The following is a 93,328-nucleotide window of genomic DNA, read 5'->3' as shown; positions in this document are numbered from 1 at the left end:
GCTTCAGGGCCATCACGGTCTCTTTGAAATTGAACGACATCAAGATTTTAACGTTAAAAACCGGGCGATTAAATCAGCGTTTCCCTAAAGGCTTCGACTGTTTCAAAGTATTGCTGCCCCCAAGGGTCACGAATCGCAACCACTTGTACGACTTAACAAAGTAACCGCTCGGCTTCCTCATCGAAACTACTTTCGTATAGCCACTGTTATCACCAGAATCTCTAGAAATCAACGACTTGCGACCTGCATATCTGGATTCTCAAGGAGTTGGTCTAAACGGTTACCTACAACTGCGCTACTTGCCCCTGCAGCGCTTACGAACCAATTCTCGGTCTGTTAATCACGTCAAGTAAATTCTCTAACTCAATCCCGTATTTATTAGGCTCAAAATTTGGAAATATTCCTTCCATCATTAACTCCGCATTTATTAGACTGCAAAGAATCTCAATATTTTCCATACTTATTTGTCGGCTTTCTAGATTATCAAATGCGATAGCATTTGCTCCTGCATCACTAACGCGCAGCTTACTTATAATTTCCTTCTGTCGCTTAGTTAATAAAATATTCATTTGGCGACCCCCGCTGCGCTCGTTCCCCATGTGGTAACCACATTACCTTGGGGACTAACCACTACTGTCGCATTTTGGCCAGTATATTTAAAGGTGGGACCGTACTTACTCGGAACGTATTGAATCGTCACAGGATTAGCAAACGCGTCGATAACTGCTGTTTGATTGACGCCAATCCCAGCATCTCTAACAGCGATTTGTTTAAGTGCATGGTCTGAGTAGCTAGCAATTGACGTCGGCGCTCGAACACCTGCAGCTTGTTCTGCTGAAAGTTGCATAGTCAGTCGAGCAGCCTGCATAGAACTCGCAGCATCTGCCAAAGAATCACTATTTGCCCCAACAGATTTTACCGGAGCCATCCCGCTTCCGGCCCCCTTTGCTACCTGAACCGCCCCAACCACCTCCCCCTCAACAACCTGTACAGTCTTCGCACCAGCACCAGCAATCGCAGTCACCGCCTTCACAGCCGCCGCAACTTCACCGGCCACGCCTGTTACAGCCGTAACGATGTTAACCGTCTTATCAACCTTCCTGGCGACGGCATCGACAAAGGCTTTCGTACCCGGATCCGGTATCGCACTGGCAATCGAGTCGCCATTCGTACAACTTGCAGCCGGGCATCGCGCTACCAGCGGGAAATAGGACGTACCATCAACCACGATGCTAATCCGGGTTGTACCGTCCGGTGCAGCGGGCAAACCGTTCGACAAGGTTGGCAGCGGGGGGGCGACGTACGATCCGCCATAGGTCACCAGGCTTGGTACCGACGCACCGGTCGTGTTGCTGACGATGTAGGCCCGTAGCGCTGCATCGGCCGGGTCGAGTTGCTGAACGACAATCGGCTTGCCATCTGCCGTGCTGCCGGCGTAAATCCACGTGCCACCCTGATCGCGTTTCGGCAAGCCACTCACGACCGTATCCGGTACTCCGACTTCGATCACCCCGTCGGTAGTCATCGTCATGCCGCGCATCTGTGCTTCGATCTGCGCGGCGGTGTATTTGCCGCCACTTTGTTTTGCCAACTGCTGGGCGAGTATTCTCTCGGTCGGATGCAACTGCCGATTATTGGCATCCACATTCAAGCCCATGGCCGTACCTGCGGTAGCGCCTCCACTTGCCACCGCACCAAGACCAACCGCCGTGCTCTGGGCAATCAACTGCCCCGCGAGTTTGGCCACTGTGTCACTGGCACCCGCGTTTTTTAGATTGACTGCGATGTTGTCTTGCAAGTCATTAAGCAGTGGCGCTGCACCGGCGACAGCGGCTGCGCCCAGCGCACCGCTGGTTCCGCCTGTGAGCGCACCCGTTGCCGTATGCAGCGCTACGCGATAGATACCGCCTTCATCCCATTTTTTGGCTTCTTCTTCGTTGCGTTGTCCTCTAAAGTCCAGGGCCTGGGCCGCAGCAAAATCGGCAATCGCTTTAGGTGCCTCCCTGCCAAAGGCCTGCGTGATCTGCACCTGCGCGTTAACGTCCTTTTGCAACTTGTCGGCATCGAAGATTTTCTGCATACCGGTGCCGGCATCACCCGTGCGCGCTGCCTTATTGCCTGCAATGCCGCTGATGGCTGCCGCAGTTACGCTGCTGGCATTGCCGCTGTCGCGGCCAATACCGGCGCTGGAGCCGCCGAGGGTTGATTTGCCGCTGGAATCAGCACCAGCACCCAGAGTGACGCCCACACTTGTGGCGTTGTAACTGGCCCGGTTCTGAATGTCGCTCGTGGTAAGCGTGCCGCCCGTCGTGAAGCGATTAACGTCATCGTCCATCGCCTTTTGCGTGCTGGTGATGGCACCACCCGTGAGCGTCGTGTTGCCTGCAACGTTGACGTTAAATCCGCCATCGCCCGCCTGGATACCGGACTGCTCGGCCACGCTGGCGAACGTGCTGTCGACCTTGCTTTTGCTTGCGCTCAGGTTGCCACCACCCGTACCAGGACCGATCGGGACCGTGATCCCGGCACTTGCACTCTGCTGCTTACCAGCGAACACACTGGTGTCCTGCCGGCTGGCAATGACCAGGTTGCCGCCGATGTCACCCGTAACTTGCCGGCCACGGACGACCGCGCCGTCGAGGGTAGTGTCGCCGCCCGACTTCAGTGTGACCCGGTTGCCGGCTTCGACTTGGCTGTTGACCTGCGTGACGTCGCTGCCGTCGGCCTTGCCGCGTGCGGCGGCAGCATTCGCGCTGATGTAAAAACCTGTGTTGGCGCCAACCGAGAAGCCAATGCCGACGGATGCGCTGCTTGAGTTGTTAGTGCTGGTTTGCGCGGCGGTGTTGCTGGCTGCGCCCAAGTCGATCTTGCCGTCGGCGAGCAGGCGTGCATCCCTGCCTGCACTGATCTGGCTGCCGCTGAGGAGGATGTTGCCGTCGGTGCTGTCGGTGTTGTTGCCACCTTTGTCGCCAAGGGAACGCAGCGTCACATCCCCGCCGGCGGCAATCGTGCTGCCGCGAACGGTGCTGCTGCGCTGCGTGCTGTCGCTCTGGCTCTTGCTACCGCCCAGCGAAATACTGACGCCGATACTGGTGGCCTTGTCCGGATCGGTTACCGCATCCACCGCTTTGGAGGCGGCCAGCACCGTGGTCGCTGCCGCCAGAGCCTGCATCCGCACATCCTTGGTTTGGCCGGCTGCCGCTGTCATTTGCTGGGCGGTCTGCGCCGCCGAAATGACCGGGTTCGATACTGCCACCGTCAGGCCGCTCTGCTTGAATTGCTGCTGCTGGCGTTGTTCTGCGGTGTCGGTCGCGGCGGTGATGTCGATCTTGCGGGCGGTGACGTCGATGTTGCCGTTCGGGGTCAGCAGGTCGCTGCCGGTTTGCGTGTAGCGCTGGCCGGCAATCAGGCGCGCATTGCCGCTCAGGCTGGCGACGGTGCTGGCTGCGCTGGTGGTCGCGGTGCCGGTGGCGTCCTGCTGTTGCTGGCGTTGGCCGAGCGTGAGCGCAGCGCCGCTGGTGAACAGGCCGGAGGTGGTTTGCTGGAACGCGCTGCTGTCTTGCTGCGTGCTTTGTGCCGTCGTGATCGTCAGATCGCGGCCTGCGTCCAGTCGCAGGTCACGATCGGCGACCAGCGAGGAGCCAGCGATGCTGATGTCACCGGTTCGGTTGGTCGGATTACCCGCTTGCGCCAGGATGGTGTTGCCCGACAGGACGCTACCCTGCACCTGGTCGCTGCTGCTGCGCTGGCTGCTCGTGGTCGTGGTCGATGACACCAGGTTGCCGCTCTTGTTGTAGCTGTCGTTGATCGCGCTGCGCGCAGTGGTGATGGCACCGATCGCGATGTCATTGCCGGCGACCACTCCGACCAGCCCGGCCTTGCTCGACAGGTAGCCCGCGTTGACGGCGATATTGCCGGCACCGTCACGTCCGTTGGCGATCACGCTGAGGTCGTTCGTTGCGCTGATGCTGCCGCCAACCAGCGTTTCGTCACTGCGGGCAACATGGTTATAGGCGTTCTTGCCGATGGTCTGGATATCGGTTGTCGTGCGCTCTTTGGCGGCGTCGATGGTGACGTTCGCGCCCTTCAGCAGGGCGCTGTCACCGGCCGAGACGGTCGCACCGCGCACGCCAAGATTTCCTCCGGCGACCAGCGCCAGGTTGCCGCCCGCTACCAAGGTCGCAGCGGCTTGCGTGACGTTGTCCTCGACGATGTGACCGCTGCGACCCTGCACCGTGCGCCCGCTGCTGTCGCCCACGGCGATCTGGTAGTGCTGGTCGACGCTGCTGATGCGCAGGTCACCCCCGGCAGTAGCGATCAGATCACTGCTGGCACCCACGCTGGCACCGGCGACCAGCAAGTCGCGGGCGGCATCAATGCGTACCGTGCCGCCCTGCACCGTGGCGACGCGATCAATCGCACTGCGGGTGCTGTTGCCGCTGGTGTTGGCGGTGTCGATGGTGCGGGTCTGGATCACCACGTCGCGTCCGGCCAGCAGGGTCACGCGGCTGTCAGTCCCGCTGCCCTGGATCACGCCGGACAGGTTCTTTAGATCATTGCTGGCGCGTGCAACGATGTCTTGCCCGCTGAGGCGTCCGCCATCATTGACCAGATCGCGCCCGGCCACGAGCGTGAGCTTGCCGCTGGCGGCGATGGTGCCGCTGTTGACCAGGTCACGGTCGGTGCGAATCGTGACGTCGGACCCGGCGATCAGTGCGCCGGTCGGTGTCAGATCGCCGTCTTTCAAGCGACGCAGGAAGACCTGCGGTGCCAGCACCTGCTGCACCGTGCCGTCGGCCAGGGTCACATTCTGCGTGGAGAGCCAGACGATGTCGGTGGTGAGCAGGGCCATCTGTTCGGCAGAAAGTGCCACACCCGGGGTGAGCTGGTACTTCCGGGCGAAGGCAACCCCGCTGTCCATCAGCGCCTGGTATTCGGTTTCGGTGCTGCTGTAGCCACTCAGGAACCGGCGTTCGGTCAGCGTCAGGATCTGGTCGTTGACCAGTTGCTGTTCGGCGAAACCGTCGCCGTAGCGCTTGAGCTGGCGCTCGGGGTTGCGCTGCAGCGCTTGCAGGAAGTAGTCAGAGCCGAGGAAGGCGCGCTGGTTCGTGAAGCGCGGATCGGTTTCAACCAGGGTGCGGCTGTCCGGGGCTGGATGGATCGTGAAGAGGCTGGTAGCCGGGGGGCGCTGCGAGGGTTGGGCCGTGACGATGAAGGCATTGCCCTGGCTGGTGCTGACCTGTTGGGGCGACACCGGCACGACTGCGCCGCCGGGGGCGACCGGCTTGAGGACCAGCGTGCTTTGGGCCGGCGGTGCGCTGATCGGCTGTGTGCTGCCGCTGGCGTTGACCACGGCGAGTGCGGGACGTAGTTGTGCGCTGATGGCGCCATTGGGGTTCAGGCTGGCCGGCGTAGTGGCGACGCTGCCGATGCTGCCGGCACTGGCGCTGATCGGCGCGGTGGTGTTCCTCGTCAGGTCGCGTACGGCGGTTGGGTTGGCGGCGAATTGCACCCTTTGCGTGGTGGGCAGATTGAAGGACTTGACGTTCGGCGCTTTGTCGTAGGGTATTTGTGCCTGCGTCTCGCGGCAGGTGTTAAAAGGACTGCAGTACACCACCTCACTAAATTGGGACGTGCCGCTAAAGGTGGTGCGCTTTTCGCCCTTGGTCGTGTCGTTCGGCAGTGACGAACTGGTGATGGCGAGTGCACCACCGGCGACGATCTGGCTGTCGCGGTTGCTGGTGTCGCCGGTCAGGCGCATCGCTCCGCCGGAGAGCAGTTGCGCCGGTGCGCTGGTGGCTACTTCGGTGGTGCTGGTGATGCCGCTGACCCGGATGCGGGTGTAATCCTCGAACGTTTCCACGCGATTGTCTTCGTTGACACCGGCGTTGTAGGTGGCGATTTTGGTCTCGAGTTGATCGAGCGTGGCCTGGAAGCTGCTGTCCCAGCTCGCGTATTGCGTGCGCCAGGTGTTACAGCCCGACGTATAAAGTGGCACCGGTGCGCCGTCGAAGTTGGTGGTGGTGCAACCGCCCGACGGTTCCGCCGGCGGTGGCCCCACCGGCGTGACCGCGAAGCGCGCAAACACTGGCGCATCCCAGCTGTAATTGATTTGCGTCGTTGCCGGCGTTGGCGAGTCCCCGCCGGTGACTGCCGGCGTGATCGTGCGCGCAGTGGTGACGGTGCTGCGCAAGCCGAATAGGTCTGGATGGACGATGCAGGCGTTGCTGTCCTGACTGCCGCCGATATCGGTGCACTGCGACAACGGATACTGCGTCGTGCTGTCTCTGGGTATCACATATTCCTCCAGCACTGGTGCCGAAGTGACGGTACGGGTGGTCAGCTGATCATTGCGGTTGACGATGCTGGCGGCGTCGACCGACAGCGTGCCTGCGGCTTCGATGCGGCTTGAGGCATTGACCAGCGTCGACGCGGCACCCTGCAACTGGCCCGCGCCGTCGATGCGTGCGCCGATGGCGATGTCCCCAAGGCTGTAGAGCAGCGCACCGCCCGTATTGCTGACGGCCTGCGCACCCAGCAGCAGCGTCTGCCGGGCTGCGACCGTGCCAGTATCTCTGTTGTTGACGGCGCTGCCGTTGATGGCGAGCTGGTCGCCGTAAATGCGCCCGGTGTTGTCGGTCGCGCCGGCGTTGATCGTGGTGGTGACGCCATCGATCAGGCCACTGACGGTGTTGGTCAGCGTGCCGGCGACGTTCAGGCGCGTCGTGCTGGCGCTGATCTCGCCGCTGTTGCGCAGGTTGCCGCTGGTGTTTGCGGTCAGCACCGCGCCGGCGGCCAGCGTGCCGCTGTTGGTGAGGTTGGCCGCGTTGATGGTCAGGTTGTTTTGCGCTGACAGCAGACCGCTGTTGGTCAGGTCGGTGAGGCCGCTGCCATTCTGCAGCGTCAGCGTCAAGTTCTGCGCAGAGACGGTGCCGTCGATGCGTGGACTGCCGGTGGTCAGTGCGGCATTGCCATTGCTGGTGATATTGCCGCCGCTGTTGGCCAGGCTGCCGGCGCTGACTGACAGGTCGTTGCGGGCGCTGAGGGTTGCGTTGGTGTTGTCGAGCGCAGTGGTCACCAGCGACAGGTTGCGTTGGGCGCGGATCGCACCGCCGGCGTTGTCGACCGTGGTGGCATTGAGGTTGATGTCGTTGGCTTCGATGGTGCCCGATGCGGCATTGCGCAGGGTCGCCGCCGTGATGCTCGCCGATCCGTTGGCGGCGATCTGGCCGGCGCGATTGTCGATCAGGCCGGTACCGGCCAACGTGACATTGCCGGCTGCAGTGATGCGGCCGCTGCCGTTGTCGAGGTTGCGTACCGTGATCGTACTGTCTGCACCCGACACCAGTTGCCCGCTGCGGTTATCGATGTCGCGCACCACGCGGATGGTTTGCGCGCCGTTGCTGGCGATGAAGCCGCCCTGGTTGGCGAGGTCGCCGCCGGTGATCGCGAGCGTGGTGCCGGCGATGATGCCGCCGCTGCTACCGCTGGACGTATTGGTCAGCACGCCATCCCCGGTGTCGAGCGTCACGGCACCGACTGCCTGGAGCAGGCCAGTGTCGTTGCGGATTCCCTGCGTGGTGGCAGTGAGCCGGCTGGCGGCAACGATGCGGCCGTCGTCGTGGTTGTCCAGCGCAGTACCGGTGAGCGTGATGTCGCGGCCGACAATGCGGCCGGCGCGGTTGCCGAGTGTGCCGCCGGTGAGGTCGGCATTGCCGCTGGCTTGCAGCATGCCGCCGGTATTGTCGAGCGCCGACGTGCCGGTATTGACGACCAATGCGCCCTGCAAGGCGGCGATCGTGCCGCCGGCATTGCCCAGCGCGGCGCTGGTGATGGTGACGTCGCGCTGGGCGACGAGTTGTCCGTTGGCGCTGTTGTCGAGCTGGTGGCCTTGGGTATTCAAGGCCAGGGTGGAACCGCTGGCGATCGTGCCGCCGGCGTTGCGGATTTCACCGGAACGTAGTGTCAGCGCGCCGCTGCCGATCAGCTGGCCGGCAGCGTTGTCGAGCACGCCGGTGCCGAGGTTGATGTCGGTGCTTTGCTTCGCGCTGACGGCACCGTCGCGGTTATCGAGTGTGGCTGCGGCGATGGCGAGGTTGCCGTCGGCGCTGATCTTGCCGCGCCGGTTGGTCAGGGCGCCTGTGGTTTCTAATGTGACGGTGTCGGCGGCAGAGATCGTCCCATCGGTCGCATTGATGCTGCCTGCGGTGATATTGACGGTGCGACCGGCCAGCAACTTGCCGGCGCTTGTGTCGAGCGCGCCGGCTGCCAGGGTGAGCGCGTTGACGGCTTCGATGCTGCCGGTGCGATTGGTCAGGTTGCCGCTGGTGGTGAGCACGAGATCGCGGCCAGCGCTGAGGCGTGCACCATCATTGTTGAGCGTGGTTGCGGAGATGGCGATGTCGCGACCTGCGGCGATGGTGCCGCTGCTGCCGGTGTTGCTGAGCCTGCCCGCCTGCAAGCGCAGGTCGCTGCCGCCCAGCAGCTGACCATTGCCGTTGTCGATGGTTTGCCCGTTGGCGTTGATCGACAACGCGCCAGTGCCGGAGATTTCTCCGGCGGCATTATCGATGGCCTGAGTGGAGAGCGTCGTCGTATTACCGGTGATCAGACCAGCGGTATTCACGAGCGCGGCGGCAGCAATGCCAACCCCCGCGTCGCGTGAAGCGATCACGCCGTTGGCGTTACCGAGCGCGCCCGTGGTGATCTGCAGTGCGTCGCGGGCGATGGTCTGGCCACCGGCGTTAGCGAGGCTGCCGGCGGTGAGGGACAACATGCCAGCGGTACTCGCGGCATTGGTGCCGCTGCGAATCGTGCCAAGCACGTTGTCGATCGCTGCGTTGGCCGTGATCGTCGCGCTGCCTGCCGCATCAATGACACCGCTGCGATTGGCCAGGCTGTCTGCCTGCAGCGTGACGGTGCTATCGCGACCTTGCGCGACCAGCTGTCCGCCATTGCTGGTCAGTGCGCTAGCCACGATGCGCAACGGACCAGTCGCGATGATCGCGCCGCTGGTGTTGTCGAGTTGCTGACCTTGCGTATCGAGCGCGAGAACCGACCCGCTGGCGAGCACGCCGCCGGCATTGCGGATAGCACCGGACTCCAGCGTCAGCGCGCCCGCGCCGATCAGCTGGCCGGCGCTGTTGTCGAGCTGGCCGGTGCCGAGCGCGATGCGGGCGGTTTGCTCTGCGCGCAGGAGGCCGTCGCGGTTGTCGAGTGCACTGGCGGTGATCGCGAGGTTGCCTGCAGTGGCGATGACGCCGCTGCGGTTGCTCATTGCACCGGTCTGGATGGCAATGGCGGCGTCGCGGCCATTGGCCTGGACCAGTCCGCCATTGTTGCCGACGCTGCCCGCGACGATCTGCACGCCACCGTTGCCGCTGAGGATGCCGTTAGTATTGTCGAGCGCACCAGCGACATTGACGCCGACGCGACCGCCGGACGCCAGCGTGCCACCCGTGTTGCCGAACGTACCGGCCTGCACTGACAAATCCTGTCCGGCCTGCCAGACGCCGCCGTTATTGGCGACAGTGTTGCCAGTGATGCGCAACGATGACGGGGTCTGGATCCGGGTTGCCGAGGCGTTCAACGCACCGGCCGCAAGGTTGATTGCGCCCTGCCCGCTGAGCTGCGTGCCCGACAGCGTCGCACTACGCGCCGTCACCGTGATGTCGCCGAGCGCCTGCAGCGTGCCATTGGTGTCGGTCAGGGTGGTGGATTGCAGTACCAGACCCGCGCCGGAGTAGACCGTGCCGCTGTTGTCCAGCGTGCCCGATGCTGTCAGCGTGGTGCCGGTGCCAGCAGCGCCAGCAGCACCGCGCTGGATGATGGCACCCTGGTTGCGGATGTCGGTGGCACTGAGAACCAATGCCCCTTGCGCATCCAGCGTACCTTGCTGCGTGATCGCGCCGGCACTGCTGATGGTGGTGGCCGCGCCGCTTTGTGTCGTACCTGTCAGTGTTGTATTCGCCTGGCCATCGATGCGGATCGCCTGCGCGGCGTAGCTGTCCCTGAGCGTCAAGTCGCCATTGGCCGACAGCGCCAGATTGCCTTGCAAGGCAGCGAGTCGGCCGGTGCTGTTGACGCCCAGGCCCTTGTCGCTAGCCACCAGCACGATCTGGTTCGCGTACATGCCGCCGAGGTCCTTGATGTCGATCGCAAAGCGCGGCGTCGCACCCGTGCCCGATTGCGCCGCCGCGCTCAGCGTCCCGTACAGCACCTGGTTCGCACCGGCGATCACGTTGAGATTCTTGGCCCAGACCTCGCCGTCGATCACCAGCCCGCGTGCGATCAGGTCGAGCTGTTCGAGGTTGCTCGCGTTCAGACCCGCCGCGCCGATGCCGAGCGCTCCCTGACGCACGTCGAGGCCGTTGATCGCACCGCCGCTACCAAACTGCACTTGGCCGGTCGTCAGCGTGGCCCGGTTGGCATTGAGGAAACCGCAGCCGTCGCAGGCGATGCCATTCGGATTGGCGACCACGATATCGGCCCGCTGGCCGGCCACTTCGATGGTGCCGCGCAGGGTCGACGGATTGGTCGACACCACTTCATTGAGGATGATGCGTGCCGGCGTCGGCCCGAGCTGCAGGTTGCCGGTGATCCAGCCGCCCTGCACTGTCTGTACGTTCGTCGAGCTATTGTTGAGGATCAGGCCCTTGCCGGTGACGTTGAACTGGTCGTACTGGTTGCGTGAGACACCGGACGCACCGGGCGGGGCGATATGCGCGATCGGTGTGCCGTTGGCGGCGGCATCCATGAGTGCTTTCTGTCCCGAAGGTGCTGCTGATGCAGCCACCGTTTGGGCTTGCGCCGGCAGGGTCCAAAGTACTGCCTGCGCGACGTGGATCATCAACACAGCGTGGGTGACCACGCACTTCCAGGTGCGCACCGGCGGGGGCGTGAACGCGCTGGCAAGCGAGGAGGAACGGGCTGGTGACAGGGGACGGAAAGGGGAAGGTGGCATGGGATTCTTTGTTTAAAAAGCGGCGGTCAGCGACAGGAACAGGTTGTGGTTCGCGGTACGAAAGCCCGCCGGCTTGTACAGCGGCGTGCCGTAGCTCAGGTCGCATTGCATGGCTTGCCACTTGCCGCGCAGGCCCAGCGCAGCACCCGCGAGCCGGTCGCCAATCAGCGTGGCAGCGCTGGCCCCCCACACGCGGCCCGCGTCGATGCCGGTATAGATCTGCATATCGAGACCTTCGACACCATCGAACCACTGCACTGGCAGTGCCAGTTCATTGCGCAGCATGGTGCCGCTCTCGGCCAGCAACACGCTGTCGCCATCGAAGCCGCGCACCGTGCTGCGGTTGCCGATCGCCATCTGGTCGGTCGACAACGTGGCATCAGCAGTCTGCTGCGCTCGCAGTACGCCGGTGTACTGGAACGGTAATTGCCCCAGCCGGAAGGACTGCTGATAGCGCCCCGACACCAGCCAGATCGACGGCCGCAGGGTGGGCCCGCCCTCCGGTACGCCGGCCAGGTCGTCCTGCGCCGATTGCCACGGTACGCCGCGCCGGTAGCCGATCTGCAGGTCGACACTGGCGTCGGTCAGCAAGCGCCGGAAGGTCACGCCGGTTTCCAGATTGGTGGTGCGCCGGCGCTGCACCACCAGCTCGACATCATCGAGATAGCTGGTGGCCCGGCGCAACTGCAGGCTCGCGTACGCGCCTGCCTTGGCCGAGCTAGTGCGCAGCAGCGTGCGCTGCCACTTCGCTTCGGTGGTGCGGCTGCTGCCGCTGGAGAGGAACTGCACGGTGGTGCCCTGCACGACCTGGGCGAACTGGCTGTTGGCGTTACTGATGCTGAAGGTGTCGTAGCCCCACGGGATGCTGTAATCGAACGCGACGTTCTGGCTGCGATGACGCTCGCCGAGCGCATCGATATTGCTGTTCACTGATAGCGACAGCAGGTCATTGAGTCCCAGCGGATTGTCGAGGCCAAGATTGCCCGAGAACTGCGGCTTGCCCAGCGCCCCTGTGCCGGAATTGTCGAGCGTGGCGCCGCCATGCAGGCGCTCGCGTAACGCTGATTCCTGGTGCCGAATCAGCAGCACGCTGGTGTCGGGTTGCTGGCCGGGCACCAGTTCGGTCGTGACATGCTGGCTAGCCAGCCGCTGCATCTGCTCGACGCCCTGCTCCAGGTCGCGCACGTTGACCAAGTCGCCTGGACTGGCCGGGAAGGCGTTGCGCCAGGTGCCCCAGGCGGTGTCTGGTACCGTTACCGGCTCGGTTGCCCCGGCCGCCTGGACCATGCGGATCTGCGCGATGCGCCCAACGTGCAACTGAAACTGCAGCGTGCCATCGGCCAGGTTCTGTGCCGGCAGCGTCACCTTCGTGGTCGCATAACCCAGTTCGATCAACTTTGCATCGAGCACCGACGCAATCCGGCTCAAGCCGGCAACGCCAACGCAGCGGTTTATATACGCCTGCGCGCTGTCGAGCAACCAGCCGAACTGGCAATAGCTCTCGCCGGTCAGTTTGATCTCGTGTATCACGAAGCACGGTGCTTCGACGGGCAGGACGGTGTCGAAGGACATGTCGCGGGACGGCTGCAGCACGTCGGCCGACGGCTCCAGCCGCGATTGCTGCTCGCGGCTGCGTTCTTCCTGGCGACGCAAGCCTTCCTGGGTCGCCGTAGCCGGCAGGACGCGTTGCGCCAGCGCGGTATCGCAGGCGATCAGGAGTGACAGGCATAAGGCTAGCGGCATCAGGAGATGCCGGCGGTACGCACTCAGAGAAGGAGTCAAGACGCGCTTTCGGGCTGGCGAAAGTTTGCGAGATGAAATTCACTCGTAATGGCCATGAGTGGTTTGCCGAAGAGAAATGCGCCAAATAATTTTTGTTTATTGGTTGCCTCCGGCTTTGGCAGTGATTTGGTAGCGACTTGGCAAGCATCGCTTTCAAGCGGAGAGCTTGAGCGACGCGCTTCTGCGAGCGGCCATGTCCGTATTACGTGCGCACCACCCCAAGTAGTCGCAATTTAACTGAACAGAGCGGACAAGCTGTCACCCGCGCTAGCATCGACCACCGCTGGCGCACTGGTATCGACGCACAGCGTCACGCTGGCGTCGCGCCTGTTTATCTGCTCGCAAAGGAACAGGAAGAATTCGATCGGTAGCAAGGCCAATTGCACCGCGGTAAACAGCGCCTTGTTCAACAGACGCAGGTAAGTCATTTGCAGCACGCGCGCAGCGATCGGCGTGTCGTATTTGTTGTAAGTCAGCACTGTACGTTTCTGCGTATTGATGGAATGAGTACATAGGTTGGCGCAGCGCGTGCCGGCAGAACGGATGTCGATCATGTCGGTGCCGCTACGAATTCTGATCTTGACAACGTCACCACGATTGTCCAATGCCTTTTCGACGTGGATGTCCAGTGACGTATTCTGACAGGCTAACAGTGTGCTCACGATGTTGAGGATGGCTGCGCGAGCAGGTGGCAGCGTGGGATTATCCTGTGACCAGGCAGCGAGGTCTTCGCGCCATCGGACCGTCTCGCGCGAAATTTCACCCGCCAGGAACCTGACCAGGTTCCGTTTTTTTTCTGAAGTATGATCCTCTCGGGTATACACACCGACAGTCCCCTCCCGATTAAGCGTAATGCGCAAATCAGCCGCATCGATAATGGTGCCGGAGCTGTTGCAGATACCATACTGCAGTAGCACCTCGAGCGACGACCCAGACCAGACCAGCTGCCGGATCTGCGCCAGACGTGGCGGTGAAAAATCATGATGCAGAATCATCAATGCACTGATCGCTGGTAGGGCCCAGGCACGCGCTACTGCTGTCTCGTCGTCGATCATCATGGTAATCAAATCATGCCACCAAAGTACTACCTAAAAATTACACTTCCTCTGCGCTTCAGGGGAATCTCTCATTGATGACAAAATACTACTTAATCAGGCAGGACTCGAGGTCGTTGACCAGCCACAGTGGTTTTTTTCCGCGACCTGACCACGTTTTTCCAGTTGCCACGTCACGATACTTTGCGGGGACAGCGACCTTGGATTTCGTCTGTTTCGTTTCCTGGGGTTCGAGGTGCAATAGAACAGTTATGTTGTGCTGGGCATAAACGTTCTATTGCACATCAAACCCCGGTGTAGCTCAATTTGTCACAGCATTGAAAAAATCAAAAAAGTATATGTTGCCTACACAGGGCGACGAACAAGCGATATCGTTGAAGATGGATTTCATTACTCAGGAAACAGTGATGGCACAGCTTGAGACTAAAGTATTTACTGCACACGTACCGCTGCCACTGGCCGAAAAAGTCGATCAGTTGGCAGCCCGTCTTGAACAGTCGCGAGGCTGGATCATTAAACAGGCGCTGTCAGCCTGGATCGGGCGGGAAGAGGAGCGCAGTCGCTTGACTCGCGAAGCTCTGGCCGACGTGGATACCGGCCAAGTGATTGATCACCAGTCCGTGCAGGTATGGGCTGATAGTTTCGACACCGAGAACCCGTTGCCCGTACCGCGCTGATGGAATTAAAGTGGACCAGCAAGGCCTTGTCCGATCTGGCCTGACTTTACGACTTCTTAGCGCCGACTTAGCGCCGGTAAACAAGAGAGCAGCAGCGCGTACCGCCCATTCGTGGGCGGCTGCACCTTCAAATTTTCTAGTGAACCCGCACATCGGGGAATGCCTTGACGAATTCGAGCCGTGCGAGGTGCGTCGAATCCTCGTCGGGCACTATGAGATACGTTATGAGATTCAGGATTGCACCACCTATGTGCTACGTCTGTGACATGCCCGCGGGGATCGGAAAAACGGCCATATGGCCGATCGTGCAGAATCGGTGATCCGGCGGCGGATTGACAGCCGGCACTCACATCCCCGGAAAACCTTGTTGCGCGGCCTCGTATGTGTTGACCTGCACCTTGCCACCCTGACGGTCCGCCTTCGGTGCCGCCTGCGCGGTAAGCGACTCCGCCGGATACGGTACGAAGAACGCTGGCGCGTCCTGGCACCCGCTGTCGAGCCAGGCATCGAGCTTGTCCGGTGGCAGCACCACCACCATGCGCTTTTCGTCCCCCAGCTTATGAAAACGTCGCATTAGCGGATGCTCGTCGGCATTGATCGTCAGCATCGAAAACGACAATAACGGCGCCCCGTCCGGTCCGGCCCGAGATTCCCATATACCCGCGATCCCCAACGGTGACCCATCGGTATGCGCAATGGCGAACCGTACCGCGTTGCCGCTCTCATAGTTCGGTTCATAAATCACCTGCGCTGGGATGACGCAAAATCGGCCATGCCGATAAGCATCCCGGAAACTCGGTTTGCTGGCCACCGTCTCGCTGCGCGCATTGTAGGTCCGGCGTGCCAGCGTACTGTCAGCCCAGTGCGGTACCAGACCGAACATTGCCAAGTCTACTGTGCGGCGGCGAACGGTTGTGTTCGTTACGTCACCGCCGCGGCGGATAATCGGTGCCAGCGACCCCGGATAGGCTTCCGCCGGGTCGGCGCAGATGGGCAAAGTGGTGCCGAAATAATCCTCGAGGTCGGCACGGGTGGGAGGCTGGTAGTTAGCGCACATAGCCTGAAGCGTACCTGTTTTCGGTGAGCGTTGACGATACTCCGTGAGAGGGGCCACGATCAGCGCCACCCGCTCGGCATCATGCTGCGACCCGACCAGATAACGCTTGCAGCGAGACGCTCTTTGGATTATCAAAAGTGGAGCGGTTGCAGGGGCTAAGACTCAAAACTTGGCGTGCTGCCAAGGATGAGACTATTGCCTGGCTGCTTTGGTATAACCGGACTCGGTTGCATTCGACGCTGGCCTGTATCAGCCCGGTACATTTCGAGTAAAACTGACTTGCCAATTCCCAACGGGTGGCACCCTCGTGTGACGCGATAGACTAATTTTTGATCACCATGCCCAAATCTGTTCGATGCCGAATCAAAGCTTGCGAAACCTGCAAAGCCGTCAGTTCAACTCTTTACCGGGTGGTGCAAGACGACACCGCTGCGTGGACCCTGATTTGCCAGGCATGCCGGACCCAAGTGGAGCGACATCCCAGCTACCGCTATGGCGGCACATGGAAGGCCAACAAGCGGCATTGATCGCCACCCCACGTCAAAGCAAGCCAAGACCTCTCCCTGTCTGATGAAGCATCAGCTGCTTGGGTTAAACTCCCGCCTGTTATCAAAACCGTGAGCGGTTGAGTCCCCGCTCCTTGCCTTTGTCCTCTCCCCCCTTTCCTTTGGCTGACCAAGACCCCACCCCCTCCGCCCCCTGCGCTGTTCAACATGAGTTACGCCATGTGCGTGCACTCATGCAACTTGAACAAAAGGAAGACCAAGCGCAGTTCAAACTCAACAATGCCAGTGCAACCATCAAGGAACGCCGCCGGCGTGGCTTGACCTGGTATCCCGTCACCATTACCCAGGAAGACATCGGTTTTGGCGGCAAAGTGGTCTTGGAGCTAGAGCGCCCTGCGCATCGGCAAGACCTGCACTTGTTTCAGGTAGGCAAAAATGCTTCGTTGTTCAGTGACGCACCAGGCAACTCAGGGCCTGACCGACAAGTACTGAGCGGCGTAGTGACGAGCGTGCGGCGCAACAAGCTGCTGCTGGCCACCACCAAAGAAGCGCTGCCCGACTGGGCACTGGACGGCAGCACACTGGGCATTGACCTCACCTTTGACGAAGTGAGCTACCGCGAGATGAACCAGGCCCTGAGCGCGGTCATGCTTGCACACGGTAACCGCTTAGCCGAACTGCGCGACGTGCTGCTGGGTGCCAGGCCGGCCAGCTTTCGCGAGCACAAAGCCGACGACTTTTTTTTCCCCAGTGCGCTCAATGACTCGCAGCTGGCGGCTGTGCGCCATGTGGTTTCCGCCCAGGACGTGGCCATCATCCATGGCCCGCCCGGCACGGGAAAAACCACCACGCTGGTGCAAGCCATTCTGGAAACCATCCGGCGCGAGCGGCGCGTGCTGGTAAGCGCCTCCTCCAACACTGCCGTAGACCTGCTGACCGAAAAGTTGGCCGAGCGCGGTGTCAACGTGATCCGCCTAGGCAACCCCAGCCGCGTGTCGGACTTGCTGCTCCAGCACACCCTCGATGCCGGTGTGATGGCCCACGCCAGCTACAGCAAGATGCATGCGATGCGCCAAACCGCTGAGCAGCACCGCGACACTGCCAACGAACACGTACGCCACTTTGGTTTCGAGGAGCGTCAGCATCGCCAATGGCTGAGGGAAGAAGCGCGGACGCTGCGCCAGGCCGCCGACGATTTGGAGCGCTTCATGATCGAGGACGTGCTCGAGTCGGTGCAAGTTATCACCTGCACGCTGGTGGGTGCCAGCAACCGCCACATTCGCCACCTGATCTTTGAAACCGTCTTCATCGACGAAGCCGCCCAGGCCTTGGAGCCGGGTTGCTGGATTCCCATTGCCAAGGGCCAGCGCATTGTTTTGGCAGGCGATCACCATCAGCTACCGCCCACGGTGAAAAGCGAAAAAGCCGCCCGCGAAGGCTTGCGCGAAACTTTGTTTGAAAAGTGCATCCAGCGACAGCCGCAGACGGCCCGCATGCTGACCGTGCAATACCGCATGCACGAGCACATCATGGGCTTCAGCTCAGAGAAGTTTTACGGTAGCCAGCTGGTGCCGCACTTTAGCGTGCGCCATGCAGGCTTAGCGGCTTACGACCCGCGTTTTGCACCCGACCTGCCTATGGAATTCATCGACACGGCCGGTTGTGGCTTTCTGGAGATGGCTATTCCCGAAAGCCGTTCAACGGCCAACCCCAAAGAAGCCCACTTGCTGCTGCAGCGCCTTGCGCAACTGCTTGAACCCTACGACTCAACTGAACCCCAACAGGCCCCGCTCACCATCGGCGTGATTGCACCGTACCGCGCCCAAATCAACTACTTGAAGGACGCTATCGAAGACAGCGCCGCGCTCAATGATTTGCTGCTGCAACGCAGGCTCAGCGTGGGCACCGTCGATTCGTTTCAGGGCCAGGAGCGCGACATCATTGCCATTTCATTGACGCGCAGCAACACTCAGGGCGAGATCGGCTTCCTCTCCGACATCCGCCGCATGAACGTGGGCATGACCCGCGCACGGCGCAAGCTGTTGCTGGTCGGCGACTCTTCCACGCTCTGTTGCCATCCGTTTTTTGTGGACTTGTTGGCCTATGTCAAGCGCATAGGAGGCTATTCTAAAATCGCAGGATGATGGGCGTCGGTGCACTTCAAAATTCGGAAAGGGACAGACGTTACGATGCGAGGCAATATTTGCTGAGTCATTCCGATGCCAAACAAGCACAACACCGACCGCCGCATTCAAGATAGCGCTGTGCCAAACAGAAGGCTTGATGGCGTCGGCACTGACATTGATGATTCTGAAGGTTTCTGTCCCGGATCACACGACGGTCAGTCGCCGATCGGTCGGGTTGCCGATCATGAAATCAGCGTCGGTGCCAGACGTCTGGTGGTGGAGTTTCCCGCCTATCGAGGTGTCGGCACAAATTAGATCATTACAGTTGCGGCAATCCGTGAAGGCATGAAGCTGATGCAAACAGCGTTTGCCGGAATGCTAGGATCTCAGTGCAGACGTTACAGGGACGGGAGTCGTTACGGAATGAACCAGAAGGAGCGACGCGGGTGCTGCTGCTTGCGAAGTATCAGCCGAAGGCGATTGTTAAGGCATTCCGACTGGCGGGGAAGCTGTAGATAGACGGGGAATTGTGGCCTAGCCTCTGCGCAAGTGTCACCATTAGTGTCACCACTGACCCAGAAACCAGAAAGGGATTACAAGCCTAAGCTTGTAACCCCTCGGAATTTACTGGTGCGGCTGGCAGGAATCGAACCCACGACCCCTTGGTTCGTAGCCAAGTACTCTATCCAGCTGAGCTACAGCCGCGCAGAACCGAACTATAGCCGACCTCACTTCTTTTTGGAAGTCTTGGGGCAGGAAACTTGCTCTTTTTTTTGTCAGTGCTCCTGCATCACCAGAAAGATCATTGTCTTGTAAGATCGAAAGCTTCAACAGACACCGATGCTTTTACTCGAACGCAATTGATAGGGAGCAATCCCTTGTAGCCAAAAATACCGGCAAACAGGCGCAAAATCAGCCCGACAAGAAATTCTGAACTTTTGAGTCGAGGAACAACCAATGAAGCAGAATTCAAAAAAACTTATGCTAAAGTCCTGATGGTTTGTGTAGTGTTGCTCGACATCATTACGCCGAGTTGATTGTGGTTTGACCGACCAATTGGTGTCTTACCCTCGATCAACACCCCCCCCCCTCTTTTCGCCCACAATTACATCCGTTTAATTTGCCCAATGAACCCACTTTCCTCTGCTGCAACGCGACTAGTGATACTCAGCGTCGTATTTGCATCAACCACAACTACAGCCGCCTCACTCACCGTGCAGGTAGATGCTGGTAATAGTGTGGTTGTTACGGATGCCGTGGTCTATCTGGAGTCCGCATCGGGGCAGGCATTGCCGAAAATGGCACGTCCAGCCCAAATTGAACAAAAAGGTCGGGTATTCATTCCGGCGGTGACGGTGATCCAATCGGGCGCTTCGATTTCGTTTCCGAACAATGACACGGTGCGGCATCAAGTCTATTCATTCTCGCCGGCCAAAGTATTCGAACTGAAACTGTATTCGGGAGCCGGTGGTGAGCCACTCTTGTTTGACAAGCCTGGTACGGTCGTTATTGGATGCAATATCCATGACAAGATGTCGGCCTATATCCAGGTGGTCGATACACCTTACTTTGCGAAAACCGACAACAGTGGAAAAGCAGTCATTGACAATTTACCGGCAGGGAAATACAACCTGAAGGTCTGGTATCGGACAATTTCGCCTGGCATTCCGGTTCCGGAACAAGCCATTTCGTTCGCAGGCATTGACGCCACGACTTCGTTTTTGTTGAACAAGAAATAGGATTTTCATGCGCTTGCGCAGTCTTGAAAGCAGGATAGTCGCGCTGTTCCTGGTGCTCGTGCTCATTGTGCAACTGGCCGGATTCATTGCGATTCACACCGGGATCAATGAAAATGCCCGCAAAGCAGTCGCCAATGAATTGGTGATCGGAGAACGGGTATTTCTCCGCCTGATGCAACAGAATGCAGACAATCTGGTCACCGGCGCGCGCGTACTGGCGCTTGATTACGGGTTCCGGCAGGCCGTCGGCAGCGATGACAATGAAACCATTACTTCCGTACTGGAAAATCACGGAGCAAGAATTGGTGCAACGCTGACCCTGCTCATTGGCATCGACCGCGAAATCAAAGCCACTACAGCGACATTGACCAGCGCGGGATTCAAGCAATCCATCCTCGCTCTGGTCGAGGAAGCTGACCACTCCGGTAGCGCCAACGGAGTGCGACTAGTCGACGATAAGCCATACCGGATCGTCGTCATTCCGGTGAAAGCACCCCAAACCATCGGCTGGGTGGCCATGGCATTTCCGATTGATCAGCAGCTGATCAATGACATGCACGAATTGTCTTCGCTCCAGGTCGCTATTGTGAGCCGGGATCAAGCGGGTGCCTGGACCACGAAAGAATCAACGTTCACGACCACTGAGGCGGCCAACCTCAGCGAGCGCTTGCAGGATTTTCCGCCTGCCCCTGCCAACTTTGGCGTCCTGAACATTGCTGGAAATGAATATAGTTACCGTAACAGGGTTCTTGCCGCTAACGAGGAACATGTCGCGAATGTCCTGCTGCTGCAATCAATCAATGCCGCCGTTGCACCCTACGACCGTTTGCAACTGACATTACTGATCTTGACCGCCATCTGCACCTTGCTGGCAGTTTTTTTCAGCAAGGTGGCCGTGCGGCGCATCACTGGTCCCCTGCGCGAACTGACAGAGATTGCCAAACAGCTAGGCAAAGGGGATTACGAGGGCCGGCTTGAAATCCGTCGCAAGGATGAAATCGGCGAACTTGCGCGGGCGTTCGACAGCATGCGCGATGATATCTCCCGACGCGAATTTGAAACCAACCGACTAGCCTACTGGGATACGCTCACTAATCTACCCAACCGTCCGCAATGCGTGAAGCTCATCAGCGCAGCAGTCGAACAGGCAGACAAGGCTGGCGGACATTGCTATGTGCTGATACTGAACCTCGACCGCTTCAAGAACGTCAATGATGTACTCGGCCATCAGATTGGCGATGATCTGTTGCGCAAGGTTGCCGAGCGTTTGAAAGAACAACTTGACGGCGGTACAGGCCAGCTAGCGCGCCTGGAAGGCGACGAGTTTGCGATCGTGCTGCCACTGACCAACCTGCGCGCCTGCCAGATGGTGGCGCAGCAAATCCTGATATCGCTGGAACAGCCCATTTCGCTGGACGACCAAACCGTAGATCTCGGTGCCGGCATTGGCATCGCCGGCTTCCCGGAGCATGGTACGGACGCAGAAGCATTAGTGAGCCATGCCGAAATTGCCATGTATGCCGCCAAGAAAAGTGGCAATGAAGCAGTGGTCTATCATCCGGCCATCGACAAGAGCAGCGACCAGAATCTGTCGTTGCTGAGCGAATTGCGGCACGCCATTGAAAACAACGAATTCCGCTTGCAAATGCAACCGAAGATTTTGCTCGACTCTGGTGAAGTCGTCGGTGCGGAGGCGCTGATACGCTGGGTTCATCCCGAGCGTGGCATGATTTTTCCGGATGATTTCATCCCGTTCGCTGAAAAATCCGGTTTTATCCGGACGATGACGCTATGGATACTGGAACAGTCAGCGGCACTCTGCAGTCAATTGATTGCGCGCGGTCTGCATCTCAAAATCTCCATTAACCTGTCGACCCGCGATTTGCTCGATCAGGATTTACCTCACAAATTTGCCGCTATCCTGCAACGCCATCAGGTAACTGCGCAATCATTTTGCCTCGAGATAACCGAGAGTGCCATCATGGATGATCCGGTACGGGCGCTGCAAACGCTCGAACGCCTGCATGCAATGAACGTCGAGTTATCAATTGATGACTTCGGCACCGGTTACTCGTCACTGGCTTACCTGAAACGCCTGCCCGTCGATGAACTGAAGATCGACAAGTCTTTCGTGATGAACATGGAACACGATCGCGATGATGCCCAAATCGTACGGTCGACCATCGACCTCGGCCACAACATGGGACTGCGCGTCGTCGCCGAAGGAATCGAGAGCAAGGAAGCGTGGAGCTTGCTGGAGGCGATGGGGTGCGATCAGGGTCAAGGTTACCTGATCAGCAAACCGATGCCGGCCGAACAACTGGCTGACTGGGTCGAGCGATGGGTGCCATCCAGCAGGAGCGTCACACCGATTAATGCCACAAGCTAGGAGGATTGACTTGTCACCGTCGCAGCCCGTTAAAAACAGCGCGCATTGGCTGTCCGTCGCCATGCACGAAAGCTTCGACGAGATCAGTCTGCTCGGCTTGGAGGATTTTGATTTCCTCGCGTCAAACCAGTCTGCGCAAAACAACCTCCAGTACAGTGAGACGGAGCTACAACGCCTGCACTTGCGTGATATCGCTCCAGAACTCGATGCGCAAAGAATGACGAGATTATTAGCGCAACTGCACCCCGACAAGCACGCCACGGTCGCCATAGAAACGGTGCTGCTTCGCAAGGACGGCTGCTTGTACCCAGGAAACATACGATTTTTACTTTGCCGCCACGAAGAAAAACCAGCGGTATTAATGATCTGCAAAGATCAAAGCGCGTTGCAGGCATCGGCGGCGGCGTTGGGACTGATCGAAGCACGTTTTCGTGCCATCGTGTCAAATACCCCCGGCCTGGTCTATCAATTCCGGCTGATGCCGGACAGCACGATAGCGTTTCCGTACCTGAGCGACGCTTGCCATGCCCTGCTTGGTATCAGTCCGGAGCACCTGCACGCTGATCCGGGTCAGTTCATGGCGTTGATCCTGCCCGACGACAGAGCGTCGTATCTGGCATCGATGCAGGCCTCAGCGGATGGCAGCCGGAGCTGGAACTGGGATGGTCGACTCTGGATAGAGGAATGGAAGGATATCAAATGGATCAATCTGCGTGCGATGCCACGCGTGCGGCCTGATGGCAGCATACAGTGGGAGGGCATCATGACCAACATTACCCAAAGTAAGCTCGAACAGACAGAAATCAAGCGTTCGCGGGCGCAACTGGCGGAGCTATCCGCCCACATTGAACGCGTCAAGGAAGAAGAACGGACACGCATTGCCCGCGAAATACATGACGATCTTGGCGGCAACCTGACTGCCATCAAAATGGCTTTGGCATTGCTAAAACGCCGACTGCCGGACGACCCTGGCCTGACCGACAAGGCCGATTACGTCGACTCGCTGGTCGACCGGACGATCGAGTCCATCCACCGCATTTCGGTCGACCTGCGACCCAGCGTCCTCGACTTCGGTATCGTTGCCGCCATCGAATGGCAAGCGATCGAGTTTGAGAAGCAACTCGGCATTCCATGCCACGTCTTCAGCAGCGACAACGACATTGACCTGCCACCGGAACAATCGAGTGCCTTGTTCAGGATATTTCAGGAATCGCTCAACAATATCAGCAAGCATGCCCATGCCAGCACCGTTGAGGTACGCCTGATCCGCAACCAGCGCGGCATTCGAATGGAAATCAGCGACAATGGCAAAGGAATTGCGGTACGCGACCGGCAAAAACCGGCCTCATTCGGTATTCGCGGAATGATCGAACGCGCCAAAGCGCTTGGAGGCAGTCTGTCAGTCAGTAATCTGTCGACGGGCGGCAGCAAGGTGGCGATCCGTATTCCGCTTCCGGTCTCGCAGGAGCGATCAACGAAAGACATTACGCAGGCAAAGAAAAAGCCAGCCCATGAATAAGAAAGAATTAATCCGGGTACTCATCGCGGACGACCACGCCATTGTTCGCGAGGGCCTCAAGCAGATCCTGGCCGACACCAAGGACATTGTCGTCGCCGGTGCGGCCGAAAATGGCCTGGACGCCGTCAAGCTGGCCCGTGCAGGCGAAGCCGATGTATTGCTGCTCGATATTTCGATGCCAGATCGCAGCGGCATTGAGGTGCTCAAGCAAATCCGCAAGGAATATCCGGCCATCGCGGTCCTGATGTTGTCGATGCACCGTGAAGACCAGTACGCCATCCGTTCGCTCAAAGCCGGTGCCTCCGGTTACCTGAACAAGCAAAGCGCTCCGGCCGAACTGGTCAATGCCATTCGCCAGGTAGCCTCCGGACGCAAGTACATCAGCACTGAACTGGCCCAGGAGCTGGCGAATCAGGTTGGCGACGATCGCGAGATCCCGGCCCACGAAACCCTGTCCGACCGTGAATACCAGACGCTGACGATGATTGCGTCGGGAAAAACGGTGACCGATATCGCGAACGAACTCGTGCTGTCGGTCAAGACCATCAGCATGTACCGTTCGCGCCTGTTACAAAAAATGAAGTTGCGTCACAACGCGGAGCTCACCCACTACGCAATCAGAAATCATCTGGTTGATTGATCGCCTCGCCTGCTGCCAGTCACTCGTTCCAGCTACCACCTGATAGCTACCTAATGACATCAAAATTAACCATTAATCAATCCGATAAAAACCTTAACTCGGTGTAATATCACGCTTCAATGTCATGACTTATGAGCAGGGTTGGCCATATGAAATCAAAAGTCGTCACCGCGGCCTCCACGCAAAATCCTACCGAACTGGCTCGAGAAACGTTTCGTCAATTGGCCGTGCGCAAGATGGTGCCAACACCCGATGCCTATCGCCTAGTCTACGAAGAGATTGCCGGTGCCAGTAACGATCCAAGCGCCGAACGTACCCTGATTCAGTTTGCCAGCGCGTTGCTCGAGCTCACCACCGAACTCGATGACGTGAACGGTTTTGGCAAGCGCTTCGAACTGGCCGCCAGCGCGCGCGACTGGAGCGCGTACTCCACTGCACTCTCTGAACTGATTGTTGCGCACCTGACTCGTCTTGACTCACCACCACTGATTGTTAAATCGTCGCCCGTGAGCGCCCCGGCATCCGAAAACGACCAGCCACGCACCCTGCGCGATCTGCTCTCACGCACGCTGTTGATGGCCGTTGCCGCCTTGCTCACCACGACACCAGAACTGGCAGACGAAGCCGAGTCGCTCGGACGGGCAGTCAAGGAAGCACTGACTGACGACAGTCTCGAGGAGGTAGGCAACCGGCTACGGCAGCTTTGTTTCAAGATCGAAATGCGCGCCGGTGACGTCGCCGAAGAACAGGAACTGCTGCTCCGCCTGTTCAAGCTGTTACTGGACAATGTCAGCGAACTGACTGAAGAGGACAGCTGGCTGCATGGCCAGGTCGAGAGCGTACAACATCTGCTGACGGGGCCGATCAATCATCATGCGCTGCAAGATGCGACACGCGACATGAAAGACGTGATTTACAAGCAAGGCACACTCAAGCACAGCCTGACGGAAGCCAAGGTCACCGTCAAAAACATGATGATCACCTTCATCGACCGCCTGGGCGCACTCGCCGCCAGCACGGGCGATTATCACGAAAAGATCGAGGCCTATTCGCTCAAAATCAGCCTGGCCAGCGACATCTCTACCCTCAATGCCATCCTCGATGACGTAATGCGTGACACGCGCCAGGCCCAATTCGATACCTTGCAGTCACGCGACGATATGCTCGTCGTGCGTCAGGCTGCAGAAACGGCCCAACAGCGTATCCACGAGCTCGAATTAAGTCTGGCGGAATTGAGCGATCTGGTGCGCGAAGACCAGCTCACCGGCAGCTTGAACCGACGTGGCCTGGACGATGTATTCGATCGCGAACTGGCACGCTCCGACCGACGTATGTCGCCACTGTGCATCGCGATGCTCGATCTGGACGACTTCAAACGTCTCAACGATACCCACGGTCACATCGCCGGCGACGAAGCACTGGTCTATCTGGTGCGCGTGATCAAGGACACGCTGCGAACGATGGATGTGCTTGCCCGTTTTGGCGGAGAAGAGTTCCTGATCCTGCTGCCCGACACAACCATAGAAGAAGCCACCCGGACCGTGACCCGCCTGCAGCGTGAACTCACCAAGCGCATTTTCATGCACAACAATGAGCGCATCCTGATCACCTTCAGCGCCGGCGTGGCACTACGCGACGGGGCCGAAGACAAAATCAAACTGCTCAAGCGCGTCGATACTGCGCTGTATCAGGCAAAACGGGCCGGCAAGAACCGCGTCATGAGCGCTGATTGACGTCGATGAGGGGACGCACTGCGGAGTTTGCTTCCTCTCACGTGAAGTTCAGCCTGGCGTCTCACGTGCTCGCCAGCATGGATCACTCAATAGTTTTTCGCAGACCATTACTGACAATTTGCCTGCGCACTGGAAAGCTCTCGAACACCGCACTGCCTTTGTTACGACGCGCAGCTTTGTGCTGCCAATGAAGCCATCAGGGGGACGACCATGCCTACACTCGATTTCTTTTTTTCCAACGTCAAGTTGCCCACGCTGTCAGAAGTGGCGCATGCACTGATCAACACGCTCAACGATGACAACAGTTCCGTGCAACAGGTCAGTGACCTCATCGCCCGTGATCCGGCGATGACGGCCAAATTGCTGCGGCTGGCCAATAGCGCCGCATTTGGTTTGCCGCGCGGCGTCAGTTCGATCGATGACGCGATTTCGCTGGTGGGGATGAGCAAAGTACGTACGCTCTCGATGGCATCGTGCTTGTGCGATGCATTCCCTTTGCTGCCGGGCCTCGACCCGCGAGAATTCTGGAGCACCAGCATGGCGACCGCCGGCTACGCGCAGTGGATGGCAAAAGGCATCGGTGCCGATTCGCAGCAAGCCTGGCTAACCGGCATGATGTTACGTCTGGGCGAACTGCTGATCGGTCAGGCTGATCCGGTCGTCCTGAAAGAAATTGAAAAAATGCCGCATCTGCCCGGTGGGCGCTGGGAACGCGAAAAAAACCTGTCCGGCTTTTCCGAGGGACAGATCACGGGTGAACTGGCACGTCGCTGGAATTTCCCTGTCGAGATCGTGACGGCACTGCAGCAATCGTTCGACCCCTTGTCGCATCGGCCATTTTCACGCCTTGCGGCCATTGTTCACCTGTCGGGCTTGCTGGCCGATACACCGCACGCGACAGTCAAAGCGCTCGATGATCTGCCCGAAGACCTGGTCCGGGCCTTGTTGATGGATGGCGAATGGCTGCATGCCAAATTCCCCAACGAAGACACCTTCATCCGCATGCAATAAACCGCCGGCCAGCGACGTCAAGCCAGCGGTGCCAGCAACCCCAGCAAATCGTCGGCGTCGAACTTGGCTGAAAAAGCGGCATCGTTGCCAAGCACGCCCTCGGCCAGCGCCGCCTTGCGCGCCTGCAGTGCCAGAATGCGCTCTTCAATGCTGCCCTCGACGACCAGCTTGTAGACCAGCACGGTCCGGGTCTGGCCGATGCGGTGCGCGCGTGCCGTCGCTTGCTCCTCGACGGCCGGATTCCACCACGGATCGAGATGGATCACGGTGTCGGCTGCCGTCAGGTTCAGGCCGACACCGCCCGCCTTGAGACTGACCAGCAGAATCGGCACCTGCAAGTCCTGGAATCGGGCAACGATCTCGCCGCGCTGCGCCGTTGGCGTCTTGCCAGTCAGCGACAGCCAAGGCAATCCCAGCGCATCGAGTTCGACTTCGACCAACGCCAGTAATTCGGTGAACTGCGAAAACACCAGCACGCGCCGCCCTTCCGCCACCAGCACCGGCAACAGATCGCATAACAAGGCGATCTTGGCGCGCTCCATCGCCGGTGCCATCGCCGGACCTTTCAGCAAGTACGGATCGCAGCACACCTGGCGCAACTTCAGCAACGCGTCGAGGATCGAGATCTGCGCATGGCGAAAGCCCTTGCGCGCCAGCACCCTGCGCACCTGCTCATCGCACGCTACCCGCACGCTTTCGTACAGGTCGCGCTGATGTCCCTGCAATTGCACGCGCTTGATGATGTCGATGCGCGGCGGCAGTTCGGTGGCGACGTCGCTCTTGCGCCGTCGCAGAATAAACGGGCGCACGCGTTGCGCCAGCAACTGGGCACGCACGGTTTCGCCATTGACTTCGATGGGCTTGCGCCACAGGCGCTGGAAGCTGCGCTGATCGCCCAGAAAACCCGGCAGTAGAAAATCAAACTGGGTCCAGAGTTCGCCAAGATGGTTTTCCAGCGGCGTGCCGGTGATGCACAGGCGATGGCGTGCCTGCAAGCGACGGATCGCGTTGGCACTGCGCCCGGCCGGATTCTTGACGCTTTGCGCTTCATCGAGGATCAGCAAATGAAAACGCTGCACCCGCAAGCGATCGAGGTCACGCCACACCAGCGGATAGGTGGTCAGCACGATGTCGTACTGCGCCATCAGCGCAAAACCGCTATCACGCTGCGCGCCTTGCAAGGTCAGTACGCGCAGGTCCGGTGCCATCCGCTGCGCCTCCGCTTGCCAGTTGAACAGCAACGACGTCGGCAGCACCACCAGCGCCGGACAATCGAGCCGGCCGGCTTGCTTTTCGATCAGCAGATGGGCCAGCGCCTGCGCCGTTTTGCCTAGTCCCATGTCATCAGCCAGAATGCCGGCAAGGTCATGGGCACGCAGATATTGCAGCCAGGCGACGCCATGCAATTGATAAGGGCGCAGCGTCACCCCCATTCCCGCTGGCGCAACCACCGGCTGCACGCCACCAACGGCCGACAAGCGCTGCGTCAACTGCTGCAAGCCAGCCTCACCTTGCAATTGCCATTGGCCGTGCGGCCCCGCACGTTCGGCTTGCGAAGCCAGCAGGCTGATGCGTAATTGCTCCAGCCGCTCGGCATCCCATGATGACAGCAACAAGGGACCGTCCTTGCGGCGCGGATCGGTCAGCAAATCGAGCATGCTGGTGACGATGGCCTTGAGTGGTGCCGCGAACGCGTCAATGCGCTTGCCACCCGGCGCGCGTAACCGGATCACCGACGCATCATCGATCTGCGCAATCAGTGCGGCATTGAGCCAGCGCCGGTCTTGCTTGAGCAACAGCGCCAGCATCGGCACCAGATCGAGCAGTTGACCATTGATTTCGATACCCAGTGACAGCAGCCACGAACCGGCATTGGCGGGTCCGCCCAACGCGACCACGCCATTGGCACGGCGGCGCAACGGTGCAGCGACTTCCTTGCCCAGCACCTCGCCATTGACCGGATTGATCACCAGATGCCACGCATCGACGGCCACGCTCTCGTGCGCAAATCCCGGCCGGACCACGATGCGCCAGCCCAGTTCCTGCAAACCGGGCAATTGCTCGGCCCAAAAATCGCCAAAAAATTCTTCCTGCAGCAAGCTCCACAATGACTGGCCGGCCGGCAGCACACTGTCGCTGCGCCATTGCAGTGACTTGGCCGGCAAAGGATGAAAACCCAGCTCCAGAATCCGGTCCAGCGCATCGGCCTCGGCACCCAGGTCGCGCATCAGCGCTACTTGCTGGCCGGTCTCGTCGAGCACCGGTGCCATGCCGGCAGGACGACGATTGAGCAGTCCGGTCGGTGCAACGATCTGCCAGCGCAGGCCCGACGGCGTCGCATAGGTCCAGTCGATCTGCGCCACGGTCACGTTACCGCCGCGTGGTCCGAATAATCCGGACGGCCGCATCCCGAGCAAGCCGTCGCCACGCGTCAAGGTTTGCAAGGTCAGCCGGGGACGAAAGGTGCCGACAACCGCGTCCGGTTCAGTCATCGGCCTTGAAGCAGACCGACAACGTGCCGAGTGCGCCGTAACGGATGCGCACCTCGGAAGCGAGCGGCAACGGCAAGCTGCCCGCGTACGAACCGGTGATCACCACCTGCCCGGCACGCAAACCTTCGCCTTGACTGCGCAGGTACTCGGCCAGCCAGTACAGCGGCAAGCGCGGATTGCCGTCGGGATGGCGACCTTGCAGCGGACTGTTTGCGTTACCGACCTGCAGTGCCAGCTCACCGCAATCGGCATCGTCATCAACCACCGGACCGAGGAATAATCCCTGGTTGACCAGCGCGTCGGCAAGATTGTCGATGAAGCTGACCGCGTGATGATCGGTGTAGCGGCTCTCGAGCAGTTCGAGTGCGAGATGCGTGCGGGCGATGGCGCAGTCAACATCGGCCGGCGTGTAAGGCTGATCGCGTGCCGGCAAGTCACGGGCAAGCACATAGGCCAGCTCCGGTTCGACGCGCAGGATGCCATCACGTACCCGCACCGGACAGGGACTTGCCGTGTGAATCGCCTCCCGGTAAATCGGTGCCAGCACCAGTTTTCCGGGCGACGGCAACGCGCATTTCCAGCCACCGATATCGGCAGCTAGCTGACGGGTGACCGCGCGCTGGATCGCCAGCGCAGCAGCGACATCCGTCGGACGATAGCCTTCGGCCAGCGCCGCGCCTTGACGCCGGGTGCGGCGGCGCGCTACCAGCTCGGTGGCGGCCAGTTCGATGCGCGCGATGTCGTCCTCGGCAAGTGAACGCATCAGGGCAAGTCCAGCGCGTCATGAACACGCGCAGCTCCATAGGCATCGTTGGCGGCATACAGCACCTGTGCATCGGTCAGTCGTGGGTTGGCCCAATTGGACGTTGCGGCCCTTTTTGACTTGAGAAAGCGCCGTTGAAAGAGCACCGCTACTGCTCCCTTGACGCCGATGTCCTTGCGATAACCGCGCGCCCGAAATACCGCATTGAGATCCAGCACCGCCGACGGTGCCACACCCAGCTTGGACACGATACGCCGGGTATCGTCACCCAGACCAAATCCCGCCTTGACGTGCTTGCCATTGGCCAGCAGTGCACAGACTTGCTCCGCACAATCCGGATCCTGTAACTGAAACACCCAGGCGCGATGGCGGGTCGCCAACTGAATGATGTGCGGCCCATCGGAAACCTGGTCCTTGAAAAAAGTAGGACGGGATTCGGTATCGAAGCCCCAGACCGCGCAGTCACTCAGCTCGGCACACGCCTCGCGGGCCTCTACGGCGCTACGCACGATCACGATCCGGTCGAGTCCGAGCCGGTCAAAAGGGTCGAGCAAGGCAATCTCATCCTTGCCCGGTATGGGGAGTGGTTCGCGCGGTATCGTCATAGCTGCTCAGGATACCTTGTCGCGTATAATCGCGCCCTTCATTCCACACTGACTGCGCCACCAGCGTTCCCGAATCGCCATGAGAAAAATTTTTCCACTGACCCAGGAGGGTCTTCACCGCGATCGCGTACTCGACGCCGTAAAACACGATATCCGCAAGTACATCAAGCGTGAGCAGCGCCGCGAGTTGCCCGACGGTGCGGACTTCCTCGATTTCGATTGCCGTCTCGGAGCCAGCAAGGACACGGCAAAATCGGTCCATCTGTCGGCCTTGACCGCGCATCTCGATGAAGTCGCGAACACGGGCGCGACCGAGGCCTATGTCGAGATCCTGGCCAAGCCGGGATTTCGCCAGGCGCGTCCGACCGGTGATCGCTCGAAATAAAACGCCATCAGATCGTCCGCACTGCCCTGCCTGCATGGAGGGTGGCACCGGCCAGTTATCAACGCCGTGGCCAATTATCGGATTGGCACTTGCCATCGTTAATTGGCCGCAACGTTCAGGCACCAGGTTCCACACCCACCATCCACGATACGCCATAGCGATCGATCAGCATGCCGTAGTGCGGTGACCAGAAAGTTTTGGACAACGGCATCGTCACTTGCCCGGCGTCACCCAGCGCAGCGAATACCCGCTCGGCCTCGGCCTCATCGGGCACAGCGACCGACAGCGAAAATCCCTGAAAGCCATGCGGCCCCGGGCAAGGGCTGTCTGACGCCATCACGGTGCTGGCACCAACATGAAAAGACGCATGCAGGATCTTGTCGTCGTAGTGCGGCGGCACCATGCCCGGCGGCATGGGTTCGGGACTGTCCTTGTAACGCATCATCATTGATACTTCGACACCGAGCGCCTTGCGATAGAACGTGAGCGCGTCTTCGCAATTTCCGTTGAAGAACAAATAGGGTTGGAGTTGCATCACTTTTCCTTTCCGAAAAAGGTCATCGCAGACTGCATGACCAACGCCTATTTTTTCTGATTTTCCATTTGCCGGGTCTGATTAAACGCAGATCAACGCTACCTATCCGATCATTCAGCCGCCGCGGCACCCTCTTTTAAAGCACGTCGTCGCGCCACCACCTGCGCCCTGGCCGGCAACGCAATGCGCTCGACCGACTGACTGTCTGCCGCAATAAACGCTTCCATCGCCATCGACAAATCGGCGAACAGTTGCGTACCGAATGCCCGCTCGATCTCGCGGTATTGCGCCTCGACCAGCGGTGCCAGTTCGGCCATCAGCTGGTCGCCTTTTTTGGCCAGCTGCACCAGTACGCGACGCTGGTCACCGGCGATCCGACTGCGCCGGATCAATTGCATGTCTTCCATGCGCGCCAGTATGCCGGCCATGCTGGGACTCAACATCTGGCACAACGTGCAGATCTCACGCGGCTCAAGCTGTTCGTGTTCATCCAGCACACGCAAAATGCGCCATTGCTGTTCGGTCAGACCGAAGTGATTCAGGATGGGCCGGAAGTGCGCCATCAGGCAATCGCGCGCCTTCAAAAAAACCTGTGGCAGGTTGCGGTGGGCAATGCGTTTTCTCATCGTGTGCTCCGGATCCGACGGATCGGTTGGTTCATGAAATCTCCCGTGGTCATTGCTTGACTCGCTAATATCTTAGCAATTAATATCACTGCCATGTTAGTGAATTTTACTGAAAGCGCATCATGATAATCAGAGACCGGCCTTCCGGACTCAAGCTGTTCCTGCTGCTGCGCGGCTCCGTGCTGCCGCGCATCCTGCCGACACTCATCGTCAATATTGTCATCGCGACGCTAGTGACGGTGTCGCACGGCGATCTCTACACATTAAAGATCACGCTAACGACGATCCCGTTCACCCTGATCGGTCTGCCGATTGCGATTTTTCTTGGCTTTCGCAACAACGCTGCCTATGACCGTTTCTGGGAGGGCCGCAAATTGTGGGGAGAGCTGGTGCTGCGCTGCCGGAATCTGTCGCGCCAGTGCCAGAGCCTGATCGATGATCCCGAACCAGCGGTTGCCAGTCTGGGCTTGGCGGATGTGCGGGTGCGCATGATTTACCGTGCGATTGCTTTTTCGCTTGCGCTGCGTGACCGTTTGCGCAACCAGCCAATTACCGGCGAGTTGCAAACGCTACTGCTGCCCGGGGAATGGGAGCACATGGAAGCGGCCCGCAACAAGCCGGACTTTCTGATGCTGCGCATGGGACAGGACTTGCGCTTGAGCCTGAAGGAAGGCCGCATCGATCCATGTCTGGCCGTCGCGATCGACACGACCTTGTCGGCGATGACCGCTGCTGCGGCCTCGTGCGAACGTATCCGTAATACGCCGATCCCGTTTTCGTACACGCTGCTGCTGCACCGCACTGCCTACATTTATTGCTTCCTGCTGCCGTTCGGACTGGTTGATTCGATCGGGTTCATGACGCCATTCGTGGTCGCCGTCGTCGCCTATACATTCTTCGGACTGGATGCGCTCGGCGATGAAATCGAAGAGCCGTTCGGTACCGAGTCGAATGACTTGCCGCTAGACGCGATCTGCCGCGCCATTGAAATCGACATGCGTGCATCGCTGCAGGACACGTCCATCCCGCCACCCCTGATGCCGATCAATTTCTGTCTCACCTGACCTGGAGTCTTCATGCATGACCAACACCACGACCGCATCCGCCTGCCCGCGCTGCGCGAGCGCATCACCACTGCCACCGAAGCGGCTGCGCTGATCCAGGATGGCATGACCATCGGCATGAGCGGCTTCACCAAATCGGGCGATGCCAAAGAAGTGCCGCTGGCAATGGCAGAACGGGCCCGTCAGTCGCCGTTCCGGATCACGCTGATGACCGGGGCATCGCTGGGCAACGATGTCGACAAGCTGCTGACCGAAGCCGGCGTGCTGGCCCGACGCCTGCCGTTCCAGGCCGATCCGGTCCTGCGCGCGGCCATCAATCGCGGCGAAGTGATGTATGTCGACCAGCATCTGTCGGAGACCGTCGAGATGCTGCGCACGCGCCAGCTCGGTCCGATCGATGTCGCCATCATCGAAGCCATCGCGATCACCGAGACCGGCGCAATCATCCCGTCGACCTCGATTGGCAACAGCGCCAGCTTTGCGATATTGGCCGACAAGGTCATTGTCGAAATCAACCTGAACCAGTCACTCGAACTCGAAGGTCTGCACGACATCTTCATCCCCAAGCATCGGCCGCAACGCGAACCGATGCCGCTGATGACGCCGCACGATCGCGTCGGCACCACCGCGATCCACATCCCGCCGGAAAAAATCGCCGCCATCGTCATCACCGAAAGAAACGACAGCTCATCGACCATCCTGCCGCCGGATGCGGACACCGATGCGATCGCTGCGCACCTGGTCAATTTCTTCAACGAAGAAGTCCGTCTCGGCCGGCTCACCAACAGCCTGCTGCCGTTGCAAGCCGGTATCGGCACGATTGCCAATGCCGTCATGACCGGCTTCATCGACAGTCCGTTCGAGCACCTGACGATGTATTCGGAAGTGCTGCAGGATTCGACCTTTGACCTGTTCGATGCCGGCAAGCTGGACTTCGCTTCCGGGTCGTCGATCACGCTGTCAGCCGACAAGGGCAAACAGGTGTTTGGCGAACTGGCGCGGTACAAGGAGCGACTGGTCCTGCGCCCGCAGGAGGTCAGCAACCATCCTGAAATTATCCGCCGCCTTGGCATCATCGCCATCAATACCGCGCTGGAAGCCGACATCTACGGCAACGTCAATTCCACCCATACGCTGGGCACACATGTGATGAACGGCATCGGCGGTTCCGGGGACTTTGCGCGCAATGCCTATCTGGCCGTGTTTGCGACCAAGTCGCTAGCCAAGGAGGGCAAAATTTCCAGCATCGTTCCGATGGTCTCCCATGTCGACCATAACGAACATGATGTCGACATCCTCGTCACCGAAGTCGGCCTGGCCGACCTGCGCGGACTGGCACCACGCGAACGCGCCACAGTCATCATCGATAACTGCGTCGCCGAACCGTACCGGCACATGCTCAGGGAATATGTGGCCGAAGCCGCAAAGCGCGGTGGCCATACGCCGCATGTGCTGGAAAAAGCCTTGTCCTGGCACACGCGTTATCGCGACACCGGCACGATGCTGCTGCCGCGCGTCACGCTGGCGGCAACGATCTGACCGGCTGATTAGCCGACTATCACTTCGCTGATCTGCATTACCGGCGCGAGGTCGGTGTAGTTTGGAATGTCGCCGAGGATTTCGGCGACATGCGGGCCAAAGCCGGCCTGAAAACTCTCGACCGAATCACTGAAGATGTGGCACATCCCGATGTAGGTCGGCGGCGTGCCGGGTGCGCCACCGGACAGCCCCTTGTCGACCGTATAAAACTTGCAGGACTCTCCCATGCGCGCTTTGACGAGCGGCATGTGGTTGTCACGGTAGTACTCGTGATTGAAACGGGCACCAGGGGTGTTGGGGTACATCACGCTAACTTTGATCATGGCTGGTCTCCTGGTTATAAATAGTTGTCGACCCGATAGGACGGGCGAGTCGAGTGTGCCAGAAATATTTCAGGGATGCCTGTACCATCGCGAGGCAGTATCGATTTGACTCTCCCTGCCACCCGTTTATCTGAAAAGGACTCTCATGATCAAATTCTATTTTCATCCGTCACCGAACCCGCTCAAAGTCGCCCTCTTCCTCGAAGAAGCCGGCCTGCCTTACGAGACCATTCCTGTCGATACGCGCAAAGGCGAACAGCACCTGCCGGACTTCCTGAAAATCAATCCGAATGCCAAGACACCGGCGCTGGTCGATGGCGATGCGATCGTCTTCGACAGCAACGCGATCCTGCTGTATCTGGCAGAAAAAACTGGCCAGTTCCTGCCGGAGAACACGCCTGCCGCCCGTGCGCAACTGTATTCATGGCTGATGTTCGTGGCCAGCGGTATCGGTCCGTATTCGGGCCAGGCCGTGCATTTCAAGCACTTTGCCCCCGAGCCAAAAGACTACGCGGTCAACCGCTACACCTTTGAAGCCGAGCGCCATTACGCCATCCTCGATGCCCAACTGGCAAAGCACCGCTACATGCTGGGTGACACTTACACGCTGGTCGACATGGCCGTCTGGGGCTGGGCGCGTGTACTGCCATTCATCCTTGGCAAGGACGCCTGGGACAAGCTGCCCAACCTCAAGCGCCTGTTCGACGAGATCAATGCCCGTCCGGCAGCACAGCGGGCCGAAGCGCTGAAATCGCAATTCACGTTCAAGGCCGAGATGGATGACGCCGCGCGCGCGCAGATGTTTCCGCAGAACGCCCGCCTGGTTAGCTAAAGCAGCCATGCACCGACCGACCGGCCCCACGTGATTTTCAGATTGCGGCGCTTGCTGCGCTTGCGCAATCTGCTGCGCATGGCCATTGGCGTGTCCACCACGCTGATGCTGGCACTGGTGTTCGTGGTGCTCTTTGAACCGGGTCTGACCTACCATACCAGTGCGCCCGTGCCATCGACCCGCTCGCCGGTATTGCTCGACTTGCTCGGCAGCGCGGTCGAGCAAGCGCCGCTGGCATTGGGCGGTACGACGATCTACCCGGAAGGTGAAAATTTTTACCCGGCCGAGCTGGCGTTGATCCGCAGCGCCAGCACATCGATCGATCTCGAAGCCTTTATTTTTCATGCGACACCGATCGGCCAGCGCTTCATCGACGCGCTGGCCGAACGCGCACGAGCCGGCGTTGCCGTGCGCGTCGTTGTCGATGCCGTCGGCAGCCTGCCGACACCCGATCATTTTTTTGACACGCTGCGTGCCGCTGGTGCGCAAGTAGCGTGGTACCAGCCGTTTCGCTGGTACACACTCAAACGCTGGAACAACCGTACGCACCGCGAGCTGCTGATCGTCGATGGCCAGACCGCGTTCATTGGTGGTGCCGGGATTGGCACGGCCTGGGACACCGGCACCGATGCCTCGCCAGCGTGGCGCGATCTGATGGTACGTGTCACGGGCACGCCGGCACGCGCCTTGCAATCCGTCTTCGCGCAGAGTTGGCTGGAGAGCCATGGTGAAATTCTCGTCGGCCCCGAAATGTTACTGGGCCGAACCACCCTGCCCGCCGCCATCGATCTCGACCACTCGGTCGCTCTGGTGGTAGGCAGCACACCGACCGGCGGCCGCTCGACCCGCGCCCGCACACTGTTCCAGATTCTGGTCGGCGCAGCGCGACAGGAATTACTGATCACGTCGCCCTACTTTGTACCGGACCAATCGATGCGCAACGCGCTGCTCGACGCGGTCGCCCGAGGGGTGAGCGTGACGATCATGACCAACGGCAGCCACAACAACCACACGATTGCGCGACTGGCCAGTCGACGCTGGTACGGCGAACTGATCGCCGGCGGCGTACAGATTCATGAATACCAGCCTGGCATGCTGCATGCGAAAATCATGCTGGTTGACGACTTGTGGTCGGTCGTCGGATCAACCAATTTCGACAACCGCTCGTTCGGATTGAATAATGAAGTCAATCTGGTCCTGCGAGATGCGACAATCGCGACCGAGCTCAAACACACGGTCGCCAGCTATCTTGATCAAAGTCATCAGGTCACGCTGGCAGACTGGGCCGACCGGTCGATCGGTGAGCGGGCTCTGGCAGCGTTCGGATCCATCCTGGAGCGGCAGGAGTAATACGGCAAGGCTATACAGCAGGACACAACCAGCAGGACCAACATCCCCCTCGCCACACGAGGGCAAAAATAATACAGGGAAATACCATGCAAGCCATCGACGAACTGGACGAACTGGACGAACACGATGACGAGAACACACCGTCACGGCAAGAGGCGGCCAAGCGCAGCACGCTCGTTAGCGTCTTCGTCAACATCGGCCTGACCATCGGCCAGGTCACCACTGGCATACTGGCGGGATCAGCAGGACTGATCGCCGACGGCATTCATTCGCTCTCGGATCTGGTTGCTGACTTTGTCGTCCTGTTTGCCAATCACCATAGCCAGAAGGCACCGGATGAAGACCATCACTACGGCCACCAGCGCTACGAAAATGCCGCCTCGCTCACGCTGGGCCTGCTGCTGCTCGCCGTTGGCGTCGGAATGCTGTGGGGCGCCTTTCACAAGATCGAACAACCGGGTGCAATCCAGCAGGTCAAATCGATCGCGATCTGGGTTGCCCTCGCTGCGCTGCTGGCCAAGGAACTGCTCTTTCGCTACATGCTCAATGTGGCGCAGAAAGTGCGTTCCAGCATGCTGATCGCCAATGCCTGGCACGCCCGCTCGGACGCTGCCGCGTCTCTGGTGGTGGCCGTCGGCATCGCCGGCAGCCTGCTGGGTTATCCGATGCTCGACCCGCTGGCGGCGATGATCGTCGGCTTCATGGTCACGAAAATGGGATGGAGTTTTGCCTGGGACGCGCTGCAAGATCTGATGGATCGCGCGGTTGATGACGAGACCGTGCAGGCCATCCGTGTCACCCTGACGGAGACTCCCGGCGTGCTGGGCTGGCATGACCTGAAAACCCGCAAGGCCGGCGACATGATCCTGGTCGATGTTCATCTTGAAATTGATGCTGACATCACCGTCGAGCAGGGCCACGACATCGCCCTTGATGCACGTCGCCGTGTCATGGAGCGACACGCTGTTCTGGACCTGATGACCCACGTTGATCCGCTTCGGATCAAGCCGTCCCCACCACAAGGAGTCGTATGAATCACCTGATCGATTTGCGTAGCGATACCGTTACCCGTCCTGGTCCCGCCATGCGTGCCGCCATGGCTGCCGCCGAGGTCGGCGACGATGTGTACGGTGATGACCCGACCGTCAACCGTTTGCAGCACGTCACTGCGGAACTGTTCGGCTATGAAGCGGCGTTATTTGCACCTTCTGGTACACAAAGCAATTTGATTGGTCTGATGGCACATTGCGGTCGTGGTGATGAATATCTGGTTGGTCAGGAAGCGCATACCTACAAGTACGAGGCAGGCGGTGCGGCCGTGCTCGGAAGCATTCAGCCGCAACCGCTGCCGCAGCAGGCCGATGGCTCACTGGCGCTGGCTGATATCGCCGGGGCGATCAAGCCCGACGACGTCCACTTTGCGCGCACGCGTTTGCTGGCGCTCGAAAATACGATTGGCGGTCGTGTACTGCCGCGTGATTATCTGGATGCCGCCACCACGCTGGCTCATCAACGCGGCCTGATCACCCATCTGGATGGCGCGCGCATCTTCAATGCCGCCGTCAAGCAAGGCATCAGCTTGCAGGCGGCGACAGCGGGTTTTGATTCGGTATCGGTGTGCCTGTCCAAAGGGCTGGGCGCGCCCATCGGCTCGGTACTGTGCGGCAGCCGCGACATGATTCAGCGGGCGCTGCGCTGGCGCAAGATGCTCGGTGGCGGCTTGCGCCAGGCGGGTATTCTGGCGGCGGCTGGCTTGTATGCTCTGGAGCATCACGTCGACCGGCTGGCGCAAGATCATGACCATGCAACGCTGCTGGCGATTGGCCTGGCAGAGATAGACGAGCTGACTGTCAGTACTCCGCAAACCAATATCCTGTATGCCGATATGGCGGCGGCCCATTGCGCACCGCTCGAAAAATATCTGCTGGACAATGGTATTACCGCGCGGATCACGCCGCACATGCGTCTGGTCACCCACCTTGATGTTTCTCGCGACGATGTGACTCGTACCATCGCGGCGTTCAAGGCGTATTTTCAAGGCGCACATCGCTGAACGATGCACGCATCCGGAACGATGAATACGGCAGGACACTTCTGGCCGCTGGAACAAAGAGGACCACGTGATGGCGGTGACCAGTAGACAGCCGAAGTGATAAGAGTTACTCATTGAACTGGAAAACTATCTCAACCCCGAGACCGTGAACAGTCCACTTGGTTGATCTGCAAACAAGAAGGCCACACTGGACGCGATGCCAGTGTGGCCTTCAATGCTTCACCACCAGATCAGTTACTGACGCTCATCCGCCACCACCGGCGTGCTGGTGACTGGCTTGATTATTTTCACTTTGGCTTTTTTCTTGAGTGCATCGATGTAGGCGAGCATTTCCTGCTGGGCCAGTGCATTGGCAATTTGCTTTTGCTCTCCAAGACGCCGTGGTGCATCGATCTTCTCGGCCTGTGCGACTTTGCTGATGCGATACACCGCATAACCCTGGCCTGCCAGATCCGTACCCACAATGGCTGGCAACTTGCTGACATCAGCTTTCATGACGCTGTCGAATCCCGCACCATTGAGCGCGTCATTTTTCGCCCGCGACACCACTTTGGCAGCACCAAATCCCGTTGCCTCATCGGCGAGCTTGAGCGCAGCAAGTTTCGTTTCCCCTGCTTTTTTAGCGAGTACGGCAGACTCTTCAGCAATCACTTTCTCACGCACGATTGCTTCCACTTCTGCAAATGGTCGCTTGCCCACTGGCTTGTATTGAACCACACGGCCAGCTACGAGCGTACTTGGCGCCACTTCAACGGCTTCGGTGTTGTGCTTGCTTTTCAATGACTCGTCGGCAAACAGCGCGTTGAGAAATTTCTGATTATTGGTCAAGGCAGACTGTGGTGTCGAAGGATTCGGGGTCCGGCTGACTGCTGACGCTGTTTCCACTTTCAGCTTGAGCTTGTCGGCAACCGGCTTGAGGCTATCTGACTGTTCATAGACTGTATTGCTAAACACCTCTGCGGCCTCCGAATACTGCTTGGCTGCTTTTTGTTTCTTGATGTCAGCAATGATCTCCGGCTTGACCTGCTCAAACGTACGGAACGATGCAGGCTTAATTTCTGTCACTTCAATGATATGAAATCCAAAATCGGATTCAACAACATTGCTGATTTCATTTAACTTGAGCTTGAACACCGCGTCTTCAAACGGCGGAGTCATCGCACCTTTGCCAAAGAAATCCAGATCACCACCATTGGGTGCGCTGCCCTGATCTTCGGAATTAGCTTTGGCGATCCTGGCAAAATCTGCAGGGTTCTTGCGCACTTGCGCGAGCAATTTCTCCGCCTTGTCTTTGGCCAATGCCTTGTCGGCGGCCGAACCGCCTTTTTTCAGATTGATCAAAATATGGCTGGCCCGACGCTGTTCTTCAACGCCGTAGCGGTTTTTATTTTGTTCGTATAAGCCCGATGCTTCCTGATCGGTGACAGCAATCTGTGCCGCCAATGCCTCGCTGCTCAACACGACGTACTCGATGTTGGCTTGCTCCGGCACTTCAAACTGACGACCATTCTTGTCGTAATAAGTCTTCAGCAGTTCAGGCGTGACTTTTACCTGCGCGGCATAGTCGGCAGGCTTGAAAAGCAGTTCCTGCACTGTGCGTTCCTGCTCGCTGATCTCGGACAGTCGAGTCGTTACTGTCTTGGGCGCGAAGGCCGTTGACTGTATCGCTGAATTCAATTGTTGCGCAGCCATGTCCTGGCGTAAGCGCTGCTCGTACATCGCTGGAGTCATGCCTTGCATGGCGAGCAGGGAGCGATAACGCTCACCATCAAATTTGCCATCGGGACCCACCAGACCATCAATGCTGGTAATGCTCTGCTGCAGGGCCTTGTCAGCCACGCTCAAGTGCTGCCGTGCCACTTCGACCGACAGGGCACGCTGTGCGATCAGACTATCCAGCGCACCTTGGCGCGCCTCAGGCGTATCGAACATCTTCTGATCGAACTGCGCACCAAACATCTGCTTGAAACGCGCCATTTGCTCGCTTAATGCTGCGTCATACTCAGGTTTAGTGATGGGTTGGCCACCAACTTTGGCCACCACATTTTCGGCATCCCCGAAACTTTTATAACTACCCAAGCCCACCAGAGCGAATGACGGAACTATGATTAGCAGCAATAGAAACTGCATCAAGCGTTTATGCGTACGGACGAATTCAAACATGATCAACCATTCAGAGACAAGTTGCGACCAATTCTATCGCAGTGATGCATATGAAAAAAGGCGAACTCGCGTTCGCCTTTTCGGATGTGTTGGCGGAGTGGAAGGGACTCGCCTGCATACTGCAGGCCGCGGAATCGCTTGCAAGCGATTCCCTTCGAGTCCCGACGTGATTCCTATGGAATCACTACTGCGTCATTATTGTTCTGGCGGAGTGGACGGGACTCGCCTACATACTGCAGGCCGCGGAATCGCTTGCAAGCGATTCCCTTCGAGTCCCGATGTGATTCCTATGGAATCACTACTGCGTCATTATTGTTCTGGCGGAGTGGACGGGACTCGAACCCGCGACCCCCGGCGTGACAGGCCGGTATTCTAACCAGCTGAACTACCACTCCTGATTACTGCAACCCTGAATCACAATCAAATTGCTTGCAATTTAACTGTACACAACGTGAACAACGTCGTGATGCAGAAGACGTCCTGGTGGGTGCTGAGGGGCTCGAACCCCCGACCTACGCCTTGTAAGGGCGCCGCTCTACCAACTGAGCTAAGCACCCTAGATATGGCCTTGGGCTGCCAGTCGACTGCATATTGCTACTTTTCCGATGTTTGTCACCACACCGAAGTCGACGATCTTAACTCATACAGGTTGGATTTGCCATGCTTAAATGCGCAGAAGCCGGACAATCGCCGTGTAAAAGCGCGATGCAATAAATTCCAGCCTGCATCGGGATGCGTCCGCCACGCACTCTCCCAAAGAGAATATAAAAATGGCGCTCAATCGAGCGCCATTTACGAGGCCACAACCGTCGATCAGTGCTTCACGATAAGCGGATCAACCGTCTCTTTCTTTTGCGCAGCCAGTGCACTCAACGCGACTTCTTCATCGGTCAAGGGTACCGGCGATCTCTCCAGCGCAATTTCAAGCGCCTTATCGATCCAGCGTACCGGCACGATCTCAAGCTTGTTCTTGACGTTGTCCGGAATCTCGGCCAGGTCCTTCACATTTTGCTCGGGAATCATCACCGTCTTGATACCACCGCGATGCGCTGCAAGCAGCTTTTCCTTCAACCCGCCGATCGGCAGCACTTCACCGCGCAACGTGATCTCACCCGTCATCGCGACATCGGCACGCACTGGTATCCCGGTAAAGGAAGAGACCATGGCAATCGTCATCGCCACGCCAGCCGATGGTCCGTCTTTCGGCGTTGCACCTTCCGGCACGTGGATGTGAATATCGTTCTTTTCGAACGCATCGAGTTTGATGCCAAGGTTACGGGCACGGCTTCGTACCACTGTGCGCGCTGCCTCGATCGATTCTTTCATCACGTCGCCCAGCGTTCCGGTACGGATGATCTGTCCCTTGCCTGGCATTGTTACCGCTTCGATGGTCAGCAGGTCGCCACCTACTTCTGTCCATGCCAGACCGACGACTTGTCCGATCTGGTTTTCTTTTTCTGCGACGCCGAAATCATAGCGCCGCACGCCAAGGAACTTGTCGATATTCTTGCCGGTCACCGCCACTTTTTTATCCTGCTTTTTAAGTAACAGCATTTTGACGACTTTACGGCAGATCTTCGAGATTTCCCGCTCGAGGGAACGCACGCCCGCTTCACGGGTGTAGTAGCGAATAATGTCGCGAATCGCCGACTCGGCGACGCTGATTTCGCCTTCCAGCAAACCGTTGTTCTTGATTTGCTTTGGCAGCAAATAGCGTTGCGCGATGCTGGTTTTTTCGTCTTCGGTGTAGCCCGACAAGCGAATCACTTCCATCCGGTCAAGCAACGCCGGCGGAATATTGTACGAATTCGAGGTCGCGACAAACATCACGTCCGACAGGTCAAAATCAACCTCGACGTAATGATCCGAAAACATATGATTCTGTTCCGGGTCCAGCACTTCAAGTAACGCTGACGACGGATCACCACGGAAATCCATACCCAGCTTGTCGATTTCGTCGAGCAAGAACAGAGGATTGCGCACACCAGTTTTCGCCAGACTCTGCAGGATCTTGCCCGGCATCGAACCGATATAAGTACGACGGTGGCCGCGAATCTCAGCCTCGTCGCGCACGCCACCCAATGCCATGCGAACGAACTTGCGGTTCGTCGCGCGTGCAATTGACTGACCTAGCGACGTCTTACCGACACCAGGGGGACCGACGAAACACAGAATCGGCGCTTTTAACTTGTCGACACGCTGTTGTACGGCGAGGTATTCCAGAATGCGTTCCTTGACCTTGTCGAGACCGAAATGGTCGTCTTCAAGTACTTTTTCGGCATTCGACAAATCGTTATTGACCTTGGATTTTTTTCTCCATGGCAGCCCGACCAGCGTATCAATGTAGTTGCGTACGACCGTAGCCTCGGCTGACATCGGCGACATCAACTTGAGCTTTTTGAGTTCGCTGTTGGCCTTGGCAAGCGCTTCTTTTGGCATCTTGGCGGCAACGATTTTTTTCTCGAGCTCCTCGAGATCCGCACCCTCTTCGCCCTCACCCAGTTCTTTCTGGATCGCTTTGACTTGCTCGTTGAGGTAGTACTCGCGCTGCGATTTTTCCATCTGGCGCTTCACGCGTCCACGGATCCGCTTTTCTACCTGCAGGATATCGAGCTCACCTTCAAGCTGGCCCAGCAAATGCTCATGGCGTTTTGCGACGTTGAAAATTTCGAGAATGACCTGCTTTTGCTCAAGCTTCAGCGGCAAATGTGCGGCAATCGTGTCGGCCAGGCGACCTGCATCATCGATGCCGGCCAGCGAGGTCAGAATTTCAGGTGGGATTTTCTTGTTCAGCTTCACATACTGATCGAACTGCTGAACGATCGCACGACGCATCGCTTCGACTTCTGCCTCATCACCGGACTCGGATTCCACCGGCGTCAGGTCGGCAATGAAATGCGTATCAAGTTCGCTGATGTGATGGATGCGAGCGCGCTGGGTGCCCTCAACCAGCACTTTGACGGTGCCGTCAGGAAGCTTGAGCATCTGGAGAATATTGGCAATACATCCGATTTCGTAAATATCATCGGCGGATGGTTCATCCTTGGCGGCGGCTTTTTGCGCTGCCAGCATGATGCTCTTCCCTTGTTCCATCGCTGCCTCGAGGGCTTTAATGGACTTGGGACGACCAACGAATAGCGGTATGACCATATGCGGAAAAACTACGACATCGCGCAAAGGCAATAACGGTAACTGGGTATGTTCAGTAAAAGTGGGAGTCGTCATGGCGAGCCTTATCAAAAACGTGTAATTGATGTTGGCGCGAGAGCGGAAAACACAAGGCCGTTCACGAACAAATATCAGTGGACGAAAAAATCCCGGTAAAAAACCGGCCACCAATTCAGTGTGACCGGCATCTCGACGGATTGTCACTGGTCCGTATTATTTGATGCTACTGCGTTCGCCCGAAAAAACCGATGGCAACACGGTATTTTCAGGCTGTAAAAACTCGGATATTACTTCGAGCCGGCTACTTTCGGCTGATCATGATAAATCATTAACGGCTTGACGCCCTGAGTGATAGTGTTTTCGTCAATCACTACTTTTGAGACATTTTGCTGATTCGGCAATTCAAACATGACGTCCAGTAAAGCATGCTCAAGAATCGAACGCAAACCGCGTGCACCCGTCTTGCGCTGCAAAGCTTTGCGAGCGATTGCCTGCAGTCCCGCAGGGCGGACTTCGAGCTCAGCGCCTTCCATTTGCAACAAGCGCGCGTACTGCTTGATCAAGGCATTTTTTGGCTCAAGCAAAATCTGGATCATGGCGTCTTCGGTCAGCTCGCTGAGCGTGGCCACCACCGGCAAGCGGCCAACCAGTTCCGGAATAAGGCCGAACTTGATCAGATCTTCCGGCTCAGCTTCGAGCAATACTTCGCTGGCAGTCCGCTCGCTCTGGCTTTTTACGCTGGCAGAGAAACCGATGCCGCTTTTTTCAGACCGATTGCTGATGATCTTGGCCAGACCATCGAACGCACCACCACAAATAAACATGATGTTGGTCGTATCAATCTGAACGAAATCCTGATTCGGATGCTTGCGACCGCCTTGTGGCGGCACCGATGCCATCGTACCTTCAATCAGTTTCAGCAATGCTTGCTGCACGCCTTCACCGGATACATCTCGGGTGATTGACGGGTTGTCGGACTTGCGTGAAATTTTGTCGATTTCGTCGATGTAGACAATACCCTTCTGGGCTTTTTCTACATCGTAATTGCAGGCTTGCAACAGCTTCTGGATGATGTTTTCAACGTCTTCACCGACATAACCTGCTTCGGTGAGCGTCGTTGCATCGGCAATAACGAAAGGCACATTGAGCATGCGTGCCAGCGTTTGTGCGAGCAGCGTCTTGCCAGAACCCGTCGGACCGACCAGCAGGATATTGCTCTTGGCTAGTTCAACATCATCTTTCTTCCCAAGATGGCGCAATCGCTTGTAGTGATTGTAGACGGCGACGGACAGGATGCGCTTTGCACCCTCTTGCCCGATCACGTACTGACCTAGCAGCTCACAAATTTCTTGCGGCGTTGGCAACTCAGATTTAGGACCAGCTACAGATTCCACCGTAGAAGCTTCGTCCCGAATGATGTCATTGCAGAGATCAATACATTCGTCGCAAATAAATACGGAGGGACCGGCGATCAGTTTTTTAACCTCATGCTGGCTCTTGCCACAAAATGAGCAGTACAGCAATTTCTCGCTGGTAGTAGATTTTTTATCGGACATGGAGAACTTGAAAGTGGTGAGGTTTGCTTGATATTACCTGCGAAATCACTATCCGTCACGGCGACGCATCAGAATGTGACCGGACGGCGCAGGCATCGTCGCCTGAAAACAAAACGCCCAGACGGTTAGCTGTCCGGGCGTTCAGTATGATCGGGCCTTACGCGTCGCAGATTACTCGCGGGTGGTCAGGACTTTATCGATCATGCCGTACTTTTCGGCTTCATCGGCAGACATGAAGTTATCCCGTTCGGTATCACGGCGAATTTCCTCGATCGTGCGCCCGGTCTTGTCGGCAAGAATGCCGTTCAGACGTTCGCGCAGGTAAAGGATTTCCTTGGCTTGAATCTCGATGTCCGTTGCTTGACCTTGCGCACCACCAGATGGCTGGTGAATCATGATGCGCGAGTTCGGCAGCGAGAAGCGCTTGCCCTTGGCACCAGCAGCCAGCAGGAAAGCACCCATCGATGCAGCCAAACCAGTACACAACGTCGAGACATTCGGCTTGATGAACTGCATCGTGTCGAAAATTGCCATGCCAGCCGAGACTGAACCGCCAGGTGAATTGATATACAGCGAAATATCCTTATCCGGATTCTCGCTCTCCAGGAACAGCAGTTGCGCCACGATCAGGTTGGCCACACCGTCGTTGACCGGACCCACTAGAAAAATGACGCGTTCTTTCAGCAAGCGCGAATAAATGTCGTACGACCGTTCCCCGCGTCCGCTTTGCTCGATCACCATCGGAATCATGCCGAGCATCTGTGGTTCCATCGCGAAATTTCTTGTCATCATGAATAGTTGCTTTCCTTTGGAGAGCACACGGCGTTTTACGCCTGCGCGTTGTTACTCATCAATTCATCAAAGGCAACAGACTTTTCTGTCACTTTTGATTTTCCCAAGACGTAGTTGACGACGTTTTCTTCCAATACAAGGGCTTCCACTTCAGCAAGGCGATTGCGGTCGCTGAAATAATATTGCATCACTTGCTGAGGGTCTTCGTAGCTCTTTGCAAAATCTTCAACCTGCGCCTTGACCTGCGCTGCCGTTGCTTGCAGGCTGTTGGTCTTGACCACTTCGGCCAGAATCAGACCGAGGCGTACGCGGCGCTCGGCCTGCGCAGCGAACAATTCCGGAGGAAACGGCATGTTCTTCACATCCATGCCGCGTTGCTGCATGTCCTGACGCGTCATCTCGACCAGACGCTCGACATCTTGCTCGATGAGCGCCTTTGGTACATCGAGTTCGGTTGCCTTGATCAGCGCATCCATCACACTGTCTTTGGTTTTGGCTTTGGTGCGACCGCCGACTTCACGCTCAAGGTTGACCTTGATGTCCGCGCGCATCTTGGCGATATCGCCATCTTCAACACCCAGCGTGATGGCAAACTCGGCGTCGACTTCAGGCATGTGAGCCCACTCGAGCTTTTTCAGCGTGATCGTGAATTCAGCAGTTTTACCGGCGACATCCTTGCCGTGGTAGTTCTCCGGAAACGCCAGCGGGAACGTCTTCGATTCGCCGACTTTCAGACCCGTGATGGCAGCTTCAAATTCAGGCAGCATCCGGCCTTCACCGAGCACGAAAGCGTAGTCATCAGCTTTACCACCCGGGAATTCAACACCATCGATCACGCCAGTAAAATCTACCGTTACCCGGTTGTCTTTTTGTGCTGCCTGATCCGGACCACCGTCGCCGTGCGCGTCTTGCTCGCCCTTGACGTGGAAGTGCGCACGCTGCTTGCGCAGTATGTCGATCGTTTTATCGATTTCTGCGTCAGTGACTTCGGTGACGGTTTTTTCAACTTCAGTGACAGCGAGGTCGCCGACTTTTACGTCAGGATAAATTTCAAACGTGGCTTCAAAAACAATCGCACCTTCAACGGCATTGTCGTCCGTTGCTTTTGGCTCGATGCGCGGATAACCGGCAACGCGTAAATTGTTTTCGTTGGCAGCATCATTGAAAGCGCGGCCAACTTTGTCATTCAGGACTTCAGTTTCAACCTGATAACCGAACTGGGCAGCTACCATTTTCATTGGCACTTTGCCTGGACGAAAGCCAGGTGCCTTGGCGGATTTGGCGCGTACCTTCAGGCGCTTTTCAACTTCGGCCTGGACATCTGCCAAAGGGACCGTGATCGTGATGCGGCGCTCAAGTTTTTCGAGGGTTTCGACAGCAGTTGCCATGTGAATCGTCCAAATTATAAAAAAAATTCTGTGGTGCGAGGAGGGGGACTCGAACCCCCACACCATTACTGGCGTCAGGACCTAAACCTGGTGCGTCTACCAATTTCGCCATCCTCGCGGGAATGTCCACCTGCCAAAAGCAAAAAGCGACCCGGAGGTAAATATGGTCGCCTTGCACTGCCTTTGCCAGAGGCCGGTCTACATCGAGCGATGATTTTACTGGATTTTATTCCAGCCCGCCGTGATTTTTGGCGCGGTGTTCATTCGTTGCACCGCACCGGGCAGAAGTGATCAGGCAGAAGAGGGTTTTTTGACCCGGAACCATGCTGCATACAACGCCGGCAAGAACAGCAACGTGAGCGCGGTCGCAACGATCAGTCCGCCCATGATGGCCACGGCCATCGGCCCCCAGAACACCGATCGTGACAGCGGAATCATGGCCAGCACCGCTGCGGCAGCGGTCAGGATGATAGGCCTGCAGCGTCGCACAGCCGATTCGACAATGGCATCCCACGGGGCCGCACCGGCAGCGATATCCTGCTCGATCTGATCGATCAGGATCACCGAGTTGCGGATGATCATCCCGAACAGGGCAATCACGCCGAGCTGGGCGACGAAGCCGAACGGCCGATGCAACAGTAACAAGGCGATCGCCGCGCCCGCCACGCCGAGCGGCCCCGTCAGGAATACCAGCAACGACCGCGAAAAACTATGCAGCTGCAACATCAGCAACGTGAAAATGATGAAGATCACCAGCGGCACATTGGCAGCGATCGACTCCTGTGCCTTGCCGCTATCGGCAGCCGCACCGGCCAACTCGATCTTGTAACCCGCCGGCAAACCAGCGCGCAGCGCAGCAAGCTTCGGATTGATCTGATCCGAGACCGTTGGCCCCTGAATGCCATCCGCCACGTCAGATTGCACTGTCACGGCCCACTCGCGTCCTTCGCGCCAGATCACGCCTGGCTCCCAGACAAACTGGGCACGCGCCAACTGCGACAGGGGCACCGACTTGCCACTCGCCGTCGGAATATTCGCCTGATCAAGCGCAGAAATCGTCGACCGTTCATCGACGGGTTGCCGCATCACGATATCGATCAAGCGATTGCCATCGCGATACTGACCGACCGTCGAACCGCTCAACAGCGTATTGGCTGCGCGCATCACCGACTGCGACGTCACGCCCACCGCGCGCATTTTTTCCTGATCCAGATCAATCCGCAAGACCTTGACCGACTCGTTCCAGTTATCGTTGACACCGATCGCATTCGGGTTCGCACGCATGATCTCCTTCACCTGATCGGCAATCGTCCGCACCTTTGTGGATTCCGTACCAGTGACACGGAACTGCACCGGATAGGGCACGGGCGGTCCGTTTGGTAACAGCTTGACGCGACCGCGCACTTCAGGAAAATCCTTTTTGAAGATCGCGACAATCTTCAAGCGCAATGCTTCACGCGCTTGCAGGTCTTTGGCCAGCACCACGATTTGCGACACGTTAGTCTGTGGAAAAATCTGGTCCAGCGGCAGATAAAAACGCGGGCTACCGGTACCGACATAACTGGTGACGCTTTCGACGCCATCCTGTTTCTGGATGAAGGCTTCAAACTTTTTCGCCTGCGCCTCGGTCGCTCTGAAGGCCGATCCTTCCGGCAACCACAGTTCGACCATCAGCTCGGTCCGACTGGAGTCCGGAAAAAATTGTTGCTCGATGAATTTAAAACCGAAAACGCCCAGACCAAACGCAGCCAGTGTCAGCAGGATCGTTGTCTTGCGCCATTCGACACACCAGTTGACCGTCTTGCGAAACCGGTTGTACATCGGTGTGTTGAACAATTCATGGTGGGCATCCACGCCGGCAGCAGGCTTGACCTTGAGCAGGACATAACCGATGTAAGGCGTAAAGATGACGGCCACCAGCCATGAGATCAGCAACGCCAGCGCATTGACCGAAAACATCGAAAACGTATATTCGCCGGCAGTTGACTTGGCCAGTCCGATTGGCAGGAATCCCGCTGCCGTGATCAACGTGCCGGTCAGCATCGGCATGGCAGTCGACGTGTAGGCAAAGGTGGCGGCATCAAAGCGCGACAACCCCTCCTCCATTTTGCGCACCATCATTTCAACAGCGATGATGGCGTCATCAACTAACAGACCAAGGGCGATGATCAGCGCACCCAACGAAATCTTGTGCAGGTCGATATCAAGGATGCGCATGAACAGGAACGTGATCGCCAGCACCAGCGGTATCGTCAGGCCGACCACCAGTCCGGGACGGATGTCGAGCCGGAAAGGTTTGGTGTGCAATCCGAGTGCCAGGAAACTGACGGCCAGCACGATCAATACCGCCTCGAACAGCGTGTGCAGGAATTCGCTAACCGAGGCAATCACGGCCTTCGGCTGATCCGCCACGCGCAATAACTCGACACCCACCGGCAACTTGGTCCGGACCTCCGCAAGCGTGCTGTCAAGGCTCTTGCCGAGTTCGATGATATTGCCGCCCTTCTCCATCGAGATACCGAGGCCGATGACATCCTTGCCATTGAAGCGCATCGTGTCTTGTGGCGGATCGCGATACTCGCGCCGGATCGTGGCAAAGTCTCCGAGCTTGAAACTGGTCCCGTTGGCGCGCAAATCGAGCGCCTGCAAATCCTTGACCGTCATCAGCGCGCCCGTCACACGCACCTGCAGGTTATCGGTCGGCGTCACCAGAATACCGGTTCCCTCGACCGAGTTTTGTGCCGCGAGTTGCGCGACAACGCTGTCCATCGTGATGCCTAGCTGGGCGAATTTCTTTTGTGAAAACTCGATCGTGATGCGCTCGTCCTGCGCGCCGAACAACTCCACTTTGGCAACCGATTTCACGCGGAGCAACTGCTGACGTACAAAGTCGGCATAGTCCTTCACTTCGGCATAGGTGAAGCCGTCGCCGGATAGCGCAACGATCGAGCCATACGTGTCGCCGAACTCGTCGTTGAAATACGGGCCATTGACACCGGCCGGCAACGTCGCGCGGATATCACCGATTTTCTTGCGCACCTGATACCAGGACGCCGCCGTTTCTTTCGACGGCGTTGATTCGCGCAATTGCAGGATGATGGTGGTTTCACCGGGCTTCGAGTAGCTGCGAATCTTGTCGATGTAGGGCGTTTCCTGCAGCTTTTTTTCAAGCTTGTCAGCGACTTGCTCGGCCATCTGCAGGGCCGTTGCGCCAGGCCAGGTGGCCCGCACCACCATGGCACGAAACGTGAATGGCGGATCTTCGTCCTGACCCAGCCGGGCATAGCTGAGCATGCCGCCGATCAGCAGCACCGCCATCAGGTAACGCGTTAGCGGGATGTGTTCCAGTGCCCAGCGCGACAGGTTGAATCCGCCTTTCATTTGCTCGCTCCGCCCTGAAACGAGACCGCATCGCGCACGGCAAGGTCGTCATTGAGGATGGTGACTTTCTGGCCGGACTTGAGCAGATTGACGCCAGCGATGACGATGACCTGACCGGCAGAAACACCACCGGACAACAGCATGTCGTTGCCGGCAGGACCGGCGACCTGGACCGGCACCAGGCTGACTGCGCCCTTGTCAATGACCCAGACCGCCGTATTCGGTTTGTCGCGCACCAACGCGTTGAGCGGGACACGGATCATTCCTTGCGGGACCTTGCTGACGAACGTGACATAGGCGGTCATGCCCAGACGCACCTGCGCTGCCTCGCTCGGCAAAGCAATGCGGGCGGTGAACGTGCGCGAGACCGGATCAGCGATCGGAGACAGTTCGCGCAATTTTCCCTCAATCACGGTTCCCGGATCGGCCCATATATGCACACGGATCGTACCCACCTGGCGCAATAATTCCACCTGGTCTTCGGGGATGCCAATGACCACATCCTTTTCGCGGGTCTGCGCCACGCGCAACACGGGCGTTCCGGCCGCGACGACCTGGCCGGCTTCCGCATCAATCCCCGTGACGACACCGTCGACATTGGCCACCAGTGTCGTGTAACCGGTCTGGTTGATTTGATTGCGTGCTACCGCCGCGGCCTGATCGAAGCTGGCCTGCGCCGCCTGAAAAGCAGTTTGCTTGGCATCCAGCACAGCCTGGCTCACAAAATTACGCGCCCGCAATTCCACATAACGCTGTTGCTCGGCAAGGGCCAGATCACGATTACTCTGCGCGGCCTTCAACCCGGCTGCCGACTGCAATTGCGCCAATTCAAAATCCTGCGGATCGAGCTGCATGAGCACCTGTCCGCGCTTGACCAGGCTACCCACCTCGACCTTGCGCGCGACGATCTTGCCGCCAACGCGAAAGCCAAGGCGGGATTCGATACGTGGTCGCACGTCGCCGGAAAACTCGGCGGTCGCATCCGCATCGGCGGCGACCAGTTTCATGGCGCGCACCGGTCGAATGTCGTCGGTTTTTTCGACCGGCTTGGAACACGCGGCGAGCAATACCAGCGCCAGCATGACCGAAGCCATTGGCGTGGCAGAAAAACAGCAGGAGTTGAGACGGGAAGTCAAGATGCTTTCCTTTATGATGCGGGCTGAAAAAGAAAGACTGGGAACGGGAATTTTCACCAGCAGTTCTAGTACCGCTCGGAGCTTAAAACAATTACTGACCAATCGGTTAGTAATTATTACAAAAGTCCGACTGATTTTTTCAAACCCCTTTCTGGTCAGGAGAAAACCCGCATGGCCGTCGATCATTACGAAAACTTCCCGGTTGCCTCCATCCTGCTGCCAGCCCGTCTGCGCCCGGCCGTCGAAGCCATTTATGCCTTCGCCCGCAGCGCCGACGACATCGCCGACGAAGGCGATGCCAGCCCGCACGAACGCATCGCTGCCCTCGATCTCTACGAAGCGCAACTTGACCTCATTGCCACGGGCGGAATCCCCGCCGAACCGATGTTTCGCAGACTGCTTGGCATCGTGCTTGGCTGGCAATTGCCGCTGGGGCCGATGCGCGACTTGCTGTCGGCCTTCCGGCAGGATGTCGTGACGACGCGGTATACCGATTTCACGACGCTGCTCGATTACTGCCGCCGCTCGGCCAATCCGGTCGGCGCGCTGATGCTGCATTTGTATGGCGCGGCTGACGTGCGCAACCTGGCGCAATCGGATGCCATTTGCAGCGCGCTGCAGTTGATTAACTTCTGGCAGGACGTCGCTATCGACTGGCAGAAATCACGCATCTATTTGCCGCTGGAAGACCTGATCCGTTTCGGTGTCAGCGAAACCCAGCTGGCCGAACAGCGCGTCGATGACGCCTGGCGTCAACTGATGGCGTTTGAAGTCGATCGTGCGCGCGCGCTGCTGCTGGCAGGTGCGCCACTGGCTTTGCGGTTGCCGGGGCGGATCGGCTGGGAATTACGGTTAGTGGTGCAAGGCGGATTGCATATCCTCGCGGCGATTGAAGCGGTCGATTACGATGTCTTTCGCCAGCGACCTGCGCTGCGCAAGACCGACTACCTGCGCCTGCTATGGCGTGCACTGCGTATGTAAAAATTCTGGTAAATACTGGTGGTATCGACATAAGGTTTGTCGGTATCGACGCGGTCGGCTAGCATAGCGACTTCGATTCCTGCCCGGCGCATCCATGTCTCCAGACGAGTACTGCCAACAAAAAGCCGCGCAAAGCGGTTCCAGTTTTTATTACAGCTTTTTATTCCTGCCGGCCGAGCGCCGACGGGCGATTACGGCGCTGTACGCGTTTTGTCGTGAAGTCGACGACACCGTCGACGAATGTACCGATGTCGGCATCGCCCGCACCAAACTGCACTGGTGGCGCGGCGAAATCGGCGCGATGCTGGCCGGCACGCCGACCCATCCGGTCACGCTGGCCTTGCAACCCCACATGGCAACCTACCAGCTTGATGGCCAGCATTTGCTCGCCATCATCGATGGCATGGAAATGGACCTGGATCAAACCCGCTACCTCGATTACATCGGCTTGCAGAAGTACTGCTGGCATGTCGCCGGTGTGGTCGGCATTCTGTCAGCCAGCATTTTTGGCTATACCGACAAGCAGACACTGCGCTACGCCGAAAAACTCGGGCTGGCATTCCAGCTCACCAACATCATCCGCGACGTCGGCGAAGATGCCCGCATCGGCCGGATCTACCTGCCGGTCAATGAACTGCAGCAATTCGGCGTGACGGCAGCGGACTTGCTCAATGCTCGTCACAACGGCCAGTTTGAAAACCTGATGCGCTTCCAGGTCCGCCGGGCGCAGAGCGCCTACGATGAAGCGTTCGCACTGCTGCCGGCGGCCGACCGGCGTAGCCAGCGACCGGGCCTGATGATGTCGGCGATCTACCGCGCCTTGCTCTCGGAAATCGAACACGACGGCTTCCATGTACTGAACCAGCGGATCTCGCTCACGCCAATCCGCAAGCTGTGGCTGGCGTGGCGCACCTATATTCGCGGATGAGCGCCCGATGACGCTGCACACTGCCGTCATCGGTGCCGGCTGGGCGGGCTGTGCTGCCGCTGTCGAACTGGCGGCGGCCGGTCGCCGCGTCACGCTATTTGAAGCGGCTCGCACGCCGGGTGGCCGGGCACGTCAGGTCACGGTTCAGGGCCTGTCGCTCGACAATGGCCAGCACATCCTGCTGGGAGCCTACCGCGAGTCGCTGCGCCTGATGCGTCAGGTTGGCATCGATCCGGACACCGCGCTATTGCGTCTGCCCTTGCAAATGCGCTACCCGCCAGGAACCGGCATGGACTTCGTTGCCGCTGCCTTGCCGGCACCGTTGCACCTGGCAATCGCCTTGTGGCGTGCCAGTGGACTAAGCCGCGCCGACAAGCTGGCGCTGATGCGATTCTCCTCGGCGGCACGCTGGATGGACTGGCGACTCAACACCGATTGCAGCGTCACTGAATTGCTGGAACGCTTCAACCAGACCGACACGCTGATCCGGCTGATGTGGCGGCCACTGTGTATCGCCGCGCTCAACACGCCACCGGATCGCGCCTCGGCGCAAGTGTTTCTCAACGTATTGAAAGACAGTCTGGGCGCACGTCGGGCTGACTCCGACATGCTGCTGCCACGCTGCGACCTGAGCAGCCTGTTTCCGAACCAGGCTGCACACTTCGTCGAACAGCACCTGGGCCAGGTACAGACCGGCACCCGCATCACCGCCATTAACCGACACGATCAGGGATGGCAACTGGCAAGCACCGGTGCCATCCATCATGCCGACCAGATCGTGCTGGCCACCGACATCGGCAATGCCGCCACCTTGCTGGCGCCACTGACCGACGTAACGGCACTGCAGGCATTGACCCATGAGCCGATCACGACGTGCTACCTGCAATATCCTCCGGACCGCCGGCTACCCGAACCATTCCATGCACTCATCGATGATCCGGAACAGCAGCACTGGGGCCAGTTCGTGTTCGATCGCGGCCAGCTCGATGCGCGACATGACGGCCTGTTTGCCGTCGTGGTCAGTGTCTCGACCGAGGCCATCGCGGCGGGCAAGGCCGCGCTGGCAAGTGCCATCGCACTGCAACTGGCGCACGCATTTTCCCGTCCGGAGCTCACCATGCCGATATGGAGCCAGGTCATTTCCGAGAAACGTGCCACGTTCAGTTGCACGCCGGGCTTGCTGCGCCCGGATAGTCCTGCCTCCCTGCCGGGCCTGATGCTGGCGGGCGACTACACCACGATTGCCTATCCCGCCACAATCGAGTCCGCCGTACGCAGTGGCGTGGCAGCGGCCCGGGCGTTGCTGGCTCGAGACGGCTAACCGCCTTCCGGCGCGTATCTCTTCACCCGGGTGGCACTATTGGGGCCACCCCTGTCTGCTCTTCCCGCCTTTCGAGTTCATTTGTTGATTATCAAAGAATGCGGCCAACCGCCGCATACACTTTTCAAACGTTTTGGCCTTGCACCAAGTAGTCCGTCCTACAACGCGGACAGGAGCCGGAACCCGTTTCATCAAAAAATACTCAGGGAAGATCAACTATGTGTCACCTCTCCGATGCTGGCAGGGTCCGATATGCGCGCGTTCTGATCGTGCTGTCTGCGCTTCTGATCGCCTTGCCATTACAAGCACAAACAGTCTCGCCGACAAGCGCAGCACCACCGATGATTCAGGATGACATCCCCAGCAACGCGCAACGGGCAACTGTCACCGACAGCCCGGCACCTCTGGCACCGGATCCTGAACAATACGCAAACGGTTTCATCAACCTCGACAACATCGACATCCTGGCAGCCCGCTCGGTCGGCATCCGGGACGCGATGCCAACCATCAGTGACCGCCCGCTCGTTGCACTGATGGCGGCAATGCTGTTCTTCATCGTGCTGATCATGGCGCTCTACGGCGTGCGGCACTTCGTCTTTACGCTCAGCAGATTGTTTGGCAAGCAGCGCCATCCTTACATCGATATCGACCAGGCAAACTGGCCAATGATCACGGTGTTCATTGCCGCGCACAATGAAGAAAAAGTCATTGCAGGCTGTATCGAAGCACTACTCGATACCAACTACCCGGCCGACTTGCTCAAAATCGTACCGGTCAACGACCGCTCGCTCGATCGCACGCGCGAGATCATCGACAGTTATGTTGCACGCTTTCCCGGACGCATCACGCCATTCCATCGGCTAACCGGCAAGGCCGGCAAAGCCGCTGCACTGAAGGACGCACTGACGTATGTCGAAGGCGATATCGTCATCATCTTCGATGCCGATTACGTACCCGGTCGCGGCTTGCTCAAACAACTGGTCGCGCCGTTCTTCGATCCCGAGGTCGGTGCTGTCATGGGTCGCGTGGTACCGATGAACGCCGGCACTAACCTGCTCACCCGCATGCTTGATCTTGAACGTTCCGGCGGCTACCAGGTAGATCAGCAAGCCCGCATGAACCTGCGACTGCTGCCGCAATATGGTGGCACCGTCGGCGGCGTGCGCTGCTCGGCAGTCGACGCCGTTGGCGGATGGCACGACGATATCCTCGCCGAGGACACCGACATCACCTACCGCCTGATGCTCAATGGCTGGAAGACCGTCTACACCAATCGCTCCGAATGTTATGAAGAAGTCCCGGAAGACTGGGCCGTGCGCATCAAGCAAGTCAAGCGCTGGTCCAAGGGACATAACCAGGTCATGGTGCGGTACTGGTACAGCTTTCTGACCAGCCAATACCTCAGCCCGCGCGAGCGCATCGACGGCATGCTGTTGCTGCTGGTATTTATCGTTCCACTGTTACTGCTGATTGGCTGGTTCATCGTCCTGGCCCTGTACTTCGCCAATGCTGGCTCATTGCTCAACAGGCTCATCCCCGCTTTTGCCTTGATGGCATTCAGCACACTGGGTAATTTCGCTGCTTTTTTCGAAATTGCTATCGCGGTGCTGCTCGACGGTAATCGCAAGCGACTTCGGCTGCTCCCCTTTAACCTGCTGTGTTTTTTCATCAGCCTGTTTGCGATATCCCACGCCTCCTGGAGTCTGTTGGTCGACTGGCTCTTCAAACGCGAAATGGTGTGGGACAAAACCATTCGCTATCGCCAACCACCGGTACCCTGATCATGAATTCGACCTTCGCCCTGTACCTGTTCTGCATCCTGTGTCTCGCCATGCTCTCGCTACCGTTCATCCCGGCAGTCAACGAGTGGCGCGCACCGAAGGACTGTTCGCCGTTACCGATTTCACGCCAGTACACCAACGAGGTGGATTATTTCACCCGTCAATTTCGTCACGATGCACTCGCTGATATCGCCGGTCAGCGCGACGCAAGCAAGTTCGACTATGTCGATGGTCCACCGGAGCAGATGCGCTGGATGGAAGGTACCCGGCCACTGATCGGACTTACTGCGGTCCGCTCGGCTGCGCCAGTGCGCTGCAACCGGCCGCTCTATCTGCACGCTGACTTCGACTGTGGCGGCAACAGCAGTCTGACCAGCGTCCTGTCACACGGACTGCTACGACTTGGCACGAACGGAGAAATCCTTGAATGGGGTCACGCCGATGGGCCAATTACTCTGGATACCGGCTGTGTCACTTTGCGGCGCCTGTCCTCCAACGTCCGCATCGAACTGGCAGACCGCTGCTGCTTCGAAAGACTCAGCGCACCCACCATTGAGCTAGGAAAAAAGGCGACGACGACACCACAAAAACTGGACATCCATTTACCGGCCAGTTTCGATGACTTGCCAGGTGCAATCCGTCGTACCAGCACCCTGACGCTGATCAAGGGTGACTGCCGACTGATCGACGGCTGCAGCTACACCGGCTCACTAATCGTCACGGGAAACCTGACAATCGGCCATCACACTCTCGTCGACGGTGATGTCAAAGCGCGCAATGCGATACAAGTCGGCCGATCAGCACGGGTCACCGGTTCACTGATCTGCGAAGACCGCATCGAGTTACACGACCATGTCAGCGTGGCGGGCCCCCTGATCTCTGAAACCGAAATTGTGCTGGGAAGCGGCACCATAATCGGCAGTGCCGATGCACCAACCACCATCAGCACCGACAATCTCATCGCACTCTCCGGTGCGGTCGCGCACGGAACTATCTGGGCCAGAAAAGTCGGGGTTGTGTGGGAGCCTTGATGCGCCTTTGGAGGGAGTCTGCGCTCACGTTGCTTTTGCTGGCATTTCCTGTCGCGTTATCCGCGGCACCGGCACTGGATCTGAGGGGATTTGCGGACAACTCGGGTGCCATCATGATCCTCGAAACCGGCAATGTCATCGATCCGTATTTCGCCTTGCAAGCGTTGCTACTGGCTCAGGAAAATGGTCTTGACATTTCTGCCTATGCGACAAGTTGGATAACCTGGCTAACCGCACGCCAGCGACTTGACGGCAGCTTTGACCGCTTCTGCCGCACAGGACCGGTCTGGCTAGGTTGCCGGGAGGCCGATGCAGATGACGCATTACTGGCGATCTGGCTCAAATTCCTCGATACCGTCCCCGCGCAACCAGACAGCGAGCCGACCTGGCGCAAGAGTCGCCACGCTGCCCGCACGACACTGGAGAGCCTCCTTGACAAGAAACGTGGCACCTACCTGGTGTCGCCCACCTTCCAGCATGGGCTGTTCATGGACAACCTCGAAGTATGGTCCTACCACTCGGCGCAAGTCGGACAGGCAGCAAACCAGCGGACGCGACAATTCGCTCAAGCGATCCACAACACTTTCTGGGATGCGCAATCAGGACGCTTTCTGGTGTCGACCCAACCCGAACAAAAAACCGTCGCAGCCGCATTTTATCCCGATCATGTCGCCCAAATTTTTCCTCTGCTTGTCGATTACCCGTTGTTACCCACTGATGCGGGCAGCTATTACCGCAGCTGGATGAAACAGCATCGCGCGCTTTGGCTCAAGCAGGTCAGCCATGACTATGCATGGGGATTGATCGCCTACGTCGCCATGAAACAGAACGACAAGACCTCAGCGCAATGCTGGCTGAGGGAAGCACTGCCGTATCAGCGAACCGGTCACTGGACCGTTACCGATGAAGTCGTTGCACAGATTCTTCAAAGCAAAGGGCTCAAGCCGGCTGTTGCAAATAGTGCATGCAATTAGCGACAAAACCCTTAATTGAAAATTCGACTCAACCTTTGCGTGCTCATTTTTAATGGACAGAGAGTCAACATGATTTTTGTCAAATAGAGCTAAAAAGCCCAATGCTATAAAAGCACAGGATCAAAAAAAATAGTCCTGCTTCTCGTAAGTCTCTCTCCGGAATCACCTTGACAACTTCATCTCATGCGTTGCGCCTGAGCGCATGGAGACTCGTGAAGTGTGGGCATCGGGCATCGACTTTCCACACCAACCAAAACAACCGCATTATTTTTACTCATGCCAAAAAAGACTTTTCTTACTTGTCTGGGAACCCGGCCCGAAATCATCAAAATGGCCCCCGTCTACAAGGCACTCAAGGCGCGCGGACAGCATGTGCAGATCGTCCATACCGGTCAGCATGAGGCCGTTGCCCACGAACTGTACCGCTTCTTCGATATGCCTCCGGACATCGTCATCGACCTGCAGCGCAAGTCCCCGGCGCTGGCCCACCTGACGGCCGCATTGACGGACGGCCTCGCGGAAGCGGTACGCACACTTAAACCAGATGTGATTCTGGTGCAAGGTGACACCAGTTCCGCCTTCGTTGGTGCGCTGACAGGGTATTACGATGACATCCCGGTCGCCCATGTTGAAGCCGGACTGCGTACCCATCAACGCGACCCCTTTCCCGAAGAAAAAAATCGCGAGCTGATCGGTCGACTCGCTCATTGGCACTTCCCGCCCACCGAACAGGCACGCGAAAACCTGCGCGTCGAAAATATCTCGACTGACAATATATTCATGGTCGGCAATACCGTGATCGATGCAGCACTGTGGACCCGCGACCGCCTGCACCATCTCCCCCGCGACAATAATCCGGCAATCCCGGAAAGTGCCCGTGACTTTTTGCTTCAGCATCGCGACGACCGTCTGATCCTGATCACGGCACACCGCCGCGAAAACTGGGGAGCACCAATACGCCAGATTGCGCAAGCTGCCGGTGCGATAGTTGCGCAACATGAGGATGTCATTGTGGTGTGGCCGGTCCATCCCAACCCAACCGTTCGCAGCGATGTCGAACGCGAAATATCGGCACTACCGCCCTCCGTCAGAGAGCGCATTTGTTTGACTGATCCACTCGACTATCCGGCACTAATCGATTTGCTGGTGCGCTGTCATTTCACGCTGACCGACTCCGGCGGCATTCAGGAAGAGGCGTCGGCATTTGCAAAACCCGTACTGATCGCCCGCACGAGCACCGAGCGGCAGGAACTTGTCAACGCTGGCGGTGCCTTGCTAGTGGGTACCGATGTAGACGAAATTTGCCGACACGCGCGGCTTCTGCTTGAGGACAGTGCAGCTTACCGACGCATGCAGGTCCGTCAAAGCCCGTTTGGTGATGGCCATGCCGCCCAACGGATAGCAGCCATCCTGGCACCGGCCATCTCTCGTGGAGCCGAAATTGCCCGATAATTATTCCCTCGGTTGCGTTGCGCTCGCCCTGACCGGACTAACTGCACTGACAGTGCATGCAGAAACGAGCCGGACCGATCCGCCGGATTGGCTATTGCACCCCGCCCTGCGTTCATTTGAAGTGACGACAGGAACCCAGCATCTGACGGGACCTTATTCGTCATGGCACCACGTGACACTCCACGGCGTGATGGAACAAGAAGACCATGTGCTGCAAGGCGAGCTATCAAGCAAAAACGAATATGACACCAGCGGCACGTTTCTCGGCCTGACCGATACCATTACCATCGATAACAACAGGTTTGCCAGTCTCTCAATCGGGGTTGGAGATGGCGCTTTTTATTTGCCACGCTATCGTCTTGATGGCTTCCTCTATAACAAATGGCTGCCCGAGAAAAACTTTGTCAGTGCGCTCGGAGTTGGCTATTACGATGCTCCGGACGGCCATGTCGATACCAGCATCAGCCTAGGCGGTGCCTGGTACTTCGAGCAGCCGCTCGTTCTGGAAGGTGGCGTCCGATTCAACCGCAGCAACCCCGGTGGAGTGATGACACACCAACAATTTATTGCCGCCAGCTACAACCCGGACCCGCGTAATGCGTGGTCGGCCCGGGTGGCGTGGGGTAGCGAAGGGTATCTGCCACTGGCACTTGGTAACAGTCTGGTGAACTTCAACAGCCAGGAAGCCAGCCTCGCGTGGCGCCGCCAGATCAACCAGAACTGGGGGGCCAGCATCAGCATTAACCACTACCGCAATCCGACGTATGAACGCAGCGGCGTTGATATCGGTTTGTCACGTCATTTCGATTGAACACTATGCAAAGTCAAAAAGAAAACCTCTCTGCGCACAAGCGGCTGCGTCATGTCGCCATCGAGTCGGCCACGCGGGCCATACAGATCGCAAGACAACATCATGCGATGGCAGGCCAGCATCGGGCAATGCGCAGACTGACCGCTGGTCCGCTCGTGATTGTGCAAGCCCTCTTGTTGCCCGTCCTGTTTTGTTCGTTACTGCTGATTGGGGAACCATTAATCCTTCATCTCTGGCACGACTGCATACAATTCTGGCTGACACGTCTGGACATTCCGTTGCAAGCCCAGCAGCAAGTGGCCTCAACGGGCACCTTGTCTTTTGAATGGATAGGCGCTGCCAATGCGTCTTACATGCCGAGTTTTACGACCAAGCTCCTCTCTGCACTGGCCACCTTCGTCATGTTTGCGTTGACCTCAAACATCAACAGGGACAGGTTACCGTTGCAATACTTGTTGCGTATCGTCTGTGTCGTACAAGCGCTGGCCCTGTTATTTTTCTGGTACGCGCCCTCTCAATTTCCTTACTCGATCCCCGATCACATGCGCGCCATCATCAGCATGGGCAGCATGCTGATGATGGCCATTCCGGTGATGCTGGCGATTGGCTATTACCTGTTGGACCTCAGGCTATCGGTCAAAATCGTCCACACGATTTTTATCCTTGGATACTTTATTCTGATGATTCCGCACAAGGTCGTCTTGCACACACTGATTCTCTACAAGATGTCTCTGCTCTACATGCCCGTGTTGTACCTCTGCCTTGGTGCAGTCTTCGACATGCTGCTCTTTGTTGCGCTCTATTCCTGGACGGTCAGTCTGGTTCCAGAAAGGGTCACACGATAGTGCAAGGTATCCCTCCGCCGTCGCGACGACACATAGTGAGATTTATCGCGAGAAAACACTCGTCTTGATAATGCGCAAATTACGTTCAAGCCTGGATGCTTATAGTCGGGCCGGTGGTGAAATCCGTCTTCCGCTGGGTATATCGCATCGAAAAAACCACTAAATTTTCCAGAGGATCGCTTTCCTACCGTGTCGTACCCAGTTTCAATACGGTCGCTGACGGCCGCATCATCAGTCAGCAACCTCATCGTTTAAAGTAAGGACTTACGCTTGAAAATCATTAAAAACGGCTGGATATTGCTAGCCATTGCAGTGGTCGCCAGCAGCACACTCGCCTACGCGATCTGGCCGACATTCGACCAAAAACGCACATTGGCGTTACTTGTGGCCGATGGTACTGATACCGATGCCCAACAGATCTGGCAGCAGGCGGCACTGGAAGAAGGTATCAAGCTCGAAGTCGTCAGTGCCAGCCAGTTCCTGCGTGCCCGGCCATCCGATCAGAAAACCTATGCCGGGATCATCGTGCCCGACAAACTCCATCGGCGCGCCTCCACGTACCTGACTGACACGCTCCGCGATTATGTCAGGCAAGGCGGAAAACTGATGCTGGTCTTCGATGCACTGACCTATGACCTCAATGGCGCGTATGCCCCGGAGAGTGCCCGCCTGTCCGATGTCGCAGGCGTTGACTACGCGATGTATGAAAAATTCGGCAAGGCCGTCGTGCGTGCCAGCCCGATCATTGGCACGAGAGAATCCGTGTCACGTATCGGCATTCCTCCCGGGCGAACCGACGTGGAGAAGGCCGTGTCGTTCAATAACCAGACCTTCGATCACTGGATGACGACCTATCGCTACAGCGAACTAAAATATCCGCTGTTCCAGACCGGCACCGTCGCACCCGATACCGAGGTGATGATGCTGACGCCCGAAACACAAGTCGTCGCTGCCAGGCATCGGCTCGGCAAGGGTGAAACGCTGTTTATCAACCTGCCGTTGGGCTTGCTCAAAAACCGTACAGATGGCTTGTTGATGCATTCATTCCTGCGCTATTTCTCAGACGAATTTGTTGGCCTGCCCCGTTTGCTGTCCGCACCGGATGGCATCGGCGGACTGATTCTGAATATCCATGTCGATAACGGCGCCGCCATCAAGAGTCTCGCCACGCTACAAAACATGGGAATTTTTGATCAGGGTCCGTACTCGATACATTTTACGGCCGGCCCTGACGTCAATCAGTTCGGCGACGGTTTAGGGATGGATGTCGTTCACAACAGCACAACCCAGCAATGGATACGTTATTTGCAAGCGCGCGGCAACGCCATCGGTGATCACGGTGGCTGGATCCATAACTATTTCGGCTCGCGCATCAACGATACCAATAGCAATGAATATGAAAAATACCTGGTCTACAACAATGACGCGCTACGCAACGTCACCGGTCGACCAATTACCGAGTACTCGGCACCGATCGGCAACCATCCGCGCTGGGTCACCGATTGGATCGGGAGTCACGGCATTGAAACCTACTACACCACATCCAACCTGGGCATGGGTCCGACACGGATGTTCCAGAACAATGCCCTGATCGACAAACGGACCTGGTCTATTCCGATCACGCCATTCGGTCGTATTGCGTCGTTCGAAGAAGCGATGTTCGCCAAACAACCGGCTGGACCGATGACCGACTGGCTAGTTTCACTCACCAACTTTGTCGCTACCAACCAAACCATCCGCCAAATTTACTGCCATCCGATCGGCGTCCCCTACTACGCGGACTCAATGCGTGCCCTGCTCGACACCGCCAGGTCACTCCATGAACAGCACTTGTTTAATTGGCGCACGATGACCGACGTGGCGCGCTTCATGAGCCGGAGGGAAGAAGTGCAGTGGAAACTGAGCGATCAGGCTGGCGAACTGGAACTCAAAGCGAGCCACAGCACCTCACTTGCCCAAATGGCTTGGCGCATCCCGGCAACGCTGTGCCACAAACCGCAGATTACCCGCGGCAAAGGAATCGTCAGCAGACAGGCAGACCATATCTGGCAGGTCACCGCCGGCGAAGTCCGTGAACTCACCGTGACCTGTGCAAGAGAAAGTGGCGTCAGTCACTAAGCGTCTGTCGGACTGAGGGCGAGACGGTCACGGCAATGCGGGCAAGAGACGGTGCCTTCGACGATCGTCATGCCCGACCAGAAAAAAGAATTACAGCGCCGCATCGCGGATTTTCTCGAGTGCCTCGTCAATGCGCTCGACAGCGATAATGGTCAAGCCTTCGACCTTGCCTTTTGGCGCATTCGCCTTGGGTATCATCGCAATCGAAAATCCCAGCTTGGCGGCTTCCCGCAAGCGCTCCTGTCCACGCGGTGCCGGGCGAATTTCGCCAGCCAAGCCGACTTCGCCGAAAACTACCAGACCGCGCGGCAGCGGCTTGTTGCGCAGAGATGATTGAATCGCCAGCAGCACGGCCAGATCTGCGGCCGGCTCGGTGATCTTGACGCCACCAACGGCGTTAATGAAGACATCCTGATCGAATGCCGCAACACCGGCATGCCGATGCAGCACGGCAAGCAGCATTGCCAACCGGTTCTGGTCAAGGCCAACCGACAAGCGGCGTGCATTTGGCGCATGCGACGTATCGACCAAAGCCTGAATCTCGACGAGCAAGGGCCGTGTTCCTTCCTGCGTCACCATCACGCAGGAACCCGGCACCTGATTGTCATGCTGCGACAAGAACAGCGCCGACGGATTGGACACCCCTTTCAGGCCCTTCTCCGTCATCGCAAACACGCCGAGTTCGTTGACTGCGCCAAAACGATTCTTGACCGCACGCACCAAGCGAAAACTCGAGTGGGTATCGCCTTCAAAATACAGCACCGTATCGACAATATGCTCAAGAACACGCGGTCCCGCCAGTGCGCCTTCTTTGGTCACATGGCCGACCATGATGATGGTCACGCCAGTCTGCTTGGCGGTACGTGTGAGTTGCGCCGCGCACTCACGCACCTGGGCCACCGAACCCGGTGCCGAACTGAGCGCATCCGAATACACGGTCTGAATCGAATCGATCACGGCCACGTCCGGCTTGTGTTCGGCCAGCGTGTAGAGGATTTTTTCGAGCTGAATTTCTGCTTGCAACTGCAGATCCTTGGCGTCAACCGCCAATCGTTTGGCACGCAGTGCAATCTGTGCGCCGGATTCTTCGCCGCTGACATAAAGCACTTTTTTGCTACGCGACAGATTGGCGAGCGCCTGCAACAGCAGCGTCGATTTGCCAATACCAGGATCCCCTCCGATCAGCACAACACCACCTGGGACCAGACCGCCGCCGAGCACCCGGTCGAATTCTTCGATGCCAGTGCCAAAGCGTGGCACCTCGACCGCTTCGATATCGGCCAATGAGAGCACCGGCGCGGTTTGGGCCAGACTGACTGGTGCGGCCTGTTGCGACAACCGGTTGATACCGGCTCCTTCGATCTGGGTTTCGATGAGCGTATTCCACTGCCCGCAGGACGGACATTGGCCCGTCCACTTATTGCTGATTCCACCGCAGTCGCTGCAGGTGAAATTGGTTTTTACTTTTGCCATGGGACCTGGTTTAAAAAATCTATCGCTCGGTGACGCGCACGCGCGGGGCGATGGCGCACATCAATTCATAGCCGATGGTACCGGCTGCCTCTGCCACTTCATCGATCGGTAAACCGTCTCCCCACAGCGTGACGCAACTACCATGATGCGCCGTGGGGATCGCTGTCAGGTCAACCGTCATCATATCCATCGAGATGTTGCCGACCAGTCGGGTACGGACTCCGTCAACTAACACTGGCGTACCCGTCGGCGCATGGCGCGGATAGCCATCGGCATAACCGCAGGCCACCACGCCGATGGTCATCGGCGCATCGGCGATGAACCGGCTACCGTAACCAACGGCATCGCCGGGATGGATTTGCTGGATCCCAATCAACTCACTCTGCAACGTCATCGCCGATCGCAAGCCGAATGCACCGGCAGGTGACGTCTTGTGTGCCCCGGGGGTCCCTCCGTAAAGCATGATGCCGGGACGGACCTGATGGCTACGCATATCGGCATGCATCAGCGTGGCAGCAGAATTTGAAATATTCCATGGTGCATCCAGCCCGGCGCTGCCTAGCTCGAATCGACGTACTTGTTCAGCCAGTGGCAGACCCGGATTGTCAGCGGCATCCGCATTGGCAAAGTGCGTCATCAACGCAATGCTTCCCACTTGGGCGTTGGCACGCAGACGCCGATAAGCCGCAGAAAAATCTTGCGGCATGAAACCGAGTCGATTCATGCCGCTATTCATTTTCAGGTGGACATTCACGGGCACGTCGAAACGTGTTTTTTCGAGCCAGCCTATTTGCTGAGGACAATGTATGGTCACTTCGAATTTGTGCTGCGCCGCAAGCCGGAAATCGCTTAGGTCAAAACAGCCTTCAAGCAGCAGGATGGGCTTCTGCCAGCCCAGCTCACGCAAGGCAACTGCTGCCTCGGGCTCGATCAGCGCCAGCCCGTCGGCAGCACCGAACGCCCGCATCCCGCGCTCCAGGCCGTGACCATAAGCATTCGCCTTGACCACTGCCCAAGTGGTCGCCGCGGGCAGTCGTCGACGTGCTTCAGCCAGATTATGCTGCAACGCAGAAATATCAATAATGACGACAAGTGGTCTAGGCATAGTTCCGATGAAGAGTCATAAAAAGGGGCGAATAAATGAAGGTTTGATAGCGCTTGATTAAACACCCTTCATTTTACCGGAGCGGCCCTCCCCAACACTGCCGCAAATTCAGAGTTGCCAGATATTTTCATGGTATAAAGCAAGCCGACATCACCACCATAGCAACCCCAGCATGCGTATGAATCGCGGTTTTTACACCATCATGGCAGCGCAATTTTTTTCATCGCTGGCCGACAACGCATTACTGATAGCCGCGATCGCGCTACTTGCGGAGATGCACTCACCGCAATGGATGACGCCATTGCTGAAATTGTTTTTTGCCCTCTCCTATATCTTGCTGGCCGCCTTTGTCGGCGCATTTGCCGATGCCATGCCCAAGGGGCGTGTGATGTTCATCACCAACCTTGTCAAGGTCTTCGGTTGCAGCCTGATGTTTTTAGAGGTGCATCCGCTACTGTCGTACGCCGTCGTTGGCATCGGTGCCGCAGCCTATTCGCCGGCCAAGTACGGCATCATGACCGAACTGCTGCCGGCAGAGCGACTGGTCGCCGCCAATGGCTGGATCGAAGGACTGACGATTGCCTCCATCATTTTCGGCACGGTGCTTGGCGGATCGCTGGTCAATCCGACGATCGCCGCCACGCTGCTGCAGTTCGACATGCCTCTCATCGATACCGGCGTTGATACGCCGATGGAAGCCGCCCTGTCGGTCATTGCGCTGTCGTACCTGCTAGCCGCAGCGTTCAACCTGAAAATCCCCGATACCGGTGCACGTTACGCGCATCAGGAACGTAATCCACTGCGCCTGATCAGTGATTTTGCGCACTGCTACAGGACGCTCTGGAAAGACAAGCTGGGCCAGATTTCTCTCGGAGTGACGACCTTGTTCTGGGGCGCTGGCGCGACGCTGCAATTCATCGTCCTGAAATGGGCCGAAAAATCACTCCATATTCCACTCGATCGCGCAGCAATTCTGCAAGGCGTGGTCGCCGTCGGCGTGGCTATCGGTGCCGTCGCTGCGGCCCGCTTCGTTCCGCTGAAAAAATCCCTGTCGGTGATGCCGCTGGGCGTGGCGATGGGGCTGGTGGTGATCTCGATGACGTTGGTAACGAGTGTGTGGCTCGCCTATCCGCTGCTTATCCTGATCGGTGCGATGTCGGGATATTTCGTGGTGCCGATGAATGCCCTGTTACAGCATCGCGGTCATGTACTGATGAGCGCCGGTCACTCGATCGCGGTCCAGAACTTCAATGAAAACCTGTCGGTCCTGGGCATGCTGGTGCTGTACGCGATCATGATCAAAATGGACCTGAACGTGAACCTGGTGATTTTCATGTTTGGCTTTTTCGTCTCTTCCATGATGCTGGTCGTCATGCGCAAGCACCAGCGCAACCAGCGGGAATTTGACTCCCTGGCGCTGATCGGCGAACACAAGCATTAACTAACTATGAGCAGCTATGACCAGCCATCAGCGGCTGTGACTGGCGATGAAGGCCCGCTGTGCACGCTGGCCAGCGCGTTCGCGCCAATCATCCGGGACGATGAAACCGCGCCTGATTTCCTGCGCAATACCATCGACGGCACGCAACAGCGACACCAATACCGGCGTCGAGGTTTGCGCAAAATGCGCTTCCAGCGCGACGATCATCGCGGCCTTGTCTACCGTCTGGTCAATCTCGATCTGCAGCGGTGCGAGCCACGACAACCTCGGCAATAACACAAAACATTCGGCATCCAACTGACCGGCATCGGCCTGAGCGCACCAGAAGCCGCGGCAATGATCCGCTCGCACGCCGAGCGCCGGCGAAGCCTGATCGTTACCGTGATAAAACAGCCAGCCCTTGATCAGCGCGCAAGCCCGTTCAATCGGTGCCGGCAAATGCGCTTGGGCATCCGGATGCCCACCCAGTGCAAGCTGACGATCGAGGATCTTGCGCATTTTGGTTCCCAGCGTATCGGCCAGATTCGGTCCGACAAAATAATCCCCATCGGCACTGCCTTCGAGCAAGTACAGCTTGGTCGCGAATTCCCAGTGTTCAAACTGTCCGGCAGTCTGCAACAAGTAATCGAATTCACCGATGGTCTGGTTTTTTTCCGACTGAACTTGCACGCCATGTGCGACTAGCATGCCTTGCCGAAAAAAATAAAAGGCCAGCAATTTTTCGGCATATCGACCGAGCCGCTCATAAGGGCGCAGCATCAGAAACGCGTGCAAATTTTCCGGTGCGCCATCGAGCGCTGCCAACCATCTATCAAGATCGGAGGCCGGCGTCAGCGTGGCAATCTTGCCTTGCCATTGTGCAGCGGCAGGATCGAGCAGATCGGGAGCGTCAAGCAGCCAGGCCAGCGCGCGTACATGCGGGTCGCGCAAGCCCGACCAGCGCGCATGAAAAGCTACCTGAAAAGGCTCAGACTGCAAGTTTGCCGTCGTTCGCATAGGCCTGTGCAGCCAGGCACAGATCACGCCATGATTTGGCCTTGTCCAGCGGCTTGCGCAGCAGATAGGCCGGGTGGTAAGTGACCACGACAGGGATGCTGCCGTAGCGGTGCGTGTGCTCCCGCAACGTGGCGACAGCAATTTTCGGATCGCCGCCAAGTAGCGACAAAGCCGCTACCTTGCCAAGTGCGACGATGACAGCAGGCTTGAGCAAGGTAATCTGACGTTCCAGATAAGGTCGGCAGGCAGCACTTTCGTCGGCGCTTGGTGGTCGGTCCTTGCCGTCAGCATCTACCGGGCGGCATTTCACCGCATTGGCCAGATAACTGTTTTCGCCACGGCGCAAGTCAAGTGCCAGCAACATGCTGTCGAGCAGTTTGCCCGCAGGACCGACGAACGGCTCGCCCTGCTGATCCTCGACGGCACCCGGACCTTCGCCAACGAACAACCAACCGGCTTTTGGGTCGCCTGTACCGAGTACCGCCTGCTTGCGGTTCCTGCAAAGCGGACAGCGGGTGCAGTTGGCGACGGCAATATCGAGCTCTTGCCACGACATGCTGGCGATAGCGACAGCGCCGTCATCAATGGGAGCGACAAGGAGTGTCGTGGCAGGAGCCGCAGCGGCGGCCGCCTGAACTGGCACTGGCACTGGCACTGGCACATCGTCCCATGCCGACGCAGCTTTCTCCTGCTTCATATTGACCGGCGCGGCAACCATCGTGACAGGTGGCATTTCCGATGGCGGCAACGCCGAAGGCGTCCGTACCGGCACACCTGACGGCAGCGGACTTGGCACCACACTTGGTGATGTCTGCACCGCCCTTTGTCGTTGAACCCAGACCGGGCCAATGCCCAGTTCCTGCAAGAATCTGCCACGACGCACGCTATCTGCACTTGCCGCTGTCATGGTGTGAGCCGCATCACAATCGCATCCTCGCGACCACCGATACCGGCCGGATAGTAATTGCGGCGTAACCCGATCCGCACGAAACCATAGCGTTCGTACACCTCCAGTGCCCGCAAATTCGACGGTCGCACTTCCAGCAGCACCGATCGCATCCCTTCCTGTTTCCCCAGCGCGACGATTTTCTGCAACTGGTAACGACCGAGGCCGTGTCCATGCAAATCGCCTCGCACCGCAATATTGAGCAGATGTACTTCATCGACCGCAAACATCAACAGGAAGTAACCGAGCAACCTGCCCGATCCGTCGCACAGTACCCACGCCGGGTAATCACTGCGGATTGAATCGATAAAATTACCGCGTGACCAAGGATGCGGATACACCGTGCCTTCGATCGCCAGGACTTCGTCCAGGTCCTGCTCGGTCATCCGTCGGAATTGCAGCGACGGATCCTGATACGGCACCTTCACCGAATGAATCACCAGACTCATACGGTGACCTGCTGGCTTTTTAACAGACGCTCTGCCGTCGTCAGCGCAATCTTGTTGCGCAAATAAATGGGTTGGGCATCGCGGGCCGCAACCTGTAATCCGGCGGCCAGTGCCAACCGTGCCAGCGACCCGATCTGGGCAGCATGCGGCATCAAGTCTGCACGGGCATCTTGCATGAACAGGCGCGTGGCGAATTGCGCGGCATAGGCGGAGACGCCATTACCGCAAGCCGTGACCGCACCGATCGGCAGGACACGATCGGGCGCTGACAGACAAGGCGCAATGACGATCTCGCACGTCGGCGTAAAACGATATTGGGCCCAATAAACTTCCCCCATTCGGGCATCGAGCATGGCCAGTACTGCACCGGCACCGGTCTGTTCATGGCAGGCAAGCGCCATCGCTTCGAGCGTACTGACCGCGACCACCGGACGATCGACACCAAAGGCCAGGCCCTGCGCAGCGCCGCACGCGGTGCGTACGCCGGTGAATGAACCTGGACCGGCACCAAAGGCGATGGCTGAGCAATCGGCCAGCCCAAGCCCGGCTTCCTGCAATACCTGCTGCACCATCGGCAACAGCGTTTGAGAGTGCGTTTGCGGGCCGATGGCCAGACGGCTCAGGACGGCAGAGCCGTGCAGCAGGGCGACGGAGGCGGACTCGGAGGAGGTATCGATGGCGAGGATGGTGGGCATGACGCGCATTTTACCGCGCGCGGTAGCGATACCGGTTGAATAGCTCAAATGCCTGGTCCGACACGGCATGCTGGAGAAAAAGTGGCAACATGGATTACGATGGTGCTTTTCGTCATTCGCCCTTTGCCTCATGACTAGTCTGATCTTGAACGATGACACCCTCCCCCAGTTGCAAGAATGGTTGCGCAGCGACGACCTCCTGGTCGCTTGCCTCTGTGCGGCCTGGTGCGATGTCTGCCGCGACTACCGCCCGCAATTCGATGATCTGGCCGCGCGCCATCCCGACAAACGCTTCTTGTGGATCGACATCGAGGATCAGGCCGACATGCTGGGCGATATTGAAGTGGAAAACTTTCCGACACTCTTGGTCCAGCGCAACGCCCATGTCGCTTTTTTTGGCAGTGTCCAGCCAGGTCTGCAACTAGCCGAACGGCTGGTACAGGCGCAAGCAGCGTTGTCAGCCGAGGAGTTGGCCACCGTCGCCGCTAGCCACAGCGGCGAACAGCGCTTCCATTTGCAACGCCTGCTCGATGATGCCGCCGGCTAACCTACTCAACCCAGTCGCAATGGCAGCGAACGCAATCGGGTGCCGGTCAGTTTGAAAACTGCATTCGCCACCGCTGGGGCAATCGGTGGCACGCCAGGTTCACCGATTCCCTGCGGGGCGTCGGTACTGGCGATGATGACCGTTTCCACCAACGGTGCCTGATGCATCCGCACGACCGGATAATTGCTGAAATTATCTTCCTGCACCTGACCGTTCTCCAGCGTGATTTCGCCAAACAGTGCCGCACTCAGCCCAAAAATGACGGCTGATTCCATTTGCTGGGCAATCAGATTCGGATTGACCGCAATACCGCAATCGACTGCACAGACCACGCGGTGTACATGGATCGTGCGCGCCTTGATCGAGACCTCGGCCACCTGTGCGACGATGCTGCCAAAAGATTGATGCAGCGCCACGCCGTGCGCGTGACCGGCTGGCGCAGCGCCGGCTTTGGCAAGAGCTGCATTGAGTACAGCCAGATGACGCGGATGATTTTTCAGCAGCTCGCGCCGGAAGACGACTTCGTCCTTGCCTGCTGCGAGCGCGATTTCATCGATGAAGCCCTCGGTAAAAAAAGCATTGTGCGAATGGCCGACCGAACGCCAGTAACCAATCGGCACTGGCGTCGGTGCGATCACGTGGGCAATGCGCTGATTCGGGAACGCATAGGGCAAATCGAATTCGCCCTCAACGGTGGTCTTGTCGGGCCCGCCGGAGGGCAGCCCGAAGGTACGCTTGAGTACCTGCTGCGTGATCGAACCCGACGCCGACTTGCAATCGAAACCAATGACCTGACCAGCACCGTCGAACGCCGCAGAGAACCGCGCCAATGCGGCTGGCCGATACATGTCGTGCGTGGTGTCTTCCTCGCGCGACCAGATTACCTGCACCGGCGCACCCTCAGCGGCCAAAGCAATTGCCACAGCCTGCGCCACCATGTCAATTTCCAGCCTGCGCCCGAAGCCGCCGCCCAGATACGTGACATGTACCGTAACCTGTTCCTTGTCGACGCCGGCTACCCGTGCAGCCACCGCCAACGCAATGCTCGGCACTTGGGTCGAGGCCCATAGCGTCACTTTGCCTTCGCGAACCTGGGCTGTGCAATTGATCGGTTCCATCGCGGCATGCGCCAGCAAAGGCGCGCGGTATTCGACCTGCAAGGTCTTGACTGCTTTGCCAGCCAACGCCATGTCGCCGGCAGAGTAATAGACATACCCCGGTTCGCTCTCGAGCTTGGCCACGAGATCGGCAAACACGTCGGCCGTCTTGAGTGCTGCATGCGGACCGGCAACCCAGTCCAGCGGCAGTGCCTTGACCCCGAGCTGTGCCTGCCAGAACGATTTGGCAATCACGGCAACGCCGGCCACGCCACCAGCCGCAGTCGAAAAATCCACGACCTGCAACACGCCCGGCATCGCCCTGATCGCACCATCGACAAACTGACCCACGCTGCCGCCTATCGTCGGCGACATCCGGACCGCGGCATAGACCATGCCGGGTGGTCGCACATCGAGACCGAAGATCGCACTGCCGTCGACCTTGGCAGCCGAGTCGCGCCGCGGTTGCGGCGTACCGATTAACTTGAATTGTGCTGGCTGTCGCAGCGAAATTGTTCCGGGGTTGCTGTGGACGGCTGCCTCGACCAGTTCGCCATAGGTCGTGCGCTTGCCATTTGCATGGCTCACCACGCCGGCGTTGGTCTGACATTCCGCATCCGGCACCTTCCATTGTTGCGCGGCGGCAGCGACCAGCATCGCGCGAGCCGTCGCACCGGCTTCACGCATTGGCCCCCATGCATCCTTGACGCTCGATGAACCACCGGTGACCATCAACCCGAGCTCGCGTGCCACCTTCGACGTCAGCCACTGCGCGCTGCGCTTGACGAGGCCGTTGTCATCCGGATGGAAAGGCAAGCCATCGGCCAGCATCGAGACATTGCCATAAATTTTATCGATCGGTGCCTGCATGATGCGCACCATCGACAGCGGCACATCGAGTTCTTCGGCCACCAGCATCGGTAGCGCAGTATGCACACCCTGACCCATTTCGCTGCGGTGCATGGCGACCGTGACCGTACCATCCCGACTGATCTTGATCCAGCCATTGAGCGCAACCTCCCCATTAGCGACGGGCAAAGCCACGCGCCCTTCCTGACGCTGGCGCGGTGGCATCAGCCCCCAGCCAACCGTCAGCGCGCCGGTCACACCGAGGGCCCCGAGCAGAAAGTAACGACGGGATTTTTTTTTCGGCGGGGTGTTTGGCATAGGCTCTCTGCGGTGACTTATCGGTCACACATCGTACCGCAGAAGACCACTCTGCATGCCTCATCGACGCTAGCTGTGCGCTATCATCCGAAGACCTTTCCAGGAGATCAATATGACTATTTCAATGTACGCCGCTTCCGTCCCCGTATTTACCCAAATGCTCAACAGTCTGACCGACTTGCTCGACAAGGCCGAGACGCATGCTAACGACAAGAAGATCGATCCGAATGCGCTATTGCAATCGCGTCTCTTCCCCGACATGTTTGCACTGACACGCCAGGTCCTGATCGCTGCGGATTTTGCCAAGGGGTGCTGCGCTCGTCTGGCGGGCGTCGACGTACCGAAATACGATGATACGGAACAGACATTTGCCGAGCTGAAGACACGTATTGCCAAGACACTGGCCTTCATCGGCTCGCTGCCCGCCGTACAGATCGACGGCAGCGAAGAACGCGACATCACGACCAGCTCCGGTCCAAACAGCAAATCCTTCAAAGGCCAGACCTACTTGCTCCATTACGCACTGCCACAATTTTTCTTTCACGTAACGACCGCCTACGCAATTCTGCGTCACAACGGCGTCGAAGTTGGCAAGCGCGATTTCATGGGTAAATACTGAGTACAACCAGAACCAGATCTGGTGAGAAGTCATTGAACGACGTGAAATCCATTAATGTATTGCAAGGTGGGTGATGAGTAGCCAGATGGCGCTCGCCATCAGCTTGGTGATGGCCGTCTGGTTAATGCGCGTTTTTTCCCCATTAACATTGGTCGGCTGACGGAGCCTTTCAATCTCGAATAAATGCATGCCGAGGACCTTGGCAGCCAAAAAGCCCGCAATAATTGGGGAAGACCGTTGCAGCAAGTGTCATTAGTTTTCTTATAACAACTTTTTTCGCGTCGCAAAGAGATAACCTGTCGGATAATCAAGGTGGTCAGCTTAGACGGAGACAAGCATATGAACCATGGCAGCCAGCGCAATACCGTTTTCCAGGTCATCACCTTGCTGATGGTTTTCGTTGGTGCTGCCTACGTCGCCAGTCGACTCGAACTGGCGTCGCTGCTACCGGCGCTGGCACCAGAGCAAGTTGCCTGGATCGTGCAATCGCTGCTGGTCATCTGGCTCATCTCTCTGGCATTGTGGCTTGTATTGCTTATCGGGCACTTCCGCAGAAACCGGCCAACCCGGCACGCCATTCGGCAGCGTCAAACAGACACCTTGCGACGCACCCGTGAGTCCACGATACAGAGCCAGTGGCGAGAACCGGATGTCAATAGCAAATGGGCTAGCACCAACCATGATACGAGGGAACGGATTACCAGCATGGAACGCCATCCTGGCTTGAGCACGACGGTTTCGGCGATCGACATTCCACCGCACCACAAATTATCCAGATCTATCATCCCATTGACGGACTGGAGCCTGGAGTTACTGCAGGAATTTGAATGGCGACGCTTCCAGGACGTCTGCTGCAATTTTTTAGATGCGTTCAAGCTCAGCGCTCGCCCACTTGAGAGCTCACCTGACAGCGCGGCAAACCTGCAAATCTGGCAAGAAGGATCGACTGCCATGAACGCCATTGCGTGCACCGTCAGCGGTGAAGTCACCATTCAGGTCGATCGGATACGCGCAGTCCATATGGCGCAACAACGCCACGCGGTCCAACAGTCTTTCTTCCTGACAGCCGGCAATTTCAGCGCGGACGCCATTGCCACAGCACGCAGTCTGAACATCACGTTAATAGATGGCCCTACCCTGCTCAGGCGCATCCTGAAATTACCGCAAAACCAGCAGGAAATGCTACTGCAACTTGCTGTAAAAGGTGATTTTCGCAGCCCGACCTGCCCAGTCTGTTCACGCAAAATGGACTTGCGCAGCGGTGACTTCAAATCATTCTGGCGCTGCACCGGCTATCCGGAATGTCGCTGCCGCATGGCACAGGATGGTGACGAAATACTGCGCCCATGAAGCATTCAGCTACCATGCGCAATTAACGGCGCATTCGATTTTCCTCAAACTTACTTCATGACCAATACTTTTTTCCAGGCATTCATCCTGTTGTTGCTCGTCACCGATCCATTCGGAAATATCCCACTATTCGTCAGCGCATTGCGGGTCGTACCGCGCGAACGTCGCTGGCGCGTCGTGGTACGCGAATGCCTCATTGCGTTTCTGTTGTTACTGCTCTTCATGTTTTTTGGACGGCACTTTCTCAATGCATTGCAATTATCTGAAATTGCACTTCGCATTGGTGGTGGTGTGATCCTGTTTTTGATCGCATTGAGAATGGTGTTCCCGCAACCGGGAGGTGTGCTTGGCGATAATGACATCAACAGCGAACCGTTCATCGTTCCGCTCGCAATCCCGGCACTGGCCGGACCGTCTGCGCTGGCGACGGTACTGCTCTTTTCTTCCGACACCACCGCTGATGTACTCCTGCATGTCGCTGCGCTATCAGCCGTTGCCCTGGTTTGGCTGGCAGTGTTGCTGGGTGCGGAACGCATGCAGCAAGTGCTCGGAGTACGCGCCATGCTGGCATTCGAGCGACTGATGGGCTTGATCCTGACTGCAATGGCGGTAGAAATGCTCCTGGCCGGCATCCGGTCTTATGTCAGTTCTTTGTGACCACCGGCAATGTCTTCGCATTGAATCGCCGACAGGATCGCCTCAACCGCTGGATGCTTGATCTTGCGCTCGTTAGAAATCGCATAAAACTGTTCCTTGACGCCTTGCAATGGCCCAACCGGAATCGCCCCGAATTGCGCCGCAACATCATCAGCTAACGCCGATGGAGCTGGGAAAAGTCCTAATCCGCTCCGCCCAAAGGTATTTAGCAACGCATTGTCATCGAACTCGCCGACCACATCAGGACGCAGGTCCTGTGCCTCAAGCCAATGGTCGATCCGGCCACGAATCGCATTGTTGCGCGTCGGCAGCAACAGCGGCGCACCCTGCAAACTCGCCGGAAAACCAGGTTCGTATTTTTCAGCCAATGCTGGCAGACCAAAGAGCATTAGTTCGCTCTCGCCTAGCAAATGACTGAATACCCGCAAGACGGTGCCTGCATGCACCGGACGATCAGTCAATACGACGTCAAGCTTATGAACCTTGAGTTCGCCGAGCAAGGCTTCAAAGCGATCTTCGTAACACACTAGCTTGACGCGTTCCGGCAAGGCTAGCGCAGCGGCCAGTAGACGCGAGGCAATCAATTTTGGCAGCGAATCAGAAATTCCGACGGTCAGGCGCATTGTCCGGCCTACATCGAGGTCGGACAAGGCATCTTCCATCTGCTCGCCTAACGCGAAAATCTGTTCGGCATAGCCCATCGCGATTCGCCCGGCCTCGGTCAATACAAGACGCCTGCCCTGGGGTGCGAATAACGACTTTCCGATCGCCTTTTCCAGCAGGCCTAACTGGGTGCTGATCGTCTGGATAGCCACACCAAGCCGCTCGGCCGCACGCGTAATGCTGTCTTCCTTGGCAACAACCCAAAAATAGTAAAGATGTCGGAAATTCAGACCGGTATTTTTCATGATTCTGCTTTATCGAAGTAAGCCTTCTATTATGTGCGCTTTTTAAACACAGAAATTAGACTATCCTCAGCCAAACGCTTATTTTTTTAATGGTGCCAATTTATTACATCGGAAGGAATACTCCATGAACGATCGCAATTCACTCTTTGGCCGTAACGCGACGAATACAGAGTCTGCCGGCAATGTCATCGATGGTAATGCCCGTCGCGTATTACGCAATACTTACATGCTGCTCTCGGCCTGCCTGGCCTTCAGTGCAGTAGCTGCAGGCACTACCGCCGCGCTCGGTTTGCCGGGGCCTGGCATCATCATCACGCTGGTCGGTTACTTCGGCTTGCTGTTTGCTATTACAAAGTACCGCGATCAGGCATTAGGCGTCGGTTTGTTGTTCGCGCTTACCGGATTCATGGGCTATACGCTGGGCCCGATTATCAGTCGTTACCTCAGCATGCCCAACGGCACGGAAACCGTCATGCTGGCATTCGGCGGTACAGCCTCGATTTTCGTTGCACTCTCAGCCTATGCGAGAGTGACCAAGCGCGACCTGTCCATGATGGGCGGTTTTCTGACCATCGGCATACTGGTTGCCTTTCTGGCATCGCTAGCAGGCATTTTTCTACAAATTCCGGCCTTGTCGTTGACCGTATCAGCGGCTTTCGTGGTGCTGATGTCGGGCATGATCTTGTATGAAACGAATAACATCGTGCGCGGTGGTGAAACCAATTACGTGATGGCGACGCTGACGTTGTTCATTTCAATATTCAATCTGTTCACCAGTCTGTTGCACATACTTGGATTCGTAAATCGGGACGAATAGGCCAGCTTGATCTCGCGGCAAGAACCCACCAAGCACCCTATCCCCTCTCAACCCTGATAAAACGATATGCCGAATAATCGGTATATCGTTTTCTTTGGTTATGGCGATGAAACAAATTACCATCGGACTGCGGCAGGTTTGTCCGCATTCACCCTACGGATTCCATGGATCAATTCAAGCAACTCTCCACCTTTGTCGAAATCATCGCAAAAGGAAGCTTTTCTGCTGCGGCACGTGCTGAAGGCATTGCACCTGCAATGATAGGGCGTCGCCTTGATGCGTTGGAAGAACGACTGGGCATCAAGTTATTGCAGCGAACCACACGCAAGATTGTGCTCACACCGGAAGGAAGCAGTTTTCTGGAAGATTGCCAGCGCATTCTGGGCGAACTGGAACAGGCCGAATTAGCAGTCTCTGCAGGTGCCCGCGCCGCCAGTGGTCACTTGACCATCTCGGCGCCTGCCGGTTTCGGCCGTCAGCATGTCGCACCATTACTGCCTTCATTCCTGGCCGAACATCATGGTGTGAGCCTGACGCTCAGTCTCAATGACCGCATTGCCGATCTGCTGGACGAAGGCATTGATGTCGCCATCCGGATTGCAGCACTGACCGACTCCAGCATGGTCGGTGTCAAGCTGGCAGAAAATAAACGCGTGGTTGTTGCTACACCTGGATATCTGAAACGCCATGGCGTACCACAGGCTCTTGATCAACTGACCAGCCATAATTGCCTGGCCATTAGTAGTGACGGTAGCCAGCGCGGCTGGACTTTCCGTCAACACGGGAAAAATATAACGATCAGGGTCACCGGCAACATGGCTTGCAACGACGGCGAGGTACTCCACGACTGGGCTCTGGCAGGCAAGGGTTTGTCATGGCGCTCGATGTGGGAAGTCGGCAGTGAAATTGAGTCAGGACTACTGGTCACGGTACTTGATGAATTTGCCGCACCGGGCAATGACATCTACGCCGTATTTACACAGCGTCGTCATCTACCATTGCGCATCCGTGTGTTCATCGACTTTTTACGGCATGCTTACTTACAGCCGGATTACTGGCATCGTGCAAGAGAAAATCCATAAAAAAATAGCTCGCATCAACCAGGCAGATTGCCAAAGCGATGCGAGCTATTTATTTAACTAACGCGTTGTCAGTGTTGTTGACCGCCACCGAGGTATGCTGCTTGTACAGCAGGATCGTTCTTGAGCTTTTCAGCCGGACCATGCACGGATATCCGGCCGTTTTCCATCACGTAGCCATAATCTGCCACATTCAACGCTGCCGCCGCGAACTGCTCGACCAACAGCATTGTTACACCACGCTTTTTTAAACTCAAAATGATACGAAAGACTTCTTCAACCAGAATTGGAGCTAGTCCCATCGAAGGCTCATCAAGCAAAATGACTTCGGGGTTCAGCATCACCGCACGCGCCATCGCAAGCATTTGCTGCTCACCACCAGACAGCGTGCCGGCTAATTGATGCTGACGCTCTTTCAGTCGAGGAAACAGCTCCAGCGATTTTTCGAGGTCTTCCTTGATATCACCACGTGGACGTGATCCTGTGTAGCGAGGAAACGCTCCCAACAGCAGATTATCCGTAACACTCATCGTTGAGAAAACACGACGTCCTTCCGGAGAATGGGCTAATCCTGCGCGGGCAATCTTGTGCGATTCCAGGCCAGTCACATCTTTGCCGGAGAGAGTGACACTACCGGACTTCGGTTTGATCATGCCGGAAATGGCGCGCATGGTCGTCGTTTTTCCCGCGCCGTTAGAGCCGATAAGTGTCACCACCTTACCCTTTGGTACTTCAAGTGAAATACCGTGCAAGACCTCGACTTTGCCATAGGCTGCGTGCAGATTGGAGATAGTAAGCATGTCAATTCCCTGCATGAGTAGGCGTGGCTGGAGTATCGTCTCCGACACTACCGCCCAGATAAGCTTCGATCACTTTCGGATCGGACTGAACCGCAGCGGGCTTGCCTTCAGCAATTTTTTGGCCAAAATCAAGCACCGTCACCGTATCCGAAATCGACATCACCACATCCATATGGTGTTCGATAAGAATGATCGTAATGCCATGTTGCGTTATTTTACGAATAATCGCGACGAGCTCCTTGATGTCGGGAGCCGTCAAACCAGCTGCCGGTTCATCGAGCAAGAGCAATTGAGGATTAAGCCCAAGGGCGCGACCAATTTCAAGCACGCGCTGCTTGCCATATGGCAGATTGCGTGCCTCTTCGTCCGCCAATGACGCCAGGCCAGCGAACTGCAGAATTCCTGCAGCACGCTCACGCGCCTGCGCATTTTCGCGCCGATACCGTGGCGTATTCAGCATCACATCAACAATGTTGCTTCGGAAGGTATTGTGCAACCCGACCAGCACGTTTTCCGTCGAGGTCATTTCTCCAAACAACTGCACGTTCTGGAAGGTCCGTGCCACGCCACCCAATGCAATTGAAGAAGGTGTTTGCCCGGAGATTACCGCACCGTTAAATTCAACAGCGCCTGCGGTGGGTTTGTATATACCAGTGAGTACGTTCATCATCGTGCTCTTGCCTGAACCATTCGGTCCAATCAAGCCGTGGACAGTCCCTTTGGCAATCACCAGGTCAACCTGGTTCAGCGCCTTCAAACCGCCAAATTGCATCAAAATACCCTTAGCAGCGAGCAAGGTTGAGCCGATACCCGCAGTGCTTGGGGCAACTGCCCAAGCTTTCGACTCATCGCCCTGCGTACCAGCATGTTTTGCGTCACGCACAGAGCCCTTGGCGAACAAGCTGCGCAAGAAGCCGATGATGCCGTCTTGCAAGTAGTACACGACAAACAGGGTCATCACTCCAAATATGGTCAACCGCCAATCAGTAATATTCTGGAGCTGGTACGAAAATACAGCCAAGCCAACGGTGGCAAGGACGGGAATGGCAATTTCTCGCACCGTCTTGCGTCCCTTGGCGAGCATGAAGCCGGCACCTAGCACACCAAAAACAGCTGCCACGGTGGCAATTTGGCGGAACAATTGAATATCAGCCAACAAACTAGGAAGCATCACGACGATCACGGCGCCCAGCAGTGCTCCGCTGCGCGTCTTGCGTCCGCCCATGATGACGGCGAGCAGAAAAAGGATGGTGAGCTCGAAATTGTACGTATTTGGGGAAATATACTCTTCCGAATAGGCATACAAGCTACCCGCCAACCCAGCCATGCCCGCGCTGATCACGAACGCATAAACCTTGTAGCGGTAGACTGAGACTCCCATACAATCGGAAGCAATCGGGCTATCGCGCAACGCTTGGAAAGCGCGTCCCAAATGCGACTTGAGGATACGGTCAACGACGATCAGCGACAACACCATCATCACGGCGACGACATAAAAGAACTCGACCTCATTGACCTTGTATCCAAAAAAGTCTGGCTTGACCAACTTCAGGCCAAGCGGCCCTTCAGTAAGAAACGTCATCTCGTTAATCAGAATCTGAACAATTGTGCCAAATGCCAGCGTAACCATCGCAAGGTAAGGGCCTGTCACTCGTAATGCCGGTAACGCCAGCAACGCTCCGAACGCGGCTGTTACCGCAATACTTGCCGGTGCGGCCACCAGTATTGGCAAACCGAATTTCAGATAGAGCACACCTGTCGTGTACGATCCGATTCCGAATAACGCCGCATGCCCGAGCGATACCTGACCGGTATAACCCACCACGATGTCGAGACCGAAAAGCAAAATCGAATAAATCAGGATGGTTTCGGCAAGATGAATGTAATACGGATTGTGGAATACCAATGGGAATCCCGCCAAGACGATAATCCCGATGACGGAAGCGACGATTGTTTTCTTGTCCATGTTCATACTTTCTTGATCGTAGCTTTACCGAACAGGCCGGCTGGTTTAATTGCCAGCACGAGCAACAGCAGTACCAGTCCCGGTACTTCCTTGTAACCCGTCGAAATATAAAAACCTGTAGTGGTTTCTGCGATGCCCAGGATTAACCCCCCGACGATCACGCCCAGTCCCGAGGTCAGGCCACCGATAATTGCTACTGCAAACGCCTTCAAACCCAAAGCGGTTCCCATCGTTGCGCCAGTCAGCGTCAACGGTGCAACCAGAACACCGGCCAAAGCAGCAGTCGCTGATGACAGCGCATAAGAAAACGTAATCACCATGCTGGTGTTGATACCCATCAACCCTGCAGCGTCGCGATCATTCGAGGTTGCGACCACCGCTTTACCGTAGATGGATTTGCGGTTGAATACCTCGACTGCAAGCATCATCGCCAAGGCTCCCAGCACCACGACTACTTGCATTGGCTGCACATTGGCTCCCAGGATTTGGAACGGAGCTGCAGGCAATGGCGAAGGAAATGGAAGGTCGTCCTTGCCCCAAATATTTTCCGCAACGTTCTTGAAAATGATGGCCAATGCGATTGTCGACATGATCCAGCCAAATTCCGACTTAATTTTAATTGCCGGGCGCACGCCTATCCATTCAACAAACACGCCTTGCATCGCACCAAATACGATGACCACCGGAATCATCAACCAGTAATTCAAATAAGGCCCACCGTGAATGTTACCGACAAGGCTGAGTCCGACCAACGCACCGAGCATTAACGCTTCACCTTGGCCAAAATTCAGGGTGCCTGATGTCGCAAAGGTCAGCTGATAACCAAAAGCGATCACCGCGTAAATCATGCCCAGCGCAACGCCACTGAAAACGAGTTGCAAGAAAATTTCCATTATTTCCACCTGTAGTACAGCCGCCGCGGCGGCAGGTTTCAGTTATACCAAGAGTCTATCTCGATCAATTTTGCGCTCGTACCCCGAGCGAGTAAAAGAAACGCCCTTCAGCACTCATGTAATTAGCAAAAATATATCGAGATAGACTCTTGATGCCGGAGCCAGAACTGGCCACCGGCAATCATGAACAACGCAACCATGAGCGCCGAAACGCTATGGCTAAAGCTGATTACTTCGCCAGAATGACGCGGCCCGCTTTGACTTCACCAAAAACTGGTACGCCTATTTTGATGGCTTCGTGGTCGTCCTTGCTAAAAGGCTTGGCGTACGAGGTGACTACGCCATCGACGTTCTCTTTCATATTCTCAAGTGCTTCCCGCACTTTCGGACCATCGGTCGTCCCAGCTTGCTTGATTGCTGCAGCAAGCAGGAAAATCGAGTCATATCCTTGCGCGGCCGACACTGGAGATGGAATACGACCACCCGGCGGGCTGTAAGTTTTGACGTAGGAATCAATGAACGTCTTGCGCTTTGGTGTCGTTGAATCCTGGATGAAGGTTTGTGGCATCAATGTGCCGTCCCCATTTTTCCCGGCGTTGTCGATGAAGTTTGCCATCGACAAAGTCCAGCTACCAATCATTGGCACTTTCCAGCTGAGTTTTTCCATGCCATTGGCGATTTGTGCCAGTTCCGGTCCAATACCGTACGTCAACACTGCCTCTGCACCGGCCTGCTTCGCTTTCAACAATTGGGCTGTCATGTCGACATCCTTGATGTTGTACTTTTCAACAGCAACCGCCTTGAGACCCTTTTTATCCAGTGCTTTTTCAAGATCTTCACGGCCTAACTGGCCGTAGTTGGTCGAGTCGGCCAGAATCGCAAGTTTCGTGAACTTGCGCTTGGTGACAGCTTCGTCAACGATCATTGCTGACTGGATGGAGTCGTTAGCGGCATTACGGAAGATGTAGTTTTCAGGCTGATCGGCGAACTGCTTGGTAACGATGGAGCCGGTCGCCACGTTGTTCATGACAGGAATTTTGGCTTCCTGATAAAACCGTTGCGAAGCCAGTGCCACGCCGGTATTGATGAATCCAACTGTTGCGACAACTTTCTCTTTGTTGATTAACTCCTGGGCGACCTGGACGCCGCGCTCGTTCTTGGCTTCATCGTCGCGCTCGATCAGCTTGATCTGGCGACCAAGCAAACCACCTTTGGCGTTGATTTCACTTACGGCAAGCTTTACGCCATCACGCATCGAGACGCCCATCGGTGCGGAGCCACCGGTAAACGGACCTGTGACTCCAATCACGATCGGCTCAGCCGCCATACCTGATGCCGACCAGACCAGTACTGCTGACGCAACCAGTGCTTTGATTTTGTATGACATGTCATCCTCTATGTTTTTAAATGCGAAACATTATTAACAAGCTAACCGAAACTTATTTGTTCGCGGTGAGATTGTAAGAGCCACATCCTGCAGCGGCAATAGAAACATCATGCGGCAACGCAACATACAATACGTAAGTAAAACTACTCAGATCCAACTTACCAATGGCCATGCTCTATAAATCCGATTCAATATTCGATCCATCATGCCGATGATGCCCCGCCGAAATAGTCACGCGTGACAAAAAATACCTGGGAATGTTGAGCTACTGAGTTGCGAGAGGATTTTCACGAAGGGATAAAAAACGCGCATTCGATGGACATCACCAAGCACTCAATGAAGATATTGTGAGCTTAAGCAATCGGTGAACGTGTGCGTTAAATCAATACTTACGTGTCTTGATTTTCTAGTGGTAGCTACTCAGCTGAAATTCATGCATTGCACATGAGTTTTCAAAAGTAACAGGCGAAAAAAAACCCCGGCGGACCGAGGTTTCCTGAGGCGTTTAATTCAGCCTAGATAGGCTGGATGTTCGAAGCTTGCTTGCCCTTAGGGCCTGCGGTAACTTCGAAAGAAACGCGTTGATTTTCTTGCAGCGATTTGAAACCACTCGACTGGATAGCCGAGAAGTGAGCGAACAAATCTTCGCCGCCTTCGTCAGGTGTAATGAAGCCAAAACCCTTCGAATCATTGAACCATTTTACGATGCCAGTTGCCATTACAATTCCTATTTCAGTTAATTTGGGCTGTTGCCCGTTAGATCGTTTCAACCAAGACAGGAAGAACAGACTGATACTGCGCTGCTAGCTCGAATCTCAACGATGAGTCGATTATAGCCTAATAAAAAAAGAAAACCACCACTCGTTGAATCTAAATACTTCGATGCTTCCCCCAAACCAGTAATTTTTGCCGTACCTTATTCAAATACTCAATTTACCTGTCCAAAAACCATCGATCCTTGAGTGATTATCCAATCAGCGAGGTAGCAAACGGTCAAACCAGACATTTCTCGCTGATAATTTCATCACGCTCGCACGACGCACAATGAAGACACATCGACACCACTGAATGACGGATAAGCTGCGCGATGCCCGCAATATGCGTTAAATTCCAATTTTCAAACCACCGGCAACGCCATGCGCAATAAGAAAACTCCTGGTCTGGTCGATCACGCTTCGTACATCCTTGCTGCTGCTGCATTGCTGATTGTCCTGCTCCAGGGCTTGCTCGCCGCTCTTTTTTCAGGGTTGCTGGTGTACTCGTTAGTCCACATGACGACACCCTTGCTGGGCAAAAATATTAGCAGCACGCGCGCGCGACTGGTTTCAGTTGCCGGCATTGGTGTGTTGACGATCACCGCGTTGTGTCTTGTTATCTGGGGCTCAATGACATTTTTTAACAGTGAGGCGGGCAGCCTGCCGGTATTACTCCAGAAAATGGCCGACATCATCGAGAAATCCCGAGACCAGATTCCACTCTGGCTTAGCGCGAATTTACCGAAAAGCACTGATGGATTGCGGCTCATGATCACCGACTGGCTGCGTGTACACGCGCTGGAAGCAAAGGTCATTGGCCAGGAAACCGGCCGGGTTCTTGCGCATGTCCTGATCGGCATGATCATCGGTGCGATGGTGGCACTCTACGATAGTGCCCCGCAAGTTTATTTGCCGCTGGCCGCCGCGCTGCGCGAACGCGTACGGCATCTGAGCGAGGCGTTTGAGCGTATCGTCTTTGCCCAAGTTCGTATCGCGGCCATCAACACCGTTCTCATCAGTATTTACCTGCTAATCATTCTTCCGTTTATGGATATCCATCTGCCGCTGACCAAGACACTCATCGTGCTGACATTTTTCGTCGGTCTGATTCCCGTCGTCGGCAACCTGGTCTCCAACTCCCTGCTCGTTGTCATCGGCCTGGCCCACTCGCTACACACAGCCATCGGCTCATTGGTATTCATGGTGCTGGTGCACAAGTTCGAGTATTTTCTCAACGCAAAAATTATCGGCAGCCATATCAACGCACGCTCCTGGGAGCTGCTGGTCGCCATACTGGTCATGGAATCCGTCTTCGGCATGCGCGGCATCATCGCCGCACCGGTGCTGTACGCGTATTTGAAAAGGGAGTTACACGAACACGGCTTGGTATGAAAAAATCCGGCGCAAAGGCCGGATTGAGAAAGACTATGAGTATTAAAATTTTAACTGCGGTAAGTACCCGCCCGGCAAAATCCCGAACGCTGACAGCACGATCAGGATCAGCATGATGATGAACAGCACGCGAACGATCTGCGCCACCGGAGAAGGCAATGGCAGCATACCGACGAGCCACCAGATCAGTCCGAAAACCACCAGAGTAATAATAAGATTGACGATCATGGGCATTCCTTTGAATTGAATCGGCTATCAAAAAAGGAAACCCCCGAACCGGAGGTTTCCTTGTCGTGTCGCTCTATCGCCGTGCGATGCCGCAGAGCGTAGGCAACGTGATTAATACAGTAAATAATGCAGTAATTTACTTAGCGGCAGGAACGACGATGACGTTGTCACCAGTCTTGCCGGTGTCACCAGTCTTGCCGGTATCGCCAGCAGCACCCGTCGCGCCTGTTGCTCCGGAGTCTCCGGTTGCACCCTTGGCACCGTCTACGCCAGCAGCACTGTTACCGGCCGATCCCATGGCACCCGTTGCACCGGTTGCGCCAGTTGCTCCGGCCGGACCGGGGACTGCGACCGGCACGGCAACTGTCGTGGAAGGGCGCTCGCAAGCAGTCAGTGCCATCGAACCAAGCAAGGCAAGCAAAAGAATTGAGTATTTCATGGTGAACCTCTCTGAGTAAACTGGTTCCTGCAACAGCAAGAAAAATTAAATAACTAGCATCGCCATTGACTCCCTGAAAAAGTTTTCAGGCTATCCCAAGCCATTCAGCCGGGCGTGAACAGACAATGCGCCGGAAGTTCCTGCCGTTCTATTCGGAAGCGAACATAACCCTGAAACTCAAATAGGGAAACCGTGATTTTGTGGTGAAGAAGCGCTACCAAAAAGGTGTCAACTTTGCCTGCGCACAGAGCTATGTGCGGCTGAGTACAAACATCTACCCTTCGGTTGTGACACCATGCGAGCTGAAAATAACCCGGAGGCAAAGATCATGAATAACAATATCGAAGGCAAAGTCGTTGTCATCACGGGTGCCAGCAGCGGCCTCGGCGAGAGCACTGCCCGCCATCTGTCCCAACTCGGCGCCATCGTGGTGCTGGGTGCGCGACGCATCGAACGCATCACCGCGCTGGCTGGCGAACTGGCCGGCAGTACCGAAAAGGCACTCGCCGTCCGGACCGACGTCACCGACAGCAAGCAAGTCCAGAATCTGGTCGACGCGGCAGTCAAGGCGTACGGCCGTATCGACGTCATGATCAACAATGCCGGCCTGATGCCGCACTCGCCACTGGAACGGCTGAAAATCGCCGACTGGGACCAGATGATTGACGTCAACCTCAAAGGGGTGCTGTACGGTATTGCCGCTGCCCTGCCGTACATGCAAGCGCAAAAATCCGGCCACATCATCAACGTGTCCTCCGTGGCCGGTCACAAAGTCCGTCCCGGCGGTGCGGTCTATGCGGCGACCAAGCACGCAGTCCGCGCGCTGTCAGAAGGTCTGCGTCTCGAAGTCAAGCCCTACAACATCCGCACCACCGTGATCTCGCCCGGCGCGGTGGCAACCGAACTGCCCAACAGCATTACCGAGCCGGACGTCGCCGCCAACGTCAAGAAAATCTATGAAGTCGCGATCTCGCCAGACGCCTTTGCCCGCGCAGTCATTTATGCGATGAGTCAGCCGGATGATGTCGACATCAATGAAATCCTGTTCCGTCCAACCTTGCAGGAAGTCTAAGAGACGGCAACAGCATCGATTGCCAGCGTGCGTTGCTGACGCTGGTCAACGGAAATTTCGCGTTTCTGCAAAACCGGCACCTGATGTTTGGCTGCGGTGATTTCAGCCAGTATCGAGATCGCCATTTCTGCCGGCGTATTCGCACCCAGGTACAACCCGACCGGGCCATGCAGACGTGCGATCTGCTTTTCAGTCAGATCAAATTCAAGCAGACGCTCCTTGCGCCGTGCCGTATTAGCACGACTGCCCAGCGCGCCGACATAAAACGCCGCCGACTTCAATCCCTCCATCAACGCCAGGTCATCAAGCTTCGGATCGTGCGTCAGCGCGACGATCGCGGTATGACTATCGACCTCCAGTTCGATGATCACGTCGTCCGGCATCCCACGCGAAAACGTCACGTCCGTCAGCGCCATCGCCGACCCGAATTCCTCGCGTGGATCAATGACGATCACTTCGTAATCCGCCCCCAGCGCAATTTGCGCGACATAGTGCGACAGCTCGCCGGCACCAATGAGCACCATGCGCCAGCGCGGCCCATGGATCGCCCGCAGGCACTGTTCGTCAAACTGCAAAATGTCATTGCGGCCTGCCTCGATCAGCGTGGCGAGTCCGCTGCGCAGATCAAGCACGCGGGCCGTGATCTGCTTGGCACTGATACGCGCCAGCAGCGCCTTGAGCACCGCCAGTTCGGGACGCGGCTCCAGGACCAGTCGCAATGTCCCGCCGCAGGGCAAACCAAACCGGGCTGCTTCATCGCGCGATACGCCATAGCGGACGATCTGCGGCAAGGTCGCCGCCGGCAATTCGGTCCGTGCCCGCTCGATCAAATCATCTTCGATACACCCGCCAGACACCGAACCAACCAGCTGGCCGTCATCCCGAATGACCAGCCAGGCACCGACCGGACGCGGTGCCGAACCCCAGGTCTGGACCACGGTGGCCAGCATCACCTGCCGGCCCGATTCGAGCCAGGTGATGCAGGTTTTCAAGACGGCGAGATCAGTACTATCCATGGACAAGCTCCAGTTTGCTACGTAAAAGTCGACTGGAAAAAATCAGTCGGCGCATCGCCCTGCCCGCCAGCATCCCGCACGCCATGCCCGCACACATCATGATCAGCATGCCGACCGGCCCCGCTGGCCAGCCCGGCAGCAACCCGGCGACCAGGGCACCGCCTGTCATCCCGATCATCATCCAGACCGAACACGCCAATTGCCGCAGCAAGGGCATGGCACGACAATGCCGCGCCGACCAGCCCAGCGGCAATACCACCATGCCGACATGCATCGCCGGCAGCCACATCCAGTGCAGTCGCAGCGTCGCCAGCAAATCGGGACCGGCGTCGGTGCGGCACAGCGACGACAGGATATCGAGTCCCGGACCCCGCAAGTCAAGCAGCAAGCCAAGCGCCATGCCAGCCAGACCTAACAACAGCAAGCAAATTGTCTCAGGAAAAATCATACGATTTGAACGCCGCACTACCGTCCGTTGCAACGGTAGCATTAAATGAAATCGCCACCCGGTCACGCGTGCCGGCATACGGAAATGCCTGATGCTTGAGCGACGACGGGAACAGCACCAGCAAGCCCGGTTCCGGCGCGATATCCCGGTGCGCATCCATCAGATAGGCATTGCCGGCATCGATAAAAGCACCCGCCAGCTGATCCCACCACGGCCCGTAAAATCGCAGCATGCCATTGCGCGCACCGTAGACCGGATGCGACTGCCGTTGCGCCGCCGGATCAATGTCGACGTAATACACGCCCGACCACGAGCAGTTGCCATGCGTATGCACGTCGTGAAAAGCCCCATCATTCTGCACTTGAAACCAGCTGCCAGCGATCGCGATGGAAGCACCGTTGACACCCTGTTCCTGCCACGCTTGCCGGTTCAGCGACGACACCACCGCGCCGAGGCGGTCACCAATAAAGGCAAACACCGTGTGCAATTCGGCGAGATCGCAGCGACTCAGCAGATCATCGGCGCTGGCATAAAAAGACCCTGTGGTGGCCGCACCCGGTCGCGGGTCGAACTGCCGCATCATCGCAAATGCACGCAGCAATTCAGCATTGACCGGCGCGGCATCGGGCAGCAGCACGCTCGCAAGCGGAATGCCCCACAGCGTTTCAATCGCCACCGCAGCCCGCGCATCGACAGTCATGCCGGTACCCCGCGCGCGATCGCCAGATACTTGTCCGGTGCCTCCTCAAAGCGCACCTTGCAACCATCGCAGCAAAAATAATGCGACATGCCGCCAAACGCAATCACGTGCTTTGCCGTGGCCGGATCGACCGCCATGCCGCAGACCGGATTGATGTAGGCCGGAGTAACCAATACCGGCGTCACGGTCTCGGTCGTACGGCGCAACGCCACCACCGCAGCAATCGCACCAAGCGCCACTTCGGCCGGTGTGCGCGCATGCAGATACGGTCCGGCCGGTGCCTGCAAGACTGCCAGCCGGGCAGCAGGAATGCCTTGCATTTGCATGCTCTCGCGCAGTTGCACGGCCTTGCGCGGACTGGCAATGAGCAGCACCGCAGGACAACTGCTGCGCAGCGCGGCATCGAGCGCCGCCTCGTCGCCCTCGCCTTGTGTGACGATCAGCACGAACGCCGGTTGCAGTAATTCCAGCGTCGCCAGATCGGACTGGCTGTCGGCCAGCGCACTGACACGCAAGCCCATCCGCTGTCCGAGCACGCGCGCTTCGGCCGCAGCGGGTGTCGCACCCAGCACCACCAGCAACGGTGCCGGCACCACCGGCTGAATGAACAATTCAAGCGTGCCATTGCTGGCACACGGCATCGCGTGCTGTTCGACATCGGCTTCGGACAGCGCACCGTCATTGCTGATACGCACGCGCCGTGGCAAGCCACGCACAATCGCCTGCTGCGCGGCCTGCACCACCACCGCTTTGGCGCAGCCGCCACCAACCCAGCCATGCAGCGTGCCATCGGCTTCGATAATGGCTTGCGCACCGACGGCGGTCGAACTCGGCGCGCTGACCCGGATCACGGTGGCAAGGGCAAACGGACGCTGTTCGGCAATGAGTTGCGGTGCCAGTGTGAGCATGGCGAATTCATCGGCGAAGGTAGACATGGTAGACATGGTGGACATGATCAGTGGAGTGCCTGCATAAGTTGAGGCAGTACCCGCGCAATACTGGCGAGGTCGCTACCGGGAGCGAATAGATCAAGATGGGGCAGCGCGGCTTGCATGCCCGCACTCGATGGCGTGTAACCGGGTCGACTGGCCAGCGGATTAAGCCAGACCACACGGCGAGCGCGCCGCCGCAACGCGACCAGCGCACTGACCAGCTGCTCCGGCGCACCGGTGTCGTAGCCGTCGCTGACGATGATGACAGCAGTACGTGCATGCAAAAGCGGGCCTGCATGACGCTGGTTGAATTCGTTCAGACAGTCACCGATGCGGGTCCCCCCCCCCCCCCCCCCCCCCCCCC

The 93,328-nt window shown here is 57.4% G+C and carries 75 protein-coding genes, 4 tRNA genes and 1 pseudogene; 36 read left to right on the top strand and 44 right to left on the bottom strand.

The genetic code is table 11. From position 1 onward, the window contains the following. Window positions 1-314 precede the first annotated feature (314 nt). From QN370_RS11290 to QN370_RS20700, 5 genes are all read right to left on the bottom strand, one after another. Window positions 315-569, bottom strand: a complete 255-nt coding sequence (locus QN370_RS11290) for a hypothetical protein (protein ID WP_322127860.1) — start codon at window positions 567-569, stop codon at window positions 315-317. Then, window positions 566-10,963, bottom strand: coding sequence for a hemagglutinin repeat-containing protein (locus tag QN370_RS11285; RefSeq protein ID WP_322127861.1), 10,398 nt, complete (start codon window positions 10,961-10,963; stop codon window positions 566-568). Before QN370_RS11285 ends, QN370_RS11290 begins: the two co-directional genes overlap by 4 nt. 12 nt (window positions 10,964-10,975) lie before the next feature. Then, window positions 10,976-12,706 carry a ShlB/FhaC/HecB family hemolysin secretion/activation protein gene (locus QN370_RS11280; RefSeq protein WP_322127862.1) on the bottom strand — a complete coding sequence of 577 codons (1,731 nt, stop codon included), beginning with the start codon at window positions 12,704-12,706 and terminating at the stop codon, window positions 10,976-10,978. A gap of 272 nt (window positions 12,707-12,978) precedes the next feature. Beyond that, window positions 12,979-13,803, bottom strand: coding sequence for a hypothetical protein (locus QN370_RS11275; protein ID WP_322127863.1), 825 nt, complete (start codon window positions 13,801-13,803; stop codon window positions 12,979-12,981). 85 nt (window positions 13,804-13,888) lie between these two features. Next, a complete protein-coding gene (locus tag QN370_RS20700; protein WP_416172145.1) occupies window positions 13,889-14,041 on the bottom strand; it encodes an H-NS histone family protein in 153 nt (50 codons plus the stop codon). Window positions 14,042-14,138: 97 nt separating this feature from the next. On the opposite strand from QN370_RS20700, the gene QN370_RS11270 reads away from it, so the two are divergent. Further along, a complete protein-coding gene (locus tag QN370_RS11270; protein WP_322127864.1) occupies window positions 14,139-14,477 on the top strand; it encodes a ribbon-helix-helix domain-containing protein in 339 nt (112 codons plus the stop codon). Window positions 14,478-14,823: 346 nt separating this feature from the next. Here QN370_RS11270 and QN370_RS11265 read toward each other — a convergent pair whose 3' ends face one another. Continuing rightward, complete coding sequence (locus QN370_RS11265) at window positions 14,824-15,534, bottom strand: SOS response-associated peptidase (protein WP_322127865.1); 711 nt, start codon at window positions 15,532-15,534, stop codon at window positions 14,824-14,826. Between the two features lie 98 nt (window positions 15,535-15,632). Between QN370_RS11265 and QN370_RS11260 the strand changes: the two are divergent. The 3 genes and pseudogenes from QN370_RS11260 to QN370_RS11250 form a co-directional block, all read left to right on the top strand. Beyond that, window positions 15,633-15,806, top strand: a pseudogene (locus QN370_RS11260) (IS3 family transposase); the annotation flags it as partial. A gap of 368 nt (window positions 15,807-16,174) precedes the next feature. Then, window positions 16,175-18,184, top strand: a complete 2,010-nt coding sequence (locus QN370_RS11255) for an AAA domain-containing protein (protein ID WP_323581723.1) — start codon at window positions 16,175-16,177, stop codon at window positions 18,182-18,184. Window positions 18,185-18,320: 136 nt separating this feature from the next. Further along, complete coding sequence (locus QN370_RS11250) at window positions 18,321-18,515, top strand: hypothetical protein (protein WP_416172146.1); 195 nt, start codon at window positions 18,321-18,323, stop codon at window positions 18,513-18,515. A 279-nt stretch (window positions 18,516-18,794) separates the two neighbouring features. Here QN370_RS11250 and QN370_RS11245 read toward each other — a convergent pair. Beyond that, window positions 18,795-18,871: transfer RNA gene (locus QN370_RS11245), tRNA-Arg, on the bottom strand. Window positions 18,872-19,293: 422 nt separating this feature from the next. Between QN370_RS11245 and QN370_RS11240 the strand changes: the two genes are divergently transcribed. The 6 genes from QN370_RS11240 to QN370_RS11215 all read left to right on the top strand — a co-directional run bounded on the left by QN370_RS11240 (window position 19,294) and on the right by QN370_RS11215 (window position 27,197). Then, window positions 19,294-19,905, top strand: coding sequence for a methylamine utilization protein (locus QN370_RS11240; RefSeq protein WP_322127868.1), 612 nt, complete (start codon window positions 19,294-19,296; stop codon window positions 19,903-19,905). 7 nt (window positions 19,906-19,912) lie between these two features. Further along, on the top strand, window positions 19,913-22,294 hold the full coding sequence (locus QN370_RS11235) for an EAL domain-containing protein (RefSeq protein ID WP_322127869.1): 2,382 nt from the start codon (window positions 19,913-19,915) through the stop codon (window positions 22,292-22,294). Further along, a complete protein-coding gene (locus QN370_RS11230; protein WP_323581722.1) occupies window positions 22,281-23,813 on the top strand; it encodes a histidine kinase in 1,533 nt (510 codons plus the stop codon). Before QN370_RS11235 ends, QN370_RS11230 begins: the two co-directional genes overlap by 14 nt. Next, window positions 23,806-24,453 (top strand): response regulator transcription factor, encoded by a 648-nt coding sequence (locus tag QN370_RS11225; RefSeq protein ID WP_322127870.1) that lies wholly within the window; start codon window positions 23,806-23,808, stop codon window positions 24,451-24,453. Before QN370_RS11230 ends, QN370_RS11225 begins: the two co-directional genes overlap by 8 nt. 149 nt (window positions 24,454-24,602) lie before the next feature. Then, the gene (locus QN370_RS11220) at window positions 24,603-26,186 is read left to right on the top strand and encodes a GGDEF domain-containing protein (RefSeq protein WP_322127871.1); all 1,584 of its coding nucleotides are present in this window, start codon (window positions 24,603-24,605) and stop codon (window positions 26,184-26,186) included. Between the two features lie 210 nt (window positions 26,187-26,396). Continuing rightward, window positions 26,397-27,197 (top strand): HDOD domain-containing protein, encoded by an 801-nt coding sequence (locus QN370_RS11215; protein WP_322127872.1) that lies wholly within the window; start codon window positions 26,397-26,399, stop codon window positions 27,195-27,197. 17 nt (window positions 27,198-27,214) lie between these two features. Here QN370_RS11215 and QN370_RS11210 read toward each other — a convergent pair whose 3' ends face one another. Genes QN370_RS11210 through QN370_RS11200 form a run of 3 tightly spaced genes read right to left on the bottom strand, consistent with a single transcriptional unit; the run spans window position 27,215 to window position 31,057 of the window. Further along, complete coding sequence (locus QN370_RS11210; RefSeq protein WP_322127873.1) at window positions 27,215-29,689, bottom strand: DEAD/DEAH box helicase; 2,475 nt, start codon at window positions 29,687-29,689, stop codon at window positions 27,215-27,217. Beyond that, entirely contained in the window at window positions 29,682-30,452 is a 771-nt protein-coding gene (locus QN370_RS11205) for a fumarylacetoacetate hydrolase family protein (protein ID WP_322127874.1), read from the bottom strand. Before QN370_RS11205 ends, QN370_RS11210 begins: the two co-directional genes overlap by 8 nt. Next, window positions 30,452-31,057 carry a 3'-5' exonuclease gene (locus tag QN370_RS11200; protein WP_322127875.1) on the bottom strand — a complete coding sequence of 202 codons (606 nt, stop codon included), beginning with the start codon at window positions 31,055-31,057 and terminating at the stop codon, window positions 30,452-30,454. Before QN370_RS11200 ends, QN370_RS11205 begins: the two co-directional genes overlap by 1 nt. A gap of 79 nt (window positions 31,058-31,136) precedes the next feature. On the opposite strand from QN370_RS11200, the gene QN370_RS11195 reads away from it, so the two are divergent. Further along, window positions 31,137-31,442: a DUF6172 family protein gene (locus QN370_RS11195; RefSeq protein WP_322127876.1), complete on the top strand. Its 306-nt coding sequence runs from the start codon at window positions 31,137-31,139 to the stop codon at window positions 31,440-31,442. A gap of 115 nt (window positions 31,443-31,557) precedes the next feature. On the opposite strand, the gene QN370_RS11190 is transcribed toward QN370_RS11195, so the two are convergent. Next, the gene (locus QN370_RS11190) at window positions 31,558-31,977 is read right to left on the bottom strand and encodes a VOC family protein (protein WP_322127877.1); all 420 of its coding nucleotides are present in this window, start codon (window positions 31,975-31,977) and stop codon (window positions 31,558-31,560) included. 110 nt (window positions 31,978-32,087) lie between these two features. After that, window positions 32,088-32,603, bottom strand: a complete 516-nt coding sequence (gene hpaR, locus QN370_RS11185) for a homoprotocatechuate degradation operon regulator HpaR (protein ID WP_322127878.1) — start codon at window positions 32,601-32,603, stop codon at window positions 32,088-32,090. 122 nt (window positions 32,604-32,725) lie between these two features. Between hpaR and QN370_RS11180 the strand changes: the two genes are divergently transcribed. Both QN370_RS11180 and QN370_RS11175 read left to right on the top strand, forming a co-directional pair. Continuing rightward, window positions 32,726-33,667, top strand: a complete 942-nt coding sequence (locus tag QN370_RS11180) for a bestrophin family protein (protein WP_322127879.1) — start codon at window positions 32,726-32,728, stop codon at window positions 33,665-33,667. A gap of 12 nt (window positions 33,668-33,679) precedes the next feature. Then, entirely contained in the window at window positions 33,680-35,206 is a 1,527-nt protein-coding gene (locus QN370_RS11175; RefSeq protein WP_322127880.1) for an acetyl-CoA hydrolase/transferase family protein, read from the top strand. Between the two features lie 8 nt (window positions 35,207-35,214). Here QN370_RS11175 and QN370_RS11170 read toward each other — a convergent pair whose 3' ends face one another. Beyond that, on the bottom strand, window positions 35,215-35,529 hold the full coding sequence (locus QN370_RS11170) for an EthD family reductase (RefSeq protein WP_322127881.1): 315 nt from the start codon (window positions 35,527-35,529) through the stop codon (window positions 35,215-35,217). Between the two features lie 145 nt (window positions 35,530-35,674). Between QN370_RS11170 and QN370_RS11165 the strand changes: the two genes are divergently transcribed. The 4 genes from QN370_RS11165 (at window position 35,675) to ltaE (ending at window position 39,764) form a co-directional block, all read left to right on the top strand. Further along, window positions 35,675-36,361 (top strand): glutathione S-transferase family protein, encoded by a 687-nt coding sequence (locus tag QN370_RS11165; RefSeq protein WP_322127882.1) that lies wholly within the window; start codon window positions 35,675-35,677, stop codon window positions 36,359-36,361. A 30-nt stretch (window positions 36,362-36,391) separates the two neighbouring features. Then, window positions 36,392-37,711, top strand: coding sequence for a phospholipase D-like domain-containing protein (locus QN370_RS11160; protein ID WP_322127883.1), 1,320 nt, complete (start codon window positions 36,392-36,394; stop codon window positions 37,709-37,711). 86 nt (window positions 37,712-37,797) lie between these two features. Continuing rightward, a complete protein-coding gene (locus QN370_RS11155; protein ID WP_322127884.1) occupies window positions 37,798-38,745 on the top strand; it encodes a cation diffusion facilitator family transporter in 948 nt (315 codons plus the stop codon). Beyond that, on the top strand, window positions 38,742-39,764 hold the full coding sequence (ltaE, locus tag QN370_RS11150; RefSeq protein ID WP_322127885.1) for a low-specificity L-threonine aldolase: 1,023 nt from the start codon (window positions 38,742-38,744) through the stop codon (window positions 39,762-39,764). Before QN370_RS11155 ends, ltaE begins: the two co-directional genes overlap by 4 nt. A 234-nt stretch (window positions 39,765-39,998) precedes the next feature. On the opposite strand, the gene QN370_RS11145 is transcribed toward ltaE, so the two are convergent. The 10 genes from QN370_RS11145 to QN370_RS11100 form a co-directional block, all read right to left on the bottom strand. Then, window positions 39,999-41,927, bottom strand: a complete 1,929-nt coding sequence (locus QN370_RS11145; protein WP_322127886.1) for a SurA N-terminal domain-containing protein — start codon at window positions 41,925-41,927, stop codon at window positions 39,999-40,001. A gap of 318 nt (window positions 41,928-42,245) precedes the next feature. After that, a tRNA-Asp gene (locus QN370_RS11140) sits at window positions 42,246-42,322 on the bottom strand. An 86-nt stretch (window positions 42,323-42,408) separates the two neighbouring features. Further along, window positions 42,409-42,484: transfer RNA gene (locus QN370_RS11135), tRNA-Val, on the bottom strand. Window positions 42,485-42,740: 256 nt separating this feature from the next. Further along, a complete protein-coding gene (lon, locus tag QN370_RS11130) occupies window positions 42,741-45,152 on the bottom strand; it encodes an endopeptidase La (RefSeq protein ID WP_322127887.1) in 2,412 nt (803 codons plus the stop codon). Window positions 45,153-45,382: 230 nt separating this feature from the next. Next, the gene (gene clpX / locus QN370_RS11125) at window positions 45,383-46,651 is read right to left on the bottom strand and encodes an ATP-dependent Clp protease ATP-binding subunit ClpX (RefSeq protein ID WP_322127888.1); all 1,269 of its coding nucleotides are present in this window, start codon (window positions 46,649-46,651) and stop codon (window positions 45,383-45,385) included. Between the two features lie 171 nt (window positions 46,652-46,822). Further along, window positions 46,823-47,443, bottom strand: coding sequence for an ATP-dependent Clp endopeptidase proteolytic subunit ClpP (gene clpP, locus QN370_RS11120; protein ID WP_009666625.1), 621 nt, complete (start codon window positions 47,441-47,443; stop codon window positions 46,823-46,825). 35 nt (window positions 47,444-47,478) lie between these two features. Beyond that, window positions 47,479-48,831 (bottom strand): trigger factor, encoded by a 1,353-nt coding sequence (tig, locus tag QN370_RS11115; protein WP_322127889.1) that lies wholly within the window; start codon window positions 48,829-48,831, stop codon window positions 47,479-47,481. Window positions 48,832-48,862: 31 nt separating this feature from the next. After that, window positions 48,863-48,949: transfer RNA gene (locus tag QN370_RS11110), tRNA-Leu, on the bottom strand. A gap of 173 nt (window positions 48,950-49,122) precedes the next feature. Next, complete coding sequence (locus QN370_RS11105) at window positions 49,123-52,212, bottom strand: efflux RND transporter permease subunit (protein ID WP_322127890.1); 3,090 nt, start codon at window positions 52,210-52,212, stop codon at window positions 49,123-49,125. Continuing rightward, window positions 52,209-53,348: an efflux RND transporter periplasmic adaptor subunit gene (locus QN370_RS11100; RefSeq protein WP_322127891.1), complete on the bottom strand. Its 1,140-nt coding sequence runs from the start codon at window positions 53,346-53,348 to the stop codon at window positions 52,209-52,211. Before QN370_RS11100 ends, QN370_RS11105 begins: the two co-directional genes overlap by 4 nt. Before the next feature lie 171 nt (window positions 53,349-53,519). Here QN370_RS11100 and hpnC point away from each other — a divergent pair, with 171 nt between their 5' ends. The 10 genes from hpnC (at window position 53,520) to QN370_RS11050 (ending at window position 65,590) form a co-directional block, all read left to right on the top strand. Beyond that, window positions 53,520-54,329, top strand: coding sequence for a squalene synthase HpnC (gene hpnC, locus QN370_RS11095; protein WP_322127892.1), 810 nt, complete (start codon window positions 53,520-53,522; stop codon window positions 54,327-54,329). A 94-nt stretch (window positions 54,330-54,423) separates the two neighbouring features. After that, a complete protein-coding gene (hpnD, locus tag QN370_RS11090; RefSeq protein WP_322127893.1) occupies window positions 54,424-55,257 on the top strand; it encodes a presqualene diphosphate synthase HpnD in 834 nt (277 codons plus the stop codon). Window positions 55,258-55,264: 7 nt separating this feature from the next. Next, on the top strand, window positions 55,265-56,578 hold the full coding sequence (hpnE, locus tag QN370_RS11085; RefSeq protein WP_322127894.1) for a hydroxysqualene dehydroxylase HpnE: 1,314 nt from the start codon (window positions 55,265-55,267) through the stop codon (window positions 56,576-56,578). 218 nt (window positions 56,579-56,796) lie between these two features. Next, window positions 56,797-58,359: a glycosyltransferase family 2 protein gene (locus tag QN370_RS11080; RefSeq protein WP_322127895.1), complete on the top strand. Its 1,563-nt coding sequence runs from the start codon at window positions 56,797-56,799 to the stop codon at window positions 58,357-58,359. A 2-nt stretch (window positions 58,360-58,361) separates the two neighbouring features. Continuing rightward, window positions 58,362-59,390, top strand: a complete 1,029-nt coding sequence (locus tag QN370_RS11075; protein ID WP_322127896.1) for a polymer-forming cytoskeletal protein — start codon at window positions 58,362-58,364, stop codon at window positions 59,388-59,390. 113 nt (window positions 59,391-59,503) lie between these two features. Continuing rightward, on the top strand, window positions 59,504-60,364 hold the full coding sequence (locus tag QN370_RS11070) for a hypothetical protein (RefSeq protein WP_322127897.1): 861 nt from the start codon (window positions 59,504-59,506) through the stop codon (window positions 60,362-60,364). Between the two features lie 276 nt (window positions 60,365-60,640). Continuing rightward, window positions 60,641-61,816 (top strand): non-hydrolyzing UDP-N-acetylglucosamine 2-epimerase, encoded by a 1,176-nt coding sequence (wecB, locus tag QN370_RS11065; RefSeq protein ID WP_322127898.1) that lies wholly within the window; start codon window positions 60,641-60,643, stop codon window positions 61,814-61,816. After that, window positions 61,806-62,627, top strand: a complete 822-nt coding sequence (locus QN370_RS11060; RefSeq protein WP_322127899.1) for a YaiO family outer membrane beta-barrel protein — start codon at window positions 61,806-61,808, stop codon at window positions 62,625-62,627. The genes wecB and QN370_RS11060 overlap by 11 nt, the downstream gene beginning before the upstream one ends. Window positions 62,628-62,632: 5 nt before the next feature. Beyond that, window positions 62,633-63,472, top strand: coding sequence for a hypothetical protein (locus QN370_RS11055; RefSeq protein ID WP_322127900.1), 840 nt, complete (start codon window positions 62,633-62,635; stop codon window positions 63,470-63,472). A 270-nt stretch (window positions 63,473-63,742) separates the two neighbouring features. Beyond that, window positions 63,743-65,590, top strand: a complete 1,848-nt coding sequence (locus QN370_RS11050) for a hypothetical protein (protein WP_322127901.1) — start codon at window positions 63,743-63,745, stop codon at window positions 65,588-65,590. Window positions 65,591-65,680: 90 nt separating this feature from the next. On the opposite strand, the gene radA is transcribed toward QN370_RS11050, so the two are convergent. Next, window positions 65,681-67,063 carry a DNA repair protein RadA gene (gene radA / locus QN370_RS11045; RefSeq protein ID WP_322127902.1) on the bottom strand — a complete coding sequence of 461 codons (1,383 nt, stop codon included), beginning with the start codon at window positions 67,061-67,063 and terminating at the stop codon, window positions 65,681-65,683. A gap of 19 nt (window positions 67,064-67,082) precedes the next feature. Further along, the gene (alr, locus tag QN370_RS11040) at window positions 67,083-68,168 is read right to left on the bottom strand and encodes an alanine racemase (RefSeq protein WP_322127903.1); all 1,086 of its coding nucleotides are present in this window, start codon (window positions 68,166-68,168) and stop codon (window positions 67,083-67,085) included. A 178-nt stretch (window positions 68,169-68,346) separates the two neighbouring features. On the opposite strand from alr, the gene lplT reads away from it, so the two are divergent. After that, the gene (lplT, locus tag QN370_RS11035) at window positions 68,347-69,609 is read left to right on the top strand and encodes a lysophospholipid transporter LplT (protein ID WP_322129156.1); all 1,263 of its coding nucleotides are present in this window, start codon (window positions 68,347-68,349) and stop codon (window positions 69,607-69,609) included. Window positions 69,610-69,636: 27 nt separating this feature from the next. Here lplT and QN370_RS11030 read toward each other — a convergent pair whose 3' ends face one another. From QN370_RS11030 to tsaB, 4 genes are read right to left on the bottom strand one after another with little or no spacing between them, the layout of a single operon-like run. Then, on the bottom strand, window positions 69,637-70,587 hold the full coding sequence (locus tag QN370_RS11030; protein ID WP_322127904.1) for a DUF1853 family protein: 951 nt from the start codon (window positions 70,585-70,587) through the stop codon (window positions 69,637-69,639). Then, window positions 70,577-71,512, bottom strand: a complete 936-nt coding sequence (locus QN370_RS11025) for a uracil-DNA glycosylase (RefSeq protein ID WP_322127905.1) — start codon at window positions 71,510-71,512, stop codon at window positions 70,577-70,579. Before QN370_RS11025 ends, QN370_RS11030 begins: the two co-directional genes overlap by 11 nt. Next, the gene (gene rimI, locus QN370_RS11020; protein WP_322127906.1) at window positions 71,509-72,000 is read right to left on the bottom strand and encodes a ribosomal protein S18-alanine N-acetyltransferase; all 492 of its coding nucleotides are present in this window, start codon (window positions 71,998-72,000) and stop codon (window positions 71,509-71,511) included. The genes QN370_RS11025 and rimI overlap by 4 nt, the downstream gene beginning before the upstream one ends. Continuing rightward, on the bottom strand, window positions 71,997-72,743 hold the full coding sequence (gene tsaB, locus QN370_RS11015) for a tRNA (adenosine(37)-N6)-threonylcarbamoyltransferase complex dimerization subunit type 1 TsaB (protein ID WP_322127907.1): 747 nt from the start codon (window positions 72,741-72,743) through the stop codon (window positions 71,997-71,999). Before tsaB ends, rimI begins: the two co-directional genes overlap by 4 nt. 82 nt (window positions 72,744-72,825) lie before the next feature. Here tsaB and QN370_RS11010 point away from each other — a divergent pair, with 82 nt between their 5' ends. After that, a complete protein-coding gene (locus QN370_RS11010) occupies window positions 72,826-73,242 on the top strand; it encodes a thioredoxin family protein (protein ID WP_322127908.1) in 417 nt (138 codons plus the stop codon). 5 nt (window positions 73,243-73,247) lie between these two features. Here QN370_RS11010 and QN370_RS11005 read toward each other — a convergent pair whose 3' ends face one another. Next, window positions 73,248-75,506 carry a xanthine dehydrogenase family protein molybdopterin-binding subunit gene (locus QN370_RS11005; protein ID WP_322127909.1) on the bottom strand — a complete coding sequence of 753 codons (2,259 nt, stop codon included), beginning with the start codon at window positions 75,504-75,506 and terminating at the stop codon, window positions 73,248-73,250. A gap of 112 nt (window positions 75,507-75,618) precedes the next feature. On the opposite strand from QN370_RS11005, the gene QN370_RS11000 reads away from it, so the two are divergent. After that, window positions 75,619-76,125 carry a DUF1993 domain-containing protein gene (locus QN370_RS11000; RefSeq protein ID WP_322127910.1) on the top strand — a complete coding sequence of 169 codons (507 nt, stop codon included), beginning with the start codon at window positions 75,619-75,621 and terminating at the stop codon, window positions 76,123-76,125. Between the two features lie 51 nt (window positions 76,126-76,176). On the opposite strand, the gene QN370_RS10995 is transcribed toward QN370_RS11000, so the two are convergent. Beyond that, complete coding sequence (locus QN370_RS10995) at window positions 76,177-76,314, bottom strand: hypothetical protein (protein WP_323581721.1); 138 nt, start codon at window positions 76,312-76,314, stop codon at window positions 76,177-76,179. 150 nt (window positions 76,315-76,464) lie between these two features. On the opposite strand from QN370_RS10995, the gene QN370_RS10990 reads away from it, so the two are divergent. Continuing rightward, entirely contained in the window at window positions 76,465-77,475 is a 1,011-nt protein-coding gene (locus tag QN370_RS10990) for a restriction endonuclease (protein WP_322127912.1), read from the top strand. Window positions 77,476-77,532: 57 nt separating this feature from the next. After that, complete coding sequence (locus QN370_RS10985) at window positions 77,533-78,132, top strand: MarC family protein (RefSeq protein WP_322127913.1); 600 nt, start codon at window positions 77,533-77,535, stop codon at window positions 78,130-78,132. Here the strand turns inward: QN370_RS10985 and nhaR are convergent. Continuing rightward, window positions 78,114-79,040: a transcriptional activator NhaR gene (nhaR, locus tag QN370_RS10980; RefSeq protein WP_322127914.1), complete on the bottom strand. Its 927-nt coding sequence runs from the start codon at window positions 79,038-79,040 to the stop codon at window positions 78,114-78,116. The genes QN370_RS10985 and nhaR overlap by 19 nt on opposite strands. A 124-nt stretch (window positions 79,041-79,164) precedes the next feature. Here nhaR and QN370_RS10975 point away from each other — a divergent pair, with 124 nt between their 5' ends. Next, window positions 79,165-79,857 (top strand): Bax inhibitor-1/YccA family protein, encoded by a 693-nt coding sequence (locus QN370_RS10975; protein ID WP_322127915.1) that lies wholly within the window; start codon window positions 79,165-79,167, stop codon window positions 79,855-79,857. Window positions 79,858-80,021: 164 nt separating this feature from the next. After that, window positions 80,022-80,939, top strand: a complete 918-nt coding sequence (locus QN370_RS10970; protein WP_322127916.1) for a LysR family transcriptional regulator — start codon at window positions 80,022-80,024, stop codon at window positions 80,937-80,939. 68 nt (window positions 80,940-81,007) lie between these two features. Here QN370_RS10970 and QN370_RS10965 read toward each other — a convergent pair whose 3' ends face one another. The 5 genes from QN370_RS10965 to QN370_RS10945 form a co-directional block, all read right to left on the bottom strand. Continuing rightward, window positions 81,008-81,736, bottom strand: coding sequence for an ABC transporter ATP-binding protein (locus QN370_RS10965; protein WP_322127917.1), 729 nt, complete (start codon window positions 81,734-81,736; stop codon window positions 81,008-81,010). Window position 81,737: 1 nt separating this feature from the next. Continuing rightward, window positions 81,738-83,708: an ABC transporter permease subunit gene (locus tag QN370_RS10960; protein ID WP_416172147.1), complete on the bottom strand. Its 1,971-nt coding sequence runs from the start codon at window positions 83,706-83,708 to the stop codon at window positions 81,738-81,740. Next, entirely contained in the window at window positions 83,705-84,595 is an 891-nt protein-coding gene (locus QN370_RS10955; protein WP_322127919.1) for a branched-chain amino acid ABC transporter permease, read from the bottom strand. Before QN370_RS10955 ends, QN370_RS10960 begins: the two co-directional genes overlap by 4 nt. A gap of 229 nt (window positions 84,596-84,824) precedes the next feature. Continuing rightward, window positions 84,825-85,982 carry an ABC transporter substrate-binding protein gene (locus tag QN370_RS10950; RefSeq protein WP_322127920.1) on the bottom strand — a complete coding sequence of 386 codons (1,158 nt, stop codon included), beginning with the start codon at window positions 85,980-85,982 and terminating at the stop codon, window positions 84,825-84,827. Between the two features lie 515 nt (window positions 85,983-86,497). Beyond that, a complete protein-coding gene (locus QN370_RS10945; protein ID WP_009665193.1) occupies window positions 86,498-86,701 on the bottom strand; it encodes a cold-shock protein in 204 nt (67 codons plus the stop codon). 417 nt (window positions 86,702-87,118) lie between these two features. On the opposite strand from QN370_RS10945, the gene QN370_RS10940 reads away from it, so the two are divergent. Beyond that, window positions 87,119-88,129, top strand: coding sequence for an AI-2E family transporter (locus QN370_RS10940; RefSeq protein WP_322127921.1), 1,011 nt, complete (start codon window positions 87,119-87,121; stop codon window positions 88,127-88,129). A 42-nt stretch (window positions 88,130-88,171) separates the two neighbouring features. On the opposite strand, the gene QN370_RS10935 is transcribed toward QN370_RS10940, so the two are convergent. Both QN370_RS10935 and QN370_RS10930 read right to left on the bottom strand, forming a co-directional pair. Beyond that, the gene (locus QN370_RS10935; protein ID WP_322127922.1) at window positions 88,172-88,357 is read right to left on the bottom strand and encodes a Thivi_2564 family membrane protein; all 186 of its coding nucleotides are present in this window, start codon (window positions 88,355-88,357) and stop codon (window positions 88,172-88,174) included. 136 nt (window positions 88,358-88,493) lie between these two features. Beyond that, window positions 88,494-88,796: a collagen-like protein gene (locus QN370_RS10930; RefSeq protein ID WP_322127923.1), complete on the bottom strand. Its 303-nt coding sequence runs from the start codon at window positions 88,794-88,796 to the stop codon at window positions 88,494-88,496. A 328-nt stretch (window positions 88,797-89,124) separates the two neighbouring features. On the opposite strand from QN370_RS10930, the gene QN370_RS10925 reads away from it, so the two are divergent. Further along, window positions 89,125-89,868, top strand: coding sequence for an SDR family oxidoreductase (locus tag QN370_RS10925; protein ID WP_322127924.1), 744 nt, complete (start codon window positions 89,125-89,127; stop codon window positions 89,866-89,868). Here QN370_RS10925 and QN370_RS10920 read toward each other — a convergent pair. From QN370_RS10920 to QN370_RS10900, 5 genes are all read right to left on the bottom strand, one after another. Then, window positions 89,865-90,884 carry an XdhC family protein gene (locus QN370_RS10920; protein ID WP_322127925.1) on the bottom strand — a complete coding sequence of 340 codons (1,020 nt, stop codon included), beginning with the start codon at window positions 90,882-90,884 and terminating at the stop codon, window positions 89,865-89,867. The genes QN370_RS10925 and QN370_RS10920 overlap by 4 nt on opposite strands. Next, window positions 90,877-91,308: a hypothetical protein gene (locus tag QN370_RS10915; protein WP_322127926.1), complete on the bottom strand. Its 432-nt coding sequence runs from the start codon at window positions 91,306-91,308 to the stop codon at window positions 90,877-90,879. Before QN370_RS10915 ends, QN370_RS10920 begins: the two co-directional genes overlap by 8 nt. A 10-nt stretch (window positions 91,309-91,318) precedes the next feature. Beyond that, complete coding sequence (locus QN370_RS10910; protein ID WP_322127927.1) at window positions 91,319-92,032, bottom strand: putative 2OG-Fe(II) oxygenase; 714 nt, start codon at window positions 92,030-92,032, stop codon at window positions 91,319-91,321. Beyond that, a complete protein-coding gene (locus QN370_RS10905) occupies window positions 92,029-92,985 on the bottom strand; it encodes an XdhC family protein (RefSeq protein WP_322127928.1) in 957 nt (318 codons plus the stop codon). The genes QN370_RS10910 and QN370_RS10905 overlap by 4 nt, the downstream gene beginning before the upstream one ends. Window positions 92,986-92,987: 2 nt before the next feature. After that, a partial coding sequence (locus QN370_RS10900) for a VWA domain-containing protein (RefSeq protein WP_323581720.1) occupies window positions 92,988-93,328 on the bottom strand: 341 nt, incomplete at its 5' end.

It is taken from the genome of Actimicrobium sp. CCI2.3 (genome assembly GCF_035019065.1).
Classification (GTDB): Bacteria; Pseudomonadota; Gammaproteobacteria; order Burkholderiales; family Burkholderiaceae_D; genus Actimicrobium.
The sequence above is the reverse complement of the archived record's forward strand: the minus strand, read 5'-3'. Positions and strand labels throughout refer to the sequence as shown.

What these genes read in the sequence shown, in the direction of transcription:
- hpnC (WP_322127892.1), top strand. Translation starts at nt 53,520, where the DNA reads ATGGCCGTCGATCATTACGAAAACTTCCCGGTTGCCTCCATCCTGCTG.
- ltaE (WP_322127885.1), top strand. Translation starts at nt 38,742, where the DNA reads ATGAATCACCTGATCGATTTGCGTAGCGATACCGTTACCCGTCCTGGT.
- QN370_RS10960 (WP_416172147.1), bottom strand. Translation starts at nt 83,708, where the DNA reads ATGAACATGGACAAGAAAACAATCGTCGCTTCCGTCATCGGGATTATC.
- QN370_RS11280 (WP_322127862.1), bottom strand. Translation starts at nt 12,706, where the DNA reads ATGCCGCTAGCCTTATGCCTGTCACTCCTGATCGCCTGCGATACCGCG.
- QN370_RS10930 (WP_322127923.1), bottom strand. Translation starts at nt 88,796, where the DNA reads ATGAAATACTCAATTCTTTTGCTTGCCTTGCTTGGTTCGATGGCACTG.
- QN370_RS11105 (WP_322127890.1), bottom strand. Translation starts at nt 52,212, where the DNA reads ATGAAAGGCGGATTCAACCTGTCGCGCTGGGCACTGGAACACATCCCG.
- QN370_RS11210 (WP_322127873.1), bottom strand. Translation starts at nt 29,689, where the DNA reads ATGACTGAACCGGACGCGGTTGTCGGCACCTTTCGTCCCCGGCTGACC.
- QN370_RS11005 (WP_322127909.1), bottom strand. Translation starts at nt 75,506, where the DNA reads ATGCCAAACACCCCGCCGAAAAAAAAATCCCGTCGTTACTTTCTGCTC.
- QN370_RS10995 (WP_323581721.1), bottom strand. Translation starts at nt 76,314, where the DNA reads ATGCATTTATTCGAGATTGAAAGGCTCCGTCAGCCGACCAATGTTAAT.
- alr (WP_322127903.1), bottom strand. Translation starts at nt 68,168, where the DNA reads ATGCCTAGACCACTTGTCGTCATTATTGATATTTCTGCGTTGCAGCAT.
- QN370_RS10940 (WP_322127921.1), top strand. Translation starts at nt 87,119, where the DNA reads ATGCGCAATAAGAAAACTCCTGGTCTGGTCGATCACGCTTCGTACATC.
- QN370_RS11010 (WP_322127908.1), top strand. Translation starts at nt 72,826, where the DNA reads ATGACTAGTCTGATCTTGAACGATGACACCCTCCCCCAGTTGCAAGAA.
- QN370_RS11080 (WP_322127895.1), top strand. Translation starts at nt 56,797, where the DNA reads ATGTGTCACCTCTCCGATGCTGGCAGGGTCCGATATGCGCGCGTTCTG.
- QN370_RS11165 (WP_322127882.1), top strand. Translation starts at nt 35,675, where the DNA reads ATGATCAAATTCTATTTTCATCCGTCACCGAACCCGCTCAAAGTCGCC.
- QN370_RS11075 (WP_322127896.1), top strand. Translation starts at nt 58,362, where the DNA reads ATGAATTCGACCTTCGCCCTGTACCTGTTCTGCATCCTGTGTCTCGCC.
- lon (WP_322127887.1), bottom strand. Translation starts at nt 45,152, where the DNA reads ATGACGACTCCCACTTTTACTGAACATACCCAGTTACCGTTATTGCCT.
- QN370_RS11170 (WP_322127881.1), bottom strand. Translation starts at nt 35,529, where the DNA reads ATGATCAAAGTTAGCGTGATGTACCCCAACACCCCTGGTGCCCGTTTC.
- QN370_RS10945 (WP_009665193.1), bottom strand. Translation starts at nt 86,701, where the DNA reads ATGGCAACTGGCATCGTAAAATGGTTCAATGATTCGAAGGGTTTTGGC.
- QN370_RS11000 (WP_322127910.1), top strand. Translation starts at nt 75,619, where the DNA reads ATGACTATTTCAATGTACGCCGCTTCCGTCCCCGTATTTACCCAAATG.
- QN370_RS11275 (WP_322127863.1), bottom strand. Translation starts at nt 13,803, where the DNA reads ATGATGATCGACGACGAGACAGCAGTAGCGCGTGCCTGGGCCCTACCA.
- QN370_RS10905 (WP_322127928.1), bottom strand. Translation starts at nt 92,985, where the DNA reads ATGTCCACCATGTCTACCATGTCTACCTTCGCCGATGAATTCGCCATG.
- QN370_RS11145 (WP_322127886.1), bottom strand. Translation starts at nt 41,927, where the DNA reads ATGTTTGAATTCGTCCGTACGCATAAACGCTTGATGCAGTTTCTATTG.
- QN370_RS10990 (WP_322127912.1), top strand. Translation starts at nt 76,465, where the DNA reads ATGAACCATGGCAGCCAGCGCAATACCGTTTTCCAGGTCATCACCTTG.
- QN370_RS11175 (WP_322127880.1), top strand. Translation starts at nt 33,680, where the DNA reads ATGCATGACCAACACCACGACCGCATCCGCCTGCCCGCGCTGCGCGAG.
- QN370_RS10925 (WP_322127924.1), top strand. Translation starts at nt 89,125, where the DNA reads ATGAATAACAATATCGAAGGCAAAGTCGTTGTCATCACGGGTGCCAGC.
- QN370_RS10935 (WP_322127922.1), bottom strand. Translation starts at nt 88,357, where the DNA reads ATGATCGTCAATCTTATTATTACTCTGGTGGTTTTCGGACTGATCTGG.
- QN370_RS11200 (WP_322127875.1), bottom strand. Translation starts at nt 31,057, where the DNA reads ATGACGATACCGCGCGAACCACTCCCCATACCGGGCAAGGATGAGATT.
- QN370_RS10955 (WP_322127919.1), bottom strand. Translation starts at nt 84,595, where the DNA reads ATGGAAATTTTCTTGCAACTCGTTTTCAGTGGCGTTGCGCTGGGCATG.
- hpnD (WP_322127893.1), top strand. Translation starts at nt 54,424, where the DNA reads ATGTCTCCAGACGAGTACTGCCAACAAAAAGCCGCGCAAAGCGGTTCC.
- QN370_RS11180 (WP_322127879.1), top strand. Translation starts at nt 32,726, where the DNA reads ATGATAATCAGAGACCGGCCTTCCGGACTCAAGCTGTTCCTGCTGCTG.
- QN370_RS11025 (WP_322127905.1), bottom strand. Translation starts at nt 71,512, where the DNA reads ATGACAGCGGCAAGTGCAGATAGCGTGCGTCGTGGCAGATTCTTGCAG.
- radA (WP_322127902.1), bottom strand. Translation starts at nt 67,063, where the DNA reads ATGGCAAAAGTAAAAACCAATTTCACCTGCAGCGACTGCGGTGGAATC.
- QN370_RS11285 (WP_322127861.1), bottom strand. Translation starts at nt 10,963, where the DNA reads ATGCCACCTTCCCCTTTCCGTCCCCTGTCACCAGCCCGTTCCTCCTCG.
- QN370_RS10965 (WP_322127917.1), bottom strand. Translation starts at nt 81,736, where the DNA reads ATGCTTACTATCTCCAATCTGCACGCAGCCTATGGCAAAGTCGAGGTC.
- QN370_RS11055 (WP_322127900.1), top strand. Translation starts at nt 62,633, where the DNA reads ATGCAAAGTCAAAAAGAAAACCTCTCTGCGCACAAGCGGCTGCGTCAT.
- QN370_RS11240 (WP_322127868.1), top strand. Translation starts at nt 19,294, where the DNA reads ATGAACCCACTTTCCTCTGCTGCAACGCGACTAGTGATACTCAGCGTC.
- QN370_RS11190 (WP_322127877.1), bottom strand. Translation starts at nt 31,977, where the DNA reads ATGCAACTCCAACCCTATTTGTTCTTCAACGGAAATTGCGAAGACGCG.
- QN370_RS10950 (WP_322127920.1), bottom strand. Translation starts at nt 85,982, where the DNA reads ATGTCATACAAAATCAAAGCACTGGTTGCGTCAGCAGTACTGGTCTGG.
- QN370_RS11220 (WP_322127871.1), top strand. Translation starts at nt 24,603, where the DNA reads ATGAAATCAAAAGTCGTCACCGCGGCCTCCACGCAAAATCCTACCGAA.
- hpnE (WP_322127894.1), top strand. Translation starts at nt 55,265, where the DNA reads ATGACGCTGCACACTGCCGTCATCGGTGCCGGCTGGGCGGGCTGTGCT.
- QN370_RS10970 (WP_322127916.1), top strand. Translation starts at nt 80,022, where the DNA reads ATGGATCAATTCAAGCAACTCTCCACCTTTGTCGAAATCATCGCAAAA.
- clpP (WP_009666625.1), bottom strand. Translation starts at nt 47,443, where the DNA reads ATGATGACAAGAAATTTCGCGATGGAACCACAGATGCTCGGCATGATT.
- QN370_RS10920 (WP_322127925.1), bottom strand. Translation starts at nt 90,884, where the DNA reads ATGGATAGTACTGATCTCGCCGTCTTGAAAACCTGCATCACCTGGCTC.
- QN370_RS10985 (WP_322127913.1), top strand. Translation starts at nt 77,533, where the DNA reads ATGACCAATACTTTTTTCCAGGCATTCATCCTGTTGTTGCTCGTCACC.
- tig (WP_322127889.1), bottom strand. Translation starts at nt 48,831, where the DNA reads ATGGCAACTGCTGTCGAAACCCTCGAAAAACTTGAGCGCCGCATCACG.
- lplT (WP_322129156.1), top strand. Translation starts at nt 68,347, where the DNA reads ATGAATCGCGGTTTTTACACCATCATGGCAGCGCAATTTTTTTCATCG.
- QN370_RS11215 (WP_322127872.1), top strand. Translation starts at nt 26,397, where the DNA reads ATGCCTACACTCGATTTCTTTTTTTCCAACGTCAAGTTGCCCACGCTG.
- QN370_RS11070 (WP_322127897.1), top strand. Translation starts at nt 59,504, where the DNA reads ATGATCCTCGAAACCGGCAATGTCATCGATCCGTATTTCGCCTTGCAA.
- wecB (WP_322127898.1), top strand. Translation starts at nt 60,641, where the DNA reads ATGCCAAAAAAGACTTTTCTTACTTGTCTGGGAACCCGGCCCGAAATC.
- hpaR (WP_322127878.1), bottom strand. Translation starts at nt 32,603, where the DNA reads ATGAGAAAACGCATTGCCCACCGCAACCTGCCACAGGTTTTTTTGAAG.
- QN370_RS11270 (WP_322127864.1), top strand. Translation starts at nt 14,139, where the DNA reads ATGTTGCCTACACAGGGCGACGAACAAGCGATATCGTTGAAGATGGAT.
- clpX (WP_322127888.1), bottom strand. Translation starts at nt 46,651, where the DNA reads ATGTCCGATAAAAAATCTACTACCAGCGAGAAATTGCTGTACTGCTCA.
- QN370_RS11155 (WP_322127884.1), top strand. Translation starts at nt 37,798, where the DNA reads ATGCAAGCCATCGACGAACTGGACGAACTGGACGAACACGATGACGAG.
- QN370_RS11235 (WP_322127869.1), top strand. Translation starts at nt 19,913, where the DNA reads ATGCGCTTGCGCAGTCTTGAAAGCAGGATAGTCGCGCTGTTCCTGGTG.
- rimI (WP_322127906.1), bottom strand. Translation starts at nt 72,000, where the DNA reads ATGAGTCTGGTGATTCATTCGGTGAAGGTGCCGTATCAGGATCCGTCG.
- QN370_RS11225 (WP_322127870.1), top strand. Translation starts at nt 23,806, where the DNA reads ATGAATAAGAAAGAATTAATCCGGGTACTCATCGCGGACGACCACGCC.
- nhaR (WP_322127914.1), bottom strand. Translation starts at nt 79,040, where the DNA reads ATGAAAAATACCGGTCTGAATTTCCGACATCTTTACTATTTTTGGGTT.
- QN370_RS11195 (WP_322127876.1), top strand. Translation starts at nt 31,137, where the DNA reads ATGAGAAAAATTTTTCCACTGACCCAGGAGGGTCTTCACCGCGATCGC.
- QN370_RS11230 (WP_323581722.1), top strand. Translation starts at nt 22,281, where the DNA reads ATGCCACAAGCTAGGAGGATTGACTTGTCACCGTCGCAGCCCGTTAAA.
- QN370_RS11205 (WP_322127874.1), bottom strand. Translation starts at nt 30,452, where the DNA reads ATGCGTTCACTTGCCGAGGACGACATCGCGCGCATCGAACTGGCCGCC.
- QN370_RS10975 (WP_322127915.1), top strand. Translation starts at nt 79,165, where the DNA reads ATGAACGATCGCAATTCACTCTTTGGCCGTAACGCGACGAATACAGAG.
- QN370_RS10910 (WP_322127927.1), bottom strand. Translation starts at nt 92,032, where the DNA reads ATGACTGTCGATGCGCGGGCTGCGGTGGCGATTGAAACGCTGTGGGGC.
- QN370_RS11265 (WP_322127865.1), bottom strand. Translation starts at nt 15,534, where the DNA reads ATGTGCGCTAACTACCAGCCTCCCACCCGTGCCGACCTCGAGGATTAT.
- QN370_RS11290 (WP_322127860.1), bottom strand. Translation starts at nt 569, where the DNA reads ATGAATATTTTATTAACTAAGCGACAGAAGGAAATTATAAGTAAGCTG.